Raw genomic sequence first — 115,343 nt, forward strand, 5'->3', positions numbered from 1 at the left:
TATGCAACGAATCCTCGGATGCATATTGAATATCCGGATGGTACTGTCGTGAATGTGACGTTGATCAATCCGGTTTACATGTAAAAGATTTGGTAGACTTGAATATCAGTAAGATTCGGGTTGAGCAGAATGGCTGGAGTAAAAAAGCGATTCAGAAGTTTATAATGGAGAAGTAATCCCAGATGGAAAAAATCTTAGGTTTTTCGTTGTGGATATCATGCTGATCGGTCTTAAAAATAAAGTAGGAGTTTAACTCGTGGGGGGATTTTAAGTATGAGGCCTGAACTAAAATATTATTTACCTTTCGAGGCGTTTGTCTTCAGGACTCCCTGTTTTCCTTTCGTTAACATATTCACCGCAGCTTCCTTCGTGTCTATGAAAATAACATCTTTCCCTTTATTGCTCTCATAAATGAAATCTCTCAGCGGTTGGCTTGTATAGTGTGAATAATCACCATAGACTGCAATCCTTCCCCCGTAATTTATATATTTCTGCAAGATTTCTCCTGCAATGCCACTGCTGAGGACAAAGAAGTCTTCCGTAATCAACTTTTTATCTATCACGATGTTCTTTGTTCCTACTTCATATTGTGCGGTCATTAATAAGTCAAGTGCCGATTGGGCATCTGTGATGACTACGGAATCACTTTCTACTATTGCGCATGTAATGTGGTTTCTTGTTACCGAACGAAATGTCATATTATATGGCTTATTGGGGCGATAGAGAGACAACTTTCATATTTCTTTATGCCGTGAGAGCGACCACCATCCGGTAGAGGATGTAGAAGCAGAGCAACAGTTTCAGCCCTGTACCAAGCAAAAAACCGATGAAAGTGCCGACAGCAGCTTTCAAGGCTGCGCCGCCCGATTTTTTCGCGTACCACAGTTCACCCAGAAAAGCGCCCAGTATCATGCCGAACAGCATCCCGATGGGCAGAAAAAACAGGCCGAGAATCATCCCGATAATCGAACCCCAGGTCGCGGCACTGCTGCCTCCGGCGCGTTTCAGGATCAGCGGAGGTAAAAAGTAGTCCGCCAAGAAAACGACCAGACAGACGCCGGTCATAATGAGCATGAAGTTGTCGCTGAAAGGCGTATAGCCGCTCCACCGTCCGATCCAGAGGCTCAGATAGGCCAGCGGTACGCCGGGAAGAGCCGGCACGATCGATCCGATCAGACCAAGCAGCAGAATAATAAAGGCGAGAATAATCAAAAAGAGATCCATAGGGCTAATTCATTGAATGGTTTCGTTGGGCGACCTCATCGGGTGCCGACACGGAAGTATGCGTACGCCGATTCGCTTGTGCGGGTTGTGTCCGGGAATACGGGAATAAAGGTAGGGTATTTTTTGATTTTTGCGTGTATAACACTCCCGTTTATTCCGAGAGGCAACGCAACGGAAGACCGTAGGCGCGGCTGAACGTGAAGCTGGGATCAAGCAGTGTGGGACGAAATTCTAACCATACGCCGTTATGACCGTTCGTCCATGATGACTGACTGTACCCGTAGCTGCCGACGCCGCTCAGCTCGCCCGTCTCCCGCGGGCGGTAGCCCGGGGCGGGAAGATGCAATAATCCCTATTCCTCCGCGAACCAACTCGGTGGAATAGGGATTGGCAAACGAAAGCGAGAGGAGAGTACTTCTCCCTGCTAAAAAAGTGTCTACACCAGCCCCGAGAAGCCCATGAAAGCCATGGCCAAAATCCCGGCTACAATCAAAGCGATCGGCACCCCTTTGAATGCTTTCGGCACGTCGGTCAGTTCGAGCTTTTCGCGCAGTCCGGCGAACAGTACCAAAGCCAGTGTAAATCCCAAAGCGGTCGCCGCCGAGAAAACCACGCTCTGTGCCAGGTTGAACTCTTTTTGTACCAGCAAAATAGCCACCCCGAGCACGGCACAGTTCGTCGTAATCAAAGGCAGGAAAATCCCCAGCGCCTGATACAAGGCCGGACTCACCTTTTTGAGCACGATTTCCACCATCTGCACCAACGCGGCGATCACCAGAATGAAGACGATGGTCTGCATGTATTCGATCCCCAGCGGAACCAGCACGCCGTATTGCAGGACATAAGCCACCAACGATGCGATGGTCATGACGAAGGTCACGGCCATCCCCATCCCCATCGAGGTGGAGACTTTGTTCGAGACGCCCAGGAACGGGCAGATCCCCAAGAATTGCGCCAGCACGATGTTGTTGACGAAGATCGCGCTGATGATGATTACGAAATATTCCATAGTCGTTTTTCCGAATCAAAGAGAATAAGAGAGCCGCCGATTACCGCAGCCGGGCGGTGAATTTGTTGAAGAGTACGAGGAGGTATCCCAACGCGATAAACGCTCCCGGTGCGAGAACGAAGATCAGGATTCCGTCCGTCCCCGCCGGCAGGAATTTGGCTCCGAACACCGAGCCTGCGCCCAACACCTCGCGCACAATCCCCAGCAAGGTCAGCGAGCAGGTGAAGCCCAAACCGATCCCCAGCCCGTCGAGCATTGAGGCGAAAGGTCCGTGTTTCGAGGCGAAGGCTTCGGCCCGCCCCAGAATAATGCAGTTCACCACGATCAGCGGAATAAATACCCCCAAGGTGTTGTACAAATCGGGTACATAAGCCTGCATGACAAGCTGTACGACGGTCACGAACGAAGCGATGATGACGATGAAACTCGGTATCCGCACCTTCGCCGGAATTACGTTTTTCACCAGCGATACCACGATGTTCGACATAATGAGCACGAACATCGTCGCGAGTCCCATACTCATCCCGTTAATGGCCGAGGTGGTCGTTCCCAACGTGGGGCACATCCCCAACAGCAGGACGAATGTCGGATTCTCTTTAATTAACCCTTTGGTAATCAGTTGCAATTTGTTCATGGCTTTCTCTTACCTCCCCTCTTCCTGTTTGTGCTCGTCGTTCGTATAGTTGTGTGTTGCCGTCGCTCCCGAAACGGCTTCTACCGCCTCTTCTGCGGAATCGCCCTGCAAATATCCCTGCAAGACGAGATATGCCCGTTCCACCGCATCAGTAAAGGCTTTCGACGAAATGGTCGATGCCGTGATGGCGTCCACATCTCCCCCGTCCTTCCGCACGGCGAGCCGAAACGATTCCGGATTTTTTCCCTCAAACTGGACGGCGAAGTTCGATTTGGATTTCTGAATCTTATCTCCCAATCCAGGCGTCTCGGCGTGCGAGATGACCGAGATATCCTTAATCGTCCCGTCCGGAAGAAAGCCGACCATCAAGGTCATCAATCCGCCGAATCCCTTTTTCGAGAAGGTTTCGACGGCATACCCTACTGCATTCTCATCCTTGGATGCCGGATAGATTTTCACGATTTTTCCATCGACTTCCACTTCGACAACGTTGTCTGCCGGTCGGTTGTCGAACTCGGGCAGCACTTGTGCGATCGCGTCATTGACTTTCTTTTGCTGTGCCGCTTCGATCGGCTCTTTGGTCAGGAGGTAGATGCCTCCGACTGCGGCGCTGGCCACCAACGTAATGGTACCCAGCACGATCACCATATTCTTGAGTGAACTTTGCATGGCTCTACTTCTTTTTAGCGTTGCTGCCGCCGAAACGACTGGGTTTCGCGTACATATTGATGAGCGGAACGGTGGCGTTCATAATCAGGATGGCGAACGAAATCCCTTCTGGATAAGCCCCCCATACGCGGATCAGGATGGTAATCACGCCGATACCTATGGCAAAAATGGTCTGTCCGCCTTTCGTCATCGGCGAGGTGACGTAGTCGGTGGCCATAAAGATCGCCCCCAGCATCGCCCCGCCTGCAAAAACATGAAACAGCGGGTTGATATACTTGGTCGGGTCGACCAGCCACAGAATAGCTGCGAATACCAGCATACTGCCCAGTACGAACACCGGAATGCGCCAGGTAATCACCCGCCGGATCAGGAGATAAATCCCGCCCAGCAGCAATGCCACGGCTCCGATCTCCCCCATCGATCCGTCCTTAAACCCGAGGAGCATCCCTCCGAGGTCGATATTCGGCATGATTTCGGTCACCGCTGTCCCCGTCTTCAAAGCCTCCTTGACGAAGGCTAGCGGCGTAGCCCCTGTAATGGCATCGACTCCCGGCGTATCCGGAAACAGGGTCATCTGCACCGGAAACGAAATCAGGAGGAATACCCGTCCCACCAGCGCCGGATTGAACAGGTTCCGACCGAGGCCGCCGAACGACATCTTACCGATGCCGATCGCTACCAGCGCGCCGAGCATAATGAGCCACGGCGAGATCGTGGCCGGCAGGTTGAAAGCCAGCAAGGTACCGGTCACCACCGCAGACCAGTCGCCCAACGTGGACGAACGGCCCAGCATGAAGCGGTCGATCAGCCATTCGAACAGCATACAAGAACAGATGGCGATTCCGGTGACGAAAAGGGCCGACCCGCCGTAGACGAATACCGAAAATGCGAATGCCGGCACCAAAGCGATCACCACGTCCCGCATGATCCGCGGGGTGGAAAAGTCCCCGTGAAGATGGGGCGAAGGAGCTACGATTCTATTACTCATGAGGATGAAAATTCTTTATTTGGCCTGCGCCTGTCGGGCACGAATGAGTTTCATGGTTTCCGCTTTTCCCAGACGGATGTAGTCCAGAAGGGGCAAATTCGACGGACAGGTGAACGAACAACAGCCGCATTCGATGCAATCCGCCGTGCGTTCCCGTTCGAGCCGGTCATACCGTCCGAGTCGCGAGAGTTTCGAGATCAGGTACGGTTCCAGGCCCATCGGACAAACGTCTACGCACTTGGCGCAGCTGATGCACGGCATTTCGGTACCGCGCACCGAAGATTTTTCGTCCATCAGCAGCACACCCGAAGTCCCTTTGGTAACCGGCGCTTCGATATTGGCCATGGCGCGTCCCATCATCGGCCCCCCGTTGATCACCTTGCCCGTATCCTCAGGCATCCCGCCGCACGCTTCGATGAGCGAGGAGATCGGTGTCCCGATCCGCACCAGCAAGTTCGACGGACGAGCCAGCGATTTCCCCGTAACGGTAACCACCCGGTCGACAATCGGACGCCGTTTCTGTACCGCCTGATACACCGCATAAGTCGTCCCCACATTCTGTACCACCGCACCGACATCGATCGGCAGCGCCCCGCTCGGCACTTCCCGCTTCATGATAGCCGCGATCAACTGCTTCTCGCCCCCCTGCGGATAGCGCATCTTCAACGGAACCACGCGAATCCCCTTATGATACGATCCGCCGGCGAGAATATCGTTCAGGTGCTTGATCGCCTCCGGCTTATTGTTTTCGATCCCGATATAGCACTCCTCTACCCCCAACGCCCGCATCAGAATTTCGCACCCCACCAGAAGTTCTTCGCCCCGCTCCATCATCAGCCGGTAGTCCGCCGTCAGGTACGGTTCGCACTCTACCCCATTGATAATAAGCGCCTCAGCCACCTTCCCCGGCGGCACCGACAGTTTGACCTGGGTCGGAAACGTAGCGCCCCCCAGCCCTACGATCCCCGCCGCAGCAATCCGTGCGATAATCTCTTTCGGCTCCAGCGTACACTCCTTTATTAAAGTATCCGTCCGGTCGATCTCCGGATTCCATTCGTCTCCTTCCACCGCAATCGTAACGGAAAGCTTCCGCAAATTGGCTCCGTCCGGAACCGTATCCACACTCGTCACCGTTCCCGATACGGAAGAGTGGATATTGGCCGACACGAATCCTGTCGCCGTTCCGATCACATCTCCCACGCGTACTTTATCCCCCTTCTGCACCGTCGCCGTGGCCGGCGCGCCGATATGCTGCCCGAGCGGGATCGTCACCGACGCCGGCACGTCGAATACCCGAATCGCCGCGTCGCGGCTGATTTTATAGTCGTGCGGGTGAACGCCACCCAGTCTGAAAGTCTTAAGCATGTTGTTCGCCTCCTTCCGCAGCCGTTTTGGTTTCCTGAGTTGTCGCAGCCGCCGCTGTGTCCGTTTCCGGTTTGCGCGCCGGGAAGCCGACTTCCACAATCGCTCCCGTCGGACAAACGGCCACGCATTTCCGACACAGCCGACATTTGGCCGGATCGATATAAGCTAAATTGTTTTCCAAGGTAATCGCTTCGAACGGGCAGGTTTTCACGCACTTGCCGCAGCCGATACACCCCACGGCGCAAGCCTTCCGCGTAACCGCTCCTTTATCCTGATTGACGCAATTGACATAAACGCGTCTCCCCTTCAGCCCCTTCTTGCGCAGCTCGATGATGTGCTTCGGGCAAGCCTTTACGCATGCCCCGCACGCCGTACATTTCTCTTCGTCGACCTCCGGCAGCCCCGTCTCCGGATTCATGTGGATGGCGTCGAAGTTGCAAACGCGCGTACAGTCGCCGTTCCCGAGGCAGCCGAAGGTACAGCCCGTCTCTCCGCCATACAGCGAAGCCTCGACCGCACACGACCGCGCCCCGTCGAACGTATTGATCCGGGCCCGGTTGCAGAACGTCCCTCCGCACCGCACGACAGCCACCATCGGTTCCTTTTCCGCCACTGCTTTGCCGAGAAATTCCGCGATGGCCTGCATCGTACTCGCCCCGCCTACCGGACAGTAGAGCGACGCAATATCGTCGTTTTTGACCAGCGCTTCGGCCATCCCGCGGCAACCGGGAAATCCGCATCCGCCGCAATTGGCCCCCGGCAGCATCGCTTCGACCTGGTCGATCCGCGGGTCTTCGTACACTTTGAATTTCTGCGCCACGAAGTAGAGCACCACGGCCGCTACCAGACCCAGACCTACCAGAATAACGACGGTCCAGGTGTAAATCAACGTTCCATCCATGTCTAATTATCGTTCGATTTCTTTTTCGATTTCAATGGTCATCTCTCCTTTCAGTTTCGTTCGAAAGAGTCTGACAACCAGGTAATAAATTCCGACGATTCCGAGTGTGACCAATCCGGCGACCGTCTCCCGCACCTCGGTCTGCTGGAAGACCAGCAGGGCGGCCACGATCAGGCAGACCGGAATGAAATAGGCGATTATGACCGCCTTGAATCCCGCCGAACGCCGCATCACCAACGTCACCCGTTCTCCGACCGTATATCCCTGTCCGTCGTTCGCGAGGGTCATCCGTCGTCCGCCGCCTTCCGCCGATCCCCCCTCGCTGCACACGCTCCGGGCCTTGCACGCCGCACACGCCTCCGGTCGGCACACTTCGACCTCGACCTCCGTCTCGTCGACGCGGACAATGGTGGCGCTTTGGCGGATGGGTTCCGAGTTTCGATTCATGATTTCCGAATTGCAGTCACAAAATTAATAAGTTTTCGGGGAATCGGGAATTAAAATTCGTCGCAGCCGGTCAAACACGCTGCAAATATAGGCAGATATTTCCGCCGATAATGCGTAACTTTACCCGTTCCTAAACGAAAGATTTACCTTAGTTATATAATGAACAGAGAGTGCGATTTTTTGGTGATCGGTTCCGGCGTGGCCGGGCTGAGCTATGCCTTGAAGGTGGCCGACCGCGGGCGGGTGCTGCTCGTGACCAAAAGCCGGCTGGACGATACCAATACCTATCATGCGCAGGGGGGGATCGCCAGCGTGACCTATGCGCCGGACGATTTCGAACAGCATATCGAGGACACGATGGTCTGCGGTTCGCACAAGAATAACCGGGAGGTGGTGGAGCTGGTGGTGCGGAACGCGCCGCGGCAGATCGAACAGCTGATCGAATGGGGGGTGGATTTCGATCGTAGGGCGGACGATCCGGAACGGTACGAATTGGCGCGCGAAGGGGGTCATCGGCAGCATCGGATTTTGCACCACAAGGACTATACGGGGGCCGAGATCGAAAACCGGCTGGTGGATCGGGTGCGCGAACATCCCAACATCGAGATTCTGGAGCGGCATTTCGCCGTCGATTTGCTGACCCAGCACCATTTGGGCAAGTTGGTGAAGCGGTCGATTCCCGGGACGGAGTGTTACGGGGCGTATGTGCTGGAGTTGGATACGAAGGAGGTTTTTACGGTGCGTGCGCGAGTGACGGTGCTGGCGACGGGCGGGACGGGCAACGTCTACCACACGACCACCAATCCGGCGGGGGCGACGGGGGACGGCATCGCGCTGGTGCACCGGGCCAAGGGGATTATCGAGAACATGGAGTTCATCCAGTTCCACCCGACGTCGCTGTATAATCCGGGCGAGCGGCCGTCGTTTCTGATTTCGGAGGCGATTCGCGGCTTCGGGGCGATTCTGCGGACGCAGGACGGCGAGGAGTTCATGCAGAAATACCATCCGATGGGGTCGCTGGCGCCGCGGGATGTGGTGGCGCGGAGCATCGACCATGAGCTCAAGACCAGGGGGGATGAGTTCGTCTACCTGGATGTGACGCACAAGGATCCGGAACTGACGCGGGATCACTTTCCGAATATCAACAAGAAGTGTCTGTCGATCGGGATCGACATCACGCGGGATTTCATTCCGGTGGTGCCGGCGGCGCACTACTGTTGCGGAGGGGTGAAGGTGGATATGAATGGCGAGACTTCCATTAAGCGGCTCTATGCGATCGGGGAAACGGCTTCGACGGGGCTGCACGGAGCGAATCGGCTGGCCTCCAACTCGCTGATCGAGGCGGTGGTCTATGCCGAACAGGCGGCGCGCCATTCGCTGGCGGTACTCGACGGCTTGACGTTGCAGGAGGGGCTGCCGGACTGGGACTACAAAGGGACGTCGCATCCGGAGGAGATGGTGCTCATCACGCAGAGTCTCAAGGAGGTGCAGCAGATCATGTCGAACTATGTGGGGATCGTGCGGTCGAACATCCGGTTGGAGCGGGCGATGCACCGCTTGCAGATCATTTACGAGGAGACGGAGCACCTCTACCGGCGTTCGACGTTGTCGAAGACGTTGTGCGAGTTGCGGAACATGATTGCGGTGGCTTATCTGATCATCAAGCAGGCGCAGCAGCTCAAGGAGAGTGTGGGGCTGCACTTTTCGCTGGACTATCCGATGCTGTCGCGGTTCTGAGGCGCTAAGGTGGTTATAAAGAGCAGCGGCTCGTCTTTTCTACGTGTAAGAGAAAAGGCGAGCCGCTTGTTTTTCTGGCAGTCAGGTCGTCGGACTCGTTATAAAGCCATGATTCGATCAATTACACAACCACCACAACTCTATCTCCTCTGAATATTCTGCTGCTTCCTTGAACTCTTTGGAATTGAAGTGATAAGTGCCGAGTGCGCTGTGTTCGTTCGTGGTGAACGCTTTCCAAACGATACAATACCCTGTTCCCGTTGCTGCGTCGTAATGCCAGGCGTCTTCATCACCGAATTGATCGTTGCCGGAGAGTGTTGCTTGTCCGATTGAACTCCCTATGGTTAATGATTCGGTGTTGATCGCACGAAAATCGATGCTTTGACGGTTCTCCGTATAGAATGCTCCATAAACTTCATTGTCCATCAGGAACGGAATGAAGTATTCGAGGCTTTTTTCACCGGGGATAATTTTTTTATCTGCGATGTTCAGTTGGGTCAATTGAACGACGTCAGCGTCTTCTTCTTCGATCCAGATCGGAACGATCAGGCTTTTCGAAATCGGATCGTATACTAAGGGATGAAGGTCTCTTTCCGTGTCGATGTTGATCAAGTTCGATAATCCCAAGGCTTCCTGCAACGAACCGAAGTCGGCTACACTGGTCTGTGCCGCTGTATTCGGATCGATGGAAACCAATGAAAACAAGATTTCGTGATGTTCTTCCTCATTGGTTTTTTGATCGATCAGTGCGTGCAATCGATCGTCGATCAGGCACAGCGAGTAATGGGTGTCTTCCTGGTCGGTCAGTAATCCGACTTTTTCTATGGTTTTCTTGTCGGGGTCTATTCGGTACAGTTCCGATTGTTCTGCAAAGTCGTTCTCTGGATCTTCGAAGCTCTTATTGCAATATATCAGATCACTGGTTGGATCTGTGACCAAAGACTCCCACTGTGTATATTGATTGCCGGGGATGGATATGATTTCGGTCAGTTTTCCCGTTGTTTTGTCGATTTCCCAAAACACAGTGGTGTTACCGTCATCGGACGAGCCGATACCGTAGAGTTTGGCGGCGGAGGAGGGTTCGGCTACGGTAATTTTGCCGAGGGGCATCTCCCGGTCGTCGCGTTTGAGCAGAACGGTCTGTTCGCCCGCCGGAAGTCTCTGTGGGATGATAAAGGTAATTTCGGTGGCAGTCTGTTTGGTGACCGTAGCCTGAATGTCGTCCGTGGCTTTGGTCTGAGCGCGGAACCAAATTTCGTCCGCAGCGGTGAAGCCCGATCCTTTGATAGTTACCGCTGCTCCCGGCGCGAATGTTTCGGTGGCAGGCGGCAAAACGGTGTTTTCGACCAACGACGGAGTCGAGTCTTTTTTACAGCCGTTCAGGGCGATGAGGCCCAAACTCAACAGTACCAGAATTTTTCTCATGGCTTTTTTGTTTGTTTTGGTGAGTAAAAAGGAACGTATACAAACAAAAAGCGTGGGCCTTGAATCTTATTTGCTATCCAGGTATCGCCAAACACCGTGCAACCAAATAAGTAAAGCCCACGTGTCGCCACGTGAGCGTTACCGCTTTACTTTTGGTTGCTTCTAAAATTGGCGATTTTGGATAGCAAAAAGTAAGCTAAACGCTTTTATGTATGTCTTACAAAAGAGAGGTTTATCTCATCGGCAAGTGGTGTTGTTATGCCATAAAGATAGTAAAAAATAAAAAAGCAAGGGGTATAAGCCGGGTTCTGTACTTTTCGCGGCGGCACTGCGCGAGTGCGCTTACCCGCTCTGAAAAGCCTCTGCCATTTATCCAGCCCGGCGGTCTCCCGCCGGATCGTCAGCAACCTACCCCCCGACTCGGACGGGCAGCCCTTCGGAAACGCGCGATGCGTCTCGGCGTCGGTGTACATGGTCTTGCAACCCGCAGTTCGTACGGCTGCCGGCGTCGCCGTCGGCACCGGTGGGCTCTTACCCCGCCTTTTCACCCTTACCGCTGTCCTTTACGGATAGCGGCGGTCGTTTTCTGTTACGATCTGCACGAGCTCGCGCCCGTCTGGCAGTTTCACCAGTGCGGTGCCCTGTGTTGCCCGGACTTTCCTCCCCTCCCGATTCACCCGAAAGCGTCGGAAGCAGCGGCAGAGCCCCCTTGCTTCTATTTAATTGAATTGTACTATCTTGTTCGTTTATTGCCCTAGAGGGTACTGTTCTTTTTCTGAAGAAAAAGAACCAAAAAGACTTTCGACGGATGCTAACGCATCCTAAAACTGCCGGCGGCCCAACTCTCGGACTCTTCTTTGGGCCGGGGATTCTTTCCGGGCGCGTATAATGCGAGTATTACCCCACGCGCCCCGGAGAACCCCGACCCAAAAGGAATCACGAAGACTGAGGACTGCGGAGCCTGAGGAGTAGCGTAGCTATCACGAAAGTTCTTTGCGCCGCTTTCTTACAAGAAAGCGGCAGTTCCGGCCTGTACAATAACAGGAACGTAGACAGGACAAATTATTTCAAGAAAACCATAATCGCTCCGTATCCGTACTCCGCAAACGAAGCATCCTGATACCGCAACTTCGGATAGTTGCGTTTGAGCTCTTTTTCGATCTCATACCGCAATTTTCCCTTTCCTACCCCATGGATAAAGACGATCCTTTTTTGTCGGCCTGCTTTGACAGCGCCGTCGAGAGCCACCGTAAAACGCGCCAACTGAGCCTTCAGTATCTCGCCTGGAGCCATTCCGTCCGTCGAGTCGAGAATCGCTTCGGCGTGCAAGTCCACCACCTCCTCGTCTTTCGTCGAAGGCTTGTGCGGAACGGTATTCTCCTTCGGCTTCGGCACCCGCGCCGGAATAACCGGAGCCGCCGTATCGGTCGCCTCATTGGACGACGCCAGCACGAACTCCAAGGCCGCCGCCTCGAAGTAATCGTTTTCGACGAACGAAGCCGCCCGCACGAATTTCAGCGGGTGTAGCTCCAGGTCGAACGCCTCCACAGCCTGCGGCACGAATGCCGTCGGTTTGTACGGCAACAGACTGATGTGCAAGGTCGAAATCTCGGCCAGCTCCGCCCGCCGGTAGAGCTTGATTTGCTGTTTCGAATCTGCCGCCAACGTCCCGCTGGCGATCGTCCGCACGAAAACCCCTCCGCCCCGTTGTTCCCGCCTTGCGATGTTGTAGAAGAGCGTGTAGCTGCTGTCGTTCACCAACCACGCCTCCAAGTCCGCATTTTCGGCCGGTTTATCCGTGTCCGCCACCGGAACGAAGAGCAGTTTCACGAGATAATCCGTCACCTCCCACGGTGCCTTTTCCGGCGCTGCCGGCGTGGCATCGACCTCGGTTTCCGCTACGGACGCGGTGAACGACTTCCGGAATTTCAACAGGTCGATCGGCTCGTCGTCTTCGTAATCGTCCGCCAGCGAAACCCGACCGTAATTATTCAACCCCCGCACCGTCGCCCGTTGTTTGCGGTTCGGCGTTTCGCCCGTATGCGCGGCATGGACCGAGGAGGATGACGGTTTGGGGTCGGACGGGCCGATTTTGACAATCGCCGCATTCTCGGCTTCGATCTCCACCTCCACGATATCGCTGATCAAGGCCGGAATCTCGAATCCGTCTTCCACTTCGACGTAGGCCATGTTTCCCTGTATGGAACGCACGATGCCCACGCCCGTGTCCGATACGAATTTTACCCGGCTGCCTGCTTTAATCATAGTTTATCGCTAAATTTGTGCAAAATTAACGGTTTTGATGGAGAAGGCAATAGCCATTTCGGAATTCGATTATCCGCTGCCGGACGAACGGATCGCCCGTTTTCCGCTGGCGGAGCGGGCGGATTCCAAACTTTTGCTCTACCGCGGGGGGGCGGTCGGCGAAAGCGTTTTTCGGCAGGTCGCCGATTTTCTGCCGGCCGGGGCGACGGTCGTGTTCAACGATACCCGGGTGATTCGGGCGCGACTTCTGTTCCATAAAGCGACGGGGGCGCGGATCGAAATTTTCTGTCTGGAACCGGCCGAACCGGCGGATTACGAACGGGCGTTTGCGGTGAGGGGCTCTTGTGCGTGGCACTGTATCGTGGGCAACTCCAAAAAGTGGAAAGAGGGGCCTTTGGCGATCGAATACGACGGGGGGATTTTGTCGGCGGAACGTATGCCCGACTTGTCGGGAGGGGATATTATTCGCTTTAGTTGGAGTTCGGAACATACGTTCGGCCAGCTGTTGGAGTTGCTGGGACGGACGCCGATACCGCCCTACTTGTGTCGCGAGAGCGAGGAGATCGACACGGTGCGTTATCAGACAGTCTATTCGCGGTGGGAAGGATCGGTGGCGGCGCCGACGGCAGGGCTGCATTTCACGCCGGAGATCATCGAGTCGTTGCCGGAGCGGGGATTTCGGACGGAGCGGGTGACGTTGCATGTCGGGGCGGGGACGTTTCTGCCGGTCAAGGCGGCGGATGCGCGGGAGCATCACATGCACACGGAGGTGTTTCATGTCGATTTGGCGACGCTCGAACGACTGGCGGCTGCGGTTGGCGGAGCGGGGATCGTAGCGGTGGGGACGACGTCGGTGCGGACGCTGGAGTCGCTGGCGGTGTTGGGCGAGCGGGTTTTGCTCCGGGGAGATGCGGAGCCGGAGCGGGTGGTCGGCCAGTGGGAGGCTTACGAGAATGGGGCTACTGCGGCGAATGCTTCTGCACCTTTGGCGGCATTGGCCGGGTGGATGCGGGAACGGGGTTTGACGCATTTGCAGGGGGCGACGGAGATTATGATCGTGCCGGGCTACCGGTGGCGGACGGTGCGGGGCCTGATCACCAACTTCCACCAGCCGCAGAGTACGCTATTGCTCCTGATTTCGGCTTTGGTCGGAGAGCGTTGGCGCGAGATTTACGCATACGCTTTGGATCACGGATTCCGTTTCCTGAGTTACGGGGATTCGTCGTTGTTGTTACCGAACGAAAAGTAAAAATGGAAATAGCATGAAAGAGGTTTTGCTGGTCTTATTGAATGAATATGCCGATTGGGAGAGCGCTTTTTTGGCTGCCGGATTGCGGAGCGGCGGGCGGTATGTGCCGCGTGTGGTGGGGCCGACGCGGGAGGTGGTGGTCTCGATCGGCGGTTTCCGGACGTTGCCGGATTACGATTTCGCAACGCTGCCGGAGGAGTACGCTGCGCTGGTGTTGATCGGCGGCACCGGCTGGCAGTCGGCCGAGGCGGAACGGGTGGCGGAGTTGGCGCAGCGTGCGCGGGAGCGAGGGAAGATTGTAGGGGGGATCTGCAACGGGGCTTCGTTTTTGGCGGCTCATGGATTTCTGAACGGAGTGCGGCATACGGGGAATACGGTGGAACAGTTGAAGTTGTGGGGCGGAGAGCGGTATACCAACGAGGCGGGGTTTGTGGAGCGGCAGGCGGTGGCCGACAGAGGGATCGTGACGGCGAACGGGACGGGATATTTGGAGTTTTCTCGTGAGCTGTTGCTATTGCTGGAGGCCGATGCGCCGGAACGGATCGAGGCTGATTACGCTTTCCAAAAAAACGGGCTCTATACCGTCTAATTTGTTATGATGGTTTCACCGAACGCATTTTTGCCCACTTCGGCTAAGGAGATGGCTGCGCGCGGGTGGGAAGAATTGGATGTCATTCTTTTCACCGGGGATGCGTATGTCGACCATCCGGCATTCGGTGCGGCGGTGATCGGACGGCTGCTGGAGGCCGAAGGGTATCGGGTGGCGATCGTGCCGCAGCCGAACTGGCGGGACGATTTGCGGGATTTCCGGAAGTTAGGCAAGCCGCGTCTGTTTTTCGGCGTGACGGCCGGAGCGATGGACTCGATGGTGAACCACTACACGGCTACGCGGCGCAGGCGGTCGGATGATGCTTACACGCCGGGCGGTCGGGCGGGGCAAAGGCCGGACTACCCGACTTTGGTCTACACGCGGATATTGAAGGAGCTCTATCCGGGGGTGCCGGTCGTTATCGGAGGGATCGAGGCCTCGCTCAGGCGGTTGACCCATTACGATTATTGGGAAGATCGGCTCCGACCGTCGTTTCTGGCGGAGAGCGGGGCGGATCTGTTGACCTACGGGATGGGCGACCGGGTGATGGTCGAACTGGCACGGCGGATGCACAACGGATTTAACCTCAAACGATTGGCACGCTTGCCGCAGGTGGCCTATTTGTCGGATTCGGTGCCGGAGGGGGCTTTGCAACTACATTCGTATGAGGATTGCGTGAAAAGCCCGGAGAAATTCGGCGAGAACTTTACGAAGATCGAAACCGAATCGAACCGTGTGGAGGCTTCGGTATTGGCCGAAAAGACAGGGGATAAGTATGTGGTGGTCAATCCGCCCTACCCTTACCTGACGGAGGCCGAGATGGATCACAGTTTCGACCTGCCTTACACGCGGCTGCCCCATCCGCGATATCAGGGGAAGGGGGCGATTGCGGCGTATGAGATGATCAAACACTCGGTCAATCTGCACCGGGGATGTTTCGGGGGGTGCAGCTTTTGTACCATATCGGCGCACCAGGGAAAATTCGTCTCTTCGCGGAGCGAGAGGTCGATTCTGCGGGAGGTGGAACGCATTACGCAGATGGCCGATTTCCGGGGCAACCTGTCGGATATCGGCGGGCCGTCGGCCAATATGTATCGGATGGGGGGACGGAACCGGGAGTTGTGCGGGCGGTGTACGAGGCCTTCGTGTATCTTTCCGAAAGTCTGTCTGAACCTGGATAACGACCACCGGCCGTTGTTGGAGCTCTACCGGAAGATTCGCAACATAAAGGGGGTGAAGCACGCCTATATCGGGAGCGGGATTCGGTACGACCTGTTCGACGGGTCGCCGTACCTGGACGAGGTGGTGAAATACCACACGAGCGGGCGGTTGAAGGTGGCGCCGGAACATACCTCGGACAAAGTGTTGGGGCTGATGCGGAAGCCGTCGTTCTCGCTTTTCGAGCAGTTGAACGAGCGGTTCCGCGGGATTTGCGAGCGCGAGGGGCTGCCGTACCAGTTGATACCTTACTTTATTTCGAGCCATCCGGGGTGTACGGAGGGCGATATGCGGGAGCTGGCGGAGATCACCAAACGACTGAATTTCCGCTTGGAACAGGTGCAGGATTTGACGCCGACGCCGATGACGCTGAGTTCGGTGATGTTCTACACGGGGCTGAATCCTTACACGGGAGAGAAGTTGTATGTGGCGCGCACGCGGGAGGAAAAGGAGCGGCAAAAGGCCCATTTTTTCTGGTATAAACGGCCGACCGCGGCCCGGCAGGGGGGCATTGGAAAACGAAACGAAAGACCATGGCAGAATACAAACAAGATCCGGAAGCCAAAAAGATAGCGACCCGGCGCAAGACGACCGAATCGATCACGGCGGTGAGCCAGCAGATGGGTGTGACGCCTCCGCAGGCGGTGGAGCTGGAAGAAGCTGTATTGGGGGCGTTGATGCTCGAAAAACATGCAATTCTCGGGATTCAGGAAATTCTGGTGCCCGAGTCGTTTTACCGCGAGGCGCACCAGATTATCTATCAGGCGATTCTCGACCTCTCGGCGCGGATCGAACCGATCGACCTCTACACCGTCGGCCAGCAACTCCAGAAGAAAGGACAGTTGGCCATGGTGGGCGGGCCGGTCTATCTGGCGGAGCTGACCCAGAAGGTGGGGTCGGCGGCGCATTTGGAGTTTCACGCCAAAATTGTGGCGCAGAAATATGTGCAACGGCAGCTGATTTCGGCTTCGACCGAAATTCAGAAACAGTCGTTCGACGACTCGATCGACGTCGAAGAGTTGATCAATCAGGCGGAGCAGGCCATTTTTGTGATTGCGGAGGGCAATATCCGGCGCGATGTGCAGAGTGCGCGCGATATCGTGAGCAAGGCGATCCAGAAAATCGAGGAGGCGGCTCAGAAACCGGACGGCCTGAGCGGGATTCCGAGCGGATTCACCGATCTCGACCGACTGACGCTGGGGTGGCAGCCGTCGGACTTGGTGATTATCGCGGCGCGGCCGGCGATGGGGAAGACGGCTTTCGTGCTGACGATGGCGCGCAACATTTCGGTGGATTATCAGAAGGCGGTGGCGGTCTTTTCGTTGGAAATGAGTTCGGTACAGTTGATGACGCGTCTGATTATCGGCGAGTCGGGACTCACGTCGGAGAATATCAAGAATGGTCGCCTTTCGCCGGACGAGTGGAAACATCTCGAAACGTCGATCAAACCGCTGGCGGCGGCGCAGATGTTTATCGACGACACCCCTGCTCTTTCGATTTACGAGTTCCGTTCGAAGGTGCGGCGGCTCAAGGCGCAGCATAATATCGAGCTGGTGATTATCGACTACTTGCAGCTGATGACGGTGGGGACGACGGATAACCGGGGGAACCGGGAGCAGGAGGTGGCGACGATTTCGCGGACGCTCAAGGCGATTGCCAAGGAGTTGGATGTGCCGATCCTGGCGTTGTCGCAGCTGAGCCGGAATGTCGAAGCACGGGGCGGGACGAAGCGTCCTCAGCTTTCGGACTTGCGCGAGTCGGGAGCGATCGAGCAGGATGCGGATATCGTGGCGTTTATCCACCGGCCGGAGTATTATGGGATGACGATGGACGAGGACGGGCAGCCGACGCAGGGGTTGGCGGAGATTATCGTGGCCAAGCACCGGAACGGGGCGGTGGATACGATTAAACTGCGTTTCCGGAAGGAGCAGGCGAAGTTCGTGGACTGGGACGATACGGGTTTCGGCGGTATCGTGGGCGGCGGAATGGATGGTTACAGTACGATTGCATCGAGCGGTTTCGACTCGGATTTCGATGCGGGGGGACGTGTGGCGACTTTGGAAGGAGCTGCGGGAGGTGCGGGGCCGATCGATCCGTTTGCCTCGGCGGGCGGCGGGTTCGACAGCGAACCGCCGTTTTAGTGCCCAAAAGGCTTGACAAATGGAATGATTCTATGAGTCCATCCTCTACGGAGAGTTGGAACAATAACGATGTAGAATTAGACAGGGGCAAGAATTCCCCCCTTGTTTTGCAGATATAACTTATTTTTTAAAGCGATTCTTCTGTATGTTTTCTCGGTATGGGAACGAGAGGTAAACAATACTCTTTATTGACGACTTTGTCTCGCATGGCAGGTTTATCGTTGAAATTGCGCGAAAGATTTCGAATCAACTGGCTGTAATCATCTGTGCCATCCTCTCGCTGATGATAATAGACTTTTACGGAGATGCAGTTGCGATGCTCGAATAAGGTATTGAGCAGCGTGCGATCGGAGTTGCCGCACGAATGTCCCATAGTAATTACTTGATACGTCTCGGATTCAATAAAACCCAACAACTGACGGTAATTGCCTGTTTCATGGTAGCGTACAGACTTGATATTTTCGAGAAAGTCATTGTCTTGTAACTTCTCGATTCGTTTGTAATCATCGTCCAACTCGTCGCCATAGCCGAAAATGATCGGGGTACGTTCATTGTTAAGTGCTCCATGAATATCAATTATCTCATCGGCATCTCTTGCATATAATTGTTTTGCAGTTTGGGTGTAATTGAAATTTAAGATTAAGGTATTGGAAGGTGTGCAATGAATTTCTTGAAAATGCTTGTCGGATAAATGTTTCAAGACATAGTATTTACGTTTTTCGTCCTTTGAATGGTAAAAAAGATAATTAGGGTCTTCTTTTTTGTCTAATTGAACTGCATCGTCTTCCCCAAAAGTGATAATATTATTAAAGATGGAATCAACAAACATTGTCTGCTTTCCGAAAGCAACTTCTCTTGAATCAATTATACTGTTGAATGCCTCTTGAATAGACGGAAATAGTTTGGTTTGCATTTTTTGGACTACCTCTGTCAAATAGATTTCAAGTCGCTTTTTTACGGCATCGAACTCTCGGTTCAATGCCCGAACCTTTTCACTCCGAATAACTGTGTTGTCTTCCGCAAGCAGCTCTTTCAATTTTCCATAATATTCGTTCTCGATGTCCATCCAGGTATCGAGAGAACAACGACCGGAAATATGCTCGAAGAATTTATTTTTGAAAGTGAGGCGAACCGAACCGTCATACCTCATATTAGTACTATCATTGAATATGGCAACCAGCTCTCGAACCTCATCGTATGGGGTTGAATTCAAGTGAGAGTATAATGGCTCTGGCGTTTTATGTCGTTTGTCTCGGAACACCTCGAATAATACAAATTCGTCTTCGTAAGATGATGGATCATTGATTACTCTCCATTGTGTTGCAATCTCACGTTTGTAACCGTTGAATATATGACCGGAAACGTTGATCCAATAGTTGTCTATAAAATCTCTATATCCGGTAGCAAGACCATGTGCCTTGTCAAATCCGTTGCCTATGATGATAATTCTATTCATATCGTAAAAGAAAAATCCTGTAAGATCAAGGTCTTACAGGATTTTTTACCCTCTTTCGAGAATTCTGCGGAGAGAGGGGGATTCGAACCCCCGGTACAGATTACTCCGTACGGCAGTTTAGCAAACTGCTGGTTTCAGCCACTCACCCATCTCTCCGGAAAGGCGCTGAAAGCAGGACAAAAGTAGTGCTTTCACTCCTTATTTCCAAATCAAAATCGTCGTGTCGAACGAAAATTATCACTTGCTCACATCGCCCGGCTTGCCGATGCTCTCCCGCATCGAGGTATCTGCCTGAATATTACGGAGCTTATAATAGTCCATAATCCCCAGGTTGCCATTCCGGAATGCTTCGGCGATGGCCATCGGAATGCCTGCTTCGGCTTCGATCACTTTCGCACGAGCCTCCTGTGCCTTCGCCTTCATCTCCTGTTCCAACGCCACGGCCATCGCTCGTTTCTCTTCCGCCCGTGCCTGTGCGATGTTCTTGTCGGCGTTGGCCTGATCCATCTGAAGCACGGCTCCGATGTTCCGTCCCACGTCGATATCTGCAATGTCGATGGAGAGGATTTCAAATGCTGTCCCGGCGTCAAGCCCCTTTTCCAATACGACTCGCGAAATAAAATCGGGGTTCTCCATCACGCTCTTATGCGAATCGGACGACCCGATCGAGGAGACGATTCCCTCTCCTACCCGCGCCAGCACGGTCTCTTCGCCTGCTCCGCCGACCAACTGTTTGATGTTGGCCCGCACGGTCACCCGCGCTTTGGCAATCAGCTGAATCCCGTCCTTAGCTACCGCCGTCACCGGAGGGGTGTTGATCACTTTCGGATTCACGGACATTTGCACCGCTTCGAATACGTCCCGTCCCGCCAGATCGATAGCCGTAGCCATCTTGAAATCGAGTGTAATATTGGCCTTTTGTGCCGAAACCAGCGCGTGAACGACATTGGCCACATGCCCGCCCGCCAGGTAATGCGCCTCCAGTTCGTTCGGATTGAGATGGAGGCCGGCTTTCGTCCCTTCGATCATGGCGGATACGATCGTAGCCGGCGGCACCTTGCGCCAACGCATCAGAACCAGTTGCAACAGGCTGATCCGCACGCCGGAAACCAAGGCGGAGAACCAAAGTCCGATGGGAATGAAGTAAAGAATGATCCACAGCAGAATGATCGAAACTGCGGCGATGACAATGGCGGTTGTTGAGATTTCCATATGGTTGTTCTGTGTATTTCAACGTGTTGCGGGAGATCAAAGCGGTCGGACGACGAGGCTGGCGTTGTCGTATCCGATTACGATCACTTCGCGCCGCGGATCGACGTAACTGTCCAACGATTTCGCTTCGAAAATCGTGTCGCCGATCTGTACTTTTCCCATCGGCGCCAAACGGGTCAATGTATAGCCCTGTACGCCCACTTCCACCTGTTTTTCAATCTCGACCGGTTGGACTTGCGATTCGATGTTGGTTTTCAGCGCAACCCGATTCCATGTCTTCGGCCGTAAAAACAGCAAGGTCAATATGCTCAAACAGAGGACAATGATTCCGACAACGATGAATCCGGTCACCAATCCTCCCCCTGCGAAAGCCCATGTCGCAGCACTCACCAGGCAGACGAATGCTCCCACCGCCGCCAGCGTGATGCCCGGCAGGAGAACCAATTCCGCGACGAACAGCAATAGGCCGAGCAGAATCAGAAGGGTGATCCAGAGTGTCATAAGGTCACGATTTTCATTTTGATATTTGGTTGATCGCCCAACGCGCCGATCAGTGCCTCCGCCTCTTTCCGCGTGGCGAATGCTCCGATGGTGTAGACCACGTCGTTCCCCACCGTACTCCGCACAATGGTCGTTCCGGTCGCCCGCGCCTTGACGATCTCACGAATTGCGGTCGAGAGGCGTTGTTCGGCCGGAATAATTTCGATATGGAATCTCCCCTGTCGTCCCGCCGCGGAAGCTGTACTATTATCCTCTCCACCGCCGGCAGTGCTCTTTGTCGCTTCGAGCGCCTTGGCTTTCGCCGGTGTCGTGATTTTTCCGTCGACATAAGCCACGACCGTAGCCCGGAATCCCCCTCGAACCATCTGTGCCGCAGCCGCACTGGCCGCCGCATAGGTGTCGAAACCGCCTGCCATATAACGCCATTGTCCGTTGGTCGCCTTTTGTGACATAATCGGCGTCATGCCTTTGAAAACGTCGATGCTTTTCGGCGCGGTGGCGTAGTTGGCGATTTGCACCGTATAGTAAATCCCCATCTTCGGCACATGCAGCGTCGGAATATCCGCGACGGTCGTATAATTCCGACTTTCTCCCTCCCCGGCCTTGGTGATCGGTGCGTAGACGACCAAACTCCGCGGTTCGAAGCGAATGTCCCGGTAGGTCATCTCTTCCGCCAGCTTCTCGGCGGAGTATTTCCCCCGCTCCGTCGCTAACGAGTCCCGCGCCGCAGTCAACTCTAAAGCCTCTGCCATCGCAATTTCGTAATCGAGCATCAGTTGCTTTTGCAACGGGTAGGTCGCCACCAGAGGCGCCAACTGCTCGCCGGCCCACCCCTCGGCTCGCCGCACCTGTCGGCTCTCCCGGTCGAGCTGTTCGAGCTGCAACCGGTCGAGAGTGCCTATCTGATCGACCAATACTGGGTAGTTGTCCCGTTTCCGGTCGTAAATCACCAGCCAAAGCCGCTCCATCAAGGCATCGACCTGTTCGATCTGCTCTTTGAGCTCGCCGGAACGCCTCCACAAACTGTCGATCGTCTCCTCGTCGCCCGCCGCTTCGTACTGCCGTTTCACGGTCAAGAGCTGGTCGTACAGGCCCGAAACCAACCGGTTGATTTTCATGACTTCCGGTTCAATTCGCGGGCTCAATCCGAAGAGTGTCCGGTCGTTCCGACTCAGGTTTTCAACGAAAAACGGGTTGTCGAACAATGTCCGTTCGCCCGTGACAACACTCGTCTCCGCCTCTCCCTCGTTATCCATGTGTTCGATCAGGTAGGTCTGCTCCATCGCCGCCACCCGGGCCGCCACCTTGCCGATCTTGCTCCGCACGTCGAAGAGTTCGCTCTCCAGCCGCACGATCTCTCCTCCGACCCGCTCCCGATCACTTCCCTCTTCGAAGAGCCGCCGATTCTGCTCGATCAACGATAGGGTAGAATCCTCGCAAGCCTTCAACATCTCCTGCTCCCGCAGCAAGCGGGTATATTCCGCATTCTCCGCCAATCCCGCCATCCGCACCTCCTGGGCACACGCCATCCCCGTTCCCGCCAGCCAACACCAGCCGAAACATACGATACGGTATGAAATCTTTTTTATCATCGGTTGCAAACGCAAAATAGATATTATTCCGGTCATTTCCAACTGCGAAGCATGAAAATATGGATGAATCCGAAAAATTCCAGACGCCCGAAGAGCATCAGTCCCGTCAGGAGCCATTTGGCTGCCGCGGGCAATGCGCCGAAGTTGTCGAGGTTACTGATTTTGCCGAATCCGGGCCCGACGTTGCTCAGGCTGGAGATCACGGCGGTGAAGCTGGTCAGCAGGTCGAGGTTCATGGCCGTAAGCAGTACGGTGCCTCCCAGCGCGCTCAACAGGTAGATGACGACCAGCAGGATGGCGGCATTGATCATGCCGTCGTCCTGCGTGACGCCGTTCTGTTTGATGCGGATCACGGCGTTCGGATGTTGCAGTTTCAGCATCCGTGCACGGATCGCTTTGAACATCAGCAGCACCCGGTCGGCTTTGATCCCTCCGGAGGTCGACCCGGCCATCGAACACTGGATCATGCAGTAGATGATGGTAATAATGGCCAGCGGAGGCCACAAGGCATCGCTGGCTGAAGCGAATCCGGTCGTCGTGATGTGCGAAACGACCTGAAAGGTTCCGTATCGGATCGCCTCGCCGAAGGTCGGATAGTTGTGATTCATCAGCAGTCCGGCCGCCACGATGGCGGTGCAGATGACGATCGAGAGGATATAGAATCGCGTGACTTCCGACCGGAAGATGTTGTTGCGTTTGCCGCATATCGTGGCATAGACCAGCCCCATGTGTATCCCGGAGAGGATCATGAAGAACATGACGATTATTTCGATCACCACACTGTGATAGTACATGATGCTCTGATTCCGGATACAGAATCCGCCGGTGGCGACCGTGGAGAAGGAGTTGGTCACGGCGTCGAACGGCTCCATGCCGACGAGCATCAAGGCCGCGGTTTCGCACAGGGTCAGCCCGACGTAGATGAAGACGATGATTTTCAGGATCTTTTTCGTGGTGTACCGGAAGTTGTCTTTGGCCATCATCGACATCTCGGCGCTGGACAGGCTCATCTTCATCCGCCCCATCGAGGGCAGAATCACCAGGGCGAAGAGAACGACGCCCACGCCGCCGACCCAGTGGGTCGAGGCACGCCAGAACAAAAGGCCTTTGGGCAACGCCTCGACGTCGCTCAAAATGGTCGCTCCGGTGGTGGTGAATCCCGATGTGCTTTCGAACCAGGCGTTGGTCGGGGAAAATTCGCCGCCCCAGATCAGATAAGGCAGCATGCCCAGCAGGCAAGACATTACCCACGCCATCGTCACGATCACGTAGCTCTCTTTATTCGAGAGGTTGTTGTCGTTCGGTACGAAGATCAGGGGGAACGAACCGATGATCGAGGTGATGAGGAAGCTGACCAGCAGGGGATAGAATCCCGTGTCGAGGCCGTTGAACAGCGAGATCAGGGCCGAGATCAGCATGAATGCGGCGTTGAACAGCAGCACCAGTCCGACATAGCGTATGACGACTCCGAATTTCATCGTTCTCCGTCTTGTTTCATCTTTTTGTGGGCCGAAACCAGAGCGGCGATGTTCTCCCGCAGGGTATTGATCTCATCCTGCGTGGCGACGTTTACGGTGAACGGCAGGCGCGAATCGACGTATCCTTTCAGTGCGCGCGTGATCCGAAGCACCGGGTCGAGAAAGTAGCTGTTCAGCATGAAATAGAAGACGAGCAGCAGCAGAATCCCGCCGCCCAGGGCGATGATCCCGACCATCGAAGCCCGATAGGCGTTCCGTTCCAGTTGTGCCGTGTAGTCGATCGTGCGCTGCTGGATTTGCACGATAAACTCTTTGATGGCGTGGGTCAGGTTGTAGTACGAGGTTTTGTAGACGTCCGTAAACCAGGTGATGTCGGTCGTATCGCTGGCCTGAGCGACGATGCTGTTGTAGTAGCGCGCCGCCGTCCGGATACTCTCCAGCTGCGACGGGTCGCGGAAATCGGCTCCCGCGCTTTGCAAGGCCTGTTCGAAGTCCCGGTTGCTTTTGACCAGCATGGAGTCGTAAACGACCCCCAGTTTGCGGTTGGTGATCCGAAGCAGAAGTGCCGTATTTTGTTCCTGTACGGCGTCGAGCATCTCTTTCGACCGTTCGATACAGTTCTGGCTCCGCTCCAGCAGGTTGTGCGTCGTGCGGTTGAAGCGCACCAGTTCGAGCGACGAGATGATGCCGGACAGAAACAGCAGAATGCCGATGGCCGTGAAGCCCAGGCGGATTTTATGTTTGACCCCCATGTGTTTTTATCATTCAGCTAAGCGACTGTAAAAGTAGCTTTTTTTTCGTTCGGTTCAAGCGCAGATTTCGACCGGATTTCCTTCCGGGTCTGCCACCGAGCTTTCGTAGAATCCGTCGCCGGTTCTACGGGGTTCGGAGAGAGTCCGATAACCGTCCTTTCTTAAACGTTCGGTTAAGGCGTGTACCGCCTCCTCGGAGCCTACGGTGAAGGAGATATGGCACCAGCCGAGAAGCGGTGTTGCGGCTCGTTCGCCGACCTGCGTGCTCCGCATGATTTCGAGTGCCGCATCGCCGTCGAAGCGGATGAAATAGGACTCGAAACCCTTGGCCGGATTCACGTATTTCGGGCCGCTGCGCCCGTTGAAATAGGTTTCGTAAAAGGTGCGCATGGCCTCCAGATCGGCGCACCACAATGCGGTGTGTCCCAGTCTCATGGCGTGGTGATTAGGTGTTGAAATAAACTTTGTAAAGCGTTCTTTTCCAAGTATTCGATCGGAAAGCCGAGCAGGATGGTTTTCCCGTTCCGAACGCCGCTCGTCGGCCAATCTTCCGAAGCGATCTGACGGCCTCCCTCTGTCGGCTGCAACCGGTCGAAGGTCGGAGTAAAGTAACGATCCGCCTGTCTGGGTATCGGATTGGGGATCGTTTCGGCGAGGCCGTAGCCCAAGCCTTTCCGCATCTCGGCCGAAACGCCCGGATCGCAGCCGAGGTAACTGCCGGAGATCAAAAGCGGAATCGAATCTTTAGCTATCTGCTGCAACTTATTATATAACAGCCTGTCGAAAATTCGATAGCGTTTCGGGTAGCTCCGCTGTGCACCCAGAATCAAATCGACCAGTCGGTAGTCGGAAGGTCGGATTTGTCGACGGGCGAAAGCCTTTCGGGAACAACTCGTGAACGAGTAACCGGCAGCCAGTAAGGCTTCGCCGTGTATAGCCGGATAATCGAAGGAGTTGCCGCCTGCTCCGTGCGGATACCACGTTTCGGAAGAGCCGCCCCAGCCGGGTCGGTCATTCTCTTCGAAAGGCGAGAAGGGGTCGAAATCGACCTGCGGCCCCACGATCGAGAGGTCGTTCCGGTAGGGAACGCCCGGGTCGGACTCCAAATCGAATCCCAACAATTTGCCCGACTTGTTGTCTCGTCGTAATCCCGGCGGACTGAGCCGGGTGAAACCGTTCACCACCAGTGCCCTGCCCTGCTCCGTCGGGCTCAGGCCCACCGCCACGATCTCGCTCGGAAAACTCTCGCCTCCTTCGTTGATGGCCGTAATCCGGAAGCTGTAAACGCGTCCGTCCCGCGGTATCGGCAACTCGATCCGGGCCGTACGTGTTTCGAAACCCTCATCGAATGCCCCGTCGCTGCCGATGCGCCGATAGACTCGGTACCGATTCGGAACGGCTGTCGTTTCGAGCGGGTCGACAGTGGGGCTCCATCCGATCCGCACGGAGTCGCCGCCCGCCCATTCGGTATAGAGCGACGAGGGCGGCAGCGGCTGGACGACATACCGCCGGCCGTAACGGTCGGCCAGAAAGCGCAACAGCCCTTTGTAGATCGCTCGCGCCATGTCGAACCGGAAGGTCGGATCCATCGCCAGTGCCATGTCGGCGGCATTCTGGTGCGAGAACATCTCGATCAGCGTGGCCGGCATATCCGGCCGCGAAATCTCAGCGTAACTTTTGTCGTAGATCGCGCGACGCGTCCAATGCGGCTCATGCCGTGTCCGCAGATCGCTCACGATTTGGGTCTGTACCAGGTCGGCCAGGTCGCGCGCCGCCAGTTTGCTCTTTCCGTTCCGGTATTGCGCCTTCGTCCGGTTCGTATAATGGATAGAGAGGGTGCCGATGATCGAGTCGCAGATGCCGGCGTCCGTGTGCAGGCCGATCGCCGCATCCAGCGGGATGTTTTTCTGGTAGCGGATGTAGTTGCACCAGTCGCCGTTTCCCTTGAAGTTATCGATGTAGTCGAGCTGTTTACCCTCTTCGTTTTCAGGGGATAAGGTCTCCTGTGCATAGATCGAGTCCGGCACGCCGCTGTATTGCATCCAGTAGCGGGCCGCTTCGGCATAGCGTGCTACGCCGCTGGTCGTTCCGCCGCGTCGAATGTTGCCCAGTCCGCCGCCGATCTTCACGGCGTCGGCGGTCAGTGTCCCCGTAGTCGCCTTTTCCGGTGCGCTCAGTACGATTTTCGAGGCGCTGTCGAGGTCGAATCGTCCCAGCCAAACCCACGTCGAGCCGCCGATTCGCTGATTGACTTCGAATTCGGCCTGCCCGCCGGCGTGAAAGATCGTGTAACGGGCGTTCGTCAGGTTGGTGGGGAGGGCTTTCCAGCTGACATAGACTCCGTAATTCCCCGGTCGATCTAAAGCGATACGATAGGTTAAGGATGGCTTGAATTGAGCTGAGATACTAGCCTTTAATACGGTACCTTGACGAAATGGATTTTGGTGGTCTAAGGTGTCCGGGATGGCAAATCCGAAATTCATTTTTTCCCACTTGCCGACTGTGTCGATTCCCCGGCCCTCCTGCGTCGGGTTGTCGTTGTCGAGAATGATCTCTGCGGGTTGGGGATCGCGTTCGCGGGCCATCACCACGACTGCGCCAGCCCGTTCCAGCATCGGAGCCAGATAACGCGAGGCGAACTCCTGTGTATTGAGGTCTTCGATGGTGGTGAATAGCGGAGCGCGCTGCCAGAGCCAGGCGGAATCCTCCTCTTCCTGATAGTATTTTCCGTGGCCTCCCCACAGGGCGATATGCCGTCCGCCCAATCCGAGACTATACCCCGAGCGATCGGCACGACGGGTCAGCGGGCGAATGTGGATCGGCGTGCTCGCGCGTTTCGGATCGCGCCCCTCTTTCGGACGGAAAGCATTGGGAATGAATCGTTCGGCAGGAATTTTATAAGCGAAGAAACGCACGTCGCAGTTCTGATACCCTGCCCCTAAAGTTTCCCGTACAGCGTCGGCCCATTGTCCGAGCAACTCCTGTCGGATGGCGATCTGTGCCAGCCCCACATTGCAATAGAGCTCCAGCCGCTTTTTATCAGGACTCAATTTCACCCGCTCCAGCACGACGCTCCGTACCGATTCGCTGCGCCACGGGTCGAACAGGGAGGGACGCTTGCCGAGTTTTTTCAGGATATTTTGCTGCTCGGTTTTCAATTCCGCCGCCGAAAGCGTCGGTTCTGATGAAGAGGAGAAAACGACTGAAATCGAGCCGAATAACAAACCGACTGATAATAGGAAAAATCGTCTCATCGTCAGAACTCGCCGACCTCCACTTCGGTCACCCGGTTGCCGTCGACCGTGAAACGCAGAGCGGTGCGAACTCCCTGATAACCATATCCGGCCGCCCCCGGATTCATATGCAATAGATGGTACTTTTTGTCGTTTATGACTTTGAGGATGTGCGAGTGGCCGCTGATGAATAGGTCGGGGTGGATCCGCTCGATCCACATCCGGGCTTCGGGCTCGTAACGGCCCGGATAGCCGCCGATATGGGTCATCACGACGCTCAGATTCTCGCACACGATGTGCTGGAATTTCGGATAGACGGTCCGCACGCGGTGGTCGTCGATATTGCCGTAGACGGCTTTCAGGGGGCGGAAAGCGGCTATCTCGTCGGCCAGCTCCAGCGAACCGATGTCGCCGGCGTGCCAAATCTCGCTCACCGGATCGAGAAAATGCCTGATTTTGTCGTCGAACGTTCCGTGCGTGTCGGAAATCAACCCTATTTTGATCATACGGAGTGGCGCTATTGCGCACCAAAGTTATAATAATTTGAGAAACCGAAGTATCTTTGTATATTATGACGAGCAGCATACCATTAGCGGAACGGATGCGTCCCACGACGCTGGAGCAGTATATCGGTCAGACCCATCTGGTCGGGCCGGAGGGGGTGTTGCGCAAACTGGTGGCGTCGCGGAACCTTTCCTCCTTCATTCTGTGGGGGCCTCCGGGAGTGGGCAAAACGACGCTGGCGCAGATTATGGCCCGGTCGCTGGAACGTAAGTTTTTTACACTCAGTGCAATCAATGCGGGGGTGAAGGAGGTGCGCGAGGTGTTGGAGAAGGCGAAGTCGAGCCGATTTTTCGACTCGGCGCCTCCGGTGCTGTTCATCGACGAAATCCATCGATTCAACAAGGCGCAGCAGGACTCGTTGCTCGGGGCTGTCGAGCAGGGGGTGGTGACGCTGATCGGGGCGACGACCGAGAATCCGTCGTTCGAGGTGATCCGGCCGCTGCTTTCGCGGTGTCAGGTCTATATCCTCAAACCATTGGCAGAGGATGATTTGCGCGCGTTACTTGACCGGGTAATTAAGGAGGATATCTACCTCAAGGAGCGGGAGATTCGGATCGAAGAGACGGGGGCATTGTTCGCTTTCAGCGGCGGCGATGCGCGGAAGTTGTTGAATATCGTCGATATGCTGTGCGGGATGGCGGAGGAAGAGGCGCCGATCGTGATCAACGACGAGACGGTGCGGGGGGCTTTGCAGCAGAACGTCGCCCGGTACGATAAGGGGGGCGAGGAGCATTACGATGTCATTTCGGCCTTTATCAAGAGTGTGCGGGGAAGCGATCCGAATGCGGCGATCTACTATTTGGCACGGATGTTGGCAGGAGGTGAAGAGCCGCGGTTTATCGCCCGGCGTTTGTGTATACTGGCTTCGGAGGATATCGGGCTGGCCAATCCGAACGCGCTGTTGCTGGCCGAGGCCTGTTTCAATACGGTGCACAACATCGGGATGCCGGAGGCGAGGATTACGCTGGCGCAGGCGACGATCTACCTGGCCACTTCGCCGAAGAGCAACTCGGCCTACATGGCGATCAACAAGGCTTTGGCGCAGGTCGAACGGGAGGGCTATCGACCGGTGCCGTTGCACTTGCGGAACGCCCCTACCCCGCTGATGGAGAAGGCGGGATATGGGACGGGCTATAAATATGCACATGACTATCCGGGCCATTTCGTGGAGTTGGAATTCATGCCGGAGGGGCTTTCGGGGACGAGGTTTTGGGAGCCGGGCGAAAATCCGGCGGAGGAGAAGCTGAAAGCGCGGATGGAGGAGTTGTGGGGCGGGAAATATTAGCCGCGAGGCTTGGATTTCGCGGGAAAACGGTTAAATTTACAGAAAAAAGCGACATTTATGACCATGCACTGTTGTCGGAACAAGGCCGACGAGGCGGATATTCGGGTAGAGATTCCCGGTTTTACGACGGAGAATAAAAAACGGGGAATGTTTTTTCTGATGGGTGGGCCGTGTGTGGTGGAGAGCGAGGCGATCGTTATGGAGATTGCCGGCCGGATGGTGGAGATTACCTCTCGGCTGGGAATTCCGTACATTTTCAAGGCTTCGTATCGGAAAGCCAATCGCAGCCGGTCGGACTCTTTTACCGGCATCGGCGATATCCGGGCGTTGGAGCTGTTGGCCAAGGTGCGGCGGGAGTTTCATGTGCCGGTGGTGACCGACATTCATAATCCGGAGGAGGCGGCGATGGCGGCGGAGTATGCGGATGTGCTTCAGATTCCGGCTTTCCTCTGTCGGCAGACGGATCTGCTGACCGCGGCCGGAGAGACCGGACGGTGGGTCAATATCAAGAAGGGGCAGTTTTTGGCTCCCGAATCGATGGCTTTTGCCGCGGCGAAGATCACCGAGACGGGAAACGACCGGGTGATGCTGACCGACCGGGGTACTTCGTTCGGATACTACGACCTCGTGGTGGACTATCGGGGAATACCGATCATGCAACAGACGGGATTTCCGGTGGTGGTGGATATCACCCACTCGTTGCAGCAGCCCAATCAGAGCAGCGGGGTGACGGGCGGACAGCCGGAGATGATCGAAACCATCGCCCGGGCGGCGATTGCGGTGGGGGCGGACGGCTTGTTCGTCGAGACGCATCCGAATCCGGCACAGGCTTTGTCGGACGGGGCCAATATGCTGGCGCTGGATCGGATGGAGGGGATGCTGGAGCGGCTGGTGGCGTTGCGAAACACCGTCCTCTCGTTTTAATCACCAAGCAGGATTTCAAATTCACCGTATGGAAGAGAATCAGACGGCGAAACCCGCCGGAAAACGCGAACAGATCGTAGAGACACTGAAGACCAAGTCGGTGCTCTTGCAGCAAATTTTCGACAACACGCAGCAGGTTTTCGGACAACTCAAGGAGATTTTGCAGGAATACGCCGTCGAGGTAAACGAACAACTCGAAGGGGCTTCCGACCGGCGTATCAAGCTGGAGTACCGGGATCGGGGAAAGTTCGAGGCGCAGCTTCAGCTGGCCGGCGACATCCTGATCTTCAGCATGCACACCAATGTCTTCCAGTTCGAGCGGGAAAACATTATCTGGCAGAACTCTTATGTGAAGCAGGATAAGCAGAATGCTTATTGCGGGGTGATCAACATCTACAACTTCCTTTCGGACTCGTTCCGGTACAACCGGTCGGCGGACGAGGGCTATCTCGTGGCGCGGATCTTTATCAATCGCGATTTCCAGTACATGGTCGAAGGGAAACGGCAGGTGACCTATCGGCACGACAATTTCGGCCAGGGGGCTATTACGCCGGATGCCCTGACCGAGATTATCGAGAGCACCATGGCTTATACCCTGGACTTCGATCTTCTGGTGCCGCCTTACGACACGGTCAAACTGGTGACGGTTGACCAGATGAATACCAAAATTGAGAACTCGAAACTCCAGACGGGGAAACGAATGGGGTATCAGTTCCGGTCGGACGATGTGTAATGGGAAACATATCGTTCTCTTTCTCTCGATCGCTCTTTTCGGAGTAGCTGTTCCTGCCTCTCGCGGACAGCTTCCGCCGCATTATACGAACCAATTGCATGCCGACACGGCCATCGTGCCGATCAACTATCGGGAGCAGAGCGCCCGGTCGGATGCTTTCTATGACACGCTGCGGCTGCGGAAATACAAGAATGCTTTCACGCGCTTTTTGTTCCGTTCGCTCATCCGGGGGCGGAACAGCAGCGATGAGGGGACTCCCTCGCTCGACTTCAAACAGAATCGAGACTACTTCGAACTTTTTGCCGGAAAAAGAATCACCGGCATTCATTGGACGTTGGCCAACGTCTTCTCGCCGCGCGATACGACACGCAACGTGAGCTGGCTGCAACGGACGATCGACAAAATCCACATCCAGACCAAACCGCGCCAATTGGCTCAGAACCTGCTTTTTCAGGTCGGCGATACGCTCAATCCGTACGTGCTGGGGATCAATGAAGAGTTGCTGCGTAGCCTGCCCAATCTGGCGACCGCCTATTTCGTCGTCATGCCCGACCGGAACGATTCGACGGGGGTGTCGATCCATATCTTTGCGCGCGATAACTGGTCGATCGGCGCGGATGTCAATTGGGGGAGTCGGGAGAAGAGCCTCTCGGTTTTCGACCGCAACTTTCTCGGAACGGGCGACGAATTGAAGTTGAAAGTAGCCGGCGACAAGCAGCTGAGCCGCTTCGGCTTCGGAGTCGAATACACAGCCCGAAATCTGTTGGGACATTTTACCGATGCGACCATCGGATTGGGGAGCGGAGGCGATCAGAATATGGCCCGCTTCGCCGTCGTTCATCCGTTTATTCTCCCCACGGGATGGGGGTTCGGCTTCACGGTCGATCGCACCTACCGCCGCGAAGAGATGACCCGGACGGATACGTCGCACTACATCGAACGGTTCTTCTTAGGCGGTTGGGGCGGCAGGTCGTGGTGTCTGAACTGGCAGAACGGGACGAACGTCTATGTGACGGCTTCGCTGGATCGGGAACGTTATCTTCAGCGGCCCGAGGTTTCGGAGACGCTGAATCCGTATTACCACCATTCGACGCAGTTTCTGGTCGGATTCGGTTTTTCGCGGCGGAACTATTTTCAGGGGAACATGATCTACGGATTCGGACGGACGGAGGACATCCCTTACGGTTTCCGGTTCGAGTTGGTCGGCGGACGACAGTGGGAAGAGGAGCTCGGAGGGAGAGATTATTGGGGAGTTCGGGGCTATTGGGGCAACCTGATCCGGAACAGCTACCTGGAGGCGAGTCTGGCATTCGGCTCCTACTTCACCCGGAACTATCGGTTGCAACAGTCGGTGGCGACGGGGCATATCAAGTACTTCACGCCGTTGTTGCGGGTGCGTACCAGCTACATCCGGCAGTTCGGAACCCTGTCGGCGACCATGGGTTTTCATCGCCTGGAGGGCGAGCGCGAAGCGTTGCGGTACGAGAATCGTTGGGGGCGCGGAATTCGCGGACTCTCGGCCGATTGGCGGATGACGGGTTACAACCGGCTGACGATTGGTTCCGAGACGGTTGTCTTCACACCGCTGTTTCTGTACCATTTCCGATTCGCGTTTTTCCTCTGCGGCGATGTCGGATGGCTCGGATACGACAACAATCTGTTTCGCAACCGCTTTACGGGAGCGATCGGCGCGGGGGTGCGGATTCGGAACGAACGGCTGATTTTCAACAACGTGGAGATTCGATTCGGGTATGCTTTCAACAGGCCGCCGGACGTGGGATATCGTACCTTCTCGGTCTCCAGCGAGCCGGACTTCAAAGAGATCGATTTCGCCCCTGAGAAGCCGCAGGTGATTCCATATCGGTGATCTTTTCGACAGGGGCTCGATTCGTGGCATGAATTATGCACTCTTATCGACTACATACTTAAATTCTTGAAATCATGTCAGTATTAGTCGGTAGAAAGGCTCCGGTATTCCGGGCTACAGCGGTGGTAAACGGGAGCGAAATCGTCCCGGATTTTTCGTTGGAAACATATGCGGGTAAAAAGTACGTGCTGTTTTTCTTTTACCCGGCGGACTTCTCGGCAGTGTGCCCGACGGAGATTCTCGCTTTCCAGGAACGGATGGCGGAGTTCGACGAACGGAACGTGGCGGTAGTAGGCTGCTCGGGCGATTCGCAGTTCGTTCATCAGAAATGGCTGTCGATCCCGGTAAAACAAGGGGGGATCGAGGGGGTCAGGTATCCGTTGGTGGCCGATACGGCCAAGACGATTATGCAGCAGTACGATGTGCTGGCGGGCGATTATCTCTACAATGAGGAAGGCGAAGTGTCGTTCGAAGGGCCGGCGATGGCCTATCGGGGGAGTTTCCTGATCGACAAAAACGGAATCGTGCGGCATCAGGTGGTGAACGACTTGCCGTTGAGCCGAAGCATAGACGAGACGTTGCGGATGATTGACGCGCTGCAACATTTCGAAGAGTACGGCGAGGCGTGTCCGATCGATTGGCACAAGGGTGACAAGGGTATTAAATAATCATACTATTTTGGCACTTGTTCCTTAGTACTGTATGGAACTGTTCTCTTTCTGAAGAAAGAGAACCAGAAAGACTTCCGAGGATGCTTGCGCATCCTAACGCTATTTCGGTACAGTATCTGAACTTTTGACTTTTCGGGCCACGGAAAAGGGCGCGCTTGAGGCTATCAAAAACCTTAGCGCGCCCTTTTTTCTTGGCCCGAAGAACAAGTGGTTGAGAACCTTGTCCTCCGAATGGCTTTAAAGTGCGAAGCACTTTCGAAAGTTTCTTTGGTACTTTCTGTTCACAGAAAGTACAGTACCTGCACGTAGCTAAAGAACGGGTATGCAAAAAACAGTACGGTTAATTAAGCCTCGATCTTTTCGTCCAATACCATTTTGAAATACCCCAAGCTGTCCGGTTCGAACTCCCGGATGTAGCTCAGATGGGCATTGCACTTGGCCTGTCCCTCCTTGATGAAGGCGATGGCGGAGATGCGATAGCCCTCCCCTACCTCCGCATGGCCGGCCTGTTGCAGCAGGAGGTGTCCCATAATGATATAGCCTCCCATTTCGACTAAACGACGCGCATGGAAATCGAGCAGGTCGGCATCGCTCCCCTCCTTGGCCGAAGTCTCTTGGACCCGCTTCACCGCCTCTTCGTACTGTTCACGCATAGTAACCAGCGTCCGATATTGTCCGTCGAGTTCCGACACCGGTTTGATCGCTTCGTAAGCCTGCATCTGCCCCAGCAACACGCCCGTCGTCACCCCGCGAATCGCCGCTACCACCTGCAACTGCGATGTCCCTTCATAGATGGTAGTGATACGTGCGTCCCGATAGATCCGTTCGATGGCGTAGTCTTTCATGAATCCCGAACCGCCGTGAATCTGCAAGGCGTCGTAAGCCACGCTGTTGCTGTATTCCGACGAGAAGAGCTTCAAGAGCGGCGTATAAGCGTCCGCCAGCTTCTGATACTGCTTCATCTCCGTCCGTTCCTCCGGCGTCAGTTTCCGTTCCTTTTCGATGTGGAAATAGTTCTTATAGACATCCACGAACCGTGCCGTCTCGTACAGCAATGCCCGGGAGGCCTGCAACCGCGCTTTCATGTTGGTCAGCAGTTCGTAAACCGCCGGGAACTGAATGATCGGTTTACCGAACTGTTCCCGTTCGTTGGCATATTTCAACGCTTCGCGGTACGCCGCCTCCATGATCCCCACCGACTGCGCTCCGATCCCGAGCCGCGCCGAGTTCATCAACGCCATCACATATTTAATAAGCCCCATCTTCCGATCGCCCACCAGCTTGGCCGGCGCGTTGGTGAAGACCAGTTCGCAGGTCGGCGAGCCGATAATCCCCAACTTATGCTCGATCCGCCGCACCTTGACCGCCATGTGTTTCTTGTCGTACACGAACAGCGACAACCCCCGTGCATCGGTCGTCCCCTCTTCAGACCGCGCCAGCACCAGCGAAATATCGCCATCCCCATTCGTAATGAACCGTTTCACGCCGTTCAAGAGCCACTCGCCCGGCTTATCCGGATTGGGCGTCGCCTTGAGCATCACGGCCTGCAAATCAGACCCTGCATCCGGCTCGGTCAGGTCCATCGCCGCCGTCGCCCCTTGGTTAATCTGCGGCAGGAATTCTGCGTTAATTTCCTCGCTGGCAAACTCATGCAAGGTCTCCGCACAGTCCTGTAACCCCCAGATATTGCCGAATCCGGCATCTGCCCGGCTCACCAGTTCGCAGGTCATCACATACGGAACGAGCGGAAAATTCAGCCCTCCGAACCGTCGCGGCAGCGAAATTCCGTAAACTCCCGCCTGCGTCAGCATATCGTGATTCTCCTGCGTCCCGCGCGCATAGATTACCCGGTCGTTCTCCACCCTCGGCCCCTCTTTGTCCACCGAGTCGGCGTTCACGGCAATCGTGTTCGCCGCCACATCGCCCACAATTTCCAGCACTTTCCGATAGCTGTCGATCGCATCCTCGAAGTCCACCGGCGCATATTCGTAGGTCGCCTTATCCCGGAACCCCTGTTCTTTGAGCTCCACGATCTTTTTCATCAGGGGGTGATCCAGATGAAACTGTATGTCTTTGTTGTCTAAGAAAAAGTTAGCCATATCTGCAAGTCCCTGAATTATTTGCTATTCTGCTTGTAATATTTGATCATCTTCGGAATCACGGCGTTCACGTCCCCGATAATCGCGTAGTCGGCGATTTTGTTGATCGGCGCCTCCGGATCGGTGTTGATCGAGATGACCATCGAACTGCCGTCCATCCCGGCCGTATGCTGAATCTGGCCCGAAATCCCGCAGGCGATATAGAGTTTCGGCCGCACCGTCACCCCCGTCTGTCCGATCTGGCGTTCGTGTTCCGTAAACCCGGCATCCACCGCAGCGCGCGATGCTCCGACCTCAGCCCCCAACACTTCGGCCAGCTGATACAGCAGATCGAATCCCTCTTTCGACCCCATCCCGTAACCGCCGGCCACGATAATGGGCGAACCTTTGATGTCGATTTTCCGCTCTTCCATCTCTCGGGCGATGATCTTGACTGCAAAATCCCCGTCGCTCAGGAATTTTTTGTAGTCGATCGTTTTTACCTCCGCCACCTTCGGATTCGCCACCGGTTCCATTTTCATCACCCCTTCGCGCACGGTCGCCATCTGGGGCCGATGATCCGGATTGATAATCGTGGCGATGATGTTCCCCCCGAACGCCGGTCGAATCTGGTAGAGCAGGTTTTTATACTCCTTCCCCGTCCTGGCCTCGCTGTGGTCGCCGATCTCCAACGAGGTACAGTCGGCTGTCAAACCGCTGTGCAGTGCCGACGATACCCGCGGCGCCAGGTCGCGTCCGGTGCAAGTCGCCCCGAACAAAGCGATCTGCGGCTGCTCTTCCTTGAACACGCCGCAAATAATCGCCGCATGCGGCAGTGTCCGGAATGGGGCCAGCTCTGCTCCGTCCGCCACATGCACAACCTCCGCCCCATATTGGGCCAGCTGTTTTTCGATTCCGGCTAAGTTATGTCCGATGGCCAGTGCTTCGACCCGACATCCCAAGGTCTCGGCCAAAGTCCGAGCCTTGGTCAGCAGTTCCAGCGAAACGTCGGCGACTTTGCCGTCTTCAATCTCGCAGTAAACGAATATATTGTTCATGAGAATTTCAGTTGGTGGTTTGATTTAGGTGAACAGGATTAACCGATTGTGTGCGAAGCGATCAGTTCTTTGATCAGCCCTTCGATATCGGTATCGCTTCCGGTCAGATGCTTCGCCTCTTTGGCCTGAAAGACAATATTTTCGATGGTCTTGACCTTGGTCGGCGATCCGCTCAGGCCGAGCGATTCCGGTTCGGCGTCCACGTCGCTCGCCCCCCACTCCGGAATGCAGAGGTAGCACCGGTCTTTGTGCAAAGCCATGTAGTAGTCTTCCTGCTGCTCCTGCACTTCGCTCACCGTCCGGGCGTGTTTGTATTTCATCACCATCTTGGCGTTCCGCGGCCGACACGCCGGCGCGCTGGCATTAACGGTCACTACCCCCGGCAGTTTCATCGTAACGGTCTCCACGCCGCGTTCCAAACGCCGGCGGATGGTAATCTCGCCTGTCTGCAAGTCGATCTTATCCACCGCTTCGGCATAAGTCACCTGCGGCAAACCCAACTTCTCGGCCACCTGCGGCCCCACCTGTGCCGTGTCGCCGTCGATAGCCTGCCGACCGGCAATGATCAGGTCGGGATTCAGCTTCCGAATGGCGCACGAGAGCGTATAACTGGTCGCCAGCGTATCCGCCCCGGCAAATTTCCGGTCGGTGAGCAACACCCCGCCGTCCGCTCCGCGAAACATCGCTTCGCGAATCACTTCCGCCGCCCGAAAAGGCCCCATGGTTAGAACCGTAACGGTCGATTTCGGATGTCGATCCTTGATGCGCAATGCCAACTCCAGCGCATTCAAATCCTCCGGGTTGAAGATAGCGGCCAGCGCCGCCCGATTCACCGTCCCGTCGGCTTTCATGGCATCTTTGCCTACGTTCCGTGTGTCGGGAACCTGCTTGGCAAGCACGACTATTTTTAGGGTATCATTCATAAAATGAAAGGTTTGGGTTTGTTTATTTCATGTTTAACTTTCGCCCGAGGGACGGTTATTGAATCCTCCGAAACATCCTGTCCCAACGCACGCCGGTAAAGATATTCTTGCCGGGCGTAATGGATAGCCATACAAAAGAGGCTTTCCCCTCGATATGGTCGACCGGAACGAAGCCCCAGAAGCGCGAGTCGGCGGAGTTGTGCCGGTTGTCGCCCATCATGAAGTAATAATCCATCTGAAAGGTATAATCTTTTGCCGGAGAGCCGTTTATGTAAATCAAACTATCCGCCTCGTCGACCACCAAATCATTCCCCTCATAGTTCCGGATAATCCGTTCGTAGAGCGGCAGATTCTCAACTGTCAAAGGCACGGTAACGCCCGCCTGTGGCACCCACAGCGGCCCGAACTGGTCTTCTGTCCACGGATAAAGATCGGTGTTGTGCGGGAAAATCGCCTCGTTCGGAATACGGTTGATGAATCGAGTCACACTCGTCACCTCCGGCAGTCCCTGCAAAACCTCCACCCCTTCAGCGGTCAGCGGCAAGGTGTATCGCCCCGCCTCCGCCTGATAGCCGATCTCCTCGCGGTCGACCCCCAGCCGTTCGAATATTTTCGAGCCGATCGGAGTCGTAACATGCACCATATAAAGATGTTGTACGCCCGGTATCGACCGCTGCGCCTGGCCGTTTATGTAGACATCTCCGTCGATCACCTGTATCGTATCGCCCGCCAAAGCCACGCACCGTTTGATGTAGTTCTCCCGCTTGTCCACCGGCCGGTAGCGTACTTCCAGCTCGTCGTAAACCTGATCGCGTCCCAACATCCGCACCAAATCGTAATAACTCGTGGTCGATACGTCAGTCTCCATCGACCGTCCGTATTCGTCTGCCACGGTCACCGTCCCCAAAGCGACCGTATCCCCTTCCGGAAAGTTGAAGACCACCACGTCGTCACGTTTCACGGCGCCTCTCCCCGCCAAGCGTTTGTACGGCCACTGGATCCAATCGACATACGACGGCGTGGTCTTCGTCAGCGGCAGGGTGTTCTGGACGAACGGAAACGAGAGCGGCGTATTGGGCATCTTCGGCCCGTAGTAAGTCTTGTCCACGAAAATATAGTCTCCGACGAGCAAGGTCTGCTCCATCGACGACGAAGGGATGACGTACATCCCGAAGAAGTAGGTCTTCAGCGGCACGACGACGATCACGGCGAAAAGCAAGGCTTCGACCCACTCCATCACATGCCGGAAACCTTTGTGTCCCTTTTTGTAAGCCCGATAGCGGTTTAGCCAGATGCGATCGATAAACCGGGTGATATATAGGTCGTAAATGACCGCCACGCCGAGCAGCCACCACAAGTTCCGCGTCCAGACCACGAACCACAGGATATAGATCAGGCTGACGATCGAAAATTTAACCCACTTGTTTCCCCAGATTGCGCGCAGCTTTTCGATAGCTTTTTTCATGTCGTGTCGTTTCGGTTAGAACCCCAGCAAGTCTTTCATGCCGTAAACTCGTCCCGTGCCGCGTTTATCGGCCAGAAACTCTGCGGCCAACACCGCTCCCATAGCGAATCCGCTGCGGTTCTTGGCGTTGTGGTCGAGCGTGATGATGTCGGCGTCCGACTCCCACACCACGGTGTGAATCCCCGGCACCATCGCCCGCCGCTGTGCCGTGACTTCCAACTCGTCCGGCGCAGTAGTCGTTCCCAGATGCCATGCGGTTTTCCGATCGATCCCCGCCAGGATATCCTCGGCCAAAGTGACCGCCGTGCCGCTCGGCGCATCTTTTTTCTGGACGTGATGCACTTCGTTCAACGTCACGTCGTATTCCGGAAAACGATTCATCATCTCGGCCAGCTTCCGGTTGATGGCGAAGAAGAGATTGACGCCGATGCTGTAATTCGAGGCGTAAAAAAACGCCCCTTTCTGCGCTTCGCACAGCGCGGTCACCTCCGGCAGCCGGTCTAGCCACGCCGTGGTTCCGCAAACGACCGGTATCCCGCTCTTGAGGCAGGTCATGATATTCTCGTACGCCGTCCCCGGCGTCGTAAATTCGATCGCCACGTCGCATGCCGCCAGATTCTCTGCCGTGAGCCGGTCGGTGGTGTCGAAGTCGATAATCAGCGGGATTTCGTGTCCCCGCGAGAGCAGGATCCGTTCGATCTCATGCCCCATCTTGCCGTAGCCTATCAGTGCGATTTTCATAACAGGGTGAAAGTAATACATAAAAAGCGAAAAACAAAATCGGATTTTGTTTTTCGCTTGCTCGATTTGAGGTAAAAAAGGGTTTAACGAATCATCGGACAATCGTCTCGTCCCGATCCGGCCCGACCGAAATAATCTTCACCGGCACGCCCGTCTCCCGTTCGATAAATTCGACATACTCCTTAAACTGCCGCGGAAATTCCTCATAGCGGCGAATCCCGTTAATGTCGCAATTCCACCCTTCGAACTCCTTATATATAGGTGTAATCTCTTCATTGGTTTCATACGGGAACTCCGTCACCCGTTGTCCGCCGATCTCATACGCCACCGCCACCTTAATGGTCGGGAAGGTATTCAGGACGTCCGATTTCATCATGATGAGTTGCGTCACCCCGTTGATCATCGCGCTATACTTCAGCGCTACGAGGTCGAGCCATCCGCATCTCCGCTCCCGTCCGGTCACTGCACCGAACTCATGCCCGATCTGCTGCAAATCCTTGCCGGTCTGGTCGAAGAGTTCGGTCGGAAACGGCCCGCTCCCGACTCTGGTGCAATAAGCCTTGAAAATCCCGAAGACTTCGCCGATCCGATTCGGCGCCACACCCAAGCCGATGCAAGCCCCGGCGCACACCGTATTGGACGAGGTCACGAACGGATAAGTCCCGTAATCGACATCGAGCAGCGATCCCTGCGCCCCCTCGGCCAAAACGGCCTGCCCGTTGCTCAATAGGCGGTTCATCTCGTGTTCCGCTTCAATGATGGTGAACTGCCGCAAGGTCTCGATCCCGGCGAACCACTGGGCTTCGTACTCCGCAATGTCGTATGTGAAGCCTTCGAACTGCGCGAGCATGGCGATGTGCTTCTGTTTCAGTCGTTCGTACCGCTCCATGAACGACGGCGAGAGGATGTCCCCCACCCGCAGCCCGTTCCGGCCGGTCTTGTCCATATAGGTCGGCCCGATCCCTTTGAGCGTGGAACCGATCTTGGCCTTTCCCTTCGCCGCTTCGCTGGCGGCGTCGAGCATCCGGTGGGTCGGCAGGATCAGATGCGCCTTCTTGGCAATCCGGATTTTCGCTTTCACATCCACCCCCAGCTGCTCCAGCTCGCCCGTCTCCTGGGCGAAGGTCACCGGGTCGAGCACCACGCCGTTACCGATGATATTGACCGCGTTTTCCCGAAAAATACCGGACGGTATCGACCGCAATACGTGTACCTTGTCACCGAAATGCAGGGAGTGTCCGGCATTCGGCCCCCCCTGGAAACGAGCGATCACGCCGTAATCCGGAGTGAGCACATCGACGACTTTTCCTTTTCCTTCGTCGCCCCATTGCAGGCCGAGAACTACATCGACTTTCATGCAGAGATGTTTTCGTATGATAAATGTTCGGGTCGGCTGAAAAAAAAGACCGACCGGCAAAAGTACAAAAATCCTCGTCTTTTCCGAACAGGTCGGCGTTCGATTATTTTTTACGATCGATTCGTTCGACCGTCTGATCGCCGCCCTCGACCACGCCGTGGCTCATCAGGTAGCCTACGGCCCGTTTGAATATCTTTTTGCTCATCCCGGTCGTCAGCCGCACCTCTTCGGGGTCGGATTTGTCGCCTACGGAGAGTACGCCGCCCGCTTCGTCGATCATTTTCAGGATTTCGTCGGCGGCGATTTTGACCTGGTCGAACCCCTCCTGTTGCAGCGAGATGTCGATCCGGTGGTCTTCCGCGATCTTCCGCACGTACCCCTTCATCCGCATGCCGAGTTTCACGTCGGTGAAGATTTGGTTGTCGTAGAGCATCCCCCAATGGCGGTCGTTGATAACCACCCGGTATCCCTTGGGTTTCCGCACGGCGATCAGAATATCGACCTCCTCTTTCGGTCGCACGGTAATCTCGTCGTTATTGACCCGTGTTGCCAATTTCGTCGTCCCCACCGGACGTCCCGTCACGTTGTCTACGTACAAGGCCACGGCGTACCACTCGCCGACCATCATCGGCGCCTGCTGGTTCCGTTTCGGCACGAAGAGGTCTTTGGGCAGCCCCCAGTCGACGAACGTGCCGTGGTAGTTGAAACCCACGGCCTGCAAGGCCGCAATCCCTCCCTCGACGACCTTCGGCCGTTCGGTCGTCGCCACCGGACGGTCTTCCGAATCGGTATAGACGAAGACCTCCATCGGATCGCCGACGGCGTAGTTTTCCGGCATGTATCGTTTCGGGAGCAGCACCTCGCGCCCCTCTTCGTCCGTCAGGTAGAGCCCGTTGTCGGTCTCGCGCGCGATGGTCAGCCGATTGTAATTCGCAACTCGTATCAATTTCTCCGCTTTCGTTTTTTGGTTGCTACAAAGATAGAATTTTCCGCGATAGTTTGACCGGGGTGCCGAATTATCCGCCGACTTTCGTTGCAGGAAAGCCGGCGGAAGCGTAACTTTGCACGATTCGATGGTTTACTTTCCGAAGCGATGGACAAATTACTGAAATTAGCTGTTTTTCAAATGGATACCCGGTGGGAGTCGTCGGCGGAAAATTGCCGGCGGGTGGCCGAATGGGTCGATCGGGAGGCGGGCGAGGCGGATCTGATCGTTCTGCCCGAGATGTTCGCCACGGGGTTCAGTATGGAGCCGGAGCGGATCGCGCAGGAGATGAAGGGCGAGGCGGTTTCGTTTTTGCGCGAACTGGCGATGCGGACGGGAAAGGCGATTATTACGAGCGTGGCGATTCGCGACCACATCCGGCGGACGGAGGCGGAGGCGGGATTTTTCAACCGGCTGTTTTTCGTCGCTCCGGACGGCGTGTGGCTGACCTACAACAAACGACACCTGTTCCGGATGGGGGGCGAGCACGAGCGGTATGCTCCGGGGAGCGAGCGGCGGCTGATCGTCCACTACAAAGGGTTCCGGATTTGCCCGATGATCTGTTACGACTTGCGTTTCCCGGTCTTTTCGCGGAATCGGAAGGATTACGACGTACTGGTTTATGTGGCCAGCTGGCCGGAGGCGCGGCGGTATGCGTGGAGCACGCTGCTGCGGGCGCGGGCAATCGAAAATCAGGCTTATGTGGTGGGCTGCAACCGATGCGGAACGGATCCGGGGAACAGCTATTCGGGCGATTCGGCGGTGCTCGACTTTCTGGGGCAGCCGCTGGCGGAGGCGGTGCCGGGGCGGGAGGAGATGATCCATGCCACCCTTTCGCTTGATGAGCTGGAGGGTTTCCGGAAGCGGTTTCCGGCCCACCTGGATGCCGATGACTTCACCCTGGGCGAGGAGTAGCAGCCGATGAGCGTGTCGATCGTTATACTGCTGATCTGTTCCGGGATTTTCGTCGGCGTGGTCAATACCTTTGCCGGGGCGGCCGCGGCGGTGTCGATCTCGGTCTATACGGCGCTGGGGCTTCCGATCGAGATCGCCAACGGAACGAACCGTCTTCCGGTGCTGTTCCAGGCTACGGCTGCGGCGGTCAATTTCCGGAAACAGCATTTGCTCGACTATTCCGTGGGGCTGAAGTTAGGGATACCGACGGCTTTGGGAGCGTTGGCGGGGGCCGAGTTTGCGGCATGGGTCGATCCGTCGATCTTCGTCATCCTGCTGGCGACGATCCTCATTTTGCTGCTGACGTTGTTGATATTCAGTCCGAACCGTATCTTCAAAGGGAACGGAAAACCGCCGAGAGGGGTGCGGAAACTGGATCTCCTGTGGTTCTTTCTGGTGGGACTCTACGGCGGCGCGTTCCAGATCGGGATGGGTTATGTGATCCTGGGGCTGACCATCATGGGAATGGGATACGACGTGATTACGGCCAACGCGCTGAAGAGCTTCATCGTGATGCTCTACATCCCGTTTTCGCTGGCCGTCTTCATGTATCACGGCCAGATCGCTTACGGCTACGGTCTTGTCCACTCGATCGGGAACGTCATTGGCGCTTATGTGGCTTCGCGCTATGCGACGCGGATCAATACGCAGTTCCTGCGGTGGCTCTTAGTGGTCTTTATCGTGCTGACCGTATTGGATTTGTTTAAAATAATCAGCATTAAAAATGCGTTGGATAACATATTGTAGATCGACTGAAATGAAAAAAATCGCGATTCTGTTTGCCGCCGCTCTTTCGGCGGGTAGTGTGACCGTGGCTTGTGCCCAGCAGGGGAAGGGGGGACGCCCTTCCCCTTCGCCGGCCCCGGCGGCTGTGGCCGAGGTGCCGAGCGAGGCTTCGCCGGTGTTCGTACCCAATTTGCCGCGGGAGCTGACCTTTGCCGGCGAACGGGTTCCGCTCGAATATGCCGAGGTGCGCGAGGCGCTGGAACGCGAGATGACCGTCACGATGTTCATGCAATCGCGGACGTTGCGCACGCTGCGGATGACGACCCGCTACTTTCCGGTCATCGAGCCGATCATGAAGAAGTACGGCATTCCGGAGGACTTCAAGTATCTCTGTATGGCGGAGAGCAATCTGGACCCGAACACCGTCTCGCCGGTCGGAGCTTCGGGGCTGTGGCAGCTGATGAAGTCGGCGGCCAAAGATTACGGGGTCGAGACGGGCGACAATGTCGACCTGCGGTTCCATGTCGAGCAATCGACCGAAGCGGCGTGCAAGTACCTGCGCGACGCTTACAAACGGTACGGCAACTGGACGATGGCGGCCGCTTCGTACAATGCGGGGCTGGCGGGGGTCAGCAAACGGATGGCGATCCAGGGGGTGAAGTCCTACTACGACCTCTTTTTGCCGGAGGAGACGATGCGGTATGTCTACCGGATCCTCTCCTTCAAACTGCTGGTCGAAAATCCGAAAAAATACGGTTTCCACTTGCGACGGAAGGACTATTTGCCGGCATTCGAAAACTACAGACGGGTGAAGGTCGGCGGCCCGAATATCGAATGGTCGGCGGTGGCGGCCAAATACGGAACGAATTACAAAGTATTGCGGATACTCAATCCGTGGATTCGGAGTTACGAGTACGCGAACAAGGCGGGAACGACCTACGAGGTCATGATTCCGACCGAAGGGTTCAGAGAAAATGGAAAATAAACACGATCGGATTATCGTCGAGGGGGCGCGGGTGCACAACCTCAAAAACGTGGACGTCACGATTCCGCGGAACAAACTGACCGTGATCACCGGTCTGTCGGGTTCGGGAAAATCGTCGCTGGCCTTCGACACCATCTATGCCGAGGGGCAGCGCAGGTATCTCGAAACGCTGTCGGCCTATGCCCGCCAGTTTTTCGGCACGTTGGAACGGCCGGACGTGGACAAGATCACGGGGCTCAGTCCGGTGATCTCCATCGAGCAGAAAACCACGGGGCGCAATCCGCGGTCGACGGTGGGGACAGTGACGGAGATCAACGACTTCATGCGCCTCCTGTTCGCCAGGGCGTCGGTGGCCTACTCCAAGGCGACGGGTGAGGAGATGGTCCACTATAGCGACCAGCGGATCACGGAACTCATCATCGAACGGTTCGGCGGGAAGCGGATCGCGCTGCTCGCACCGGTGGTCAAGGGGCGGAAGGGGCATTATCGGGAGTTGTTCGCATCGATGATCAAGAAAGGGTACCTGTATGCCAGAGTGGACGGGGAGATCGTCGAATTGCACGGGGGAATGCAGCTCGACCGGTATAAGATTCACCACATCGAACTGGTGGTCGACCGGATGGTGGCGGAGCCGGAAGCCGAGGTGCGGATCAAAAAGAGCCTCGAAGAGGCGATGCGGCAGGGGAAAGGGACGATGATGGTGGCCGATTACGAGACGGGTGAGGCCAGGTTCTATAGCCGGAACCTGATGTGTCCGACGACCGGGATTTCATATAACGAGCCGGCGCCGCACACCTTTTCGTTCAACTCGCCGCAGGGGGCTTGTCCGCACTGCAACGGGTTGGGCGAGGAGACGGTGTTCGACATCTCGCGGATCATTCCGGACGGGAGTAAATCGATTAACAAAGGAGGGATTCAGCCGCTCGGGAAGCCGAAAACCAACTCCATCTTTAACAAGATGGGGGCCTTGGCGGCGCGGTACGACTTCACCTTCGACACGCCGCTCGACGAGTTGGACGAAGTGGCGATGAACGCCTTGCTTTACGGGGACGCCACGCCGCTGCGGGTGACGGCTCTGTCGGGAGCGCGGAACAGCTGTATGACGACTTGGGAGGGGGTGATCGCCTACCTCGAAGCGGAGGCCGAAGAGGGCGAACGCGGGACGAAGTGGAAGGAGCAGTATGTGGAACGCAGGCCGTGTTCAGTGTGCGGCGGGACGCGGCTGCGCGAGGACTCGCTCTACTTCCGGATCGACGGAAAGAACATCGCGGAGCTCTCGGCGATGAGCATCGAGGAGCTCACCGCGTGGTTCGACGGGATCGAGACCCGACTCAACAAAAAGCAGCAGGCCATTGCGCGGGACATACTCAAGGAGATTCGCGACCGGTTGCGGTTCCTGATGGATGTGGGGTTGGGCTACCTGTCGCTGTCGCGCTCGTCGCGGACGCTCAGCGGCGGGGAGAGCCAGCGGATTCGGCTGGCGACGCAGATCGGATCGAAGCTGGTCAACGTGCTCTACATCCTCGACGAACCGAGCATCGGGCTGCACCAGCGGGATAATGTCAAACTCATCAACTCGCTCCGCCAGCTGCGGGACGCGGGGAACAGCGTGATCGTGGTGGAGCACGACCAGGAGATGATCGAGTCGGCGGACTGGGTGGTGGATGTCGGGCCGGCGGCGGGCAGAAAGGGAGGGGAGATTTCTGCGGTAGGGACACTGGATGAAGTACTGAAAACGCCTACCTATACGACCGATTACCTGACCGGGCGGCGGGCGATCGAGATTCCGGCGACACTCAGGAAAGGGTCTGGCAAATTCCTAACCATTCACGGTGCGCGGGGGAATAATCTGAAAAACATCACGGTACGGTTCCCGCTCGGGAAGTTGATTGTGGTGACGGGGGTGAGCGGCAGCGGGAAATCGACCTTGATCAACCAGACGCTGCGTCCGGCCATTGCGCGGGAGCTCTACCGGTCGTTCGACCAGCCGCTGCCCTACGACCGGATCGAGGGGATGGAGCATATCGACAAACTGGTGATCGTTGACCAGTCGCCCATTGGGCGCAGTCCGCGGAGCAATCCGGCGACCTACTCCAATGTCTTCGGCGATATCCGTAAGCTGTTCGAGGCGACGCCGGATGCGCAGATCAGGGGATATAAGGCGGGCCGATTCTCGTTCAATGTGAAGGGGGGACGGTGCGAGGAGTGCCGCGGTGCGGGGGTACAGACCATCGAGATGAACTTTCTGCCGGACGTCTATGTGACTTGCAAGGCGTGCAACGGGCATCGATATAACCGGGAGACGTTGCAGGTGAAGTACAAGGGGAAAAATATCGACGAAGTGCTGAATATGACGGTCAATCAGGCGGTCGAGTTTTTCGAGCACGTACCGACCATTCATCAGAAACTCAAGGCGATTCAGGATGTGGGGCTGGGATATTTGCGGCTCGGGCAGCCGTGCACGACCCTGAGCGGAGGCGAGAGCCAGCGGATCAAGCTCTCGGCGGAGCTCTCGCGGCGGGATACGGGCAGCACGCTCTACATTCTGGACGAACCGACTACGGGGCTTCATTTCGAAGATATCCGGGTGTTGTTGGGGGTGCTGAACAAGCTGGCGGACAAGGGAAACACGGTGATCGTGATCGAACACAACCTGGATGTGATCAAAGTGGCCGACCACCTGATCGACATCGGGCCCGAGGGAGGCGAAGGGGGCGGCGAGTTGATCGTTCAGGGGACGCCGACCGAAGTGGCGGCATGCGAACGGAGCTATACCGGTCGGTTCCTGAAACCGCTGCTGGAAAAGACGGCTCCGAAAGCGGCCAAGAGCCGGCGACCCAAGGCGAAAAAATTTGAGAATGGCGAAAAAACTTCCTAATTTTGTAGGAACGTTTGGGATGCCCGCTTTTCCGAAGCGGCTTGATTAAGCAAACTTCTTCGGAAAGGCGGGCATCTTTGATTTTGTCAACTCAAACAACCTGAACAACACATGGAAAGTCAAGGTTTACCTTCTGCTCAGAACCCTGTCGAAGCGCAGAGCGAGCAGTTCGACACTCCTGCTCCGCAAGAGGCCGCAGCAATCGCCCCTGAGGAGACGGAAGTCGAAACTACGCAGGAAACTACCGTCCCGATGGCGACGGAAAACGAAACGCCGGCTGCGGCCAATCCCTATGCAGGGAAGACGCAGGAGGAGCTGATCGCTCTGCTGGCGGAGATGCTGGAAAAACGTCCGGTGCAACAGTTGCGGGGGGATGTCGAAGCCGTGAAGATCGCTTTTTACAAAGCGGGACGGGCCGAAATCGAGGCACAGCGGACGGCTTTTATCGAAAACGGTGGTGCGGCTGAAGATTTCAAACCGGCCGAAAACGAAAATGAAGCGAAATTCAAGGAGTCGCTGGTTCGGTATCGGGAGAAACGGGACGCTTTCGTCAATCAGGCCGAAGAGGAGAAAGAGCGGGCCTATGCGACGAAGTTGCGGATTATCGAAGAGCTCAAAGAGCTGGTGAACGGGAACGAGACGTTGGGACAGACGTTCAATGCCTTTCGCGAGTTGCAGCAGCGGTGGAAAGAGGCGGGACTGGTGCCGCAGGAGAAACTCAAGGATTTGTGGGAGACCTATCATCACCACGTCGAGAATTTCTATAACTACATCAAAATCAACAAGGAACTTCGCGATTTAGACCTCAAAAAGAACTACGAGGCGAAGACGGAGCTGGCGGAAGAGGCCGAAAAGCTGATGCTGGAGCCGAGTGTGACGGAGGCGTTCCACAAGTTGCAGAAACTGCACGACCAGTGGCGCGAGATCGGGCCGGTGGCGGCGGAGTTCAAGGAGGCTTTGTGGGATCGCTTCAAGGAGGCCAGCCGGCAGATCAATAAGCGGCATCAGGACTATTTCGAAGGGATCAAGGAGGAGCAGAAACAAAATCTGGCCCTCAAAACCGAGTTGTGCGAGAAGGTCGAAGAGTTGGCGGCAGGGGCTTTGACGTCGCACAAGGAGTGGAATGCCGCTTCAGAACGGGTGATCGAGATTCAAAAGGTGTGGAAAACCATCGGGTTTGCACCGAAGAAAGATAATACGAAGATTTACGAACGTTTCCGGGCTGCTTGCGACCGCTTTTTCGAAGCGAAGCGGACTTTTTATCAAGGGATGAAGTCCGAAATCGCGGATAATTTGCAGGCGAAACTGGATCTTTGCGTTCAGGCCGAGGCGTTGCAGGAGAGCGAAGACTGGAAAGCGACGACGGATGCGCTGATCGCCTTGCAGAAGAAGTGGAAAGAGATCGGCGCTACGTCGCGGAAGCACTCGGAACAGGTATGGAAACGGTTCCGGACGGCCAGCGATCGGTTCTTTGCCCGCAAAGCGGAACATTTCGGGAATCAGGATTCGCAATATGCGGAAAATTTGACCCAGAAACAGTCGTTGTTGGACGAGATGCGTGCCCGGTTACAGGAGAAGGCGGGTATCACGTTCGACGCGATCAAGGAGTACCAGCGGAAGTGGGCCGAGATCGGGTTCGTGCCGATCAAAAAGAAGGAGGCGATTCAGGCCGAATATCGGAAAATCGTGGACGGACTGTTCGACCTGCTGAGGGGAGAGGAACGGGAGCGTCACCTGCGTAATTTCCGCGACAAAGTAGCGAAGATTCAGGAGGAAGGGAGTCGGAAGCTGGGACAGGAACGCGATCGGATCTATGCGAAAATTCGGCAGATCGAGGCGGATATCCAGCTGTGGGAGAACAACATCGGCTTCTTCTCCAAGTCGAAAAACGCCGAAGGGCTGGTGAAAGAAGTCGAATCGAAAATCGCACGGGCTAAGGCACAGATTGCCACGATGTTGGAGAAAATCAAACTGATCGACCGTCCGGTGCAGCAGACCGCAACGGCGGCGGACGAAGAGACGCCTGCCGAGGCCACAACCCCGGAAGAGGCAGATATGAAAGGACAGGAAGAATAATGGATGACATTTCTATGAAATCACAGACCAAATACATTTTTGTAACCGGCGGGGTCGCTTCTTCGCTGGGGAAAGGGATTATCGCTTCTTCGCTGGCCAAGTTGTTGCAGGCCAGGGGATATTCCGTGACGATCCAGAAACTCGACCCATATATCAACGTCGATCCGGGAACGCTCAATCCGTATGAACACGGCGAATGTTACGTGACCGAGGACGGGGCGGAGACCGACCTGGACTTGGGACACTACGAACGATTCCTCGGGCGGCCGACTTCACAGGCCAATAACGTCACTACCGGGCGGATTTACCAGAGCGTCATCAACAAAGAGCGGCGCGGGGAATTTCTGGGAAAGACGGTTCAGGTGATTCCGCACATTACGGATGAAATCAAGCGCCGCATTCAGTACCTCGGAGCGAAACATAAGTACGATGTGGTGATTACCGAGATCGGCGGTACGGTGGGGGATATCGAATCGCTGCCCTACATCGAGTCCGTGCGGCAGCTCCGGTATGAACTGGGGTTCGGGAATACTTTGGTGGTGCACTTGACCCTGATTCCTTATATGCGGGCCAGCGGCGAGCTGAAGACCAAGCCGACGCAACACTCGGTCAAACAGTTGCAGGAGAACGGGTTGCAGCCGGATATCCTCGTGCTGCGGTCGGAAATGCCGCTGACCGAAGAGGTGAAGCGGAAGGTCGCTCTGTTCTGCAACGTGGAACCGGACGCGGTGGTGGCATCGCTCGACGTGCCGACCATTTACGAAGTGCCGCTCATGATGCTCGACCAGAAGCTGGATATCGTCTCGCTGCGGAAGTTGGGACTCGATACCGAACGGCCGATCGACCTCGAAAAATGGCGCGATTTCGTCGATCGGGTCAAACATCCGGACAACGGGACGGTACGGATCGCACTGGTCGGGAAATACACCGAACTGCCGGATGCCTATAAATCGATTTGCGAAGCGTTTGTACATGCCGGAGCGACCAATCATGTCAAGGTGAGCTTGCAATACGTGAACTCGGAAAAGATTACGCCCGAAAATGTGGCTGCCACCTTGGGTGATATGAGCGGGATTCTCGTGGCGCCGGGCTTCGGACATCGGGGATTGGAAGGGAAGATCACGGCGGTACGTTATGCGCGGGAGAACGGTGTTCCGTTCCTGGGGATTTGCCTCGGGATGCAGTGCAGCGTGATCGAATACGCCCGGAATGTCCTGGGGTTGGCGGAGGCCAATTCCACCGAGACAGGGGCGACGCCGGATCCGGTGATCGACCTGATGGAAGAACAGAAAGGGATTACGGAAAAGGGCGGAACGATGCGCCTCGGGGCCTATCCGTGTCGTTTGCAGGAGGGGTCGCACGCCTATGCGGCATACGGAAAGGCGGATATCTCGGAACGGCATCGGCATCGTTACGAATTCAATAACAAATACAAAGACGCCTTGGCGGCGGCAGGGATGATTGCCACGGGGATCAACCCGGATACCAATCTGGTAGAGGTGGTCGAAGTCGAGGGACACCCGTGGTTCGTCGGCGTGCAGTACCATCCGGAATATAAAAGCACGGTCATCCATCCGCATCCGCTTTTCGTCGGATTTGTGGCAGCGGCCATCGATTATCGGGATAACAAGCAGAAATAGAGTTTCATAGATGAATAAAAACACACTGATCGGTTTGCTGATTATCGGCGTACTCTTGTTCGGGTTCAGCTGGTACAACAACAAACAATACACGGAGCGGTTAGCGGCGCAACAGGAACAACAGCGGATCAACGACTCCATTGCACGGGCCGATGCGCCGGCAGGGCAACAAGGGTTGGCCACGGACGAAAGTTTCAACCAGGGGAGCCTGATGCCGGATACGGCAGCAGTGAATCCGCAGGCACCGGCGGTGGGAACCGTGCTGGGTGGAGGCGGCGGCATATACAATGCCCAATTGGTCGGAAAAGAGGAGTTTTACACCCTCGAAAACGATCTTTTCGAGTTGACATTCTCGAATAAAGGGGGGCGGATTGCAGCGGCACGGCTCAAGGAGTACAAGCGGTATAACGGAGAGCCGCTGATGCTCTTCACCGAAGCGGGTTCGCGGTTCAACCTGAACCTCTTCGCACCGATGCAGATCAATACCGCCGACTTCTATTTCACGCCTCAGACGGTTTCGGATTCCGTAATCGCCTTCCGGCTCTATGCGGACAGTGCGAAGGCTTCCTATCTGGAATATCGCTATGCGATTCGGCCGGACAACTATCTGGTGGACATGAAGATCGACCTCTCGCACTTCAAAGGGAAGATTGCGCCGAACCAACCGGATATGACGTTGGCATGGAACATCGTCTCGCCGCAGGAAGAGAAAGGGTTCCAGAACGAAAACAACTATACGACGATCGCTTACAAATATCCGGGCGAGAGCTCTATCGAGGAGCTCGGCATGTCCACGGGGACGAAGGAGGAGAACATCTCGACGAAAGTCCAATGGGTGGCTTTCAAACAGCAGTTCTTCTCATCGATCATCGTCGCCAATGACAACTTCGCTACGGCGGCTTTGAAATACAACACCTTCCCGCCGACGGACGATAATATCAAGGACTTCTCGGCAGCGATGACACTCCCCTACTCGGCTTCGATGACCGAAGGGTATGACCTGCAATTCTACTTCGGGCCGAATAAATTCTCGGTTTTGAAGCAGTACGGAGATTTGGAGTTCCAGAAACTCGTGCCGCTGGGCTGGTGGATTATCGGATGGATCAACCGGTATGTCGTCATTCCCGTATTCGATTTCCTGGGGAGTTACATTGCCAACTTCGGCATCGTTATCCTGATCCTGACGGTGCTGATCAAGTTGTTGATCTTCCCGCTCACTTATAAATCGTACCTCTCGACGGCGAAAATGCGGCTCTTGAAACCGGAGATCGACAAACTGAACGAAAAGTATCCCCGCAAAGAGGATGCGATGAAGAAACAACAGGCGATGATGCAGCTCTATAAGTCGGCCGGGGTCAATCCGATGGGCGGATGTCTGCCGATGCTGATTCAGTTTCCGATCCTGATCGCCATGTTCCGCTTCTTCCCGGCGGCGATCGAGTTGCGGGACAAATCGTTCCTCTGGGCGGACGACCTGTCGTCGTATGACAGCATCTGGACTTTCCCGGACGGTTTCAGCATTCCGTTCTATGGCGATCATGTCAGTCTGTTCGCTTTGCTGATGGCGGTTTCGCTCTTCATCACTTCGAAAATCAACTATGCGCAGTCGGCGGGGATGAGCAACCAGCAGATGCCGGGGATGAAGTTCATGATGCTCTATCTCATGCCGGTTCTGTTGTTGGTTTGGTTCAATAACTACTCGGCCGGGCTGTGCTATTACTACTTTTTGTCCAATCTGATCACCATCGGGCAGACTTATGCGTTCCGGTATATCGTGGACGAGAAAAAGTTGCATGCCCAGATGATGGAGAATACGAAAAAGCCGATCAAGAAGTCGAAATGGCAGATGCGTCTCGAGGAGATGCAGCGGCAACAGGAGGCGTTGCGCAAACAACAGCAGCAACGTGGCGGTAAACGATAAATTCTGTCTTTGCCCGGGAGGGTACTGTTCTTTTTAACTTCGCTCCGCTCGTTTTTCTCCTCGCCGCTCGGCAATTTGCAAACCATGTTTGCATTGCCCTCGCTGGCAGCGTCGGTTGTGAACAAAAAGAACCAAAAAAACTTTCGAGCGCATCCCTGTGGGATGCTCTGGCCGTGTCTGCCCGATTGGTTGGGCTGTGTTTTCTCGGCGGGGCGCTATAATGCGAGTATTACCCCAATGCGCCCGCGCCGGAAAACCACAGCCCAACGAACAAGGCGGAGAGAACCCGTGGTCGGCCCAACGGGACGACCTCTGCAAAAGTTCTTTGCGCCGCTTTCTTACAAGAAAGCGGCAGTTCCATGCGGGTAGACACGGAATAACCAAGTCTTGGCGCGGTTTTTGTTAAAATTCGGATAAAACTTAATTTACATCAGAATGGAAAAGACTATAAGAACCTATAATGCTCTCTTGTGGGGTATTGTAGCCATGATTGTCGGACTCGTGATGATCGTTTGGTCCGTCAGGATTCTACAATGGGGCGTTAAATTGATCGGTGTGGTCGCCATCGTGATCGGAGTCGTTCAATTCGTCAGCTTCATCGTGCGTACCAAAGGGATGACAGACCGGTGGAAATACCTGCCGATTGCCGCTCCGATTGCCGTGATCTGGGGGACACTGTTACTGCTCAGTCCGGAGCTGTGGACGAACCTCTTCCTGATTCTTTTCGGCGTACTCTTGATTTTCTTGGGGCTCTATCAGTTGGTCTCGATGTATAAAATCAAGAAAAACGGCGTGAAAGTACCCGGGTTCTACTTTTTCTTTTCGATTTTGCTGATGGTAGCCGGGATTTTCGCCGCCGCACAACCGACCTATATGGCCTCTTGGTTCATGACCTTTATCGGAGCTTGGATTCTGGCCTATGGTGTGATGGAAATTTTCAGCTACTTCACCTTGCGGGCTCCGTTGGAAGGACACGAAGCTCCGGTGTCGCAGGAAAAAGAAGAGACCAAGGCGGTGGACGAAGAGGTGAAAAAGATCGAAGAATAAGCCTTGGGAGATTGAAAAATAGAAAGGCCTCGGAAAATTTTCTGAGGCCTTTCTATTTATATGCTCAGTACGCGAATTATAACGCATTCAATAACGCGTGCAACTCCGCCACCATCTCCGTAGCCGATTGGCCGCTCGCCGCCAAACCCTCCGGAGTGAATTTGGCCACCGTCCGATTCAATTTGTCGAGTTCTTCGGTCGCCCCTCTGGCCCCTAACTCCGCCCGCAGCCGGGCGATTTTTTCGCAATCCTGAAGCCCCTCCACCAGACGTTCGAAACGGATGCTGCTCCGCGGCCCCGGATAGATGCTGTAGGTGTCGCCCGCCGCCCAGCTGCGGAAACGCGAATCGCGCAACGGATCGGTTGTCCAGCTGTTGACCGCCCAACGCAAATACCCGTCATATCCTCCGGCCACGGCATGAAACACCGTCCACGCCGCTTCGGCCGGCGCCGAGAAAGTGAACGTATTCGGGAAAGCCTCCGTACAACACGTATAAACGGTACTGATCTGTCCTCTCCGTTCGCGTTCCGCCTTCACCTCTTTCGGGAACTGCTGACCATACGGAATACTCAGGTAGTAGAGGTCGGACTCGATCTCCGGATGGTAGTTGCCGGCCAGCGTGATTTTGAATTCCGGATCCGTCTCCCGAATCAACTTGATCGCTTCGCGCATCGCCTCCATGGGCCGTTCGTCCATCGAGATCGCCGTCTTTTCGAACCACCCTTTTTCACGCAAATGGCGGGCGAAATCCTTCAGAAAAACTCCCCAGTACTCCGTATAAGCCGCATCGCCCGGTTTCGCCTCGACAAACTGCACCCGGTTGGTCGCCTGGTCGTAATAGTCGAACCGTAAATCCCACGGAATCATCGTGTAGCAGTTGATCATCTCGTCGATTCCCACCTCGTTCATCATGAATTCGACCCATTTGTCGAAGACCGTATAGTCGTAGCTCCACGTGCCGTCGATCCGTTTGATCCGGGTAATCATGCTGTCGAAATGATCCTCCGTCTGTCCGTTCCACGGTTTGTACATGATGCTGGTCGTAATCGCCCGCTGTCCCGCATCGGCCAACATCCGCATCAGTGGAAGCATCGCATCGAAGTGCGCCCGGCTCCAGAGCGGCACCTGATAATACCGTGCGACGGCATACGGATTCTGCCACAAATCGAGGTGGAACGCCCATTTTTTCGGTTCGGGCAGCGTCCGGGCCAGCACCTCGACTTCGAAAGGCAGGCTCAGCGGCTTGAAATTCGCTCCCGATACGGTCAGCGTCCCTCTGTAACGTCCCGCCCGGACATCGGTCGGAACCCGCAGGCTCAACCAGATCGGACGTGTCGTGCAGGCTTCGATATCGAGTACTTTGTTGATATCCAGCACATCGGACACCAGCGACGAGTCCCAATCCGCCTTGTTCGGCCGGTGTCCGCAACCGCCCTTGCCGTCTTTGTTGAGCTCGTCGGTCATCACATAGCGCACGAAATGAGGCGTCACGTCTTCCGAAGGAATCACCGACGACCCGTTTCGCAACTCGCTCACCGTTACTTTCACCTCTTTCAACGCCTCGCGCGTCCAAAGCACCGCCTGCGCATGGATCCGCTCGCCTTTCCAGGCTTTCAGCCGCAACCGACCGATCTTTTCGACCGTCGGGAGATCCTGTTTCGCGTACCGGATATCGGTGCTGCCCCACCCCAGCCGAACCGGAGCCGACATCCGCTCCCACACTTCCCGACCGTCGTGGGCCCGGGTATCGGTCAGCTCTTCATAGGCGCCCAACGGCGAGCCGTCCGCTTGCTGGCGGGCAAAAGAGGTCGTTCCGCAAAGGAATAAAAGAGAAAAAATCAGGGTATGTTTCATAAAATGAATGGGTTGGTTTCTAATTCGGACGGCGGCTCTGTACAAAGCCCTTCGAACCGTCGTCAAAAGCAAAGATACGGAGGAAAAATGATTCCGGCTCAAAATCGACCCCTCGCTGCCGAATCCCTCTCTCCGGATAGTCGCCCGCACACCTTGGCGATTGTTCCGTAAATTAGTAACTTGCAAAAATTTTGGAGCCAGGCTCCGGATATTTTACTAACCCAAAACCATGAAAAAACTTTTTATTACAGCTCTTTTGTGTGCTCCGCTGTTCGCAGCCGGACAGCTACGGGGAACCGTTTACTACGATGCCGACGGAAACGGCATGCGTAACGCCACCGAGCGCGGCATGGCCGGTGTATCGGTCAGCAACGGTCGGGAGGTGGTCAAAACCGCCGCCGACGGTTCGTTCGAATTGCCCGACGATCCGACGGCCCGCTTCGTAACCGTTACGACACCGTCGGGTTACCGACCCGGCGAGACGCACTACCTGAAAATCGTTCCCGGGACGGGAAGTTACGATTTCGGGCTGGTGAGGAACGGCCATACCGGCGCTTTCGAATTCATCCAGATCACCGACACCGAGACTCCGACGCCGAAGGAGTGGATCGACGATCTGAAGAACTATGCAGCGGCCAATTCGACCGCTTTCATTATGCACACGGGCGATATTTGCTATATGCCGGGACTCGATTTCCATGCCGCGAACGTGCGGAACGGGCAGATGGGCATACCGATGTACTATACGATCGGGAATCACGATCTGGTGCGGGGCGATTACGGCGAACAGTATTTCGAGGAGCGATTCGGGCCGACGTGGTACTCTTTCGAGGTCGGTAACGTCCATTTTCTGGCGCTTCCGATGCTGGGCGGCGACCATGCCCCTTCGTACAGCAAAAAGCAGGTACTGGAGTGGATCAAAAACGATCTGGCGCAGACCGATCCGGATAAGAAGGTCATCATGTTCAACCACGACCTTTGGTTTCCGGGCGACGACTTCGTGATTCGCGCCGGGGGCGACAGCATCGACATGAAGCGACATAACCTCGTTGCCTTTATCTACGGACACTGGCACAGCCAGTACGCCAAGGAGTCGGGCGGCGTGGTGACCTATTGCGCATCGACTCCGGACAAGGGCGGAATCGATCATTCTCCGGCTTGCTTCCGGGTGATCAGCGTGGATGCCGAGGGGAATCTGTCGGAGAAGACGCGGGCACGATATACGAATATTCCGGGTACGCTGACCTTGGCGCTGCCGGCGCAGCACGATACGCTTGCGGCGGTGAACGGTGCGATTCCGGTGCGGGTGAATGCCTATCGGACTGCGTCGCCGGCTACGGCGGTTCGGGTAGCGTGGGTCGATGGAGCGAAACGAGGCCGGTGGGTGTCGCTGGTGCCGCAGACCGACTGGGGCTGGAGCGGCGCGCTGGCTGTCGGTCATCGGAAAGGGACCCAAAAGCTGGTCACGGAGGCGGATTTTGCGGATGGTACCCGACTGGTGGAACACCGCAGTTTCGTGGTGGCCGATGCACCGGTTACGGTGACTGTCGGTGCGGATTGGGCCAATCTGGGCGGCGCGGCGACCCATAAGGGGATAGCCGAAGGAGGTGCTTCGTCGGCGCCGCGCTGCGTCTGGTCGCAGAATGCGGGCGGAAATATCTTTATGACCTCGCCGGTGGTGGGCGACGGACGGGTGTTCGTGGCCACGATCGACGACGACAACCTGAAAAAATGTGCCGTCGTGGCTTACGATGCGACGACCGGACGGGAACTCTGGCGCTTCAAAACCGACAATTCGGTGAAGAATACGATGGTTTACAGCGACGGGCTGGTGCTGGCCTGCGACGCTTCGATGCGGCTCTATGCCATCGACGGGGAGAGCGGAAAGCTGGTTTGGGATAAAAAACTGACATCGAATATCCTGCCGGAAAACCTGCATGGTTTGGCGGTGGTGGACGGCGTGGTCTATGCGGGACAGGGCGGTAATTTCGCGGCTCTGCGGGTGAAAGACGGCTCAGTGATCTGGAAAAACGAGGCGTGGAGCGGCGGAGAAGGGACACAGTCGACGACGACCGTGGGCGAGGGAATCGCGTTGGTATCGTCGCACTGGAACGGCCTGTTTGCACACGATGTGAAGGACGGGCGGCTGCTGTGGAAAAAACAGGACTCGAAGATCCGTTTCCGCGATGGTTCGGCGACGATCTACGACGGGAATATCTATCTGGCCAGTCGCGACGAGCTGTTTTTGATCAATCCGCGGTCGGGTGATATCCTGAAAAGTGCCGTACAGTCGGGCATGACATTCGAGGGGGCTTGTGCGCCGGTGGTAACGGATCGGATGGTCTACGTCGGGACGGCAGACAAAGGGGTCGTCGCGTTCGACCGGAAGAGTTTCCGACCGGTATGGAATTTCCTGACAAGACCGGCCTTGTTCTACACGGTTCCTTATTATCAGGACTTTCAGAGTTCGGTAGAGACCTCGCCGGTGCTGATCGGTGAAACGCTGGTGTTCGGGGCTTCGGACGGATACCTGTACGGGGTCAATGCCGAGAACGGTCGTTTCCTGTGGAAACGGAACCTCGGGGCGCCGATCTTCTCTTCGCCAGCAGTGAGCGGAGACGGGCTGTGGGTGGCGGATTTTTCCGGAAACCTCTACTGTTTCAAAATCAATTAATAAACACCATAAATTCGGATGAACAAATCGTTGCTTTTGGTGCCGATGAGTCTGTCGGCTTTCGGAGCTTCGGCGAAAAACAAGCCCGAGACGGGCTGCGATAAACCGCTGAACATCATTTACATCATGACCGACGACCACTCGTTCCAGACCATCAGCTGTTACGACGGTCGTTATAACCGCACGCCGAATCTCGACCGGCTGGCCCGCGAGGGGGTACGGTTCGGAAACAGCTTCGTGACCAACTCGATCTCCGGGCCCAGCCGGGCGGTGCTGGTGACGGGGAAATACAGCCACAAAAACGGTTTTCTTAAAAACGAGGGGGGACAGCCGTTCGACGGTTCGCAGCAGACTTTTCCGAAACTGTTGCAACAGAACGGCTATCAGACCGCTTTGATCGGGAAATGGCACCTGTTCAGCACCCCGACCGGTTTCGACCATTGGGAGATACTGCCGGGACAGGGATCGTACTACAATCCTGACTTCATTACCTCCGAAGGGACGCACCGCGAACACGGCTATGTGACCAACATCATTACGGACAAAGGGATCGACTATCTGGAAAACCGCGACAAGTCGAAGCCGTTCTGTCTGATGCTGCACCACAAGGCGGTACACCGGATATGGATGTCCGACACGTGTGACCTGACGGAGTTCGAGGATCGGACTTTCCCGGTGCCGGAGACTTTCTGGGACGACTATGCCGGACGACCGGCGGCGGCTGACCAGGAGATGAGCATCGACAAGGATATGGACTTGACCTACGACCTCAAGATGCTGGACAGCACGATCCTGACGCCGCTCAAAGGGGCTTACGTCTGGGGCGAGCGGGCGCGGATGACGCCGGAGCAACGGGCGCAGTGGGACAGCGTCTACCAGCCTCTGATCGACCGTTTTCTGGCCGATAGCCTGTCGGGAAAGGAGCTGGTGGAGTGGAAGTTCCAACGCTACATGCGGGACTATCTGAAGAGTGTCAAATCGCTGGACGACAACATCGGTCGGTTGATGGAGTACCTGGAAAAAGAGGGGCTGCTCGAAAATACGCTGATCGTGTATGCGTCGGATCAGGGATTCTACATGGGCGAACACGGCTGGTTCGACAAACGGTTCATGTACGAGGAGTCGCTGCGCACGCCGCTGTTGATGCGGCTGCCGGACTGTTGGAAAGGGGTCGAACGCGGGCGGGTCGTTCGCGAGATGGTGCAAAATATCGACTATGCGCCGACTTTCCTGACGCTGGCCGGGGCGACGGTGCCGGAGGATATTCAAGGCGTTTCGCTGGTGCCGCTGCTGAAAGACGAAAAGCCGAAGGGTTGGCGCGACGCGATTTACTACCACTATTACGAGTTCCCGGGCGAACATCATGTTCGTCGGCATTATGGTGTGCGGACGGATCGCTACAAGTTGATCCACTTCTACGGCGACGATATCGATACGTGGGAGCTCTACGACCTGAAAACCGATCCGACGGAGTTGCATAACCGGTACGACGATCCGAAGTTGGCGAAGGTGCGGGCCCGTATGCACGAACGGTTGGAACAGCTGCGGGAGCAGTACGACGATCGGACGGAGTAGGCCGCAAGAAAAATAATCGGGGCGACATTTCTTTTCAGAAAATGTCGCCCCGATTATTTTCAAAGAATCAGTTCCCAAAATCCGACATCGAGCCATCTGTCGAACTTCCACCCTACCTCGGTGAAATGGGCCACTTTGCGAAAATCCAACCGTTCGTGCAAAGCCACACTGGCCGTATTGGGCAGCGTAATGCTCGCCACCGCCACATGGAGACCCGCCGTCCGCAATCGTCCGAGCAGTTCGGCGTAGAGCTGGCTGCCGATTCCCTTTCCCATCCAGTCGCGGTGCAGATAGACGGTCGTCTCCACCGTCCGGTCATAGGCTACGCGCGTACGCCAAGTATCGGCATAACAATACCCCAGCACTCTTCCCCCCTGCTCATAAACGAGGTAAGGAAAACGCGCCGCAATAGTCTCGATCCGCTTGCGCATGGCCGGCAGGGCGATCGCCTCGTTCTCGAAGGTCACGACCGTATCGGTCACATAATGGTTGTATATTTCGCAGATGGCGGCCGCATCTTCGGCCGGTCGTACCGGACGTATCATATCCCAATCGTCGTTTAATACGGTGTGTAGAGCATAGCCAGCACGCGCGCCGGTGCAGCGGTCTCGTTGACCAGAAAATGAGGGACCACGGAGTTGTAATAGATACTGTCTCCAGCCTCCAAGCAATGGATTTCGTCTCCGTAGTAGAGCGTCACTTCGCCGTCGAGCACGTACAGAAACTCTTCGCCCGAATGCTCCGAGCGGAGTTTCGCAGTCGCTCCGGAGTTCGTCCGGCCCGGCAAAACGTCTACGATCAGCGGCTCCATGTGCCGGTCGGCTTTCCCTTGAGCCAAGGCATAAAAAGCGAGATGGCCGCTCCGTTCGGCTTCGTTGCCGACAAATGCGGGATGGTTCTCCACTTCGCTCTTCCGCGCCACGACGGCCGCGCGCTCCTCTTCCCCCTTCCCGCCCCACAAGGTGCCGAGCTTAGCCCCCATAGCGCGCGAAAGCCGAATCAATATGCCTAACGACGGGTTGGCCTGATTGTTTTCGATCTTCGCCAGCTTGTCCGCATCGATTCCGGCCCGTTCCGAGAGCTCTTCGATCGTGATGCCGTTCTCTTCGCGCAGCTGGCGGATGATCTGACCGATAATGGCTAACATAAGCGATTGATTTAAAGTTCCGACAAATGTTTATCTATCCCGTTGTCGCAACGAACTTTATCCGGATCGTTTTTGACCGTTTTCAAAATGGCTTCGTTGATCTGTAACCGGTCGTCCGACGATAACGGATGCCACATGTGATAAGCGATCCCGCCCATCTTCAGGATCTTTTTCCGCACCCTGTTGTGCATCATCCGAAAAGCCATTTCAGCATCTTCGGCTCCCCATCCGGTTATGTCTTCGTTGAACCCGTTTACGGCGACCAAATCGGCTTTCCAATAAGCGGTGTTGCATCCGCGAATTCCTCGTTCGGCTTTTTTGCCGAATCGTTTTGTCAAATAGTGTCGCAACCAGCCGATTCGCAAACCGTTGAACCAAAATCCTATTTTCCCGTCTCTCAAACGCGGTAATTCCTGAGTGCCGTCTAAAATCCGCCGGGTAACCTCTTCCGGCAGCAAAATCCGGCTGCCGCATACGAAATATCCCCGTTCCGCCATCTCCAGGTGGTCGGCCATGAAATGGCGTTCGAGTATAATATCTCCGTCGGTTTGAATAATATACTCTCCCGCAGCTTGTGCCAACGCTTTATTGAGAATCTCGCATTTCCGAAAACCGTCGTCCGGGTGCCAAACGCGTTGAATCGGAATCGGGATCAGCGTTCGTATCTCGTCAATCAACTGTCGGGTTTCGTCCGTCGAGCCGTCGTCAGCAATCACCACCTCGTCAGGCAACACCGTCTGGCGCGCTACGCTCAGCAATGTCTGACGAAGATAATCCGGTTTGTTATAGGTCGAGATCAACAAAGTCGTCGTAAAGTCACAGCCGGGTTGCATAGCGGACGAGAAATTATTATTGTTTGTCATTCAAATATTTATCGATTCCGTTTTCGCATCTGGTTATCCCCTCGGTTTTTGTCCGGGTGTGGATATTCTGATTGGCAGCCAGACAGTCGCGGGAAAGTAACGGGTGCCACAGGTGATAAACAATCCCGCCGAATTTGAGCATTTTATTTTTGACACCGCCGTTTCTCATTCGATGAACGATTTCGCCGTCTTCAGCGCCATAGCCCACGATATCTTCGTTATAACCGTTAGCTGCAATCAGATCCTGTCGCCAGAAAGCCATGTTACATCCTCGTATATGAGTAGCTTTCCGGTCATACCGTTTTGACAGGTAACGTCCGAGCCAACCGATACGGAAACTGTTGGCAAAACTACCATGCTGCGAGCCGAATAATCCGCGGAAGCGGGAAAAACCTTTATTCAATATCCGTTCCGTCGTTTTCGGCCCGAGGTAGACCCGGCTCCCGCACACCAACCATCCGTGCTCCGCGATGGCCGTATGATCGGCAACAAAATGACGACCGAGAACAATATCACCGTCAGTTTGTATGATGTATTCCCCTTTTGCGGCAGCGATAGCTTTGTTCCGAATCTCGCTGAGTCGAAATCCGGTATCCGGGTGCCAAACGCGTTGAATCGGAATCGGGATCAGCGTTCGTATCTCGTCAATCAACTGTCGGGTTTCGTCCGTCGAGCCGTCGTCGGCAACCACCACCTCGTCCGGCAACACCGTCTGGCGCGCTACGCTCAGCAATGTCTGACGAAGATAATCCGGTTTGTTATAGGTAGAAACCAATAAAGTTACCGTAAAATCGCGTTTCCTCTTCATAACTTATTCTTCTTTCGGAAAACCGTAAGGTGTCCAGACGCTTTTCGTGCGGGCCGTCTCTTTTCGAATCGCCCGGTTCCGCTCCCACGCCTCTTCGTGCACATATCCCCGTCCGTGTTCCAGATGCAGCAACACGGCCGAATAGCGCACCTGTCGCCCTTTGATACCTGCATTCATCAGCCGTTCGCCCAGTTCCCGATCCTCACCCCCGTATTCCATCCGCTCGTCATAACCTCCGATACGGAGCAAATCGGATTTCCAACCCGAAGCGTTCCCGCCGTTCCAAGTCGCCCCGGCCGGTGTCACCGCATTCAAAAAAGCCGCCCAACCGGTCGAAGTCGTCAGTTTATTGTTCCGGAACGATTTCTTCAATCCGTGCTCTTTGAGCCAATCGCGATCGAAACAGCGTCCGGTGAGGATATCCTCTTTGCCGATCAGCCGGGAGAGCTCCATCGGCAGCCTCACCGCCCCGCCCGACAGGAAACAGCCGGGACGTCGCAATCGGAGATGGGTCGCCAGAAAATCGCTCCGCGGAATACAGTCGCCGTCCGTCACCACGATATACTCGCTCCGTGTGGCGAGTATGCCCCGATTGACGATGCGGCACTTCCGAAATCCCGTGTCCGCCTGCCAAACGTAGCGCAGCGGAAAGGTCAAATGGGGGGTCATCCGATCCAGCATCTGCCGCGTCCGTTCATCGGAGCCGTCGTCGGCAATCACCACTTCGAACCGCCCGCAACTCTCGCTCTGCACCTCGTATCCCCACAAAACCTTTTCGAGCCACTCCGGCTGGTTATAAGTCGAAACGACAACGGAGATTTCAGGCTTCGTGCCTGAAATCTCCGGGATATAGTCGTACACCACGACCGCCTGCGGGTCGGATGTCGTATAGTCGGGTACCGTCATACGTTATTTTTTACCGGTCGCCTCCACGACCTTCAGGCGATCGCCCGTCGCCTCTTTGACCATCGCTTTCCACTCCTCGCTGTAGCCCGGGAAGTCCGGCATGGCCGGAATGCCGCGCCCCTGGCCGTTGTCGGTAAATACCCCTTCGGCATCCTCCTTCTTGACATTCCCGTCGATATATTTCACCAGCAGGTAACGATCCAGCGCCACCCACGTATCGAACAACCGCTGAGCGGTATTGACCGAATAATCGGTCAGGAAGTCGATCGCCAGCTTCGGATTCTGTTTGTAGAGCATCTCCGCCGCGCCGTCCACCGCCGGCTGTTCGGCGAAACAGCGGTTTTCGAACCGATCCATCGCCCGTTTCACGTCCGGTTGGATGATGTTATACCGCTGATAAGCGAAATTGGTGACCCGATTCACCACCCAGAACATCGACGTTTCCGAGTAGGTCGTCATATTCCCGTTCCCCACCGCATAGGCGTTCGGAATCCGGTCGATACCGCAGTAGAACGGCGTCAGCGGCGAACCGGCCGCATCGTCCACCCCGAACCAGAGCACCCCGCCGATCGGATCGGGCAGCCATCCGCGACATTCGCCCACATACCACCAGCCGGTCTGCTGCGTGGCAATGGCCCGTTCGTTGAAGAACTCTTCGTCGCCCACCTTGAAGGTCATCGGCCGCCAACGGTACGGCAGTTTGAAAGCGCCGGCTCCCGGATCGCAGGTCATATCGAGCTCCGTCCCTTCGTAATGGTTGCGCATGAACTCCGCCACATCCTTGACGGTCAGTTTGTGACTCGGTTTCACCCACAGCGGCAGCCGGTTTTTCGGGTTCCGCCCCGTCACGTGGTCGAGGTATTTGTCCATCCCGTCGGTCACCTGGCGGAAGACGCTCCACACGCGTCCCTCGCAGCCCCGCATCCCGCTGTAATCGAACGGGTTATAGACAGCCGCGAAGTCGAAATCCTTGTCTTTCCCGGTGTACAGCCCCGCTTCGCGCGCAAACGAGATCACGTCCGGCGAGTAGATGCAGTTTTCCGGGTCGTTCAGCGGAAAGGTAGTGATCCGCGCCTGATTGGCATGCGCCGAAATCATCCCGTCCGGAATCCGCCGGGCCACCCACACAGCCCCCTTGTTCACATTCTTGCCGTCGACGATCTTCGTCCCCTTTCCGATGATTTCGAGCACCCACACCTCGTTCGGATCGGCCACCGAGATCGACTCGCCCGACGAGGCATAGCCGTACTCCGCTACCAGTTTAGTCATGAACTCGACCGCCTCGCGCGCCGTCCGACACCGCTGCAAAGCAATGTACATCAACGACCCGTAATCGATGATCCCCGTCGTGTCGACCAGTTGGTGCAGCCCGCCCCAGGTACTCTCGCCGATCAAAAGCTGGTGCTCGTTCATATTCCCCACCACCGAATAGGTGTGGGCCGCCTGCGGAATCTCGCCCAGCAGTTTGCCCGAGTCCCATTCGTAGACCTTCATCATCGTCCCGGCCGGATAGTCCGCCGCCGGACGATAGTAAAGTTCGCCGTACAGCGTATGCGAGTCGGCCGAATAGCTAATCATCGTCGAACCCGTCTTCGAAGCCCCTTTGGTCACCAGAATGTTGGTGCATGCCATCGCGCTCGGGCCGCCGCTCAGCAGAGCTCCGGCCAGCAAAGCCGCGAAAAGTTTTGTTTTCTTCATCGGTATGCAGTAAATTTGTTTTGACTGTCGTGTCCGCGTCGACACGGACGCGGGAATGACAAATATACGCATAAAATCGAATCCTATGGGAACGATTGCCGAAAATCTGGCACACATAAGGGCCGCTTTGCCCGAAACGGTCACTCTGGTGGCGGTGTCGAAATTCCATCCGGCGGAGGCCGTGCGGGAGGCGTACGACGCCGGACAACGTATCTTCGGAGAGAGCCGCCCGCAGGAGATGGTGGCCAAATACGAGACACTGCCCCGGGATATCGAGTGGCACATGATCGGCCATTTGCAGACCAATAAAGTCAAGTACATCGTACCGTTCGTGTCGTTGATCCATTCGGTGGACTCGTGGCGGCTGGCCGAGGCGATCGACCGCGAGGCGGCTAAGGCGGGACGGGTGATCGATGTGTTGTTGGAGGTGCATATCGCTCGCGAGGAGACGAAATTCGGCTGGGATGCGTCCGAATTGGAACATTTTTTGCAGGACGGTTCTCTGACCGGACTCCGGAACATCCGGATCCGGGGGCTGATGGGGATGGCTTCGCTGACGGAAGATGCAGCGCAGGTGAAACGTGAATTCGCGAGATTGCATAGCGTTTTTACAAGCTTCAAAGAGAGATACCTGCCGCAGATCGACACCTTGTCGATGGGCATGTCGGGCGACTATCCGACGGCGATCCGAGAGGGGGCGACGATGATCCGCGTGGGAAGCAGCATCTTCGGAGACCGAAAATAGTAAACAGAATAACCTACCTAAATTTATATTATGAACCGAATCAAAACGAAATATCTGGGGTTGGAACTGAACAGCCCGGTGATTCTGAGCAGCTCGGGACTGACCTCGACGCTCCAACGGATCAAAGATGCCGAAATGGCAGGAGCGGGAGCGGTCGTGCTCAAGTCGATTTTCGAAGAGCAGATTATGAACGAAGTGGCCCATGTGGATAGCTACAGCGACTATCCGGAGGCTGCGGATTATGTGCGGACTTACGTGCAGGAGAACAGTTTGGGACTGTATCTCAAGTTGATCGAAGATGCCAAACAGCAGTGCTCCATTCCGATTATCGCCAGCATCAACTGCCGGGGGATCGGCGAGTGGGTCGACTATGCCCGAGTGATCGAGGCGGCGGGGGCGGATGCGCTGGAACTCAATATTTTCCTCCTACCGACCGACAAAGAGACCTCTTCGGACGAGATCGAACGAAATTACCTGAACATCATCGAACGGGTGAAAGAGGCGATCTCCATCCCGCTGTCGGTCAAGCTGGGAGCCGGATTCACCAATCCGCTGGCGATCGTGCGAGAGATCTATTATCGAAATGTGAAGGGGGTCGTACTCTTCAACCGGTTCTATCCCACGGACATCGACATCGAAAAGATGGCGGTCAAGGCGGGGGATATATTCAGCCATCCGTCCGAACTGTCGAATGCTTTGCGGTGGACGGCTTTGGTAAACGGCTCGCTGCCGCTGATCGACGTGGCGGTCTCTACCGGCGTACACTCGGGAGCCGATGCGGTGAAGGCGCTGCTGGCTGGGGCGTCGGCCGTCGAAATCGCCAGCGCGGCGTATGAAAACGGACTGCAAGTGATCGGCGAGATGAATACCTTTATCTGCGACTGGATGAAACGGCACGAGTTCCAGACCTTGCGCGACGTGACCGGACGGATGAATGCCAAGAATATCGCCGATCCGATGCTGTATGAACGGACGCAATTCATGAAATACTACTCCAACCACGAATAAGACCTCTTTTTTGAAAGACTTCATATATCGTCTCCACCTCCGAATTGAGTGGTGGAGACGATTTTTTATGTCGAGAAGGCTGTTGTATCTGCAAAAAAATGACAATATTTGTTCCGGTAAATACCTACCCAAACATAGTATGCAGCAGACAAAAGACGTAGTCATCCGGTTCTCAGGCGACTCGGGTGACGGTATGCAGCTGACCGGAACGCTCTTCAGCGACACCTCGGCCCTCGGGGGGAACAGCATCGCCACGTTTCCCGACTATCCGGCCGAGATTCGGGCTCCGCAGGGGACGATGGCCGGAGTCTCCGGTTTCCAGGTACATATAGGAAGCGAAAAAGTATTGACCTCGGGCGACTACTGCGACCTGCTCGTCGCGATGAACGCCGTGGCGTTGCGCGCCAATCGCAAGTGGCTGAAAAAAGGCGCCACGGTGATCGTGGACGCCGACAGCCTGACTGAGGCGACTGTCAAACGAGCCGGTTTCCAGACGCTCGATCCGTTCGAAGAGCTGGGGATTGCGGATTACAACATCATCCGCGCGCCGATCTCGTCGATGACCAAGGAGGCGCTGGCACAGACCGGGCTCGACACCAAAGCGGCGAACAAGTGTAAAAACATGTTTGCTCTGGGGATCTGTTATTGCCTTTACGACATGCCTCTGGAGCATACCGAAAATTATCTCCGCCGCAAATTCGCGAAAAAACCGGCGGTGGCGGAGGCCAATTTGCTCGCTTTGAAGGCAGGCTATAATTATGCCGCCAATACCCATATCTTCACCACCACCTATCAGGTGCCGGCGGCGGAGTTGCCCAAAGGAACCTATCGGACGATCGCGGGGAATCAGGCGACGGCCTGGGGGTTGATCGCAGCGTCTGAAAAGTCGGGGCGGCCGCTCTTTTGCGGCTCTTATCCGATCACCCCGGCGACCGCTATTCTGGAAGAACTCGCCAAACGGAAAGACCTCGGAGTGAAGACGTTGCAGGTGGAAGACGAGATTGCCGGGATTTGTACGGCCATCGGGGCTTCGTTCGCCGGGAATATGGCCGTGACCACGACCTCGGGGCCGGGGCTCTCGCTCAAGAGCGAAGCGCTCGGGCTGGCGGTGATGACCGAACTGCCGTTGGTCGTGGTCGATGTACAGCGGGGCGGGCCTTCGACGGGGCTGCCGACCAAGACCGAGCAGGCCGATCTCTATCAGGCGCTGTGGGGGCGGAACGGAGAGTGTCCGCTGGTCGTCATGTCGGCTTGCACCCCGTCGGGGTGTTTCGATGCGGCTTTTATGGCGGCCAAAATCGCGATGGAGCATATGACGCCGGTTATCCTGCTCTCGGACGGCTATATCGCCAATGGGTCGGAAGCGTGGCGCATTCCGTCGATGAACGACTATCCGGAGATCAAACCGCCGGTGGTGACGGAACGTCCGGAAGGCGGTTTTCTGCCTTATGTCCGCGATCCGGAGCGGCTGGCACGGAGCTGGGCTTTACCGGGATCGCCGGGGTGCGAACACCGATTGGGCGGGTTGGAAAAACAGGACTGCATCGGCTGCTTGTCGCACGACCCGCAAAACCACCAGCGAATGGTGGAGTTGCGGGCGGAAAAAGTGGCTCGCGTGGCCAACTACATCCCGGAACAGGAGGTGTACGGCGATTCGACCGGCGGCGACCTGCTGGTGGTCGGCTGGGGTGGTACTTATGGACAGCTTCGCACGGCGGTGGATGCGATGCGGGCGGAGGGAAAAAGCGTTTCGCACTGCCACTTCAGCTACATCAATCCGCTCCCGAAAGGGACGGAGGGGATTTTTTCGAAATTCAAGCAGATCGTCGTCTGCGAATTGAACATGGGACAATTCGCCAACTACCTGCGGATGAATTTCCCCCATATCGATTTCCAACAGTACAACAAGGTGCAGGGGCTGCCGTTCACGGTAGTCGAACTGACCGAACATTTCAACACATTACTCACCCGCGCTTAGCGCGTTCGAAACTGCAGTAAAAGATCATGGTACGATATACTCCACAGGATTTCAAAAGCGACCAGGAGGTTAAATGGTGTCCGGGTTGCGGCAACCACTTTATTCTGAACGCGGTGACCAAAGCGTTGCCGGAGGTGGCCGAAGAGCTCAATTATCAGCATCAGCGGTTTACGTTCGTTTCGGGGATCGGCTGTTCGTCGCGGTTTCCGTATTATGTGCACACCTATGGGTTCCACGGAATTCACGGGCGGGCGGCGGCGATTGCCACGGGGGTGAAGGTGGCGAATCCGACGTTGTCGGTATGGGAGGTGACGGGAGACGGCGATGCGCTGGCGATCGGCGGGAACCATTTCATTCATGCCATCCGTCGGAATATTGACATCAATATCATGCTCTTCAACAACCAGATATACGGTTTGACGAAGGGGCAATATTCGCCGACGTCGCCGCTGGGAAAGGTGACGAAGACTTCGCCGTATGGCACGGTGGAACACCCGTTTTCGCCGGGTGAGATCGTACTGGGTGCGCGAGGGACGTTCTTTGCGCGGACGATCGACGTGGATGTCAATCTGACGAAAGACTGTCTAGTGGCTGCGGCGAAAAACGATGGCGCTTCGGTGGTGGAGATTTTGCAAAATTGCGTGATTTTCAACGATAAGGCTTACGACGCTTTCCTGAATAAGGAGGTGCGGGAGGACAGCACGATTGTACTCCGTCACGGCGAGCCGATGATTTTCGGGAAGAATCGGGACAAGGGGCTGATTTTGGACGGCCTGAAGTTAAAAGTCGTGAAGATCGGCGAAAACGGGATTACCCGGGCGGATATCTTGGTGCACAATGCGCATGAGCCGAATCCGGGGATTCACATGATGCTGGTGAACATGAAAGCGCCGGACATGCCGGTGGCTCTCGGGGTGATCCGGGCGGTGAAAGACCATACGTATGACGATCAGGTACGGGATCAGTTGATCGAGGTTCGGATGCGGGCCAAGATTTTCAACATGGATCAGCTGCTGCACAGCGGCGAAACATGGGAGGTTAAATAAAACAATCATTTACCGTGTCTACCCGCATGGAACCGCACCTTTTCTGAAGAGCCGATCCGCGTTACTTGAGCATAGCCCGCAAGCGGCCTCTGCTCAAGTAACGCGGATCGGCTCTTCAGAAAAAGAACAGTCCACTCCCGGGCAAAAAACGATAATCGAATGGCCTAAGCCTTACCCGCGCGTTTGCGATCCGTTTCAGAGAGCAAGATTTTACGCATCCGGATCGAAGTCGGCGTAATTTCCGCATATTCATCCTCCTGAATATATTCCAGCGTCTCTTCGAGCGAGAAAACCACCGGCGGCGACACCGTCGATTTTTCGTCCGAACCCGAAGCCCGCATATTCGTCAGCTTCTTCGACTTGCAGACATTCACGCAAATGTCCTCAGCCCGCGTACTCTCGCCGATCACCTGCCCGGCATAGACCTCGTCGCCCGGCGAAATAAAGAACCGGCCGCGATCCTGCAATTTACTGATCGCATACGCGAAAGCCGTACCGCTCTCCGCCGCGATGAGCGAGCCGTTGGAACGCCCTTCGATCTCGCCCCGATACGGTTCGAACCCTTTGAACCGGTGCGCCACCACCGCCTCGCCCGCCGTAGCCGTCAGCAGATTGCTCCGCAGGCCGATAATCCCCCGCGCCGGAATATCGAAATCCAAATGCGCCCGCTCGCCCCGATGATCGATGTGCAACAGCACCCCTTTCCGCCGCGTGGCCATCTCGATCGCCTTGCCCGCCATCTCCTCCGGCAGGTCAACCGTTAGGTGCTCGATCGGTTCGCACCGCTGCCCGTTGATGACCTTGTCCACCACCTTCGGCTGCCCCACCTGCAACTCATACCCCTCGCGCCGCATCGTCTCGATCAGGACACTGATGTGCAGCACCCCGCGTCCGAACACCCGGAACGAATCGGCCGTCGCTCCCGGCTTCACCTTCAGCGCCAGATTCTTTTCCAACTCCCGATCCAGCCGCTCCTTGATGTGCCGCGACGTCACGTACTTACCCTCCTTGCCGAAAAACGGCGAATCGTTGATCGTGAACAACATACTCATCGTCGGCTCGTCGATCGCAATCGGCGTAAGTTGTTCGGGATTTTCGAAATCGGCAATCGTATCCCCGATCTCGAACCCGTCGATACCCACCACCGCGCAAATATCGCCGCACTGCACCTCCTCGACCTTCTGCTTGCCGAGCCCCTCGAAAGTCATCAGCTCGCGGATTTTCGACTTTTCGACCGTTCCGTCACGCTTCACCAGCGAAACGTTCTGTCCCGCCTTCAACGTCCCGCGGCTCAAACGTCCCACGGCAATCCGCCCCACGTAAGGCGAATATTCGAGCGACGTAATCAACATCTGCGGCGTCCCTTCGACCACCTGAGCCGTCGGAATCTCCTCGATGATGCAGTCCAACAGCGGAATGATATCCGTCGTCGGCGTCTTCCAATCCGTAGACATCCACCCATTCTTGGCACTCCCGTAGATGGTCTTGAAATCGAGCTGCTCTTCTGTCGCATCGAGACTGAACATCAGGTCGAAAACCTGTTCGTTCACCTCGTCCGGCCGACAATTCTGCTTATCGACCTTGTTGATGACGACAATCGGTTTCAGCCCCATCTCCAACGCCTTCTGGAGCACGAACCGGGTCTGGGGCATCGTCCCCTCGAAAGCGTCCACCAGCAGCAACACCCCGTCCGCCATATTGAGCACCCGTTCCACCTCGCCGCCGAAGTCGGCGTGGCCCGGCGTGTCGATGATATTGATCTTGTAGTCCTTATAATGGATCGATACGTTTTTCGCCAGAATCGTAATCCCCCGTTCGCGTTCGAGGTCGTTGTTGTCGAGAATCAAAGTCTGCGACTTCTCCTGATCCCGCACCAGCTTGGCCTGAAGGATCATTTTATCCACCATCGTCGTCTTTCCGTGGTCGACGTGCGCAATAATTGCGATGTTTTTGATTTTCTGCATCTTGTTGAAATAAATCCGCCCACCCCGTTCCACAACAGGCTGCGCGGCCACAAAAGTAGCGGTTTCAGGGCAGATTATCAGCCTGATTAGTAAAAAAAAGTTGATCTTTGCAGGCATGAAACGAATCGAACGGGTATCGCTCATCGGTTTGGGAGCCGTCGGGAGCGTGGTGGCGACCCGGCTGGCCGACAGCCTGGGCGACCGCTTTACGATTATTGCCGATGCCGCACGACAGGAACGGTTACGGAACGAAGGCCTGCTTTTCAACGGACGACGTTACGACTTCGCGCTGGCCGGCAAAGATGAGCCCAAAGAGCTGATTCTCATCGCCACCAAAGCCTCGGCTCTGCCCGAAGCGCTCGATGCCGCTGCACCTTTCGTGGGGCCCGGAACCATCGTGCTCTCGCTGCTGAACGGTATCGAAAGCGAAGAGACGGTAGCAGCGCGTTTTCCCGAGGCTCATGTGCTCTACTCCTATTTTCTGGGCCATCCGAGTCTGCGCGAAGGGAATCGGATTACGCACGACGGAAACTTCCGCATCTATTTCGGCGAAGCGCAAAACCTCACGCTGTCGCCTGAAGCCGAACGAGTCGGGCAGCTGTTCGAGCTGGCCGGTATTCCGTATGAAATTCCGACGGATATGCGGTCGGCCTTGTGGCAGAAGTTCGTCATCAACATCGGCTGCAACCAGACCACTGCCCTGCTCCGCTCTCCTTACGGACACCTGCAACGCAACGACCGGGCCATGGCGCTGGCCGTCGATCTGATGACCGAAGCGACGGCTGTCGCCCGGGCGATCGGCATCGCACAGGCGGACAAGATGGTCGAACAGGCCGTAGAGGTCATTCGTGCGATGAACCCCGACGGCAAGAGCTCCATGTTGCAGGACGCAGAGGCGGGTCGGCCGACCGAAATCGACATCTTCGCCGGGACGCTCTGCCGACTGGCGGACGAGCTGCGGATCCCCGTCCCGTTGAATCGGGCCGCCCTGCGAATTTTATCGGCCCAATAACAACCGATTATCAGAAATAACACCTATTTTTGTCATATATTTTCATCCAAACATCCACATAATAAATGAAGAGATTCTTCCTCGCAATCGCCGCTGTAGCAGCGCTGGTTGCCTGCTCCGGCAAAACCGGAATCGAAAAAGAGTTGGTCGGCGCTTACGACGCAAAAATGGAGGTCGTCCTTCCGGATTCGACCGACGCCGCAGCGGCGGAGATGGCGGAAGCCGTATTGACACAAATGAAAGTCGAAATGGATTTCAAGTCTGACGGAAAAGTCACTATGGTCATGAACGGCCAACAGCACGGCGGGACTTGGGAAATGCAGGCAGACAGCAGTTTGGTGATCGTAGATCCGTCAGGCACCTTGAATTTCAAAGTCTCCAAAACGAACGACGGTTTCAAACTGACCGGCGACGAGATGAGCTTTGCTCTGACTCCGAAAAAATAGTTCATATCGCTCTCGGCACTTGCCGTACCTAAAGCGTGCGGTTCCCTTGCATTGCGCTGAGGGAACCGCACGCTTTTTTGTTATCTGGCACACAATTTGCGCGACATCCGCATGGTTTCACCCACTCCACTATGGAAACGACCCTCGTGCACCACATAGCCGCCGTCGTGGCCGGTCTGGCCAGCGGTATCGTCAGCGAAATCGGAGGAGCCGGGTCGCTCATCTCGCTGCCGATGCTGATCGGATTGGGGCTGCCTCCCAGCGTGGCCAACGGAACGAACCGGGTGGGCGTGATGACGCAATATACGATGGGATACATCCGCTACCTGACCCATCGGCGCATTCCGCACCGCGAAGCGGCCATTCTGTCGGTCACCTTAGTGCTGGGCGCCATAGCCGGCGCTTTTTTCGCCGTCCGGATCGCCGGCGTCATCTTCAACTGGATCTTCATCGGGGTGATGATCCTCACCATCCTCTTCACCTTTTTCTCGCCTCCGCCGGCCGACCGGCCCGACAAAACGGCCGATCCCGTGGGGCGGTCGCGCCTGGCGGACTACGGCATCTTTCTCCTGCTGGGACTCTACTGCGGCATGATTCAGGCCGGAATGGCCTACCTGATGTATTACGTGCTGGTCACGCGGCTCCACACCGAGACCCGAACAGCCGACGCGATCAAAACCTATATGAGTATGATCGTCACGCCGTTCGCCCTGGCCGTCTTCGTCTGGTTCGGCCACATCAACTGGGAGCTGGGCGCCTGCGTCGCTCTCGGCGGCGGATTCGGAGGCTGGGTGGGCGAAAAGTTCGTCGAACGCAAAGATACCCGGACGGTCAAAGACTGCTTCATGGTCGCCCTGATCCTGTCGGTCATCTATATGCTCCTTTTCGTCCAGCTCCATTTTCACGACGGAATCATGTATCTTTGAAATCCATCTTGATCACATCCGACATGACGACGCTTTCCGACAAAACGCTCGACCTGATTCGCCTCGACGACCACTCCCACCCGCTGGCCGAAGCGGCTTGGGCGATCTACGAACAGAGTTTCCCGCTCTGCGAGCAGCGACCTTTGGCGGAACACCTGCGAGCTTTAGGCGACCCGGCCTTTCATTACCACCTGTTGATCGAACGGGGCCGACTGGTCGGCCTGCTCTCGTGGTGGGACTGGGAGACCGACGAGGGGCAACGGTTCCGGTTCGGCGAACACTTCGCCATCGCGCCCGAAAAACGGGGCGGAGGATACGGTTCGCAAGCGCTGAAACTGCTTCAGGGGGACGGCTCCCGGCTGTTGTTGCTGGAGATCGACCCGCCGCAGGACGAAGTCTCGCGCCGCCGCGAACGTTTTTATCTGAGCAACGGGATGTGCCCCAACTACGACTACGACCACGTTCATCCGTCGTTCCGCCCGACGACCGAACCCCACCGACTCTTTCTGATGAGCTATCCCCGACCGCTCACCGAAGCGGAATTCCGGGCTTTCCAACGATTCAACAACGAACGGGTGCTCAGCTACTCCGAACGCAAGTAATTCCGAGGCCTCCGACGCTTCTGGTAAAATTATTTTCCCACAAAACTAAAATTATAGTTGTAGTTATCGAAACTATAACTATCTTTGTAGTGCCAAAAACGGAATACCGCATGAAAAAGAGAGAAAAACCGACCGAACTGACCCGGGCCGAGCTGGAGGTGATGCAGATCGTCTGGCGGCTGAAGGAAGCTTTTCTGGGCGAAGTGGTCGAGGAGTTTCGCGAACCGAAACCGGCGTATACGACCATCTCGACAGTCATACGGACATTAGAGGCCAAAGGGTTTCTGGCCCATCGGGTGGTCGGGAAGAGCCACCGGTACTATCCGGCAGTGGGGCGCGACGAATACCGGTCGCACTTTATGCAGCGCGTGGTGCGCAACTTTTTCAACGATTCGCCGGGACAGGTGCTTTCGTTTCTGGCCGAGAGCGGATCGCTGACGGTCGAACAATACGAGGAGTTGAAGCGTGTGGCCCGACAGATTGTCGAAACCGAACAGAAATAACCGAATCCGATTGCGCTATGTTTTCTCAGGGATACTGGATCGACGCTTTGCTGTGTACCTGCGCGTTGTGGCTGTTTTACGCCTTCGTGCTTCACCGGCGCATTCCGCTGGGGGCGGCACGGAGCTGTCTGTTGGGACTTTTTCCCGTCGGTCTGTCGCTGCCATTGCTGCGCATACCGCTCTTACCGGCTCGGGAGGTCGCAGAGACGGTTTTTGTCGACACCACCGGATTTCCGGTACCGGAAACGATGGAAATACCGACAACTGCTGTACCGGCGCCTATGGAGTGGAAATTTTGGCTGGCCGTGCTGTACGGGGCCGGGGTTGTGCTGTTCGTGGTGCTTCAGGTGATCGGGATAGGGCGCGTCATGCGGCAAATCAGGCATACCCGTGTGGGAGAAGTGCTCTTTTCGGACAAAGTGGCGGGGGCTTACTCCGTTTTCGGGCGCATCTTCGTCGATCGACGATTCGCAGACTCACCGATGCTGGATTCGATTCTGGCCCACGAGCGCAGCCACATCGCTTACGGACACTCGTTCGATCTGTTGTGGATGAATCTGTGGCGGGCCGTGCTGTGGTTCCATCCGGCAGCCTGGCACTGCGGCCGGTTGATCCGCGAAATTCATGAATTTCAGGCCGATCGGGCGGTACTCCGCGAGGGGAACGCCGTGGGGCCCTACATAGACCTTTTAATCGGCACGGAGGCAGGCATTTATCCCGGGACGGCCAACGCACTGTGCTATTCACTCACCAAAAAACGACTCAAAATGATGACACCTCGTGCAAACAGGAGCCGCCTCGGAGGCTACCTCCGACTGGCCGCCCTGCCGCTTCTCGTCGGCGCGCTGCTGGGCGCTTTCTCGCTCACCGCCAAGGCTTCCGACCCCGTTTCTTCGCAGCCGCAACCGGACGAAACCGCCCTGCCGACTGCCGATACGCTGGACTCCAAAACCGTCTTCGAAGAGCCGGTCGAAGTACATTATCTCGACGGTCGGAAAATTCAGGAACCGGAATTTGACACACTTCGCGAGTTGCTCGCCGAAGCTAAAACGGTGATAAAAGACGGTCGAAGCCTTAACTCCGAAACGCCTCAGAAACAATCGGCGGGCTCTGCCGCCGGAACAAAGACTCATCAAGTGGGGGAGATCATCACCGTGCGGGTCACTCCCAAGGCCGACACTTCGAAAGTACCGCCGATCTACATCGTCGATGGCGTCGAATGCATCAAACAGGAAGTAGAGAAACTCGACTCTGAGGAATTTGAATCCATCACGGTTCTCAAAGGAGAAGCCGCAATCCGTGCATACGGCGAACGGGCGCGCGGCGGGGTCATCAGCATCACGACCAAAAATGCCAAGAATTCATCGGGGCGATATGCTGTACGGACGGCTTCAACAAACGAAGTCGACAAATTAAAGCAGGAAAAAATCTCCGTTTTATCGAGTAGCGGAGACGGCGCTCCGGCCCTGGCACTTTCGCAAGGTTCGCTCATCATTCAGCCTTACAATCAGAGAGATAAAAATTCAGCGACAAACTACAAAAACGGGAACGTCACGGTTTATCTGAGTAAAAAAGAAGAGGAGAATGGAGTGACGGTGGCCACGAAGCTCCTGAAAGATTGCCCCGAACGCTTCTACCTCGACAGCGAGAACAACTGGGTGCGCAATCGGAAACCGGTCAAAGTGATTCTTCACCGAGAGGCCGTCCCGACAAAAACGTCCACACCGAAGCGTCCCTCTCAGGTTATCCAGGATTCGGTGCTTTCCAAAGAACTTCCCGGCAGCAGCTATCAGCGCATCGAAGACTGATACTCTCCATCAGCGGGGATTGCCGACAGGCAATCCCCGCTTTGCCAATAATTCTCTACCTTTGCAGCCGGATACCTAATTCTCCCTTTTGACCCCCATGGTGAAAGACAAATTATGGACCGGCAGTTTCTGGGCGGCCTGCGGCGCGAACTTTCTGATGTTCTTCGCCTTCTATATGCTGCTGCCGATCCTCCCGATGTTTCTGGCCGACCGGTTCGCCGTCACGAAATCGACCGCCGGACTGATTCTTTCGTCCTACACCATCATGGCGCTGCTCTTTCGGCCTTTCGCCGGGTTCATGGTGGACAGCTTCCCGCGAAAACCGCTCCTGTTGATCTGCTACACCTTTTTCATCTCCTACTTTGGCGGCTATATGCTGGCAGGCGTGCTGACGGCGTTTATCATCCTGCGGGCGACGCATGGAATGGCGTTCGGCATGGTGACCGTCTCGGTCAACACCGTGGCGATCGATGTCATGCCGGCCTCCCGACGGGGCGAAGGGATCGGCTATTTCGGCGTATCGACCAATCTGGCTATGGCCATCGGCCCGATGGCGGCCCTGATGATTCACGACGCCACGCCCGATTATAACTGGATTTTCGCGACCGCTTTGGGAGTGGGATTGATCGGACTATGCGTCGGTTCGTTCGTACGCGAGAAGAAGACCGAAGCCGTGGGAGCCAAACAGACCTTGTCGCTCGACCGTTTCCTGCTGCTCAAAGGGATTCCGGGGGCGGTGACGACCCTCTTCCTTTCGTTCGCTTACGGCGTGCTGAGCACCTATGTGGCCGTGTATGGAGTCGAAGAGGTGGGGCTGACCAGCGGAACGGGAATGTTTTTCGTCTGCCTGTCGGGCGGACTGGTCGTATCGCGCCTGATATCCGGAAAACTCATCAACCGGGGCTATCTGACGGCGGTCAGCAAGGCCGGCATAGTGCTTCTGATCGCGAGCTTCCTCTGTTTCGTTTTCCTGAAACACCCGCTGTCGTTCTACGGATGCGGCGTTTCGATCGGCGTAGGGTACGGCCTGCTCTGTCCGACGCTCCAGACGATGTTCATCAATCTGGCCCACCACAACCAACGCGGAACGGCCAATGCCACCTACCTGACTTCGTGGGATTTCGGCGTGGGATCGGGGGTTTTGTTAGGGGGGATTATCGCCCAGCACACCTCCTACTCGTCGGCTTTTCTGCTCGGCACCTTCCTGCTGTGCATCGGACTGACGCTCTTTTTGCTGTGGGCAGGCCCCTATTTCAATCGAAATAAGTTGAGGTAAACACAACGGGGGCGAGTTTTTCGAAAAAAAAACTCGCCCTCGGCTCTTTATTTGGTCTGTTGCAGGGTGGAAAACCGCCACCAGGCGATACACATCCACAAGGTACAAAGCCCCAAAATAATCAGATTCAGCATCACCACCCCGTTGATCCGAGACAGTTCGACCCACGTCAGGTAAGGTGCCAGCGTCACCATGAAGCTCAACGGATTGCATAGCACGAATTGCACCAACACCGTCCACAAAAACGGGTGTCGCCGGAAGAGCGCCGCCCCGGCCAGAAAAAAAGCCATCGTGGAGAGAACGTGCAATCCGTACAGACTCATCATCAGGCCCCACCAGGAAGCCCGGGAACTCTCCACAACGGATGCCCAACCCTTCGCAAACAAGGTAAACAGATCATCGAACCCCAGCCATTCCGCCCAAAACAGGTCGTTCAACCCGACAATCGCCAGCAGAATAACCGGCACGGCCACGAAATTTTTCAACACCGCCCACACGAACTTTTCGCTCTGCGCCGCCGGCACCATAAACGCCTCGACCGCCCGGCCGTGAGAGGAATAGCGTCTGAAACTGCGCGATAGGTTGAACATCACGGCAATCCCCCACCCTACTCCGACGATCATCCGCGGCACGAGATAGCCGTACATGTCATGCACCTCCTTGCGTCCGAAAATCGTATCGGTGTTCCAAGCCATATAGATCATCAGGCAAAAGAGCAGGCAACCGCCCAGCCTCAGCCCCCAGGCGCGCCGCTCACCCGCCAGTTCGGCCCGAGCCACCCGGCCCAGCCGTCTCCAGGAAAATGAATCTTTCATACGTTTCAGCCCCGATTGAAAAGATTTTTAATCGCCTCGCGATTGGCAACCGCAGCGTTGAACAACAACTCCATATCCAACGGCGAATCCGCTCCCGCCTCGTTCGGTCGCACTCCCCATCGTCCGTGAATGGTCTCTTCGGCATACAAGGCCGGCTCGTTCTCCTCCAGCCGCACGAACTGCAACCGCCGGGCAATCTCATCCGTCGTGGCGTTCAGCAAGATTTCGCTGCCGTCGAGCACCACCACCGAGTCGATCAACCGATCCAGATCGCGCACCTGATGGGTCGAAATCACCACCGTCCGCCCCTCGTCCATCGCCGCAGCGACCACCCGCCGAAAAACGCTCTTCGACGGAATATCCAGCCCGTTGGTCGGCTCGTCCATCAGCAACAACGGCGTCCGGCAGGCAAGGGCAAAAGCGATGCAGGCCTTTTTCTTCTGCCCGAGCGACATCCGATGAAACGGCTGGGTCTCCGACACCTCCAACTCGCGCATCAGGTCGGCCAACTGTTCATGCGAAAAATCGGGATAAAAGCAACCGTACACCCGGGCATATTCCCGCATATTCATCCGCGGCAGGTCGAACTCCTCGGGCACCAGAAAAATCTGAGACAAAAAGGTCGGTTCGCGCCGTTTCGGCGTCCGGCCCAAGACCAACACTTCGCCCGCCTTCGGAAACAGCAATCCCGCCGTCAGCTTCAACAAAGTACTCTTCCCGGCCCCGTTTTTCCCCAGCAGACCGTAGATCGCCCCGCGACGCAGTTCGAAGTTCAACCCCCTGAACAACCATCCGTTCCGGTAGCCGAACGATACGTTTTCAAATCGGATCATGCGTTTTTCAAAGTTGATTTCGGATTACTTTTTCTGTTCCAGCGGCCTTTTCATTTTCAGCAAGAGCCACCGGCCGAAAGTCAGACCGAAGAGCGTCCAAATAACTAATTTGATGACGACTACCTCCCATCGCCAATATGATGATTGAGCGAACCCGAAATAATTGACGATCTCGGTAAAGAGCATGACACTATAAGCCCAACCCAATCCCCCGAGCACCGTCCGGCGCGTCCAGTTCTCGCTGTTGAAAAGTTTCATGGAAAAGATTTTTCCCTGCAAAATAGCCCTTTTCGCCCAAACCGCCAACTTATCGGCGGAAAAATTTATCTTTGTCTGCCATGCAAAACAATTCTCTTACCCGAATTCCGTGGCTCGATGTACTGCGCATCGCGGCCTGCTTTATGGTGGTCTTTTCCCACAGCGGCGACTTCTTCGTCGCCCGCTTCGATGAAGACCGGACAGCCTTTCTGTCGGGCGTCTGCTGGGGCAGCCTGATGCGCGCCTGCGTACCGTTGTTCGTCATGATCTCCGGCGTGCTACTCCTGCCGGTTCGGACGGATATGGGAACTTTTTATCGCCGGCGGCTGGGACGCATACTCGTACCGCTGCTCTTCTGGAGCCTGCTGACACCCCTTTTCTACCGGGCCTACGGACACGCCGAAGGGGCGAATGCCGTTTACTATATCGCCTCGTTTCCGCTGAACTTCAATTATGTCACCACCCCGCTGTGGTACCTCTATATGTTGGCGGGGCTCTACCTGATCCTGCCGATCGTCTCGCCGTGGGTGGCGCAGGCCTCACGGAAAGACTTGAAACGATTCCTGTACCTCTGGGGATTCACCCTCTTTATTCCTTATATCCGGGTTCTGGCCCCGTTCTTCGGCTACGTCGGCAACTACGGACACACCGGTATTTTCGGCGAGTGCGACTGGAACCCGTTCGGGACGTTCTACTATGTCAGCGGTTTTCTGGGATACCTGATTTTGGCCCACTATTTAAACCTCTACCCTTCCGGCCGGTCTAAGAAACAGATATGCATTCGATCGGCCATCTGTTTTGCGACGGGATACGCCCTGACCTGCGGCGGATTCATCTGGACACAGCGCTACTTCCCGACCGACTACGCCTACCTCGAAATCCCGTGGTTTTTCACCGGATTCAGCGTCTTTTTGATGACCTACGGCGTATTCACGGCTTTACAGACGGTTCGGATTTCGAACCCGCGGACGCAGGCCCGGCTCGGACGGTGGGCGTCGCTGACCTTCGGAATCTACCTGTGCCACTTTTTTATCGTACAGGTGGCATACGATTTCGTGAAACAGTACGTCGAATGGCCGCCTTACCTCCAGATACCGTTGATCGCCGCAGCGGCTTTCGCGGTTTCGGCCGGTGTGGTACGGTTATTGCAGAAACTACCTAGTCATAAATACTTAATCGGATAAAAGTCATGAAAAAAATGCTTTTTATCGCTTCGGCACTCCTGATGATCGGTGCCGGGAGCGCATGGGCCCAGGGAACAGACCTCGACAAACAGATTCCGTATGTCGAAATCAGCAGTTCGGCCGATACGGCGGTGATGCCCAATAAGTTCCGCATCGCAATCGGCATTTCGGAGGCACCGAGCAAAGGGAAGACCACCATCGCCGAGCTGGAACGGTCGTTGGCCACGGCGCTCGACGCTGCCGGAGTGGACATCAAAAAACAACTGGTCATTACCAGCCAGTCCAATGCCAGCGGCAAACGGAAAGATGTCTACCAATACAAGAACTACCTCCTGACGCTGACCGAGCCGAATCAGGTGGAAGCCGTTTTCGACGCTTTGCAGATGAACGGCATATCGAACGCCTCGTTGAGCCAGAGCACGCGCAGCGATTTGCGGGAGCTTCAGGCACAGGTTCGTGTCAAGGCGATGCGGAATGCTCAGATCACCGCATCGGAACTCGCTGCTGCGCTCGGACAGCGGATCGGCAAGGCGATCTACATTCAGTCCTACTCGTCGGCTCCGGAAGCCGGTCTCGTCATGCTGCGCAGTAAGGCTGCCGGGGTGATGACCGGAAATGCCGTTCAGGACGATGCCATGTCGAACCTCCGGTTCAACGACGTGCGGGTGAACCAGAATGTCACAGTACGCTTCGTGTTGGAATAATTTAACAGATTCCACCGATTCTGTTCATCCTTTCACAAAACAGCGGGTAAATCCCGCTGTTTTTCGTATATTGCGCTCGGAAACGGAATTACGAAAAATTTTTAATAACCCTTCTATGACTTTCGACATCGAGATGATCCGGCGGCGGTATGCCACGATGCCCGACGGAGTCGATCGGGCGCGGCGGACGACCGGTCATGCCCTGACGCTGGCCGAAAAAATCCTGCTGACGCACCTCGCCGACGATACCCAGCGACCGGTTTTCCGACGCGGCGAAGACTACGTCCATTTCGCTCCGGATCGGGTGGCCATGCAGGATGCCACGGCACAGATGGCCCTGCTCCAGTTCATGAATGCCGGACGCGAGCGGGTGGCAGTGCCGACTACGGTGCACTGCGACCACCTGATTCAGGCCGACCGGGGAGCGGATGTCGATTTGGCGACTGCCCGGGAGGTCAATCGGGAGGTCTACGACTTTTTGTCATCGGTGTCGAACAAATACGGAATCGGATTCTGGCGACCGGGAGCCGGGATTATTCATCAGGTGGTGCTCGAAAACTACGCCTTTCCGGGCGGGATGATGATCGGTACGGACTCGCATACGCCGAATGCCGGCGGGCTGGGGATGATCGCCGTGGGGGTCGGCGGAGCCGATGCCGCGGATGTGATGGCCGGAATGGCGTGGGAGTTGAAGATGCCGCGCATTATCGGCGTGCGGCTGACAGGGCGGCTGGGCGGCTGGACATCGCCGAAAGATGTGATTCTGAAGCTGGCAGGCATCCTGACCGTCAAAGGAGGGACGAATGCCATTATCGAATACTTCGGGCCGGGGACGGAGACCATCTCGGCGACCGGGAAAGCCACGATCTGCAACATGGGCGCGGAGGTGGGAGCGACGACCTCGCTCTTTCCGTACGACGCACGGATGGGCGACTACCTGCGGGCGACCGGGCGGAGCGACGTGGCCGAGCTGGCCGACGGAGTGGCTGCAAGTTGTTTGCAAGCGGACGCTACGGTGCTGGAGCATCCGGAACGGTACTACGACCGGGTGATCGAGATCGATCTTTCGACGCTGGAACCGTACATCAACGGGCCGTTCACGCCGGATGCGGCGGCACCGATCTCGGAATTCGTGCGTATGGCTCGCGAAAAGGGCTATCCGGAACGGATGGAGGTCGGACTGATCGGCTCGTGCACCGACTCCTCTTACGAAGACATGACCCGGGCGGCGTCGGTGGCGCGACAAGCGGCGGAGAAAGGTTTGACCGTTCAGGCCCAATACATCGTGACGCCGGGATCGGAGCAGGTGCGCTACACGGCGGAGCGGGACGGACTGTTGCGCGATTTCGAAGCGATCGGCGGCATCGTCATGGCGAATGCGTGCGGGGCCTGCATCGGGCAGTGGAAACGGCATACGGACGATTCGACACGGGCGAATTCGATCGTCACCAGTTTCAACCGGAACTTCGCGGCGCGGAACGACGGAAATCCGAAAACCCATGCTTTTATCGCCTCGCCGGAGGTGGTGACGGCTATGACGATTGCGGGACGCATTACCTTCAACCCGCTGACCGACACGATACCCGACAAGGAGGGAAAGGCAGTGCGGCTGGATGCGCCGACGGGCCGGGAGCTGCCGGCCGCAGGATTTGCAGTGGACGACCCGGGTTATCAGGCACCGGCGGCGGACGGGACGGATGTGACGGTGGTTATCGCGCCGGATTCTCAACGGCTGCAACGGCTGGAGCCGTTCGCGGCATGGAACGGAGAAGATTTCGAGGGGCTGCGACTGCTGATCAAAACGCGGGGAAAGTGTACCACTGACCATATCTCGATGGCCGGGCCCTGGCTCAGGTTTCGCGGGCACCTCGAAAACATTTCGGACAACTTATTGATGGGGGCGACCAACGCTTTCGCGACGGAGGGACGGGATGCGGTGAACTGCGTATTGAATCCGACTCTACCGGGGCAGACATACGACAAGGTATCGGCCGTAGCGAAGGACTATAAGGCCAAGGGGGTGGGAAGCATCGTGGTGGCGCAGGAAAACTACGGCGAGGGTTCGTCGCGGGAGCATGCGGCGATGGAGCCTCGGTTTTTGGGGGTAAAAGCGGTGCTGGCGCAGTCGTTCGCCCGGATCCACGAGACCAACCTCAAGAAACAGGGCATTCTGGCCTTGACTTTCGCCCATAAGGCGGACTGGGAGAAGGTACGGGAAGACGATACGATTTCGATACTCGGCCTGAAAGACTTTGCACCGGGGGTTCCGATGACCGTCGTGTTGCAACACGCGGACGGGACTACCGAAAGTTTCGAGGCCGAACATACTTATAACGAGCTGCAAATCGCCTGGTTCCGGGCGGGGAGCGCACTCAACTTACTGAGCAAAAAAACGAACGCATAATGAATAAAATCACCATCAGCAACGGAGTTTTGGAGGTGCCGGACAAACCGGTCATTCCTTTTATCGAGGGGGACGGCATCGGAGTGGATATCTGGCCGGCGACGCGGCGAATAGTCGACGCGGCGGTCGCGGCTTGTTACGGCGGGCAACGGCAGATCGAGTGGCGGGAGGTGCTGGCTGGTCAAAAGGCGTTTGACCAAACGGGCGAATGGCTCCCGGCTGAGACGCTGGAGATTTTTCGAGAGTACCTCGTGGGGATCAAAGGGCCGCTGACCACGCCGATCGGCGGAGGGATTCGGTCGTTGAACGTCGCTTTGCGACAAGAACTCGATTTGTACGTCTGCCAGCGCCCGACCCGTTATTTCCAGGGAGTCGTGACACCGCTCAAGCGACCGCAGGATGTCGACATGGTGATTTTCCGGGAGAATACGGAGGATATTTACGCCGGAATCGAATGGCAGACGGGAACGCCGGAGGCGATCAGGTTGCGGGAATTTCTGATCAACGAGATGGGGGTTCGGAAGATTCGCTTTCCGGAGAGTTCGTCGTTCGGCATCAAACCGGTCTCCCGGGAGGGGACGGAACGGCTCGTGCGGGCGGCGATTCGGTATGCGATCGACCATCGCCTGCCGTCAGTGACTTTGGTGCACAAGGGGAATATCATGAAGTTCACCGAGGGTTCCTTCAAGAATTGGGGGTACGAGTTGGCGGAACGGGAGTTCGGCGGACAGACCTTCACTTGGGCCGAGTGGGAACGGATTAAGAAAGCGGAAGGGGAAGAGGCTGCGAATACGGCTCAGACGGTGGCTGTGAACGCGGGCAAAGTCATTATCAAAGATGCCATTGCCGACGCTTTCCTACAGTGGACGCTGCTCAAGCCGCGGGAGTTCTCGGTGATCGCCACACTCAATTTGAACGGGGACTATATTTCAGATCAGCTGGCCGCCATGGTCGGCGGCATCGGGATTGCGCCGGGGGCCAACATCAACTACACCACGGGACATGCCATTTTCGAGGCCACGCACGGGACGGCGCCGATCCATGCTGGGAAGAACAAGGCCAACCCCTGCTCGCTCCTGCTCTCGGCGGTCATGATGCTCCAATACATGGGATGGGCGGAGGCCGGAGAGGCTATTATACGGGCGATGGAGAGCGCGTTCGTCGAGGGAAAAGCGACCTACGATCTGGTTCGTTTTATGGAGAACGGCACCCGGCTCTCGACCAGCGAATTTGCCGATCTGTTGATCGCGAAAATTAACGACAAAGGAGATGAATAAAGACTATCTGATATACAAGCTCTCGGAAACCGTCAAGGAGACTTCGCGGATCGAAAACGACCTCTTCAAATGCTTCGGCGTGAAACGCGGGCTGCGGAATGAGGATCACTCGGGGGTGCTGGTCGGCTTGACCAACATCGGCGACGTGGTGGGCTACGAACGGCTGGCCGACGGCAAAGGCCTGAAAGCCATTCCCGGCAAACTGCTCTACCGGGGGATCGACGTGGCGGATCTCGTGCACGGCGTACAGGCCGAACAACGGCTGGGGTATGAAGAGACGGCATTTTTGCTGCTCTCGGGCTACCTGCCGGACAGGGAGGAGCTGGACACCTTCACCAACCTGCTGAACGAACAGATGGTCTTGCGCCATGCGACGAAGATGAACATCCTGCAACTCTACGGGAACGACATCATGAACATTCTGGCGCGGTCGGTGCTGGTGCTCTACGCTTTCGACGAGAATCCGGACGATACCTCGCGCGACAATCTGGTGCGCCAGTCGGTTGACCTGATCGCGAAGTTTCCGTCGATCATCGCTTATGCCTACCATACGATGAACCACAACAAAAACGGCGGATCGCTGCACATCCGGATTCCGAAGCCGGGATTTTCGCTGGCCGAAAACTTCATCTACATGATGAAGGGGTCGAAGGGATATACACCGCTGGATGTCAAAGTATTGGATTTGTGCCTGATTCTGCATGCGGAACACGGCGGGGGGAACAACTCGACCTTCACGACGCGGGTGACCAGCTCGTCGGGGACGGACACCTACTCTTCGATCGCAGCAGCGATCGGTTCGCTGAAAGGGCCGTTGCACGGGGGAGCCAATTTGCAGGTCATCGACATGTTCACCCACTTGCGCGAGGTGATCTCGGACTGGACGGACGAGGCGGAGATCAAGGCTTACCTGATGCGGATGCTGCGCAAGGAGGTGTACGACAAGAAGGGATTGATTTACGGGATCGGACATGCGGTCTACACGATTTCCGATCCGCGAGCCCTGCTGCTCAAGGAGATGGCGCGTTCGCTGGCCCAGGAGAAGGGACGGGAGAAGGAGTTCGCTTTTCTCGAATCCGTCGAACGGCTAGCCGTGGAGAGCTTCATGGAGTTCAAAGGCAACTCGGTGAACAAAAAGGTGTGCGCCAATGTGGACTTCTATTCGGGCTTCGTGTACGACATGATCGGATTGCCGCGGGAGGTCTACACCCCGTTGTTCGCCATGTCGCGTATCGCCGGATGGGTGGCACACCGGACAGAGGAGCTGAATTTCGACAGTCGGCGCATTATCCGGCCGGCCTATAAGAATGTCGCACCGGCGACGGAATACAGTCCGTTGGAGAAACGGTAATTTCGCGGGTCTCGCACCCTGCAAAATGCAGCGCGGCTCTTCCCATAACGGAAAGAGCCGCGCTTCGTTTCTCTGCACCTCCCTACACCAGCCGCGCCAACATATTCTTCACATTGTTCGCAATCCGCTCCTCCGTAGCCGGTTCCACATCGCGGTCGAACTTCTCGCCCGTAATGTGTTCGTACAGTTCGATATACCGTTCGCTCACGCTATCCACGAACGCGTCCGTCAGCTCCGGCATCACATCCCCCTCGCGCCCCTGGAACCCGTGTTCCATCAGCCATTCGCGAACGAACTCTTTGGAGAGCTGCCGCTGTTGCTCGCCCCGGTCGAACCGTTCCTGATAGCCGTCGGCATAGAAATAACGCGAGCTGTCCGGCGTGTGCACCTCGTCGATCAGATAAATCTCGCCGTCTTTCTTGCCGAACTCGTACTTCGTATCCACGAGGATCAAACCGTGTTGAGCCGCAATCTCCGTCCCGCGTTCGAAGAGCTGCATGGCATATTTTTCGAGCACCGCATAATCCTCCGCCGAAACCAGTCCCCGGGCAATAATATCCTCTTTCGAAATATTCTCGTCATGAAGCCCCAGCTCCGCTTTCGTAGTCGGCGTGATAATGGGTTTCTCGAATTTCTGGTGTTCGCGCATCCCCTCCGGCAGCGGCACTCCGCAGATCGACCGGGCCCCGGCCTTGTAATCCCGCCACGAACTCCCCGTCAAATAACCCCGGACGATCATCTCCACGGCAAACGGCTGGCATTTGTACCCCACCGTCACCATCGGATCGGGCGAAGCGATCTTCCAGTTCGGACAAATATCGGTCGTCGCGTCCAACGCCTTGGCCGCAATCTGGTTCAACACCTGCCCCTTGAACGGAATCCCTTTCGGAAGCACCACGTCGAACGCCGAAATGCGGTCGGTAACGACCATGGCCAAATATTTGTCGTCGATGTCGTACACATCGCGCACTTTGCCTTCGTACAAAGATTTCTGACCGTCGAAGTGCAGATCGGTCTTTACCAATGCTTTCGCCATTTTTATGACTATGTGAAATTTAGTATGTGTCTCTTATCGCATCAATCCCGCGGCGCCCCGTGTTTCTCGAACGCCTGCACGATGTGTTTGACCAATTCGTGCCGCACGATATCCTGCTTGTCGAACTCCACGACCCCGATTCCCTTGATTCCGCGCAGCATTCCGATGGCAGGCATCAGCCCCGAATCTCCCTGATGGGGCAAATCGACCTGCGTGACATCTCCGGTCACGATAAATTTCGCATTGCGCCCCATCCGGGTCAGAAACATCTTGATCTGCGACAACAGGGTGTTCTGCGCCTCGTCCAGAATCACGAAGGCGTTGTCCAGCGTCCGTCCGCGCATATAGGCCAGCGGCGCAATCTGCACAATCCCCTCGGCCATATAGTCCTGCAACTTTTTCGGGGGAATCATGTCGTTCAGGGCGTCATACAGCGGCTGCAAGTAAGGATCGAGTTTCTCCTTCATATCCCCCGGCAAAAAGCCCAGCTTCTCGCCCGCCTCCACCGCCGGACGGGTCAGGATAATCCGCCGCACCTCCTTATTTTTCAAGGCACGCACCGCCAACGCGATCGCCGTATAGGTTTTCCCGCTCCCCGCCGGCCCGACGGCGAACAGGAGGTCGTTTTTCGCATACAGCTCCACCAACTTCCGCTGGTTGGTCGTCCGGGCACGAACGATATTTCCGTTGTTCCCATAGACGATGACATCCTCCGTCCCCGCCGCCGTATCGCCCTCTCCCGCCACAGGACGCCGATCGACTGTCGGCACATCGAAAATCTGATCCAGCACCTCCGGCGAAAGATGCCCATAGCGCCGAAAATAGGCGACCAACTGCGCAAACCGCTCTTCGAAACGGACGATCTGCTCCTCCGACCCCAGTAACTTCAACGTCCCGCCCCGCGCCACGATTTTCAATTCGGGGAACTTTCCCACCAGACGATGGAAATTGACATCCGCCGCCCCGTAAAAATCCGCCGGGTCGATCGTTCCGTCGAGGTCTATGATCTTTTCGCCCATAAAACCAGAAAAAGCTCTATTTCAGAATCATATAGCCGATCGAAATCGCCACTTTCTGCTCCTTGACCTTCAGCCCGGAGATATAATCTTCCGCTCCCCGTTGCTGATTGGCGATTTTCGAGAAGTTGCCGCAATACCGCGCATCGATGGTCAATCGCCCGAGATCGACCCCGACACCCGCCTGATAGCCCATCACGAAGTTATCGAGTCGCGGAGCCACTTTCGTCTCTTTCAATCCGACGTTCATCACCTCGTCCATCGGAAAACGGAACGACGGCCCGGCCATCAGCCGCACGATCGAAAATTTCCATCCCACCAGAACCGGCACTTCGATCCAGTTGGAGCGTACTTTCAGTTTATCGTTCGTAATAGTTCCGTCCGCTGCTTTCGTTTCGACCGGGAACGATCCGCTGGTACGGCTGTAGACCACCTCCGGCTGGATCAGGAAGCCCAGCGGAAGCCGCACCCGCGCCTGGAGCCCGATTTCGAACCCCGGCTTGGTGCTGCTTTCGGAATAACGATCCCGATCGGCCGACGAAAAGGTGTACTTCAAATCCGAGCTATTGATCAACAGGCCGCCTTTCACCCCGAACTGTACGGGCGATGCGGCACGCACGCCGCTCAGCGCAGCCACGCAAAAACAGATAGAGAGCAATGTTTTCTTCATCATGCGAAATAAAAATAACGGGGCAAATATACTCCAATTTTTCGCTTACAGCAACGGGCTGAAAAGTCGTGCCACCGACTCCTTGAGCATCTCGCCCCGCGGACGGGTCGCCCAGTGTTTTCGGGTCAGTTTCACACACCCTTCCAGATCCTGTAGGAACCGTCGCTCGATCTGATCCGTCACCCGCGAGTCGTAAATCATGGCCGTCACCTCGAAATTGTCCTCGAAACTCCGATTGTCCATATTGGCCGTCCCGATCGAGCTGAAGTGGTCGTCGATGGTCATGATTTTGCTGTGGTTGAACCCTTCGGTATAAAGATATACCTTGATCCGCGCCTCCAGCAGCTCGGCGATGTACGACCGCGAAGCCCAATAGACGATCTTGCTGTCCGAGCGCGACGGCAGCATGATCCGCACGTCGATACCGCTCAGGGCCGCCACTTTCAAAGCGGTCAGCAGCGATTCGCCGGGCATGAAGTACGGGGTTGAGATGTAGATATGATCCGTCGCCTTGTTGATAGCGGCGAAGTAGGCCTGCATAATCGTCGCCCAATCCGAGTCCGGCCCCGAGGTGGCGATCTGCACCGCCGTCTCTCCGGCGTTCATTCCCGCCGGCGAGAGATACTTCTCCTTGTCCCGCAGCTGAATGCCGGTGGCGAAATACCAGTCCGTGAGGAAGGTCAGTTGCAACATGTGTACCGCCGCCCCCTCGATCTTCAGGTGGGTGTCGCGCCACGGGCCGTATTTGGTGCCGTGCAGATAGCGGTCGGCGATATTCAACCCGCCGGTGTACCCCACCCGACCGTCGATCACCACGATTTTACGGTGGTTTCGGTAGTTGATTTTGCTGGTCAGCCACGGAAAGACGACCGGCATGAAACAGTGAATCTGTATCCCCGCCTCGCGCAGCGAACGGATAAAGCGCCGCTTGAGGTTCCAGCTCCCTACGTCGTCGTAAATGAACCGCACCTCCACCCCGCTCCGGGCCTTCGCTTTCAGAATCTCGACGATTTCGCCCCCCAATTCGTCGTTTTCGAAGATATAGTATTCCAGATGGATCGATGATTCGGCCCGTCGCAAGGCATCGATCAGCGATGAAAAGGTCTCCTCGCCGTCGTTCAACACCTCCAGCCGATTGTCGGTCGTCAACAGCGATTTGTTGTTATTGAGCAACAGCGTGATGATTTCCCGGTTCGCCGCTACCACCGGATTGGAAAAGTTGTCCATCTCGCGCAGCTGCCTATAGCTCAGGTGTTCGAACTGCTTGAGGTCTTTGATCTCCTTGCGGTTGAAGATTTTCTGTTTGCGATAGTCCTGGCCGAAAAAGACGAAGAGGCCGATGCCGACAAACGGCAGAAGAATCACCACGGCGATCCACGACAAAGCCCGAATCGGATCGCGCCGCTCGTGCAACACGGTGAATACCGTCGCGATAACCAGCAAAAAGTAGGATACCAGTAACGCGTATATGAGGATACTCCACCAGTCCATGCTGGCTAAATTAGCAAATTTTCCGCCAAATCGTTCGATTCGGACAAAATCTGCTCCCTCGACAGCGGTACGGTGAACAATTTTGCCCGATATTTGCAGAAGAAAGAGGCAAAGAATTCTTCTTCTCGAGAGTTCGGCACTTTAATTATATATTTCGAAAAAAGAACCAAACGATATGAATCAGGCATTGAACGTCCTGCTGCGCGCCGCCATCGCCGCTGCGGCCAGCGACCGCGAAAAATTCGTCGATCGGGTCAGCGGACTGATCGAAGACAAAGTCGGCACCTCCCCCAAAACCGCCCAGAAGGTAGCGGGCGGAATCGACCAGCTGGTGGACATGCTCGACCAGCAACTCTTTTTCCAACAACTCACGTCCGATCATCGGACGGCCGACGGCGAACTGGAAAAAAAGATCGACCGGCTGACGGCCGCTATCGATAAACTCAATGCGAATCTGGAAAAACTCTCCGATCGATGAAACCGACCAATCTCTACGTAGGCTACCTGAAAATCAAGCGGGCCGGCGAAATCACCGGAATCATCATCGGACAGGGTTTCGACGAGCTCATCGCCCGTTCCTGGATCGGGCGACGCATCCGCAAACGGCGCATCCGGAAGTCGAAACCGGTCTATACGACCGAAGAGCGGCTGCGGCTGACGATCGAGGACCTCGGGCCGACCTACATCAAGTTCGGTCAGATTCTGGCCGACAGACCGGACGTCGTGTCGGAACGGTTTCGGAGCGAGTTGAAAAAATTGCAGTCCCGCGCCCTGCCGTTCGACGACCGACAGGCCCGCAGCCTGATCGAAGACGAATTGGGGGTGCCGATCGAGAAGGTGTTCGCCACGTTCGACGACACCTGTATGGCTTCGGCTTCGATCGGACAGGTCTACGGCGCGACGCTGACGGACGGGACACCGGTGATCGTCAAGATACGGCGTCCGAAAATCGAGCAGAAGATCAAGCTCGACCTCTACCTCATGCGTTTTCTGGCGGCCAAACTGGCCAAGAACTATCCGGAAATGGCCGCGCTCGACATCGTCGGCGTGGTGGACGAATTCGGAGAGAGTATCCTGCACGAGCTGGACTACAACTATGAGGCGGCCAATATCCTCCGCTTCCGGCAGATGTTCGAAAACGACCTGACAGTCTACATTCCGAAAGTCTATACGGAATATACGACCCGCCGACTGCTCGTCATGGAGCGGGTGACGGGTATCACGCCGGACGATCCGATGGTGCTGAAAGCCAACGGACTGGATACGCAACAGATTGCATTGAACGGAGCGAATGCCCTTCTGACGATGATTCTGCGCCACGGGTTTTTCCACGCCGATCCGCATGCGGGCAACATCTTTATCCTGCCGAACAATGTTATCGCATTCATCGACTTCGGGATGGTCGGGGCGCTGACACCACGGGACATGGATTTTCTGGCCAACATTTCGATCGGCTTCGTGCGGCGCGACCCGGCTACGGTGGCGGATGCCTTGATCTCGTTGTGCAACGTGCGCTTCTTCAAAAAACGCGACGAACTGATATTCAGCCTCCAGCAGATGATCGCACAGTACAGCCACGTCGCGATCGAAAAGCTCGATTATGCGGCGATGATCCAGCAGTGCATCAACCTGATTACGAAATTTTCGCTTCAGATACCGGGCGGTATCTTTATGCTGGTCAAGTCTTTAGCAACCATTCAAAAAGTGGCCGAAAAGCTGGATCCGGACATTCCGTTCACGCCGTTGATTGCGCCGTATGCCAAGGATGTCATTATGAATCGCTTCTCGCCCCGCAAGCTGGCCGGAGAGCTGTATCAGACCTTGAAAAACTATGCCAGTCTGGCCTCCAACCTGCCGAACGACATCAGTGAAATCCTCTATAAGCTGAAACAGGGAGAGATACGCCACAACATCCGCTTCGAAAACAGCGAGATGTTACAGAAGGCGGTGCGGAACGTCGGGTTCAGGATGGCCTACGCCTTGATCCTCGTCGGATTGTTCATCGGCTCGGTCTTGCTGATCAATACGCGCTCCGACTTAGGATATGCGAAGTTCCTGCTCTGTGCCTCTTCGATATTGATTTTTATTCTGATTTTCAAGTGGATGTTCCGAAGGAAATAAACTGTCGCTTTATATTCTGAAGAACAATCCGAGGATAACGAACACGGCGTATGCGATACTCGCTACGCCGTTTGTTATACCGAACATCGCCCCGATCCGCGACAGATCGTCCGGACGCACGACGAGATGCTGATAGAGCAATAATGCAAGAAAAATCGCCGCTCCGATGCAATACAAAATTCCTCCCCCCAAGCTAAATCCCACCACCGCCACCATCGCCGCGGTAACCGCATGCAGCAAAACACTGACCCACAACGCTCCCCGCACACCTAACGCTGCCGGAATCGAGTGCAATCGCTGCGAACGGTCGAAATCCACATCCTGCAACGCATAAATAATATCGAAGCCCGTGACCCATGTCAATACCAGAATGGACAACCATACGGGAACAATCGACAAAGTCCCCGTCACGGCGATATACGCCCCGCACGGCGCCATCGCCAGCCCCAACCCCAACACCGCATGACACAACGCCGTAAATCGCTTGGTATAGCTATACCCGAGCACCACCAGCAACACCACCGGTGAAAGCCAGAGAGTCAATCGATTAAACGTCGCGGCAACGACTATAAAAGCCGCCGCATTGAGAATCACAAACCACCCCGCCGCCCTTGCACTGATCTTTCCGGCCGGAATCTCCCGCTTCGCTGTTCGTTCATTCCGGGCATCAAAGCGCCTGTCCACCAGCCTGTTGAACCCCATCGCCGCATTCCGGGCAAAGACCATGCAGGCCAATATTCCCACCAAAATCCAAAAATCGAAACCCCTTTCCAACACCCCCAAAACATAGCCGATCAACGCAAACGGCAACGCAAACGCCGTATGTGCGAATTTCACCAAAGAGAAGTAATGCTTCAGGTTTCCCATCCGGATAGACTAAAAATGAATCAAATAAGGTTTTAAAAAATCCACCAGCCTCCCCACATCGCGCGACGGATTCGCCACCACCACATTGGCCTGCTCATAATAGGCCTCCCGCACCGCCAAGGTGTCGGAAACATACTGCAAAAGCTCCTCCGGCGACTTGCCCGCCAAAAGCGGACGACAAACTTTCGCCGCAGCCAACCGATTGGCCAGCATTGCCGGAGCCAATTTCAAATAAACCGTCACCCCGCCGGCATTCATCGCCTCCATATTCCCGTTAAAACACGGCGTTCCACCTCCGGTAGAGATGACAGCATCTCGCTTATTGGCGAGAATCTCCTGCAAATAAACACGCTCCAACTCCCGAAACCGCTCCTCTCCCCGCGTCGCGAAAATTTCCCCGATCGTCAGCCCCTCTCCCGCCTCGATCGCCTTGTCGAGATCGATAAAATCGTACCCCAACCGACTCGCTAGCGGTCGCCCGAGCGTCGTCTTTCCGCTCCCCATAAAACCGATCAGGAAAATCAACATCTCTCAAAAATGACAATTAAAACAGTTCCAGTTGATTATCCTCTCCAAGAGAAACGGATTCTTCACCCTCTACCTCCACATCGGTGACCGTAGTTGCGACGGACTCCATCGCAGCAGCATCCGTTTCCGGCTCTTTCCGTAAAGGCTCCAACCAAACCACCTCGGCCAAAGTCAGGTTCGAAAGCCGCTTTCCCTTCGCCCGATGGCTCTTCACGCCGATAAATTCATCGGCATCCACCACCTCCGGAGAGCGCTCGTTGTACTTGCCGCCATATTGCAGCTTCACCACCGGATATTTATCGCCATTCAACGTAACGAACTCGTTTTCAGGCTCGACAAACTGCTGCGGACGCTGATCGCACTGCTCCGCCTGGAAGCGTTTGATGTAGTGCAATCCCTGCTCTCGATCGATATACACCACCGTATAGATCTTCTCCGGATCGTACTTTTCGACAAAAAGCAGATTCTCAGGGAAATGCTGCCCCAGATCGTAATTGGAGGTATAATACTGCGCATCTTTGGTAAAGACCACCAACCGGTCGTCGCCCACGAATTCACCCAACAACTCGCCGCGCTCCTCCGTATTGAGGCGGTTGATATCGTGGTCGAACCAGACATTCTGGCCCCCCAAAGTCGAAGCGCCCCGCTCTTTCATGACAATCTTGTGGATCGCATAGCGCGAAAAGAGATTCCCCTGCGACTGCCGTCCCTTAATCACCAAATCGCCGAAATTGAGGTCGGTAATCAACTTCTTCAGCCGCGGCCGCGGTTTGAAATAGATTTTCAAAGTCTCCGCCTCTCCGTTCGGATTGACGCTCATATAGAGCACCTCGCTCCCCGCTTCCCCTTTCGTGATGTCGTACTCGCGATCGCGCGTAATTCCCTTGATGGCGCACCGTTTCATCATAATCGCTCCCTTCAGCCCATCCCGATAGAGCACATTGTAGATCGTCCGATCGTCGTTCCGCTTGAACACCCCGATGTAGAGGATGTTCTTGCTGAAAAACGCCTTCTCCGACACTTTGGTAATCACGTACTTACCTTGCTTATTGAAGATAATCACGTCGTCGATGTCCGAGCAGTCGCACACGAACTCCTCTTTCTTCATCCCGGCTCCGATCCCATAGAAACCTTCCGCCCGATTGACATACAGTTTGGCATTGGCCACCACCACCTTAGCCGCTTCGATCGTATCGAAACTCCGAATCTCGGTCTTCCGCTCCCGCCCCTTGCCATGCTTCTTCAAAATATTTTGATAATACGCAATTGTATAATCCGTTATCGTCGCCAAGTGATGTTCCACTTCAGCAATTTCCGCCTCGATATTCCGGATCTGTTCATCGGCCCGGAAAGCATCGTATCGCGAAATCCGCTTGATCTTGATCTCCGTCAGCTTAACGATGTCCTCGCGCGTCACCTCCCGCCTCAATTGTGCCTTGAACGGCGTCAACTCGCGGTCGATCGTTTCGAGCACCCCTTCCCACGTCGTACACTCTTCGATCGAATTGTAAATCCGATTTTCGATAAAAATCCGTTCCAACGACGACATGTGCCACTCCTCGTTCAACTCGCCGAGCCGGATTTCGAGCTCCCGTTTCAAAAGCCCCTTTGTATGTCCCACCGACCGCCGCAACATATCGCTCACCCCGATAAACAACGGCTTTTTATCCTCGATCACACAAGCGTTCGGAGAGATCGAGACTTCGCAATCCGTAAAGGCATACAGCGCGTCGATGGTCTTGTCCGGCGACACATCGCCCGACAGATGAACCACAATCTCGACATTGGCCGCCGTATTGTCGTCCACCCGCTTGATCTTGATCTTCCCTTTCTCATTGGCCTTGAGAATCGAGTCGATCACGGTCGAGGTGCTCTTCCCATACGGAATTTCACTGATTACCAGAGTCTTTTTATCCAGTTTCGTAATCCTCGCCCGCACTTTGACCGCCCCGCCGCGCATCCCGTCGTTGTACCGCGAACAGTCGATCAAACCGCCGGTCGGAAAATCGGGATAAAGCGTAAATTCCTCGCCTTTAAGATAGGCGACAGAAGCTTCTAAAAGCTCGATAAAGTTGTGCGGCAGTATCTTGGAAGCCAGCCCCACGGCAATCCCTTCGACCCCCTGCGCCAACAGCAGCGGAAACTTCACCGGCAGCGTCACCGGCTCCTGATTCCGCCCGTCGTACGACAGCATCCACTCCGTGGTCTTTGGATTGAACACCACATCCAGCGCCAGTTTCGACAATCGCGCCTCGATATACCGCGGCGCCGCCGCACTGTCCCCCGTGAGGATATTCCCCCAGTTCCCCTGCGTATCGACCAGCAAATCCTTCTGCCCCAGCTGCACCAAAGCATCCCCAATTGAGGCATCACCATGCGGGTGGAACTGCATGGTGAAACCGATGATATTGGCCACCTTATTATACCGGCCGTCGTCCATCCGCTTCATGGAGTGCAAAATCCGCCGCTGCACCGGCTTCAAGCCGTCGTCCAAGTGGGGCACGGCCCGTTCCAAGATCACATAGGATGCGTAATCCAGGAACCAGTCCTTATACATCCCCGTCAGCCGATGGGCCACCGCCTCTCCGGTCAGCCGCGCATACTTACTCCCAGCCCCCTGTTCCGCAACTTCGGAAGCTGCGGCCGCGTCTACCGGGACAATCGTTTCGTTTTCTTCTATCTCGCTCATCTATAACCCTTTTCCGTAATCTATCTTTTAAATCGCTTCAGTCAGTTCCTGTGCATTTTCCAACTCCTCGACCAAATCCTCCTCGATCTTCAGGTTGTCAATAATGAAATCCTGCCGCTCCTGCGTATTTTTCCCCATGTAGAACTCCAGCAGCTCCGAGATCGGATCTCCCTTGGTCAGCCGCACCTTTTCGAGCCGAATTCCTTCGCCGATAAACTCCTTGAACTCATCGGGAGAAATCTCCCCCAGCCCTTTGAACCGGGTGATCTCCGGATTGGCTCCCAGCTTCGCGATCGCCTGCTGCCGCTCGGTCTCGGTATAACAATACCGCGTCTCTTTCTTGTTCCGCACCCGGAACAACGGCGTCTGCAAAATATAAAGGTGCCCGCCCCGGATGATATCCGGAAAGAACTGCAAGAAGAAGGTGATCAACAACAGCCGGATGTGCATTCCGTCGACATCGGCATCCGTCGCGATAATCACCTTGTTGTACCGCAGGTTGTCCATATCCTCCTCGATGTTCAACGCCGCCTGCAAGAGGTTGAACTCCTCGTTTTCGTAGACGATTTTTTTGGTCAATCCGTAGGTATTCAACGGCTTCCCCCGCAAGCTGAACACCGCTTGCGTATTGACATCCCGACTCTTGGTGATCGACCCGCTGGCCGAGTCCCCCTCGGTGATGAAAATCGAGCTCTCCTCCGCCCGCTCGTTCTTATCTCCCAGATGAATCCGACAGTCCCGCAGCTTCTTGTTGTGCAACGAGACTTTTTTGGCAAACTCCCTCGCCTTCTTCTGAATCCCGCTGATCGCCTTTCGCTCCTTCTCCGCTTCCTGAATTTTTTTCAGCAGTATATCAGCCGTTTCCGGGTTTTTATGCAAGTAATTATCGAGGTGCTCTTTCAGGAAGTCGACCACGAAATTCCGCACCGTCGGCCCCTCCGGCCCCATCTCTTTTGACCCCAGTTTGGTCTTGGTCTGCGACTCGAAAACCGGCTCTTCGACCTTGACGCTGACGGCGGCGATAATCGAAGTCCGAATGTCCGACGCGTCGAAGTCTTTCTTATAGAACTCCCGCACGGTCTTCACCACCGCCTCGCGGAAAGCCGCCTGGTGCGTCCCTCCCTGCGTGGTATGCTGCCCGTTCACGAACGAATAGTAGGTCTCGTTGTATCCCGTCCCGTGGGTCATCGCGACTTCGATATCGTCCCCCGAGAGGTGAATCGCCGGGTAGAGAAACTCGCCTCCGACGCTCTCGTTCAGCAGATCGAGCAGCCCGTTTTTCGACACATACGGCACCCCGTTGAACTTGATGACCAAACCCGCATTGAGGTAGGTGTAGTTCCGGAGCATCGTCTCGATAAACTCGAAATTGTAGCGATAATCCCCGAACACAGTCGTGTCCGCCACGAACCGCACCCGCGTTCCGTTTTTCTCGCCGGTCGAATCGGTATGCTCCCCGACTTTAGAGCCCGCCTGGAACTCGATCGTCCTGGCCTCCCCATCCCGCGTACTGGTTATCGTAAAGGTCGAAGACAAGGCATTCACGGCCTTGATCCCCACCCCGTTAAGCCCGACCGACTTCTTGAAAGCCTTAGAGTCGTACTTCGCCCCGGTATTCATTTTCGAAGCCACCTCTTCCAGCTTCCCGAGCGGAATCCCGCGACCGTAGTCCCGAATCGTTACGGCCGCATCCTCCACCCAGATTTCGATCTGCTTCCCGAAACCCATCATGTACTCGTCCAGCGAGTTGTCGAGCACCTCTTTGATCAGGATATAGATCCCGTCGTCCGGCTGCGATCCGTCGCCGAGTTTGCCGATATACATCCCCGGTCGCCGCCGGATATGCTCTTTCCAGTCGAGCGTCCGAATATGCTCCTCCGAATAGTCGTTCACTGCCTCTTGCACTGCTGTCATCTCCTAATTTTATTCTCCTACTGATTGATCTTTCTTCCGATAATGTCGCGGCGCGATCTCCTTGTGGGTATCGCACATCAGCGTATTGAGCGTATCCCGCAGCTCCCGTGTCGAGGTGCACGAGACTTCGTTCGCGCCGATAGCCGGCAAAATCCGCACCCGAAACGTATGCGGCGCCGCAATCCCCAAATGATCGAACGCGTCGTAGGTTCCGTCGATCACCACCGGCAGGATGTCCACGCCGCTCTCCTGCGCCAGCCGCATCGCCCCCTCTTTGAAAGCGTTCACCTGCCCGGTCTTCGTCCTCGTCCCCTCGGGAAACATAATAACGCTCACTCCGCGTCGCAAATAGGCTTCGCACTTGGCCATCATCGCCTTGGCCGCCGCCGAAGCTCCCCGTTCGATCGCCACGTCACCGTGCATCCACAGCACCCAACCGAAAACCGGTATCTTATATACTTCCCGTTTCGATACCCACTTGAAATTGAACGGCAAAACGTATAAAAGCGGTATATCGAGCATCGCCTGATGGTTGGAGACCACGACATACGGACGCCCGTAAATGACATTCTCCAACCCCGTCACCTCCACTTTCCACCACGGACTGAGCCGGTAAATCATCATCGACCAGAACCGCGACACGTGGTGACACACCACCCGATCCCGGTCGAACAGGACGGTCAGCAGCCACACGGCAGAGAACACTGAAAAGATCACCACGGTGAACAAGCTCAACACGGTCAAATAATAGATCGTCCGCAAACGATTCATAATTCTATTTGTATTTTTTATCTATTCACTGCCTACAAGGAGGGTACTGTTCTTTTTCTGAAGAACCGAGCGGCGTTACTTGAGCAGAGACCGCTTGCGGGCTATGCCGAGTTAGCGCGAGGAAGCCTTCGGGCAAAAAGAACCAAAAAGACTTTCGACGGATGCTAACGCATCCTCAAGCTGCCGGCGACCCAAATCTCGGTTGGTTCGTTGGGCTGGGGTTTTCCGGCGCAGCGCGCTAATAATGGGCATAATACCTAAAGCGCGCTCGCCGAAACCCCAGCCCGACAGACTTGCAAAGAATGAGGACTGCGGAGCCTAAGGCGTAGCGTAGCTATCACGAAAGTTCTTTGCGCCGCTTTCTTACAAGAAAGCGGCAGTTCCAGCTCGTAGCCAAAGAACAGACAAAGAATTGCAAAACATTAAAATTCGGCACAGGCGATATTTCCGACCGTGATGACCAGTTTACGATCCTTATTCACTCCACCGACTCCCGGAATCACCGCGTCGATCGCCTTTCCCGGCGCCGCCGACACCCGGAAAACTCCCGAACGGAGCACCTTGCCCCCCGCCGTCAGGCGATATTCGATCGGAAAGTCCCGTAAATCGACAAACTGCATCCGATTCTCGAACCGATAAATTCCCCGGCCGTTATCCACCTGTGAAATCGCCACATTCGCAAAGATCCGCCTCAAAGCCTCGTTCCGTTCCATCGCCGGCAAATCCACCGTCCCGTCCGCCAGCGAAACCCGCCGATAGTCATCCGCCAAAAAATATTTCCCGCCCGGCACCTCTGCCTCCAGCGAAAGATCGTTCCAACGCTCCAGAAAAGCCCCCTGCAAACCCGGCTTCGTCCACCAATCCGTCACTCCGGCCGTCGTCCGCGACGGAATGAACGGCCGTCCCGACTCGTTTCGAGTCGATTCCGGATAGTCCGGACAATAGACATCCGTATTCCACTCCGCCCCCGCACCATTATAAACAATAGGCCGCGTCCGATCCTTCGCCCGGAGCATCAGGTAGCCCTGATACATATTATATCCGTTCCCCGACCGGTCGCCCAACGACCACATCACCACCGACGGGTAGTTCTTGTTGCGTTCGTACATCGCCTCGATCCGCGCCAAATACGCCTCGCGCCACGCCGGATCGTTCGTCACATTCCCCCCCTTGCTCCGCCGCGTCCCTAATCCCCAAGTGTTTATATCCGCCACATCGCAGACATAGAACCCCAACTCGTCGCACAACTGATAGAAGCTGTAAGGCATCGGATAGCCGTCCGTCCGAACGGCATTGACCCCGGCCCGTTTCATCTCCCGCAACATCGCCCGCATCAGAGTCGTATCCACGTAATTCCCCGTCGAAACCGAATGTTCCGCGAGGTTCACCCCCTTGAACATCACCGGAACACCGTTCACCAGCAACCGCTCGCCCTGCGTCTCGACCGTCCGGAACCCCACCCGGCACGCCACATATTCGGTAAACCGTCCCTCACGCTTGATGCGATAGAGAATCGTATAGAGATTCGGCTCCTCCGCCGTCCACTTCCGCACGTTCGGTATCGAGGCCGTAAAACGGACAGTATCCTCCAGCCGCATCCCCATCTCCACATCGCGGAAATCGCTGTTCACCCGCTTCCCCTCCGGATCGTACAGGTCGTAATAGACCGTCACCGAAAACGGATTGAGCAGCTGGGTTTTCAACAGCATCGCCGTCTCCAGCAGACCGTTGGTATAGCTCGGATCGAGCGTCGTCTGTACCAGATAGTCCCGCATCCGGATTTTCGGCTGAGCGAACAGGAAGATATCCCGATTGATCCCTCCCAACCGCCATCCCTCCCAATCCTCCAGATAGCTCGCCGGCGTCCACCGCGGCACCACGATCGCCACCCAGTTCCGTCCCTCGTTCACATATTTCGTGACATCGAATTCCACCGGATTCTTCGAATCGCGGCAACTGAACCCCACCTCGTTGCCATTGACAAAGACCCGCGCCCCGGCCCTGACCGCTCCGATATGCAGAAAATGCGCCTTGTCGAACAGGTCGAACTGCACCGTAAACTTCCGAATATAGACCCCCACCGCTCCGTCCGGCACGAACGGCGGCCGCACCTCTCTGGCTGAAGTCGCAAAATCGTATGCTCGGGAGGCAAAAACCGCGCTGCCCTCGCCTCCGTGTCCCGCCAGCTCCCACGCCCCGGGCAAAGTCACCCGCGGCCAGCTCTCGATCAGTTTTTCCAGCGTATCGCCGTCGCCTCCGACCTCGCCCGGCACCTCCGCCATTGAGCCGAAGAACCGGAAGCTCCACTCGCCGTTCAACCCGACGAAATATTGCGAACTGTCGAAGTCGTTTCGGAACGCATGCGCCGCACTCCGATAGCTCACGAAGACCGAGCGCGGCAACTCCTGCCCCTGCGACAAAACATACGGAGCGGGGTATCCTTTCGGTCCGGCCTGAGAGCCGTAAGCCACGGAAAACAATGCGATTACGGCAAAGAGTCGTTTCATGGGCTGACGTTTTTCTAATTGGCAAAGATAGCTTTTTTTCGGGATTCCCTTTCAATATCCGGGCCACGAACGGCACCGAAAACGACATTGCCAAAAAACCGCTATATTTGTAACCACATTAAACCGAAAAAGCATGAAAGCATACGTTTTCCCCGGCCAGGGAGCACAGTTCACCGGCATGGGCAAAGAGCTCTACGACACGGTGCCGGCCGCCAAAGAACTGTTCGAGAAGGCCAACGAAATACTCGGATTCCGCATTACGGACATCATGTTCAACGGGACGGCGGACGAGCTGAAGCAGACCAAGGTGACTCAACCGGCCGTTTTCCTCCACTCGGTGATTCTGGCCAAATCGCTGCCGGATTTCAAGCCGGAGATGACCGCAGGACACTCGCTGGGCGAATTCAGCGCACTGGTGGCGGCCGGAGCGCTGAGCGTCGAAGAGGGGCTGAAGCTGGTTTCGAAACGGGCGCAGGCGATGCAGAAGGCCTGCGAATTGCAGCCTTCGACCATGGCTGCGATCATCGGACTGCCGGACGAGGTGGTCGAAGAGGTCTGCGCTGCGATTCCGGAGGTGGTCGTGGCGGCGAACTACAACTGCCCGGGCCAGTTAGTCATCTCGGGATCGATCGAGGGGATCGACAAAGCGTGCGAACAGTTGACGGCCAAGGGGGCGAAACGCGCGCTGAAACTGAGCGTCGGCGGAGCGTTCCACTCGCCGCTGATGGAACCGGCACGGGTAGAGCTGGAAGCGGCTATCAAGGAGGCGAAATTCACGACGCCGGTGTGTCCGGTCTACCAGAATGTGGACGCGAAACCGTACACCGATCCGGAACAGATCAAAGCCAACCTGATCGCCCAGCTGACGGCGCCGGTGCGCTGGACGCAGACGGTGAAAAACATGCTCGCCGACGGCGCATCGTCGTTCACCGAGCTCGGGCCGGGGAACGTATTGGCCGGTTTGATCCGCAAGGTCGATAAAGAGGCGGTTTGCGAATCAAAGAACAGCCTCTAACCAGGATATTTATCTACCTCGTCGGTCGGTTTTTCTATATAAATTTGGAAAAACCGACCGATTTTTTATTACCTTTACCCTGAATCTGAACAATCCCATTCGAAAACCATGGAAAAGATCCTGACAATCAGCTTAGACAGTCGTTCTTTTACGATCGACGAAGCGGCGTACAATGCTTTGTCCGATTACCTGCGCCAGGTCGAGATGCGACTGGAACGACCGGAAGAGATAACCGATATCGAACGTCGGCTGGCGGACATACTGGCCGAACTGAATCCGGGTGTCGTCGATACGGACACGGTACGGATGGCGATAGACCGTTTAGGTTCGCCCGACCGGTTCGGAGCGTTGAAACCGGACACGGCATCTGCACCCAGCGAACCGAAACGGCTGTACCGCAGTCGCAAGAACCGAATGATCGCAGGCGTCTGCGGCGGTTTGGCCGAATATTTCGGGATCGACCCTATTATTGTCAGGCTGATCGCCTTGGTCTTGCTCTTCGGCGGCGGTGGGTTCCTGCTTTATGTGATCGGCTGGATCATAATCCCGCAGCGACCTATCTCTTTTACCACGAAACAGAGCAATCGATAACGGTAGTCATTACGAGATTATAAATTCCCGACATTTCCCGGGCGCATGAAAAGGTTTCTCTCACTCGACGTCTTTCGCGGCATGGTCATCCTGCTGATGATCGTTCTGAGCAATCAGACGGGAGAGGAGACCTATGCCCTGCTCTCTGCGTCGACAACGACGGGGGAGGTTGCGGAGAGGGGGATCGGCGTGGCGGGGTTGATCTTTCCATTTTTCCTCTTTATTATGGGCGGCGCGATGTGGTTCGCCACGCATCGGGAGAGCTACGGATTCGGCGAACGGCATCCGAAATCGAGGCGAGTCGGACATATCCTCTACCGGACGATCGTCCTGTTCGTTTTGGGCATCGGGCTCAACTGGCTGCCGTTTCAGGACTATTTCGTTTTCGTTCGGTTTCCGGGCGTTTTGCAACAAATCGCCGTTACCTACCTTCTGGCTTCGCTGATCGCCCTTTACCTGCCGCGGAGGCGGGCGTTGTTCGGGACGATTATCATCCTGCTGGCAGGTTACTGGTTTCTGCTCGACTCGGCGGGGACGGAGGTGGTGGCGAGGGTTGACGAAACGCTCTTCGGCTCGAACCACCTGATAAGATCGGTGTTCGACCGGGAAAACACAGACGGACTCCTGACGGCCATTCCGATGACGGCGACGATTTTGATCGGCTATCTGGCGGGCAGAACGATGGACCGGCCGAACACGATGAGCGGCGGAATCAGCATCCTGATGACCGCAGGAGTGGTCTCTTTCGGGACGGGATGGCTGTTCGGCCTGTTCGATCCGATGGACGGAGGATTGTGGACGATCAGTTACGTCTTGTTCACGTCGGGACTGGCGATGATGATCTGGAGCGCGCTCTCGTTCATCATCGAATATATGCAGGCAAAGGGGTGGTGCGAGTTTTTCACCATTGCGGGCACCAACTCGCTCTTCATCTACTGCTTCTCGACGGCAACCGCCAAACTGTTGGCTCTATGGGGAGTGACACAGGCGGTGTACGGATTCTATCGCAGCTACCACCTGCCGGATTCGGTAGCCTCGTTGATGTGGTCGCTGACGATGGTGTTGTTGTGCTGGCTCGTTACATGGCCGCTCTATCGGATGCGGATTTTTCTCGCCGCTTAAAATACCCAAGGGTCTGTCTCTGCGTTAAAAGACAGACCCTTGGGTAAATGGAAAAAGCCGGATTATTCGAACGCCTTCCGGAAAAAACTTTCCATCTTATCGAACGGGATCACCCCCACGCGGTCGTACAGATCGGTGTGGTTAGCCTCCGGAATAATCATCAACTCCTTGTTGTCCCCTTTCAATTTTTTGAAAGCATCCTCGCTGAAATAACGCGAATGGGCCTTCTCGCCGTGAACGAGCAACACGGCGCTACGGATTTCGTCGCTGTAAGCCAGTATCGACGCATTGATGAAGGCCAGCGAAGAGGTCCTGTTCCAACCGCCGTTCGAATTGAGCGAACGTACGTGGTAGCCGCGCGGCGTCTTATAGTAATCATAATAATCCTTCACGAACTGCGGCGCATCCTCCGGCAACGGATCGACCACCCCGCCCGCCAGAGCATACGAACCGTTTCGGACATCCTCCGTGCGCTGCGCATTCAACTGCCGGCGGAGTTCGTACCGGGCGTCGGCATCCATCGCATCGAAATAGCCGTTGGCCGTGCACCGGCTAATATCGTACATCGTTGAAGCCACGCTCGCTTTGATGCGGGTATCGATCGCCGCCGCATTGAGGGCAAAACCGCCCCAACCACAGATGCCGATTATCCCGATCCGCTCCGAATCCACATCATCGCGCATGATCAGATAGTCGACCGCCGCGCTGAAATCTTCGGTATTGATGTCCGGCGAGGCGACGTACCGCGGCTCTCCGCCGCTTTCGCCCGTGAACGACGGATCGAACGCAAGGGTCAGAAACCCGCGCTCGGCCATCGTCTGGGCATAGAGGCCCGAGGCCTGCTCCTTCACGGCACCGAACGGCCCGCTCACGGCGATGGCCGGCCATTTTCCCGCCGCATCTTCCGGCACATACAGATCGGCGGCAAGGGTGATGCCATACCGGTTTTTGAAGGTCACCTTACTGTGGTTCACCCGATTGCTCTGCGGGAACGTCTTGTCCCACTCCCGAGTCAGTTTCCCTGTTTCCATACTATCGTCCGTTTTTCGATTCGTTGTCCGATTCGTGCAGCCGACCCACAGAAAAAGAGCGGCTGCGACTGTCAGCATTTTTACCATAATTTTTCAGATTTCGGTTGATTCGACAGGGGCAAAATTAAAACGAAAGCCTTCCGGGAAGATTCCCGAAAGGCTCAAATTACATTGCTGAAAAGCTCAAAAACGCCTCAGACCGAAACCTCCGTCGGCGAGATGCCGTACCGCTTCTTAAAAGCGGTGGAGAAATGCGACGGATTCTTGAACCCGACCTCCGCATAGACCTCCACCACCTTTTTACCCCCCTCTTTCATCTTCGCGTAAGCCACCTCCAGCCGCTTACGAATCAGCCACTTCTCCGGCGTAAGGTCGCTGACCTTCTTGAAGTCGCGTTTAAAGGTGGCCAGACTCCGTCCCGTGTAGTGCGCCATCTCCTCCATCGTGAACTCGTACATGTAGTTTTCGTTCATGAACTCCAGGATATCGATCTTCCACGGTTCGTTGAAGTCGAAAAGCATCGGCGCGAACCGCTCGTCGATATGCAACAGCGCGAGCAGCCCCTCCTGCATTTTGAGCTGCATGAAATCGCCCTGCGGACGGACATCGGGGTCGAAATACGGGGTCATCGAAGCGAACAAGCTGGCCAGTTCCACCGTCCGGGGCAGTTTGATAACCCCCGGGTCGAGCTTCGGCGTCGCAGCCGGCACCGCCCGCTGCCCGAACCGTCCATACATCTCGCGCAGAAACTGGCGCGTAAACATCAGAAAGATGCCGCAATACCGCTCCCCGTCGCACGTCCTTTTGTACATCGTGATATGGTGGTCGCGCGGAATAAAGACGCACTCCCCTTTCCGAACCCGAATCTGCTCCCGACCGTTGTCCAGCACCATTTCGCCCGAGTAGACGTAATTCATCGCATACTCGCGCGAACGGTGCACACACCCGCCCACATCGTCGTAATAGAAGCTGAAGAAGATATCGTTATAATTGAATATCAGCTTCATCGGATTTTCTTCTATCCTATTCATCGCGCGCTTTTTTCCAATCACGAAAAGCGGTGCCGCCGAAAGCCGCGGTTCCTAAAGATTTTTGAGCGTATCCAACAGGAAAGCGTAGAACTTCGCCACCGAAGCGATCTCGACTTTTTCGTCCGGAGAGTGCGGGAAACGCATCGTCGGCCCGATCGAAATCATATCGAGCTTCGGATACTTCGCACCGATAATGCCGCACTCCAACCCGGCATGGATCGCCTTCACCTCCGGCACCTTTCCGAACAACTTCTCGTACCCCGCCTTCATGACATGCAAAATCTTCGAATCAGGATTCGGCGCCCAGCCGTCATAGTCTCCCTGCGCCTCGATCCGGCCGCCGGCCAGCGTCACCACAGCGTCGATCATCGCCACCACCCGTTTCTTGCCATAATTGACCATACACCGCACCATGAACAACAGTTCCGCCTTCCCGTCCCCCATTCCGACACGCGACATGTTGGTCGAAGTCTCGACCAGCCCCGGCACCGTATCGCTCATCCGGATAATCCCGTCCGGCATAGCGGTCAGCGCATCGATAAACCGCTGCCGAAAATCTTCCGTCGCCACCGCCGCCGGTGCCTGCGACTGACGTACCACACCGAACCGAATGCTATCCTCCACATGGGCCAACTCGTGCCGCATCGTCAGTTCGAACTCCCCTGCCGCCTTTTCGAACTCCGCAACCCGATCCGCCGGTACCGCCACCACCGCCTTCGCCTCGCGCGGAATCGCATTCCGCAACCCGCCCGCATCGATCGTCGCGATCCGGGCATACGACTGCTCACGCAGAAACCTGGCCAGCAATTTATTGGCATTTCCCCGCTGCAAAATGATCTCCAGCCCGGAATGTCCCCCCTTGAGCCCCGCAAGCGCAATTTCATACCCCGCATATCCCCCCGGCACCGCCTCCTCCTCGTATTCGAAACGGGCCGTCACATTGACCGCTCCGGCACACCCCACATACAGTTCCCCCTCGTCTTCCGAATCGAGGTTGATAAGGATATCGCCCCGCAACATATCCGTAGCCAGCTGATTGGCTCCCGTCAGCCCCGTCTCCTCGTCTACCGTGAAGAGGCACTCCAGAGCCGGGTGAGGAAGATCGTCCGCCTCCAGAATCGCCAGCATCGCGCTGACCCCCATCCCGTCGTCCGCTCCGAGCGTCGTCCCTTCGGCCGTCACCCAATCGCCGTCCACATAAGGCCGGATGGCATCTTTCTCGAAATCGAACTCCAGGTCGCTGTTCTTCTGCGGCACCATGTCCATATGCGCCTGAAGAATCACCGTCGGATGCCCTTCGTATCCTTTGGCAGCCGCTTTGCGCACCACGATATTACCTATCGTATCCTGCTGATATTCCAGTCCGTGCGTTTGGGCAAAATCAATCACATACTGCCGTATCTTCTCCTCGTACTTCGACGGGTGCGGAATCGAACAAACCTTCGCAAATTGTTTCCACAGAGCTTTCGGCTCCAATTCGGTCATCTCTTTCATGATCTATCGTATTTTTTAGTTCTCCACCTTAAGATTAATACTGCACATCGGTCAGAAACAGTCCGCAAGCCGGCGCCTGTGCACTCGCCTCGGCCCGCGCCCGGCTCTCGATGACGGCGCAAAACTGCGCCGGCGTCAGCTTGCCCCGCCCGACATCCACCAGCGTCCCCACCACAGCCCGCACCATTCCCCTCAGGAAACGATCCGCCGCGATAGTAAAAATCAGCCGATCCCCCTCCGCCTGCCAATTCGCACCGAAAACCGTACACCGCGTCGTTTTGTTGTCCGAATGCAGCTTGGCGAACGAAGCGAAATCCTCGTACCGCAACATCGCCACCGCCGCCGTCTGCATCGCATCCAGATTCAGCGGCTGCGTAATCTGCCAGCAAGTCCCAACCGCAAACGGATCCTTCACCGTCGTAATATAATATTTATACTCCCTCCGTCTGGCATCGAACCGGGCGTGTTTATCGTCCGCCACGGCATAAATTTTCCGCACCCCGATATCTTTCGGCAAAACGCAATTCAAATGATACAAAAACTCCGCCCCCAGCACCAGTTCCGGCTCCGCCTCCGTATCGAGATGAGCCACCGCGAACGCCGCATGCACCCCCGCATCGGTCCGCCCCGCACCGACCACCTCGTGCGGCGCCCCCAGCAGCCGCGACAACCCCTCCTCCAACGTCTCCTGCACCGACGGCGCATTCGGCTGCCGCTGCCAACCGTTGTAAGCCGCTCCGTTATAAGACAATTCGATGAAATAACGCGCCATAATCCTCATTTGTAATAGGGTGCAATATAGCCAAAATTTTCGAAAACCCACCCGCCCCGCACAGAAAAAAGAACGCCCCGCTTGTCGATAGATTTGTAAAGTCATGAAAAATAATTACCTTTGCACGCCCCATAAAGTATGGGAATGGGTCACAACAAACACAGTATTAACAACAAACACGTAGAACAGTGGAGTCATTAAGCTACAAAACTATCTCTGTCAATGCCGAGACCGCTACCAAAGAGTGGTACCTGATCGACGCGACAGATGCAGTGCTCGGGCGGCTCGCGTCGCAGGTGGCGAAAATCCTGCGCGGCAAGAACAAGCCCAGCTACACTCCTCACGTCGACTGCGGCGATAACGTCATCGTTATCAACGCCGACAAAGTGAGACTCACGGGGAAAAAGATGACGGACAAGGTCTATACCCGCCACACCGGATACCCGGGCGGGCAACGGTTTACCACGCCGGCGGAATACCTGGTGAAAAAACCGACCTTCATCATCGAAAAAGCAGTCAAAGGGATGCTGCCCAAGAATCGCCTGGGCGCGGCTATCTTCGGAAACCTGAAGGTCTATGCCGGTGCGGAACACCCCCATGCTGCGCAAACCCCTAAAACCATCCAATTAAACGACATTAAATAATGAGCCAAGAAGTTGTAAACGCAGTCGGTCGCAGAAAATCCGCCGTTGCACGCGTATACCTCACCGCAGGCGGGAGCGGCAAGATCACGATCAACGATCGGTCGCTCGAAACCTACTTCCCGATGGAGATCTTCCAATTCGTCGTGAAACAGCCGTTGCAGGTGACCAACCTCGCTGAAGGCGTCGACGTGAAGATCAACCTCGCCGGCGGCGGGATCAAAGGACAGGCCGAAGCTGCCAGATTGGGCATCTCGCGCTGCCTGATCGAAATGGACGCCGAACTCCGTCCGGAACTGAAAAAGAACGGCTTCCTGACCCGCGACTCGCGCGTGGTGGAACGGAAGAAACCGGGGCGGCCGGGTGCACGCAAACGGTTCCAGTTCAGCAAACGGTAGTTCCCACATACCATTTTGCACGCCTTATGTTACCGGCCCCACTGTCGGCCTAAACGAACGCAGACTACCCATACAGTACTACCGCTTCGTTGCATAAGGCGCGGAAAACCGCTCCGGACTGCTTTTCACCTCAGGCCAGCCATGGCCCCGAGAGCGCTACCGGAACGGTGACGAAAGAGTAAAAACAGATTTTTAAAAAATCGCAAAAATGCCAAGAACAGATTTCAATCAACTCTTAGAGGCCGGCGTTCACTTCGGACACCTCAAACGGAAGTGGAACCCGAAAATGGCTCCCTATATCTTCATGGAAAAAAACGGGATCCACATCATCGACCTCCACAAAACGGCCGTGAAGCTCGACGAAGCCGCTTCGGCGCTCAAACAGATCGCCAAATCGGGCCGCAAAGTCCTCTTCGTGGCTACCAAGAAACAGGCCAAAGAGATTGTTGCTGAAAAAGTTGCCGGCGTGGCTATGCCGTACGTGACCGAACGGTGGCCGGGCGGGATGCTCACCAACTTCCCCACCATCCGGAAAGCCGTCAAAAAGATGGCTACCATCGACAAACTCAACAACGACGGCACCTACGACAACTTCAGCAAACGCGAAAAGTTGCAGATCGCCCGTCAGCGCGCCAAACTCGAAAAGAACCTCGGTTCGATCGCAGACCTCACCAGACTGCCGGCCGCTCTGTTCGTCATCGACGTACAGAAAGAAGCCAACGCCGTGAAAGAGGCCAAACGGCTCAATATCCCGGTGTTCGCCATGGTTGATACTTGTTGTGACCCGACGCATATCGACTACGTGATTCCGGCGAACGACGACGCTTCGAAATCGATCGAAGTGATTCTGGATACCGTCACCTCGGCGATTCAGGAAGGGCTGGCCGAACGCAAGGTAGAGAAAGAAAAAGAGGCTTCGGAAACGGCAACCGCCGGCGCTACGGCGGCAGCCAAGAAAGAACTGCGCCCGCGGACGAAGAAAACGGCAGATACTGCTGATGCGGCTACTCCGGTAGCAGTCGCAGAAACCGAAGCGGAAGCAGTTCTCGAAAACGCTGCGGAATAACTTACTCGGACACACGGTAGATTCACACATACCGAACCAAGAGCGTAAGCGTGCCGGGAGTCTGTGGGACACACACTAAACTCGCGGCACGTAACGTTTATAAACCTTAGAAAAGGAGACTAAAATCATGGAAATCAAAGCGGCAGACGTAGCCAAATTACGTAAAATGACCGGTGCAGGGATGATGGATTGCAAGAAAGCCCTGGCAGAAGCCAATGGCGATTTCGACCGCGCACAGGACATTATCCGCGAAAAAGGGAAACTCGTAGCCAGCAAACGGGCCGATCGCGAAGCGACCGAAGGGGTCGTTGCAGCCAAGCTGACCGACGGGAATACCAAAGGATATATCATCTGTCTGGCTTGCGAAACCGACTTCGTAGCCAAGAACGACGAATTCATCAAGACGGTGAACGAGATGCTCGACATCGCCATCAAAAACGACGTGGCAGATATCGACGCCCTGAAGAGCTTGAAAGTCGGCGCGCAGACCGTTGAAGAGATGGTGACCGAAAAATCGGGCCAGACCGGTGAAAAGATCGAGTTGACCTACTACGCCAAGATCGAAGCTCCGCAGTGTGCAAGCTACGTTCATATGAACAACAAGCTCGGGACGCTGATCGGCTTCAACGCACAGATTCCGGCAGAAGTGGCACACGACGTGGCGATGCAGGCGGCTGCCATGGCACCGATCTCGATCAGCAAAGACGACTGCCCGGCGGATGTACTGGAAAAAGAACGCGAAATCGGTCGCGAACAGGCTCGTCAAGAAGGCAAACCGGAAGCGATGCTCGATAAAATCGCCGAAGGGAAAGTGGGTAAATTCCTCAAGGAATCTACGTTGCTAAACCAGGCTTTGGTGAAAGACAATAAGATGACCGTGGCACAGTTTATCCACAATGCCAATCCGGATGCGACGGTAGTGGCATACAAACGCTTCTCGCTGAACGACTAACGTAAGTTTCGGCTACACACAGCCTTTCTTTCCTTCGGGAGAGAAAGGCTTTTTTATTACCTTTGTTCACCTTCACGCGATTTTCTCATGGCCGAACAGCTGACGATTCCGCAAACCGACGACAGAGCCGAGCTCTACGCCACCCTATCGCCCCAGATAGAGGCATTGGTCGCTCTCGAAAGCGACCCGGTAGCCAATATGGCCAACGTCGCCTCGGTATTGCGAGAGGCATTCGGTTTCTTTTGGGTCGGTTTCTATCGAGTCGTCGGCAACGAACTGGTATTGGGGCCATTTCAGGGCTCCGTAGCATGCAGCCGCATCGGATACGGCAAAGGAGTCTGTGGAACCGCTTGGAAAAAGGCTTCGACCCAGATCGTAGCAGATGTAGATGCCTTTCCGGGACACATCGCATGCAGCTCCGCTTCGCGATCGGAAATCGTCGTTCCGATCTTCGATCGCTCGGGTAAAACGGTTGTCGCCGTATTGGATATCGACAGCGACCGGCTGAACGATTTTTCTGAAATCGATGCGGTCAATCTGGAAAATCTATTGAAGAAAATCGGAAATCGCCTTCAATAAAATGAATCGAATTATCTTATTATTTCTATTACTTACAACCGGTTGTACAACTTCATTTAAACCGAACAATCAATCGATTTTCGTCTCGATCGTTCCACTCAAATACATCGTCGAACAGATCGTTGCGCCGGGGAGTTCTGTCGAAGTACTCGCACCCGAGACCTCCTCGCCGGAAAGCTACGAACCGACCGTGCGACAAATTCAGGCATTGGCGGATGCTCGGGCCTATATCACGACCGGTCTGATCGACTTCGAACAAACCCTGCTGGAAAAAATTCCGGAGGCAGCACCGAAGACGCCCGTATGCAACGTCTCGCAACCGATCGAACTGTTGCATATTGCGCAGTCAGAGAAACATGCGCACGGAGGTATAGATCCGCACATCTGGCTCTCACCGCGACGGGTTGCCGTA

100 protein-coding genes, 1 tRNA gene and 1 other RNA gene (1 of these 102 running past the window's edge) are annotated in these 115,343 nt (G+C 55.9%); 47 read left to right on the forward strand and 55 right to left on the reverse strand.

What is annotated here, in order from left to right; all coding sequences use genetic code 11:
* Window positions 1–293: 293 nt before the first annotated feature.
* From ACTO3O_RS00005 to ACTO3O_RS00050, 10 genes are all read right to left on the reverse strand, one after another.
* Complete coding sequence (locus ACTO3O_RS00005) at window positions 294–698, reverse strand: DUF4180 domain-containing protein (protein WP_298080583.1); 405 nt, start codon at window positions 696–698, stop codon at window positions 294–296.
* A gap of 46 nt (window positions 699–744) precedes the next feature.
* Window positions 745–1,224: a DUF456 domain-containing protein gene (locus ACTO3O_RS00010; RefSeq protein ID WP_294591359.1), complete on the reverse strand. Its 480-nt coding sequence runs from the start codon at window positions 1,222–1,224 to the stop codon at window positions 745–747.
* 151 nt (window positions 1,225–1,375) lie between these two features.
* A complete protein-coding gene (locus tag ACTO3O_RS00015; protein WP_297625011.1) occupies window positions 1,376–1,570 on the reverse strand; it encodes a hypothetical protein in 195 nt (64 codons plus the stop codon).
* 90 nt (window positions 1,571–1,660) lie between these two features.
* Window positions 1,661–2,233 (reverse strand): electron transport complex subunit RsxA, encoded by a 573-nt coding sequence (rsxA, locus tag ACTO3O_RS00020; protein ID WP_294591363.1) that lies wholly within the window; start codon window positions 2,231–2,233, stop codon window positions 1,661–1,663.
* A 40-nt stretch (window positions 2,234–2,273) separates the two neighbouring features.
* Window positions 2,274–2,867, reverse strand: a complete 594-nt coding sequence (locus tag ACTO3O_RS00025) for an RnfABCDGE type electron transport complex subunit E (RefSeq protein WP_297829135.1) — start codon at window positions 2,865–2,867, stop codon at window positions 2,274–2,276.
* A gap of 9 nt (window positions 2,868–2,876) precedes the next feature.
* A complete protein-coding gene (locus ACTO3O_RS00030; RefSeq protein WP_294591366.1) occupies window positions 2,877–3,536 on the reverse strand; it encodes an RnfABCDGE type electron transport complex subunit G in 660 nt (219 codons plus the stop codon).
* Between the two features lie 4 nt (window positions 3,537–3,540).
* Window positions 3,541–4,524 (reverse strand): RnfABCDGE type electron transport complex subunit D, encoded by a 984-nt coding sequence (locus ACTO3O_RS00035; protein ID WP_297829137.1) that lies wholly within the window; start codon window positions 4,522–4,524, stop codon window positions 3,541–3,543.
* Between the two features lie 15 nt (window positions 4,525–4,539).
* The gene (gene rsxC / locus ACTO3O_RS00040; RefSeq protein WP_297829139.1) at window positions 4,540–5,889 is read right to left on the reverse strand and encodes an electron transport complex subunit RsxC; all 1,350 of its coding nucleotides are present in this window, start codon (window positions 5,887–5,889) and stop codon (window positions 4,540–4,542) included.
* A complete protein-coding gene (locus ACTO3O_RS00045; protein WP_297829141.1) occupies window positions 5,882–6,790 on the reverse strand; it encodes a Fe-S cluster domain-containing protein in 909 nt (302 codons plus the stop codon). The genes rsxC and ACTO3O_RS00045 overlap by 8 nt, the downstream gene beginning before the upstream one ends.
* Window positions 6,791–6,796: 6 nt before the next feature.
* Entirely contained in the window at window positions 6,797–7,237 is a 441-nt protein-coding gene (locus ACTO3O_RS00050; protein WP_294591374.1) for a SoxR reducing system RseC family protein, read from the reverse strand.
* A gap of 159 nt (window positions 7,238–7,396) precedes the next feature.
* On the opposite strand from ACTO3O_RS00050, the gene nadB reads away from it, so the two are divergent.
* Entirely contained in the window at window positions 7,397–8,974 is a 1,578-nt protein-coding gene (gene nadB / locus ACTO3O_RS00055; protein ID WP_297829144.1) for an L-aspartate oxidase, read from the forward strand.
* Between the two features lie 117 nt (window positions 8,975–9,091).
* Here the strand turns inward: nadB and ACTO3O_RS00060 are convergent, their stop codons facing one another.
* From ACTO3O_RS00060 to ACTO3O_RS00070, 3 genes are all read right to left on the reverse strand, one after another.
* A complete protein-coding gene (locus ACTO3O_RS00060) occupies window positions 9,092–10,399 on the reverse strand; it encodes a DUF4784 family protein (RefSeq protein ID WP_297829146.1) in 1,308 nt (435 codons plus the stop codon).
* A 281-nt stretch (window positions 10,400–10,680) separates the two neighbouring features.
* An RNA gene (gene rnpB / locus ACTO3O_RS00065) (RNase P RNA component class A) lies at window positions 10,681–11,114 on the reverse strand.
* A gap of 347 nt (window positions 11,115–11,461) precedes the next feature.
* Entirely contained in the window at window positions 11,462–12,664 is a 1,203-nt protein-coding gene (locus ACTO3O_RS00070; protein ID WP_297829148.1) for a Smr/MutS family protein, read from the reverse strand.
* Between the two features lie 37 nt (window positions 12,665–12,701).
* Between ACTO3O_RS00070 and ACTO3O_RS00075 the strand changes: the two genes are divergently transcribed.
* Genes ACTO3O_RS00075 through dnaB form a run of 4 tightly spaced genes read left to right on the forward strand, consistent with a single transcriptional unit; the run spans window position 12,702 to window position 17,861 of the window.
* Window positions 12,702–13,913: an S-adenosylmethionine:tRNA ribosyltransferase-isomerase gene (locus tag ACTO3O_RS00075; RefSeq protein WP_297829150.1), complete on the forward strand. Its 1,212-nt coding sequence runs from the start codon at window positions 12,702–12,704 to the stop codon at window positions 13,911–13,913.
* Window positions 13,914–13,926: 13 nt separating this feature from the next.
* Window positions 13,927–14,502 (forward strand): DJ-1/PfpI family protein, encoded by a 576-nt coding sequence (locus ACTO3O_RS00080; protein ID WP_297829152.1) that lies wholly within the window; start codon window positions 13,927–13,929, stop codon window positions 14,500–14,502.
* 6 nt (window positions 14,503–14,508) lie between these two features.
* Window positions 14,509–16,293 (forward strand): YgiQ family radical SAM protein, encoded by a 1,785-nt coding sequence (locus tag ACTO3O_RS00085; protein ID WP_297829154.1) that lies wholly within the window; start codon window positions 14,509–14,511, stop codon window positions 16,291–16,293.
* Complete coding sequence (gene dnaB, locus ACTO3O_RS00090) at window positions 16,254–17,861, forward strand: replicative DNA helicase (protein WP_370648980.1); 1,608 nt, start codon at window positions 16,254–16,256, stop codon at window positions 17,859–17,861. The genes ACTO3O_RS00085 and dnaB overlap by 40 nt, the downstream gene beginning before the upstream one ends.
* A 127-nt stretch (window positions 17,862–17,988) precedes the next feature.
* Here dnaB and ACTO3O_RS00095 read toward each other — a convergent pair whose 3' ends face one another.
* From ACTO3O_RS00095 to ACTO3O_RS00140, 10 genes are all read right to left on the reverse strand, one after another.
* Window positions 17,989–19,317, reverse strand: a complete 1,329-nt coding sequence (locus ACTO3O_RS00095; protein WP_297829156.1) for an AbiH family protein — start codon at window positions 19,315–19,317, stop codon at window positions 17,989–17,991.
* A gap of 67 nt (window positions 19,318–19,384) precedes the next feature.
* Window positions 19,385–19,473 (reverse strand) — tRNA-Ser (locus ACTO3O_RS00100).
* 81 nt (window positions 19,474–19,554) lie between these two features.
* On the reverse strand, window positions 19,555–20,529 hold the full coding sequence (floA, locus tag ACTO3O_RS00105; protein ID WP_297624968.1) for a flotillin-like protein FloA: 975 nt from the start codon (window positions 20,527–20,529) through the stop codon (window positions 19,555–19,557).
* A gap of 36 nt (window positions 20,530–20,565) precedes the next feature.
* Window positions 20,566–21,030, reverse strand: a complete 465-nt coding sequence (locus tag ACTO3O_RS00110; RefSeq protein ID WP_297829158.1) for an NfeD family protein — start codon at window positions 21,028–21,030, stop codon at window positions 20,566–20,568.
* Window positions 21,027–22,622 (reverse strand): hypothetical protein, encoded by a 1,596-nt coding sequence (locus tag ACTO3O_RS00115; RefSeq protein ID WP_298080573.1) that lies wholly within the window; start codon window positions 22,620–22,622, stop codon window positions 21,027–21,029. The genes ACTO3O_RS00110 and ACTO3O_RS00115 overlap by 4 nt, the downstream gene beginning before the upstream one ends.
* Before the next feature lie 32 nt (window positions 22,623–22,654).
* A complete protein-coding gene (locus tag ACTO3O_RS00120) occupies window positions 22,655–24,100 on the reverse strand; it encodes a TrkH family potassium uptake protein (protein WP_297829162.1) in 1,446 nt (481 codons plus the stop codon).
* Window positions 24,097–24,852 (reverse strand): hypothetical protein, encoded by a 756-nt coding sequence (locus ACTO3O_RS00125; RefSeq protein WP_297829164.1) that lies wholly within the window; start codon window positions 24,850–24,852, stop codon window positions 24,097–24,099. Before ACTO3O_RS00125 ends, ACTO3O_RS00120 begins: the two co-directional genes overlap by 4 nt.
* A gap of 54 nt (window positions 24,853–24,906) precedes the next feature.
* Window positions 24,907–25,287, reverse strand: a complete 381-nt coding sequence (locus ACTO3O_RS00130; RefSeq protein ID WP_297829166.1) for a VOC family protein — start codon at window positions 25,285–25,287, stop codon at window positions 24,907–24,909.
* Window positions 25,284–28,106 carry a golvesin C-terminal-like domain-containing protein gene (locus ACTO3O_RS00135; protein WP_297829168.1) on the reverse strand — a complete coding sequence of 941 codons (2,823 nt, stop codon included), beginning with the start codon at window positions 28,104–28,106 and terminating at the stop codon, window positions 25,284–25,286. The genes ACTO3O_RS00130 and ACTO3O_RS00135 overlap by 4 nt, the downstream gene beginning before the upstream one ends.
* A 2-nt stretch (window positions 28,107–28,108) precedes the next feature.
* Complete coding sequence (locus tag ACTO3O_RS00140; RefSeq protein WP_297829170.1) at window positions 28,109–28,591, reverse strand: metallophosphoesterase family protein; 483 nt, start codon at window positions 28,589–28,591, stop codon at window positions 28,109–28,111.
* A gap of 65 nt (window positions 28,592–28,656) precedes the next feature.
* Here ACTO3O_RS00140 and ACTO3O_RS00145 point away from each other — a divergent pair, with 65 nt between their 5' ends.
* The 5 genes from ACTO3O_RS00145 to ACTO3O_RS00165 all read left to right on the forward strand — a co-directional run bounded on the left by ACTO3O_RS00145 (window position 28,657) and on the right by ACTO3O_RS00165 (window position 34,126).
* Entirely contained in the window at window positions 28,657–29,934 is a 1,278-nt protein-coding gene (locus ACTO3O_RS00145) for a replication-associated recombination protein A (RefSeq protein ID WP_297829172.1), read from the forward strand.
* A 57-nt stretch (window positions 29,935–29,991) separates the two neighbouring features.
* On the forward strand, window positions 29,992–30,858 hold the full coding sequence (gene kdsA / locus ACTO3O_RS00150; RefSeq protein ID WP_294591409.1) for a 3-deoxy-8-phosphooctulonate synthase: 867 nt from the start codon (window positions 29,992–29,994) through the stop codon (window positions 30,856–30,858).
* 28 nt (window positions 30,859–30,886) lie between these two features.
* Entirely contained in the window at window positions 30,887–31,591 is a 705-nt protein-coding gene (locus tag ACTO3O_RS00155) for a hypothetical protein (protein WP_297829173.1), read from the forward strand.
* A 94-nt stretch (window positions 31,592–31,685) separates the two neighbouring features.
* Window positions 31,686–33,458, forward strand: coding sequence for a BamA/TamA family outer membrane protein (locus tag ACTO3O_RS00160; RefSeq protein WP_298080569.1), 1,773 nt, complete (start codon window positions 31,686–31,688; stop codon window positions 33,456–33,458).
* A gap of 74 nt (window positions 33,459–33,532) precedes the next feature.
* Window positions 33,533–34,126, forward strand: a complete 594-nt coding sequence (locus ACTO3O_RS00165) for a peroxiredoxin (protein WP_297829177.1) — start codon at window positions 33,533–33,535, stop codon at window positions 34,124–34,126.
* A 347-nt stretch (window positions 34,127–34,473) separates the two neighbouring features.
* On the opposite strand, the gene ACTO3O_RS00170 is transcribed toward ACTO3O_RS00165, so the two are convergent.
* The 7 genes from ACTO3O_RS00170 to ACTO3O_RS00200 form a co-directional block, all read right to left on the reverse strand.
* Entirely contained in the window at window positions 34,474–36,228 is a 1,755-nt protein-coding gene (locus ACTO3O_RS00170; protein WP_297829179.1) for an acyl-CoA dehydrogenase family protein, read from the reverse strand.
* A gap of 17 nt (window positions 36,229–36,245) precedes the next feature.
* Entirely contained in the window at window positions 36,246–37,265 is a 1,020-nt protein-coding gene (locus tag ACTO3O_RS00175; protein WP_297829181.1) for an electron transfer flavoprotein subunit alpha/FixB family protein, read from the reverse strand.
* A gap of 38 nt (window positions 37,266–37,303) precedes the next feature.
* Window positions 37,304–38,188: an electron transfer flavoprotein subunit beta/FixA family protein gene (locus ACTO3O_RS00180; RefSeq protein ID WP_297829183.1), complete on the reverse strand. Its 885-nt coding sequence runs from the start codon at window positions 38,186–38,188 to the stop codon at window positions 37,304–37,306.
* Window positions 38,189–38,243: 55 nt separating this feature from the next.
* A complete protein-coding gene (gene lepB, locus ACTO3O_RS00185; RefSeq protein WP_297829185.1) occupies window positions 38,244–39,653 on the reverse strand; it encodes a signal peptidase I in 1,410 nt (469 codons plus the stop codon).
* A 15-nt stretch (window positions 39,654–39,668) separates the two neighbouring features.
* The gene (gene dapB / locus ACTO3O_RS00190) at window positions 39,669–40,394 is read right to left on the reverse strand and encodes a 4-hydroxy-tetrahydrodipicolinate reductase (RefSeq protein WP_297829189.1); all 726 of its coding nucleotides are present in this window, start codon (window positions 40,392–40,394) and stop codon (window positions 39,669–39,671) included.
* Between the two features lie 91 nt (window positions 40,395–40,485).
* Window positions 40,486–41,751, reverse strand: coding sequence for an adenylosuccinate synthase (locus ACTO3O_RS00195; RefSeq protein WP_297829192.1), 1,266 nt, complete (start codon window positions 41,749–41,751; stop codon window positions 40,486–40,488).
* A 103-nt stretch (window positions 41,752–41,854) separates the two neighbouring features.
* Window positions 41,855–42,697 (reverse strand): CvfB family protein, encoded by an 843-nt coding sequence (locus tag ACTO3O_RS00200; RefSeq protein WP_297829196.1) that lies wholly within the window; start codon window positions 42,695–42,697, stop codon window positions 41,855–41,857.
* A gap of 147 nt (window positions 42,698–42,844) precedes the next feature.
* Between ACTO3O_RS00200 and ACTO3O_RS00205 the strand changes: the two genes are divergently transcribed.
* The 8 genes from ACTO3O_RS00205 to ACTO3O_RS00240 all read left to right on the forward strand — a co-directional run bounded on the left by ACTO3O_RS00205 (window position 42,845) and on the right by ACTO3O_RS00240 (window position 54,963).
* On the forward strand, window positions 42,845–43,651 hold the full coding sequence (locus tag ACTO3O_RS00205; protein WP_482596219.1) for an amidohydrolase: 807 nt from the start codon (window positions 42,845–42,847) through the stop codon (window positions 43,649–43,651).
* Between the two features lie 12 nt (window positions 43,652–43,663).
* On the forward strand, window positions 43,664–44,437 hold the full coding sequence (locus ACTO3O_RS00210; RefSeq protein ID WP_297829202.1) for a sulfite exporter TauE/SafE family protein: 774 nt from the start codon (window positions 43,664–43,666) through the stop codon (window positions 44,435–44,437).
* 10 nt (window positions 44,438–44,447) lie between these two features.
* On the forward strand, window positions 44,448–45,401 hold the full coding sequence (locus ACTO3O_RS00215; protein WP_297829205.1) for a lytic transglycosylase domain-containing protein: 954 nt from the start codon (window positions 44,448–44,450) through the stop codon (window positions 45,399–45,401).
* A complete protein-coding gene (gene uvrA / locus ACTO3O_RS00220; protein WP_297829207.1) occupies window positions 45,391–48,279 on the forward strand; it encodes an excinuclease ABC subunit UvrA in 2,889 nt (962 codons plus the stop codon). The genes ACTO3O_RS00215 and uvrA overlap by 11 nt, the downstream gene beginning before the upstream one ends.
* 111 nt (window positions 48,280–48,390) lie before the next feature.
* Entirely contained in the window at window positions 48,391–50,355 is a 1,965-nt protein-coding gene (locus ACTO3O_RS00225) for a DUF349 domain-containing protein (RefSeq protein WP_297829210.1), read from the forward strand.
* Window positions 50,356–50,369: 14 nt separating this feature from the next.
* Window positions 50,370–51,995, forward strand: a complete 1,626-nt coding sequence (gene pyrG, locus ACTO3O_RS00230) for a CTP synthase (RefSeq protein ID WP_297829214.1) — start codon at window positions 50,370–50,372, stop codon at window positions 51,993–51,995.
* A gap of 10 nt (window positions 51,996–52,005) precedes the next feature.
* Entirely contained in the window at window positions 52,006–53,916 is a 1,911-nt protein-coding gene (gene yidC / locus ACTO3O_RS00235; RefSeq protein WP_297829217.1) for a membrane protein insertase YidC, read from the forward strand.
* A 435-nt stretch (window positions 53,917–54,351) separates the two neighbouring features.
* Window positions 54,352–54,963 (forward strand): HdeD family acid-resistance protein, encoded by a 612-nt coding sequence (locus ACTO3O_RS00240; protein ID WP_297829220.1) that lies wholly within the window; start codon window positions 54,352–54,354, stop codon window positions 54,961–54,963.
* A gap of 76 nt (window positions 54,964–55,039) precedes the next feature.
* On the opposite strand, the gene ACTO3O_RS00245 is transcribed toward ACTO3O_RS00240, so the two are convergent.
* Window positions 55,040–56,818: a DUF4091 domain-containing protein gene (locus tag ACTO3O_RS00245; RefSeq protein ID WP_297829223.1), complete on the reverse strand. Its 1,779-nt coding sequence runs from the start codon at window positions 56,816–56,818 to the stop codon at window positions 55,040–55,042.
* 229 nt (window positions 56,819–57,047) lie between these two features.
* Here ACTO3O_RS00245 and ACTO3O_RS00250 point away from each other — a divergent pair, with 229 nt between their 5' ends.
* The gene (locus tag ACTO3O_RS00250; protein ID WP_297829225.1) at window positions 57,048–59,492 is read left to right on the forward strand and encodes an outer membrane protein assembly factor BamB family protein; all 2,445 of its coding nucleotides are present in this window, start codon (window positions 57,048–57,050) and stop codon (window positions 59,490–59,492) included.
* A gap of 18 nt (window positions 59,493–59,510) precedes the next feature.
* Window positions 59,511–61,067, forward strand: coding sequence for a sulfatase family protein (locus tag ACTO3O_RS00255; protein ID WP_482596224.1), 1,557 nt, complete (start codon window positions 59,511–59,513; stop codon window positions 61,065–61,067).
* A gap of 59 nt (window positions 61,068–61,126) precedes the next feature.
* On the opposite strand, the gene ACTO3O_RS00260 is transcribed toward ACTO3O_RS00255, so the two are convergent.
* Genes ACTO3O_RS00260 through ACTO3O_RS00285 form a run of 6 tightly spaced genes read right to left on the reverse strand, consistent with a single transcriptional unit; the run spans window position 61,127 to window position 66,489 of the window.
* Complete coding sequence (locus ACTO3O_RS00260) at window positions 61,127–61,612, reverse strand: GNAT family N-acetyltransferase (RefSeq protein ID WP_297624890.1); 486 nt, start codon at window positions 61,610–61,612, stop codon at window positions 61,127–61,129.
* A 14-nt stretch (window positions 61,613–61,626) separates the two neighbouring features.
* Window positions 61,627–62,214, reverse strand: a complete 588-nt coding sequence (locus ACTO3O_RS00265; RefSeq protein WP_294592269.1) for a helix-turn-helix domain-containing protein — start codon at window positions 62,212–62,214, stop codon at window positions 61,627–61,629.
* 11 nt (window positions 62,215–62,225) lie between these two features.
* Window positions 62,226–63,047, reverse strand: coding sequence for a glycosyltransferase family 2 protein (locus ACTO3O_RS00270; RefSeq protein ID WP_298080560.1), 822 nt, complete (start codon window positions 63,045–63,047; stop codon window positions 62,226–62,228).
* A gap of 16 nt (window positions 63,048–63,063) precedes the next feature.
* The gene (locus tag ACTO3O_RS00275) at window positions 63,064–63,885 is read right to left on the reverse strand and encodes a glycosyltransferase family 2 protein (RefSeq protein ID WP_482596227.1); all 822 of its coding nucleotides are present in this window, start codon (window positions 63,883–63,885) and stop codon (window positions 63,064–63,066) included.
* A 3-nt stretch (window positions 63,886–63,888) separates the two neighbouring features.
* A complete protein-coding gene (locus ACTO3O_RS00280; RefSeq protein WP_297829969.1) occupies window positions 63,889–64,791 on the reverse strand; it encodes a glycosyltransferase family 2 protein in 903 nt (300 codons plus the stop codon).
* Window positions 64,792–64,794: 3 nt separating this feature from the next.
* On the reverse strand, window positions 64,795–66,489 hold the full coding sequence (locus ACTO3O_RS00285) for a dipeptidase (RefSeq protein ID WP_297829971.1): 1,695 nt from the start codon (window positions 66,487–66,489) through the stop codon (window positions 64,795–64,797).
* Window positions 66,490–66,544: 55 nt separating this feature from the next.
* Here ACTO3O_RS00285 and ACTO3O_RS00290 point away from each other — a divergent pair, with 55 nt between their 5' ends.
* From ACTO3O_RS00290 to ACTO3O_RS00305, 4 genes are all read left to right on the forward strand, one after another.
* On the forward strand, window positions 66,545–67,234 hold the full coding sequence (locus tag ACTO3O_RS00290; RefSeq protein WP_297829973.1) for a YggS family pyridoxal phosphate-dependent enzyme: 690 nt from the start codon (window positions 66,545–66,547) through the stop codon (window positions 67,232–67,234).
* Between the two features lie 30 nt (window positions 67,235–67,264).
* The gene (locus ACTO3O_RS00295; protein WP_297829975.1) at window positions 67,265–68,242 is read left to right on the forward strand and encodes a dihydroorotate dehydrogenase-like protein; all 978 of its coding nucleotides are present in this window, start codon (window positions 67,265–67,267) and stop codon (window positions 68,240–68,242) included.
* 139 nt (window positions 68,243–68,381) lie between these two features.
* The gene (locus ACTO3O_RS00300; protein ID WP_298080536.1) at window positions 68,382–70,220 is read left to right on the forward strand and encodes a 2-oxoacid:acceptor oxidoreductase subunit alpha; all 1,839 of its coding nucleotides are present in this window, start codon (window positions 68,382–68,384) and stop codon (window positions 70,218–70,220) included.
* 26 nt (window positions 70,221–70,246) lie between these two features.
* Complete coding sequence (locus ACTO3O_RS00305) at window positions 70,247–71,266, forward strand: 2-oxoacid:ferredoxin oxidoreductase subunit beta (RefSeq protein WP_294592287.1); 1,020 nt, start codon at window positions 70,247–70,249, stop codon at window positions 71,264–71,266.
* Between the two features lie 164 nt (window positions 71,267–71,430).
* On the opposite strand, the gene typA is transcribed toward ACTO3O_RS00305, so the two are convergent.
* Window positions 71,431–73,230, reverse strand: coding sequence for a translational GTPase TypA (typA, locus tag ACTO3O_RS00310; protein WP_294593431.1), 1,800 nt, complete (start codon window positions 73,228–73,230; stop codon window positions 71,431–71,433).
* 115 nt (window positions 73,231–73,345) lie between these two features.
* Between typA and ACTO3O_RS00315 the strand changes: the two genes are divergently transcribed.
* From ACTO3O_RS00315 to ACTO3O_RS00345, 7 genes are all read left to right on the forward strand, one after another.
* Window positions 73,346–74,242, forward strand: coding sequence for a ketopantoate reductase family protein (locus ACTO3O_RS00315; RefSeq protein WP_297829981.1), 897 nt, complete (start codon window positions 73,346–73,348; stop codon window positions 74,240–74,242).
* A gap of 65 nt (window positions 74,243–74,307) precedes the next feature.
* Window positions 74,308–74,688 carry a hypothetical protein gene (locus tag ACTO3O_RS00320; protein ID WP_297829982.1) on the forward strand — a complete coding sequence of 127 codons (381 nt, stop codon included), beginning with the start codon at window positions 74,308–74,310 and terminating at the stop codon, window positions 74,686–74,688.
* A gap of 131 nt (window positions 74,689–74,819) precedes the next feature.
* Entirely contained in the window at window positions 74,820–75,614 is a 795-nt protein-coding gene (locus ACTO3O_RS00325) for a sulfite exporter TauE/SafE family protein (RefSeq protein ID WP_297829985.1), read from the forward strand.
* On the forward strand, window positions 75,611–76,216 hold the full coding sequence (locus tag ACTO3O_RS00330) for a GNAT family N-acetyltransferase (protein WP_294593424.1): 606 nt from the start codon (window positions 75,611–75,613) through the stop codon (window positions 76,214–76,216). The genes ACTO3O_RS00325 and ACTO3O_RS00330 overlap by 4 nt, the downstream gene beginning before the upstream one ends.
* Window positions 76,217–76,326: 110 nt before the next feature.
* Window positions 76,327–76,719, forward strand: coding sequence for a BlaI/MecI/CopY family transcriptional regulator (locus ACTO3O_RS00335; RefSeq protein WP_297829987.1), 393 nt, complete (start codon window positions 76,327–76,329; stop codon window positions 76,717–76,719).
* A gap of 17 nt (window positions 76,720–76,736) precedes the next feature.
* A complete protein-coding gene (locus ACTO3O_RS00340) occupies window positions 76,737–78,527 on the forward strand; it encodes a hypothetical protein (protein WP_297829989.1) in 1,791 nt (596 codons plus the stop codon).
* Between the two features lie 97 nt (window positions 78,528–78,624).
* Complete coding sequence (locus ACTO3O_RS00345) at window positions 78,625–79,803, forward strand: MFS transporter (protein ID WP_294593418.1); 1,179 nt, start codon at window positions 78,625–78,627, stop codon at window positions 79,801–79,803.
* Window positions 79,804–79,850: 47 nt separating this feature from the next.
* Here ACTO3O_RS00345 and ACTO3O_RS00350 read toward each other — a convergent pair whose 3' ends face one another.
* From ACTO3O_RS00350 to ACTO3O_RS00360, 3 genes are read right to left on the reverse strand one after another with little or no spacing between them, the layout of a single operon-like run.
* Window positions 79,851–80,618, reverse strand: a complete 768-nt coding sequence (locus ACTO3O_RS00350; RefSeq protein WP_297829991.1) for a hypothetical protein — start codon at window positions 80,616–80,618, stop codon at window positions 79,851–79,853.
* Between the two features lie 5 nt (window positions 80,619–80,623).
* On the reverse strand, window positions 80,624–81,451 hold the full coding sequence (locus ACTO3O_RS00355) for an ABC transporter ATP-binding protein (RefSeq protein WP_297829993.1): 828 nt from the start codon (window positions 81,449–81,451) through the stop codon (window positions 80,624–80,626).
* Between the two features lie 24 nt (window positions 81,452–81,475).
* A complete protein-coding gene (locus ACTO3O_RS00360) occupies window positions 81,476–81,709 on the reverse strand; it encodes a hypothetical protein (protein ID WP_297829995.1) in 234 nt (77 codons plus the stop codon).
* Between the two features lie 80 nt (window positions 81,710–81,789).
* Between ACTO3O_RS00360 and ACTO3O_RS00365 the strand changes: the two genes are divergently transcribed.
* The 5 genes from ACTO3O_RS00365 (at window position 81,790) to ACTO3O_RS00385 (ending at window position 88,629) form a co-directional block, all read left to right on the forward strand.
* Complete coding sequence (locus ACTO3O_RS00365; RefSeq protein WP_297829997.1) at window positions 81,790–82,893, forward strand: acyltransferase; 1,104 nt, start codon at window positions 81,790–81,792, stop codon at window positions 82,891–82,893.
* A gap of 5 nt (window positions 82,894–82,898) precedes the next feature.
* A complete protein-coding gene (locus ACTO3O_RS00370) occupies window positions 82,899–83,597 on the forward strand; it encodes an SIMPL domain-containing protein (protein ID WP_297829999.1) in 699 nt (232 codons plus the stop codon).
* A 115-nt stretch (window positions 83,598–83,712) separates the two neighbouring features.
* On the forward strand, window positions 83,713–86,001 hold the full coding sequence (locus ACTO3O_RS00375) for an aconitate hydratase (protein WP_297830001.1): 2,289 nt from the start codon (window positions 83,713–83,715) through the stop codon (window positions 85,999–86,001).
* Window positions 86,001–87,278 (forward strand): NADP-dependent isocitrate dehydrogenase, encoded by a 1,278-nt coding sequence (gene icd / locus ACTO3O_RS00380; protein WP_297830003.1) that lies wholly within the window; start codon window positions 86,001–86,003, stop codon window positions 87,276–87,278. Before ACTO3O_RS00375 ends, icd begins: the two co-directional genes overlap by 1 nt.
* Window positions 87,271–88,629: a citrate synthase gene (locus ACTO3O_RS00385; RefSeq protein WP_297830005.1), complete on the forward strand. Its 1,359-nt coding sequence runs from the start codon at window positions 87,271–87,273 to the stop codon at window positions 88,627–88,629. Before icd ends, ACTO3O_RS00385 begins: the two co-directional genes overlap by 8 nt.
* Before the next feature lie 82 nt (window positions 88,630–88,711).
* On the opposite strand, the gene ACTO3O_RS00390 is transcribed toward ACTO3O_RS00385, so the two are convergent.
* The 4 genes from ACTO3O_RS00390 to cls are packed head-to-tail and all read right to left on the reverse strand — an operon-like array spanning window position 88,712 to window position 92,842.
* Window positions 88,712–89,665 carry a phosphoribosylaminoimidazolesuccinocarboxamide synthase gene (locus tag ACTO3O_RS00390; protein WP_297830007.1) on the reverse strand — a complete coding sequence of 318 codons (954 nt, stop codon included), beginning with the start codon at window positions 89,663–89,665 and terminating at the stop codon, window positions 88,712–88,714.
* A gap of 41 nt (window positions 89,666–89,706) precedes the next feature.
* Window positions 89,707–90,684, reverse strand: coding sequence for a PhoH family protein (locus ACTO3O_RS00395; protein WP_294591202.1), 978 nt, complete (start codon window positions 90,682–90,684; stop codon window positions 89,707–89,709).
* 16 nt (window positions 90,685–90,700) lie between these two features.
* Window positions 90,701–91,339 (reverse strand): porin family protein, encoded by a 639-nt coding sequence (locus ACTO3O_RS00400; RefSeq protein ID WP_298080529.1) that lies wholly within the window; start codon window positions 91,337–91,339, stop codon window positions 90,701–90,703.
* A gap of 57 nt (window positions 91,340–91,396) precedes the next feature.
* Entirely contained in the window at window positions 91,397–92,842 is a 1,446-nt protein-coding gene (gene cls / locus ACTO3O_RS00405) for a cardiolipin synthase (protein WP_294591200.1), read from the reverse strand.
* A gap of 175 nt (window positions 92,843–93,017) precedes the next feature.
* Here cls and ACTO3O_RS00410 point away from each other — a divergent pair, with 175 nt between their 5' ends.
* Window positions 93,018–93,320 carry a hypothetical protein gene (locus tag ACTO3O_RS00410; protein WP_297830012.1) on the forward strand — a complete coding sequence of 101 codons (303 nt, stop codon included), beginning with the start codon at window positions 93,018–93,020 and terminating at the stop codon, window positions 93,318–93,320.
* Window positions 93,317–94,963: an ABC1 kinase family protein gene (locus tag ACTO3O_RS00415; protein ID WP_297830014.1), complete on the forward strand. Its 1,647-nt coding sequence runs from the start codon at window positions 93,317–93,319 to the stop codon at window positions 94,961–94,963. The genes ACTO3O_RS00410 and ACTO3O_RS00415 overlap by 4 nt, the downstream gene beginning before the upstream one ends.
* Before the next feature lie 9 nt (window positions 94,964–94,972).
* On the opposite strand, the gene ACTO3O_RS00420 is transcribed toward ACTO3O_RS00415, so the two are convergent.
* From ACTO3O_RS00420 to ACTO3O_RS00445, 6 genes are all read right to left on the reverse strand, one after another.
* Window positions 94,973–95,830 (reverse strand): UbiA-like polyprenyltransferase, encoded by an 858-nt coding sequence (locus tag ACTO3O_RS00420; RefSeq protein ID WP_297830016.1) that lies wholly within the window; start codon window positions 95,828–95,830, stop codon window positions 94,973–94,975.
* Window positions 95,831–95,839: 9 nt separating this feature from the next.
* The gene (locus tag ACTO3O_RS00425) at window positions 95,840–96,358 is read right to left on the reverse strand and encodes a shikimate kinase (RefSeq protein ID WP_297830018.1); all 519 of its coding nucleotides are present in this window, start codon (window positions 96,356–96,358) and stop codon (window positions 95,840–95,842) included.
* Window positions 96,359–96,374: 16 nt separating this feature from the next.
* Complete coding sequence (locus ACTO3O_RS00430) at window positions 96,375–99,047, reverse strand: DNA gyrase/topoisomerase IV subunit A (protein ID WP_294591195.1); 2,673 nt, start codon at window positions 99,045–99,047, stop codon at window positions 96,375–96,377.
* Window positions 99,048–99,074: 27 nt separating this feature from the next.
* The gene (locus tag ACTO3O_RS00435; protein WP_297624794.1) at window positions 99,075–100,961 is read right to left on the reverse strand and encodes a DNA topoisomerase IV subunit B; all 1,887 of its coding nucleotides are present in this window, start codon (window positions 100,959–100,961) and stop codon (window positions 99,075–99,077) included.
* 9 nt (window positions 100,962–100,970) lie between these two features.
* Window positions 100,971–101,732 carry a lysophospholipid acyltransferase family protein gene (locus tag ACTO3O_RS00440; protein ID WP_297830380.1) on the reverse strand — a complete coding sequence of 254 codons (762 nt, stop codon included), beginning with the start codon at window positions 101,730–101,732 and terminating at the stop codon, window positions 100,971–100,973.
* A 422-nt stretch (window positions 101,733–102,154) separates the two neighbouring features.
* Window positions 102,155–104,239, reverse strand: coding sequence for a glycoside hydrolase family 2 protein (locus ACTO3O_RS00445; protein WP_297830382.1), 2,085 nt, complete (start codon window positions 104,237–104,239; stop codon window positions 102,155–102,157).
* Window positions 104,240–104,372: 133 nt separating this feature from the next.
* Between ACTO3O_RS00445 and fabD the strand changes: the two genes are divergently transcribed.
* From fabD to ACTO3O_RS00460, 3 genes are all read left to right on the forward strand, one after another.
* Window positions 104,373–105,254 (forward strand): ACP S-malonyltransferase, encoded by an 882-nt coding sequence (gene fabD / locus ACTO3O_RS00450; RefSeq protein WP_297830384.1) that lies wholly within the window; start codon window positions 104,373–104,375, stop codon window positions 105,252–105,254.
* 108 nt (window positions 105,255–105,362) lie between these two features.
* A complete protein-coding gene (locus ACTO3O_RS00455) occupies window positions 105,363–105,845 on the forward strand; it encodes a PspC domain-containing protein (protein ID WP_297830386.1) in 483 nt (160 codons plus the stop codon).
* A 45-nt stretch (window positions 105,846–105,890) separates the two neighbouring features.
* Window positions 105,891–106,967, forward strand: coding sequence for an acyltransferase family protein (locus ACTO3O_RS00460; protein WP_297830388.1), 1,077 nt, complete (start codon window positions 105,891–105,893; stop codon window positions 106,965–106,967).
* A 62-nt stretch (window positions 106,968–107,029) separates the two neighbouring features.
* Here the strand turns inward: ACTO3O_RS00460 and ACTO3O_RS00465 are convergent, their stop codons facing one another.
* From ACTO3O_RS00465 to truA, 4 genes are all read right to left on the reverse strand, one after another.
* Window positions 107,030–107,998 (reverse strand): alpha/beta hydrolase, encoded by a 969-nt coding sequence (locus ACTO3O_RS00465; RefSeq protein WP_297830390.1) that lies wholly within the window; start codon window positions 107,996–107,998, stop codon window positions 107,030–107,032.
* Window positions 107,999–108,192: 194 nt separating this feature from the next.
* Entirely contained in the window at window positions 108,193–109,005 is an 813-nt protein-coding gene (locus ACTO3O_RS00470; protein WP_297830413.1) for a helix-turn-helix domain-containing protein, read from the reverse strand.
* A 75-nt stretch (window positions 109,006–109,080) separates the two neighbouring features.
* On the reverse strand, window positions 109,081–110,523 hold the full coding sequence (locus ACTO3O_RS00475; RefSeq protein ID WP_297830392.1) for an aminoacyl-histidine dipeptidase: 1,443 nt from the start codon (window positions 110,521–110,523) through the stop codon (window positions 109,081–109,083).
* Between the two features lie 34 nt (window positions 110,524–110,557).
* On the reverse strand, window positions 110,558–111,295 hold the full coding sequence (truA, locus tag ACTO3O_RS00480) for a tRNA pseudouridine(38-40) synthase TruA (protein ID WP_294591177.1): 738 nt from the start codon (window positions 111,293–111,295) through the stop codon (window positions 110,558–110,560).
* A 188-nt stretch (window positions 111,296–111,483) separates the two neighbouring features.
* Here truA and rplM point away from each other — a divergent pair, with 188 nt between their 5' ends.
* From rplM to ACTO3O_RS00510, 6 genes are all read left to right on the forward strand, one after another.
* Window positions 111,484–111,939, forward strand: a complete 456-nt coding sequence (rplM, locus tag ACTO3O_RS00485; protein ID WP_294591175.1) for a 50S ribosomal protein L13 — start codon at window positions 111,484–111,486, stop codon at window positions 111,937–111,939.
* Complete coding sequence (rpsI, locus tag ACTO3O_RS00490; RefSeq protein ID WP_297830395.1) at window positions 111,939–112,334, forward strand: 30S ribosomal protein S9; 396 nt, start codon at window positions 111,939–111,941, stop codon at window positions 112,332–112,334. Before rplM ends, rpsI begins: the two co-directional genes overlap by 1 nt.
* A gap of 208 nt (window positions 112,335–112,542) precedes the next feature.
* Window positions 112,543–113,400 (forward strand): 30S ribosomal protein S2, encoded by an 858-nt coding sequence (gene rpsB / locus ACTO3O_RS00495; RefSeq protein ID WP_297830397.1) that lies wholly within the window; start codon window positions 112,543–112,545, stop codon window positions 113,398–113,400.
* A gap of 127 nt (window positions 113,401–113,527) precedes the next feature.
* Window positions 113,528–114,352, forward strand: coding sequence for a translation elongation factor Ts (gene tsf, locus ACTO3O_RS00500; protein WP_297624762.1), 825 nt, complete (start codon window positions 113,528–113,530; stop codon window positions 114,350–114,352).
* 87 nt (window positions 114,353–114,439) lie between these two features.
* Entirely contained in the window at window positions 114,440–114,931 is a 492-nt protein-coding gene (locus tag ACTO3O_RS00505) for a GAF domain-containing protein (protein ID WP_297830399.1), read from the forward strand.
* 1 nt (window position 114,932) lies between these two features.
* Window positions 114,933–115,343: the 5' end (the start) of a metal ABC transporter solute-binding protein, Zn/Mn family gene (locus ACTO3O_RS00510; protein ID WP_297830401.1), read on the forward strand. 447 nt of this gene lie beyond the right edge of the window; only the first 411 of its 858 coding nucleotides appear in the window; it begins with the start codon at window positions 114,933–114,935; the stop codon falls past the right edge of the window.

The sequence above is a fragment of the Rikenella sp. genome, assembly GCF_056799795.1.

What these genes read in the sequence shown, in the direction of transcription:
- ACTO3O_RS00265 (WP_294592269.1), bottom strand. Translation starts at nt 62,214, where the DNA reads ATGTTAGCCATTATCGGTCAGATCATCCGCCAGCTGCGCGAAGAGAAC.
- ACTO3O_RS00340 (WP_297829989.1), top strand. Translation starts at nt 76,737, where the DNA reads ATGTTTTCTCAGGGATACTGGATCGACGCTTTGCTGTGTACCTGCGCG.
- ACTO3O_RS00045 (WP_297829141.1), bottom strand. Translation starts at nt 6,790, where the DNA reads ATGGATGGAACGTTGATTTACACCTGGACCGTCGTTATTCTGGTAGGT.
- ACTO3O_RS00175 (WP_297829181.1), bottom strand. Translation starts at nt 37,265, where the DNA reads ATGAACAATATATTCGTTTACTGCGAGATTGAAGACGGCAAAGTCGCC.
- ACTO3O_RS00125 (WP_297829164.1), bottom strand. Translation starts at nt 24,852, where the DNA reads ATGGGGGTCAAACATAAAATCCGCCTGGGCTTCACGGCCATCGGCATT.
- ACTO3O_RS00345 (WP_294593418.1), top strand. Translation starts at nt 78,625, where the DNA reads ATGGTGAAAGACAAATTATGGACCGGCAGTTTCTGGGCGGCCTGCGGC.
- ACTO3O_RS00440 (WP_297830380.1), bottom strand. Translation starts at nt 101,732, where the DNA reads ATGAATCGTTTGCGGACGATCTATTATTTGACCGTGTTGAGCTTGTTC.
- ACTO3O_RS00085 (WP_297829154.1), top strand. Translation starts at nt 14,509, where the DNA reads ATGATGGTTTCACCGAACGCATTTTTGCCCACTTCGGCTAAGGAGATG.
- truA (WP_294591177.1), bottom strand. Translation starts at nt 111,295, where the DNA reads ATGGCGCGTTATTTCATCGAATTGTCTTATAACGGAGCGGCTTACAAC.
- ACTO3O_RS00115 (WP_298080573.1), bottom strand. Translation starts at nt 22,622, where the DNA reads ATGATAAAAAAGATTTCATACCGTATCGTATGTTTCGGCTGGTGTTGG.
- ACTO3O_RS00325 (WP_297829985.1), top strand. Translation starts at nt 74,820, where the DNA reads ATGGAAACGACCCTCGTGCACCACATAGCCGCCGTCGTGGCCGGTCTG.
- ACTO3O_RS00205 (WP_482596219.1), top strand. Translation starts at nt 42,845, where the DNA reads ATGGACAAATTACTGAAATTAGCTGTTTTTCAAATGGATACCCGGTGG.
- rsxC (WP_297829139.1), bottom strand. Translation starts at nt 5,889, where the DNA reads ATGCTTAAGACTTTCAGACTGGGTGGCGTTCACCCGCACGACTATAAA.
- ACTO3O_RS00470 (WP_297830413.1), bottom strand. Translation starts at nt 109,005, where the DNA reads ATGAAGCTGATATTCAATTATAACGATATCTTCTTCAGCTTCTATTAC.
- uvrA (WP_297829207.1), top strand. Translation starts at nt 45,391, where the DNA reads ATGGAAAATAAACACGATCGGATTATCGTCGAGGGGGCGCGGGTGCAC.
- ACTO3O_RS00135 (WP_297829168.1), bottom strand. Translation starts at nt 28,106, where the DNA reads ATGAGACGATTTTTCCTATTATCAGTCGGTTTGTTATTCGGCTCGATT.
- ACTO3O_RS00255 (WP_482596224.1), top strand. Translation starts at nt 59,511, where the DNA reads ATGAACAAATCGTTGCTTTTGGTGCCGATGAGTCTGTCGGCTTTCGGA.
- ACTO3O_RS00030 (WP_294591366.1), bottom strand. Translation starts at nt 3,536, where the DNA reads ATGCAAAGTTCACTCAAGAATATGGTGATCGTGCTGGGTACCATTACG.
- ACTO3O_RS00145 (WP_297829172.1), top strand. Translation starts at nt 28,657, where the DNA reads ATGACGAGCAGCATACCATTAGCGGAACGGATGCGTCCCACGACGCTG.
- ACTO3O_RS00290 (WP_297829973.1), top strand. Translation starts at nt 66,545, where the DNA reads ATGACAAATATACGCATAAAATCGAATCCTATGGGAACGATTGCCGAA.
- floA (WP_297624968.1), bottom strand. Translation starts at nt 20,529, where the DNA reads ATGGAAATCTCAACAACCGCCATTGTCATCGCCGCAGTTTCGATCATT.
- ACTO3O_RS00155 (WP_297829173.1), top strand. Translation starts at nt 30,887, where the DNA reads ATGGAAGAGAATCAGACGGCGAAACCCGCCGGAAAACGCGAACAGATC.
- ACTO3O_RS00295 (WP_297829975.1), top strand. Translation starts at nt 67,265, where the DNA reads ATGAACCGAATCAAAACGAAATATCTGGGGTTGGAACTGAACAGCCCG.
- ACTO3O_RS00410 (WP_297830012.1), top strand. Translation starts at nt 93,018, where the DNA reads ATGAATCAGGCATTGAACGTCCTGCTGCGCGCCGCCATCGCCGCTGCG.
- dapB (WP_297829189.1), bottom strand. Translation starts at nt 40,394, where the DNA reads ATGAAAATCGCACTGATAGGCTACGGCAAGATGGGGCATGAGATCGAA.
- ACTO3O_RS00385 (WP_297830005.1), top strand. Translation starts at nt 87,271, where the DNA reads ATGAATAAAGACTATCTGATATACAAGCTCTCGGAAACCGTCAAGGAG.
- ACTO3O_RS00130 (WP_297829166.1), bottom strand. Translation starts at nt 25,287, where the DNA reads ATGAGACTGGGACACACCGCATTGTGGTGCGCCGATCTGGAGGCCATG.
- ACTO3O_RS00165 (WP_297829177.1), top strand. Translation starts at nt 33,533, where the DNA reads ATGTCAGTATTAGTCGGTAGAAAGGCTCCGGTATTCCGGGCTACAGCG.
- ACTO3O_RS00110 (WP_297829158.1), bottom strand. Translation starts at nt 21,030, where the DNA reads ATGACACTCTGGATCACCCTTCTGATTCTGCTCGGCCTATTGCTGTTC.
- ACTO3O_RS00075 (WP_297829150.1), top strand. Translation starts at nt 12,702, where the DNA reads ATGGAGAAGGCAATAGCCATTTCGGAATTCGATTATCCGCTGCCGGAC.
- dnaB (WP_370648980.1), top strand. Translation starts at nt 16,254, where the DNA reads ATGGCAGAATACAAACAAGATCCGGAAGCCAAAAAGATAGCGACCCGG.
- ACTO3O_RS00120 (WP_297829162.1), bottom strand. Translation starts at nt 24,100, where the DNA reads ATGAAATTCGGAGTCGTCATACGCTATGTCGGACTGGTGCTGCTGTTC.
- ACTO3O_RS00180 (WP_297829183.1), bottom strand. Translation starts at nt 38,188, where the DNA reads ATGAATGATACCCTAAAAATAGTCGTGCTTGCCAAGCAGGTTCCCGAC.
- typA (WP_294593431.1), bottom strand. Translation starts at nt 73,230, where the DNA reads ATGCAGAAAATCAAAAACATCGCAATTATTGCGCACGTCGACCACGGA.
- rpsI (WP_297830395.1), top strand. Translation starts at nt 111,939, where the DNA reads ATGAGCCAAGAAGTTGTAAACGCAGTCGGTCGCAGAAAATCCGCCGTT.
- ACTO3O_RS00365 (WP_297829997.1), top strand. Translation starts at nt 81,790, where the DNA reads ATGCAAAACAATTCTCTTACCCGAATTCCGTGGCTCGATGTACTGCGC.
- ACTO3O_RS00285 (WP_297829971.1), bottom strand. Translation starts at nt 66,489, where the DNA reads ATGAAGAAAACAAAACTTTTCGCGGCTTTGCTGGCCGGAGCTCTGCTG.
- ACTO3O_RS00300 (WP_298080536.1), top strand. Translation starts at nt 68,382, where the DNA reads ATGCAGCAGACAAAAGACGTAGTCATCCGGTTCTCAGGCGACTCGGGT.
- ACTO3O_RS00455 (WP_297830386.1), top strand. Translation starts at nt 105,363, where the DNA reads ATGGAAAAGATCCTGACAATCAGCTTAGACAGTCGTTCTTTTACGATC.
- rpsB (WP_297830397.1), top strand. Translation starts at nt 112,543, where the DNA reads ATGCCAAGAACAGATTTCAATCAACTCTTAGAGGCCGGCGTTCACTTC.
- ACTO3O_RS00245 (WP_297829223.1), bottom strand. Translation starts at nt 56,818, where the DNA reads ATGAAACATACCCTGATTTTTTCTCTTTTATTCCTTTGCGGAACGACC.
- ACTO3O_RS00335 (WP_297829987.1), top strand. Translation starts at nt 76,327, where the DNA reads ATGAAAAAGAGAGAAAAACCGACCGAACTGACCCGGGCCGAGCTGGAG.
- ACTO3O_RS00080 (WP_297829152.1), top strand. Translation starts at nt 13,927, where the DNA reads ATGAAAGAGGTTTTGCTGGTCTTATTGAATGAATATGCCGATTGGGAG.
- ACTO3O_RS00505 (WP_297830399.1), top strand. Translation starts at nt 114,440, where the DNA reads ATGGCCGAACAGCTGACGATTCCGCAAACCGACGACAGAGCCGAGCTC.
- ACTO3O_RS00430 (WP_294591195.1), bottom strand. Translation starts at nt 99,047, where the DNA reads ATGAGCGAGATAGAAGAAAACGAAACGATTGTCCCGGTAGACGCGGCC.
- icd (WP_297830003.1), top strand. Translation starts at nt 86,001, where the DNA reads ATGAATAAAATCACCATCAGCAACGGAGTTTTGGAGGTGCCGGACAAA.
- ACTO3O_RS00260 (WP_297624890.1), bottom strand. Translation starts at nt 61,612, where the DNA reads ATGATACGTCCGGTACGACCGGCCGAAGATGCGGCCGCCATCTGCGAA.
- ACTO3O_RS00315 (WP_297829981.1), top strand. Translation starts at nt 73,346, where the DNA reads ATGAAACGAATCGAACGGGTATCGCTCATCGGTTTGGGAGCCGTCGGG.
- ACTO3O_RS00390 (WP_297830007.1), bottom strand. Translation starts at nt 89,665, where the DNA reads ATGGCGAAAGCATTGGTAAAGACCGATCTGCACTTCGACGGTCAGAAA.
- nadB (WP_297829144.1), top strand. Translation starts at nt 7,397, where the DNA reads ATGAACAGAGAGTGCGATTTTTTGGTGATCGGTTCCGGCGTGGCCGGG.
- lepB (WP_297829185.1), bottom strand. Translation starts at nt 39,653, where the DNA reads ATGAAAAAAGCTATCGAAAAGCTGCGCGCAATCTGGGGAAACAAGTGG.
- ACTO3O_RS00170 (WP_297829179.1), bottom strand. Translation starts at nt 36,228, where the DNA reads ATGGCTAACTTTTTCTTAGACAACAAAGACATACAGTTTCATCTGGAT.
- ACTO3O_RS00050 (WP_294591374.1), bottom strand. Translation starts at nt 7,237, where the DNA reads ATGAATCGAAACTCGGAACCCATCCGCCAAAGCGCCACCATTGTCCGC.
- ACTO3O_RS00005 (WP_298080583.1), bottom strand. Translation starts at nt 698, where the DNA reads ATGACATTTCGTTCGGTAACAAGAAACCACATTACATGCGCAATAGTA.
- ACTO3O_RS00280 (WP_297829969.1), bottom strand. Translation starts at nt 64,791, where the DNA reads ATGACGGTACCCGACTATACGACATCCGACCCGCAGGCGGTCGTGGTG.
- ACTO3O_RS00465 (WP_297830390.1), bottom strand. Translation starts at nt 107,998, where the DNA reads ATGGAAACAGGGAAACTGACTCGGGAGTGGGACAAGACGTTCCCGCAG.
- ACTO3O_RS00350 (WP_297829991.1), bottom strand. Translation starts at nt 80,618, where the DNA reads ATGAAAGATTCATTTTCCTGGAGACGGCTGGGCCGGGTGGCTCGGGCC.
- ACTO3O_RS00395 (WP_294591202.1), bottom strand. Translation starts at nt 90,684, where the DNA reads ATGGGCGAAAAGATCATAGACCTCGACGGAACGATCGACCCGGCGGAT.
- ACTO3O_RS00270 (WP_298080560.1), bottom strand. Translation starts at nt 63,047, where the DNA reads ATGCAACCCGGCTGTGACTTTACGACGACTTTGTTGATCTCGACCTAT.
- fabD (WP_297830384.1), top strand. Translation starts at nt 104,373, where the DNA reads ATGAAAGCATACGTTTTCCCCGGCCAGGGAGCACAGTTCACCGGCATG.
- ACTO3O_RS00360 (WP_297829995.1), bottom strand. Translation starts at nt 81,709, where the DNA reads ATGAAACTTTTCAACAGCGAGAACTGGACGCGCCGGACGGTGCTCGGG.
- ACTO3O_RS00225 (WP_297829210.1), top strand. Translation starts at nt 48,391, where the DNA reads ATGGAAAGTCAAGGTTTACCTTCTGCTCAGAACCCTGTCGAAGCGCAG.
- ACTO3O_RS00420 (WP_297830016.1), bottom strand. Translation starts at nt 95,830, where the DNA reads ATGGGAAACCTGAAGCATTACTTCTCTTTGGTGAAATTCGCACATACG.
- ACTO3O_RS00010 (WP_294591359.1), bottom strand. Translation starts at nt 1,224, where the DNA reads ATGGATCTCTTTTTGATTATTCTCGCCTTTATTATTCTGCTGCTTGGT.
- ACTO3O_RS00445 (WP_297830382.1), bottom strand. Translation starts at nt 104,239, where the DNA reads ATGAAACGACTCTTTGCCGTAATCGCATTGTTTTCCGTGGCTTACGGC.
- ACTO3O_RS00370 (WP_297829999.1), top strand. Translation starts at nt 82,899, where the DNA reads ATGAAAAAAATGCTTTTTATCGCTTCGGCACTCCTGATGATCGGTGCC.
- pyrG (WP_297829214.1), top strand. Translation starts at nt 50,370, where the DNA reads ATGAAATCACAGACCAAATACATTTTTGTAACCGGCGGGGTCGCTTCT.
- rsxA (WP_294591363.1), bottom strand. Translation starts at nt 2,233, where the DNA reads ATGGAATATTTCGTAATCATCATCAGCGCGATCTTCGTCAACAACATC.
- ACTO3O_RS00355 (WP_297829993.1), bottom strand. Translation starts at nt 81,451, where the DNA reads ATGATCCGATTTGAAAACGTATCGTTCGGCTACCGGAACGGATGGTTG.
- ACTO3O_RS00025 (WP_297829135.1), bottom strand. Translation starts at nt 2,867, where the DNA reads ATGAACAAATTGCAACTGATTACCAAAGGGTTAATTAAAGAGAATCCG.
- ACTO3O_RS00095 (WP_297829156.1), bottom strand. Translation starts at nt 19,317, where the DNA reads ATGAATAGAATTATCATCATAGGCAACGGATTTGACAAGGCACATGGT.
- ACTO3O_RS00460 (WP_297830388.1), top strand. Translation starts at nt 105,891, where the DNA reads ATGAAAAGGTTTCTCTCACTCGACGTCTTTCGCGGCATGGTCATCCTG.
- ACTO3O_RS00320 (WP_297829982.1), top strand. Translation starts at nt 74,308, where the DNA reads ATGAAGAGATTCTTCCTCGCAATCGCCGCTGTAGCAGCGCTGGTTGCC.
- ACTO3O_RS00435 (WP_297624794.1), bottom strand. Translation starts at nt 100,961, where the DNA reads ATGACAGCAGTGCAAGAGGCAGTGAACGACTATTCGGAGGAGCATATT.
- ACTO3O_RS00250 (WP_297829225.1), top strand. Translation starts at nt 57,048, where the DNA reads ATGAAAAAACTTTTTATTACAGCTCTTTTGTGTGCTCCGCTGTTCGCA.
- ACTO3O_RS00425 (WP_297830018.1), bottom strand. Translation starts at nt 96,358, where the DNA reads ATGTTGATTTTCCTGATCGGTTTTATGGGGAGCGGAAAGACGACGCTC.
- ACTO3O_RS00035 (WP_297829137.1), bottom strand. Translation starts at nt 4,524, where the DNA reads ATGAGTAATAGAATCGTAGCTCCTTCGCCCCATCTTCACGGGGACTTT.
- ACTO3O_RS00140 (WP_297829170.1), bottom strand. Translation starts at nt 28,591, where the DNA reads ATGATCAAAATAGGGTTGATTTCCGACACGCACGGAACGTTCGACGAC.
- ACTO3O_RS00475 (WP_297830392.1), bottom strand. Translation starts at nt 110,523, where the DNA reads ATGAAAGAGATGACCGAATTGGAGCCGAAAGCTCTGTGGAAACAATTT.
- yidC (WP_297829217.1), top strand. Translation starts at nt 52,006, where the DNA reads ATGAATAAAAACACACTGATCGGTTTGCTGATTATCGGCGTACTCTTG.
- ACTO3O_RS00195 (WP_297829192.1), bottom strand. Translation starts at nt 41,751, where the DNA reads ATGAAAGTCGATGTAGTTCTCGGCCTGCAATGGGGCGACGAAGGAAAA.
- ACTO3O_RS00060 (WP_297829146.1), bottom strand. Translation starts at nt 10,399, where the DNA reads ATGAGAAAAATTCTGGTACTGTTGAGTTTGGGCCTCATCGCCCTGAAC.
- ACTO3O_RS00415 (WP_297830014.1), top strand. Translation starts at nt 93,317, where the DNA reads ATGAAACCGACCAATCTCTACGTAGGCTACCTGAAAATCAAGCGGGCC.
- ACTO3O_RS00275 (WP_482596227.1), bottom strand. Translation starts at nt 63,885, where the DNA reads ATGAAGAGGAAACGCGATTTTACGGTAACTTTATTGGTTTCTACCTAT.
- cls (WP_294591200.1), bottom strand. Translation starts at nt 92,842, where the DNA reads ATGGACTGGTGGAGTATCCTCATATACGCGTTACTGGTATCCTACTTT.
- ACTO3O_RS00070 (WP_297829148.1), bottom strand. Translation starts at nt 12,664, where the DNA reads ATGATTAAAGCAGGCAGCCGGGTAAAATTCGTATCGGACACGGGCGTG.
- ACTO3O_RS00375 (WP_297830001.1), top strand. Translation starts at nt 83,713, where the DNA reads ATGACTTTCGACATCGAGATGATCCGGCGGCGGTATGCCACGATGCCC.
- ACTO3O_RS00305 (WP_294592287.1), top strand. Translation starts at nt 70,247, where the DNA reads ATGGTACGATATACTCCACAGGATTTCAAAAGCGACCAGGAGGTTAAA.
- ACTO3O_RS00240 (WP_297829220.1), top strand. Translation starts at nt 54,352, where the DNA reads ATGGAAAAGACTATAAGAACCTATAATGCTCTCTTGTGGGGTATTGTA.
- kdsA (WP_294591409.1), top strand. Translation starts at nt 29,992, where the DNA reads ATGACCATGCACTGTTGTCGGAACAAGGCCGACGAGGCGGATATTCGG.
- ACTO3O_RS00215 (WP_297829205.1), top strand. Translation starts at nt 44,448, where the DNA reads ATGAAAAAAATCGCGATTCTGTTTGCCGCCGCTCTTTCGGCGGGTAGT.
- tsf (WP_297624762.1), top strand. Translation starts at nt 113,528, where the DNA reads ATGGAAATCAAAGCGGCAGACGTAGCCAAATTACGTAAAATGACCGGT.